This window comes from Streptomyces sp. TLI_185 (assembly GCF_003814765.1).
Classification (GTDB): Bacteria; Actinomycetota; Actinomycetes; order Streptomycetales; family Streptomycetaceae; genus Streptomyces.
This window is the reverse complement of the sequence record NZ_RKRB01000001.1, coordinates 9,190,219-9,302,535: the sequence shown is the minus strand read 5'-3', so window position 1 is coordinate 9,302,535 and position 112,317 is coordinate 9,190,219. Positions and strand designations below refer to the sequence as shown.

The 112,317-nt window shown below is 70.2% G+C and carries 102 protein-coding genes and 6 pseudogenes (2 of these 108 cut by a window edge); 63 read left to right on the top strand and 45 right to left on the bottom strand.

Annotated features, from left to right (window positions below):
• The 3 genes from EDD92_RS52230 to EDD92_RS52220 all read left to right on the top strand — a co-directional run.
• On the top strand, nt 1-724 hold the 3' portion of the coding sequence (locus EDD92_RS52230) for a glycoside hydrolase family 5 protein (protein WP_311736799.1). It extends 170 nt beyond the left edge of the window; the window shows 724 of its 894 coding nt (coding positions 171-894); its start codon lies beyond the left edge, outside the window; its stop codon occupies nt 722-724.
• A gap of 116 nt (nt 725-840) precedes the next feature.
• Entirely contained in the window at nt 841-1,284 is a 444-nt protein-coding gene (locus EDD92_RS52225) for a X2-like carbohydrate binding domain-containing protein (protein ID WP_311736798.1), read from the top strand.
• Nucleotides 1,285-1,297: 13 nt separating this feature from the next.
• On the top strand, nt 1,298-1,468 hold the full coding sequence (locus EDD92_RS52220; protein ID WP_311736797.1) for a hypothetical protein: 171 nt from the start codon (nt 1,298-1,300) through the stop codon (nt 1,466-1,468).
• A gap of 145 nt (nt 1,469-1,613) precedes the next feature.
• On the opposite strand, the gene htpG is transcribed toward EDD92_RS52220, so the two are convergent.
• Complete coding sequence (gene htpG / locus EDD92_RS42670; RefSeq protein ID WP_123969230.1) at nt 1,614-3,518, bottom strand: molecular chaperone HtpG; 1,905 nt, start codon at nt 3,516-3,518, stop codon at nt 1,614-1,616.
• A 258-nt stretch (nt 3,519-3,776) separates the two neighbouring features.
• Between htpG and EDD92_RS42665 the strand changes: the two genes are divergently transcribed.
• Both EDD92_RS42665 and EDD92_RS42660 read left to right on the top strand, forming a co-directional pair.
• The gene (locus EDD92_RS42665; protein WP_260327163.1) at nt 3,777-5,135 is read left to right on the top strand and encodes an RICIN domain-containing protein; all 1,359 of its coding nucleotides are present in this window, start codon (nt 3,777-3,779) and stop codon (nt 5,133-5,135) included.
• 187 nt (nt 5,136-5,322) lie between these two features.
• Nucleotides 5,323-6,696: a pentapeptide repeat-containing protein gene (locus EDD92_RS42660; protein WP_123969228.1), complete on the top strand. Its 1,374-nt coding sequence runs from the start codon at nt 5,323-5,325 to the stop codon at nt 6,694-6,696.
• 268 nt (nt 6,697-6,964) lie between these two features.
• On the opposite strand, the gene EDD92_RS42655 is transcribed toward EDD92_RS42660, so the two are convergent.
• Nucleotides 6,965-7,633: a type III effector protein gene (locus EDD92_RS42655; RefSeq protein ID WP_123969227.1), complete on the bottom strand. Its 669-nt coding sequence runs from the start codon at nt 7,631-7,633 to the stop codon at nt 6,965-6,967.
• A gap of 128 nt (nt 7,634-7,761) precedes the next feature.
• Between EDD92_RS42655 and EDD92_RS42650 the strand changes: the two genes are divergently transcribed.
• The 4 genes from EDD92_RS42650 to EDD92_RS42635 all read left to right on the top strand — a co-directional run bounded on the left by EDD92_RS42650 (nt 7,762) and on the right by EDD92_RS42635 (nt 10,667).
• On the top strand, nt 7,762-8,193 hold the full coding sequence (locus EDD92_RS42650; protein ID WP_123969226.1) for an Hsp20/alpha crystallin family protein: 432 nt from the start codon (nt 7,762-7,764) through the stop codon (nt 8,191-8,193).
• A 101-nt stretch (nt 8,194-8,294) separates the two neighbouring features.
• Complete coding sequence (locus EDD92_RS42645) at nt 8,295-8,690, top strand: DUF2267 domain-containing protein (protein WP_123969225.1); 396 nt, start codon at nt 8,295-8,297, stop codon at nt 8,688-8,690.
• A gap of 69 nt (nt 8,691-8,759) precedes the next feature.
• A complete protein-coding gene (locus tag EDD92_RS42640; protein WP_399185138.1) occupies nt 8,760-9,194 on the top strand; it encodes a DUF2267 domain-containing protein in 435 nt (144 codons plus the stop codon).
• Between the two features lie 237 nt (nt 9,195-9,431).
• Complete coding sequence (locus tag EDD92_RS42635; RefSeq protein ID WP_123969223.1) at nt 9,432-10,667, top strand: GNAT family N-acetyltransferase; 1,236 nt, start codon at nt 9,432-9,434, stop codon at nt 10,665-10,667.
• Between the two features lie 109 nt (nt 10,668-10,776).
• Here the strand turns inward: EDD92_RS42635 and EDD92_RS42630 are convergent, their stop codons facing one another.
• The gene (locus EDD92_RS42630; RefSeq protein WP_123969222.1) at nt 10,777-11,451 is read right to left on the bottom strand and encodes an SDR family oxidoreductase; all 675 of its coding nucleotides are present in this window, start codon (nt 11,449-11,451) and stop codon (nt 10,777-10,779) included.
• Between the two features lie 129 nt (nt 11,452-11,580).
• Here EDD92_RS42630 and EDD92_RS42625 point away from each other — a divergent pair, with 129 nt between their 5' ends.
• A complete protein-coding gene (locus tag EDD92_RS42625; RefSeq protein WP_123969221.1) occupies nt 11,581-12,294 on the top strand; it encodes a TetR/AcrR family transcriptional regulator in 714 nt (237 codons plus the stop codon).
• Between the two features lie 204 nt (nt 12,295-12,498).
• Nucleotides 12,499-13,365, top strand: coding sequence for an esterase family protein (locus EDD92_RS42620; RefSeq protein ID WP_123969220.1), 867 nt, complete (start codon nt 12,499-12,501; stop codon nt 13,363-13,365).
• Between the two features lie 143 nt (nt 13,366-13,508).
• On the opposite strand, the gene EDD92_RS42615 is transcribed toward EDD92_RS42620, so the two are convergent.
• Nucleotides 13,509-14,498, bottom strand: coding sequence for a YafY family protein (locus EDD92_RS42615; RefSeq protein ID WP_123969219.1), 990 nt, complete (start codon nt 14,496-14,498; stop codon nt 13,509-13,511).
• A 93-nt stretch (nt 14,499-14,591) separates the two neighbouring features.
• Between EDD92_RS42615 and EDD92_RS42610 the strand changes: the two genes are divergently transcribed.
• Entirely contained in the window at nt 14,592-14,990 is a 399-nt protein-coding gene (locus EDD92_RS42610; RefSeq protein WP_123969218.1) for a VOC family protein, read from the top strand.
• A 113-nt stretch (nt 14,991-15,103) separates the two neighbouring features.
• Here the strand turns inward: EDD92_RS42610 and EDD92_RS42605 are convergent, their stop codons facing one another.
• Nucleotides 15,104-15,865, bottom strand: coding sequence for an NADPH-dependent F420 reductase (locus EDD92_RS42605; protein WP_123969217.1), 762 nt, complete (start codon nt 15,863-15,865; stop codon nt 15,104-15,106).
• A 50-nt stretch (nt 15,866-15,915) separates the two neighbouring features.
• Between EDD92_RS42605 and EDD92_RS42600 the strand changes: the two genes are divergently transcribed.
• Nucleotides 15,916-16,407, top strand: a complete 492-nt coding sequence (locus EDD92_RS42600) for a TetR/AcrR family transcriptional regulator (RefSeq protein WP_260327162.1) — start codon at nt 15,916-15,918, stop codon at nt 16,405-16,407.
• A gap of 346 nt (nt 16,408-16,753) precedes the next feature.
• On the opposite strand, the gene EDD92_RS42595 is transcribed toward EDD92_RS42600, so the two are convergent.
• The gene (locus EDD92_RS42595) at nt 16,754-16,969 is read right to left on the bottom strand and encodes a hypothetical protein (protein WP_123969216.1); all 216 of its coding nucleotides are present in this window, start codon (nt 16,967-16,969) and stop codon (nt 16,754-16,756) included.
• A gap of 506 nt (nt 16,970-17,475) precedes the next feature.
• Here EDD92_RS42595 and EDD92_RS42585 point away from each other — a divergent pair.
• From EDD92_RS42585 to EDD92_RS42560, 6 genes are all read left to right on the top strand, one after another.
• Entirely contained in the window at nt 17,476-19,062 is a 1,587-nt protein-coding gene (locus EDD92_RS42585) for an acyl-CoA carboxylase subunit beta (RefSeq protein ID WP_123970806.1), read from the top strand.
• A gap of 74 nt (nt 19,063-19,136) precedes the next feature.
• On the top strand, nt 19,137-20,876 hold the full coding sequence (locus EDD92_RS42580) for a fatty acyl-AMP ligase (RefSeq protein ID WP_123969215.1): 1,740 nt from the start codon (nt 19,137-19,139) through the stop codon (nt 20,874-20,876).
• The gene (locus tag EDD92_RS42575; protein WP_260327161.1) at nt 20,873-24,850 is read left to right on the top strand and encodes a beta-ketoacyl synthase N-terminal-like domain-containing protein; all 3,978 of its coding nucleotides are present in this window, start codon (nt 20,873-20,875) and stop codon (nt 24,848-24,850) included. The genes EDD92_RS42580 and EDD92_RS42575 overlap by 4 nt, the downstream gene beginning before the upstream one ends.
• Nucleotides 24,851-24,872: 22 nt before the next feature.
• The gene (locus tag EDD92_RS42570) at nt 24,873-25,817 is read left to right on the top strand and encodes an alpha/beta hydrolase family protein (protein ID WP_123969214.1); all 945 of its coding nucleotides are present in this window, start codon (nt 24,873-24,875) and stop codon (nt 25,815-25,817) included.
• 122 nt (nt 25,818-25,939) lie between these two features.
• Nucleotides 25,940-27,169 (top strand): CdaR family transcriptional regulator, encoded by a 1,230-nt coding sequence (locus EDD92_RS42565; protein ID WP_123969213.1) that lies wholly within the window; start codon nt 25,940-25,942, stop codon nt 27,167-27,169.
• A gap of 151 nt (nt 27,170-27,320) precedes the next feature.
• The gene (locus EDD92_RS42560; RefSeq protein WP_123969212.1) at nt 27,321-27,965 is read left to right on the top strand and encodes a cutinase family protein; all 645 of its coding nucleotides are present in this window, start codon (nt 27,321-27,323) and stop codon (nt 27,963-27,965) included.
• 66 nt (nt 27,966-28,031) lie between these two features.
• Here the strand turns inward: EDD92_RS42560 and EDD92_RS42555 are convergent.
• Together EDD92_RS42555 and EDD92_RS52580 are read right to left on the bottom strand one after the other, a co-directional pair.
• Nucleotides 28,032-28,830: pseudogene (locus EDD92_RS42555) on the bottom strand (hypothetical protein); the annotation flags it as partial.
• Nucleotides 28,800-29,090, bottom strand: a complete 291-nt coding sequence (locus EDD92_RS52580; protein ID WP_399185540.1) for a cation:dicarboxylate symporter family transporter — start codon at nt 29,088-29,090, stop codon at nt 28,800-28,802. The gene EDD92_RS52580 and the pseudogene EDD92_RS42555, both read right to left, overlap by 31 nt.
• A gap of 467 nt (nt 29,091-29,557) precedes the next feature.
• Here EDD92_RS52580 and EDD92_RS42550 point away from each other — a divergent pair, with 467 nt between their 5' ends.
• From EDD92_RS42550 to EDD92_RS42540, 3 genes are all read left to right on the top strand, one after another.
• A complete protein-coding gene (locus EDD92_RS42550; protein WP_123969211.1) occupies nt 29,558-31,897 on the top strand; it encodes an alpha-L-fucosidase in 2,340 nt (779 codons plus the stop codon).
• 878 nt (nt 31,898-32,775) lie between these two features.
• Nucleotides 32,776-34,194 (top strand): non-reducing end alpha-L-arabinofuranosidase family hydrolase, encoded by a 1,419-nt coding sequence (locus tag EDD92_RS42545; RefSeq protein ID WP_185124311.1) that lies wholly within the window; start codon nt 32,776-32,778, stop codon nt 34,192-34,194.
• Nucleotides 34,195-34,548: 354 nt separating this feature from the next.
• Nucleotides 34,549-35,223: a pyridoxamine 5'-phosphate oxidase family protein gene (locus EDD92_RS42540; protein WP_185124310.1), complete on the top strand. Its 675-nt coding sequence runs from the start codon at nt 34,549-34,551 to the stop codon at nt 35,221-35,223.
• Between the two features lie 320 nt (nt 35,224-35,543).
• On the opposite strand, the gene EDD92_RS42535 is transcribed toward EDD92_RS42540, so the two are convergent.
• Complete coding sequence (locus EDD92_RS42535; protein ID WP_123969210.1) at nt 35,544-36,788, bottom strand: NADH:flavin oxidoreductase/NADH oxidase family protein; 1,245 nt, start codon at nt 36,786-36,788, stop codon at nt 35,544-35,546.
• Between the two features lie 272 nt (nt 36,789-37,060).
• Here EDD92_RS42535 and EDD92_RS42530 point away from each other — a divergent pair, with 272 nt between their 5' ends.
• Nucleotides 37,061-38,953: a propionyl-CoA synthetase gene (locus EDD92_RS42530; RefSeq protein ID WP_123969209.1), complete on the top strand. Its 1,893-nt coding sequence runs from the start codon at nt 37,061-37,063 to the stop codon at nt 38,951-38,953.
• A 403-nt stretch (nt 38,954-39,356) separates the two neighbouring features.
• Here EDD92_RS42530 and EDD92_RS42525 read toward each other — a convergent pair.
• The 6 genes and pseudogenes from EDD92_RS42525 to EDD92_RS42500 form a co-directional block, all read right to left on the bottom strand.
• Nucleotides 39,357-39,731, bottom strand: a pseudogene (locus EDD92_RS42525) (hypothetical protein); the annotation flags it as partial.
• 236 nt (nt 39,732-39,967) lie between these two features.
• Entirely contained in the window at nt 39,968-42,022 is a 2,055-nt protein-coding gene (locus EDD92_RS42520; RefSeq protein ID WP_123969208.1) for an alpha-L-fucosidase, read from the bottom strand.
• Between the two features lie 394 nt (nt 42,023-42,416).
• Complete coding sequence (locus EDD92_RS42515) at nt 42,417-42,812, bottom strand: DUF2267 domain-containing protein (RefSeq protein WP_123969207.1); 396 nt, start codon at nt 42,810-42,812, stop codon at nt 42,417-42,419.
• An 11-nt stretch (nt 42,813-42,823) separates the two neighbouring features.
• The gene (gene grpE / locus EDD92_RS42510; protein ID WP_123969206.1) at nt 42,824-43,327 is read right to left on the bottom strand and encodes a nucleotide exchange factor GrpE; all 504 of its coding nucleotides are present in this window, start codon (nt 43,325-43,327) and stop codon (nt 42,824-42,826) included.
• A gap of 2 nt (nt 43,328-43,329) precedes the next feature.
• On the bottom strand, nt 43,330-45,192 hold the full coding sequence (dnaK, locus tag EDD92_RS42505) for a molecular chaperone DnaK (protein ID WP_123969205.1): 1,863 nt from the start codon (nt 45,190-45,192) through the stop codon (nt 43,330-43,332).
• Between the two features lie 50 nt (nt 45,193-45,242).
• Nucleotides 45,243-45,611: a J domain-containing protein gene (locus tag EDD92_RS42500; RefSeq protein WP_123969204.1), complete on the bottom strand. Its 369-nt coding sequence runs from the start codon at nt 45,609-45,611 to the stop codon at nt 45,243-45,245.
• Nucleotides 45,612-46,220: 609 nt separating this feature from the next.
• Between EDD92_RS42500 and EDD92_RS42495 the strand changes: the two genes are divergently transcribed.
• Nucleotides 46,221-46,511: a hypothetical protein gene (locus EDD92_RS42495; protein ID WP_123969203.1), complete on the top strand. Its 291-nt coding sequence runs from the start codon at nt 46,221-46,223 to the stop codon at nt 46,509-46,511.
• Between the two features lie 47 nt (nt 46,512-46,558).
• Entirely contained in the window at nt 46,559-46,720 is a 162-nt protein-coding gene (locus EDD92_RS42490) for a zinc-binding dehydrogenase (protein ID WP_123969202.1), read from the top strand.
• Here EDD92_RS42490 and EDD92_RS42485 read toward each other — a convergent pair.
• Nucleotides 46,710-46,952, bottom strand: coding sequence for a transposase (locus EDD92_RS42485; RefSeq protein ID WP_399185128.1), 243 nt, complete (start codon nt 46,950-46,952; stop codon nt 46,710-46,712). The two genes, EDD92_RS42490 and EDD92_RS42485, sit on opposite strands and share 11 nt — an antisense overlap.
• 147 nt (nt 46,953-47,099) lie before the next feature.
• Here EDD92_RS42485 and EDD92_RS42480 point away from each other — a divergent pair, with 147 nt between their 5' ends.
• Nucleotides 47,100-48,401, top strand: coding sequence for an FAD-dependent monooxygenase (locus tag EDD92_RS42480; RefSeq protein WP_260327159.1), 1,302 nt, complete (start codon nt 47,100-47,102; stop codon nt 48,399-48,401).
• Nucleotides 48,402-49,312: 911 nt separating this feature from the next.
• Nucleotides 49,313-49,375, top strand: a pseudogene (locus EDD92_RS52575) (hypothetical protein); the annotation flags it as partial.
• On the opposite strand, the pseudogene EDD92_RS42470 reads toward EDD92_RS52575, so the two are convergent.
• Both EDD92_RS42470 and EDD92_RS42465 read right to left on the bottom strand, forming a co-directional pair.
• Nucleotides 49,372-49,738 (bottom strand): annotated as a pseudogene (locus tag EDD92_RS42470) (IS5 family transposase); the annotation flags it as partial. The pseudogenes EDD92_RS52575 and EDD92_RS42470 sit on opposite strands and share 4 nt — an antisense overlap.
• 167 nt (nt 49,739-49,905) lie before the next feature.
• Nucleotides 49,906-50,262, bottom strand: coding sequence for a hypothetical protein (locus EDD92_RS42465; RefSeq protein ID WP_123969201.1), 357 nt, complete (start codon nt 50,260-50,262; stop codon nt 49,906-49,908).
• Between the two features lie 498 nt (nt 50,263-50,760).
• Between EDD92_RS42465 and EDD92_RS42460 the strand changes: the two are divergent.
• A pseudogene (locus EDD92_RS42460) lies at nt 50,761-51,562 on the top strand (transposase); the annotation flags it as partial.
• Here the strand turns inward: EDD92_RS42460 and EDD92_RS42455 are convergent.
• The 4 genes from EDD92_RS42455 to EDD92_RS42440 all read right to left on the bottom strand — a co-directional run bounded on the left by EDD92_RS42455 (nt 51,555) and on the right by EDD92_RS42440 (nt 54,360).
• On the bottom strand, nt 51,555-52,040 hold the full coding sequence (locus EDD92_RS42455) for a hypothetical protein (protein ID WP_185124309.1): 486 nt from the start codon (nt 52,038-52,040) through the stop codon (nt 51,555-51,557). The pseudogene EDD92_RS42460 and the gene EDD92_RS42455 sit on opposite strands and share 8 nt — an antisense overlap.
• 139 nt (nt 52,041-52,179) lie before the next feature.
• Nucleotides 52,180-52,728, bottom strand: a complete 549-nt coding sequence (locus EDD92_RS42450; RefSeq protein WP_123969200.1) for a phosphatase PAP2 family protein — start codon at nt 52,726-52,728, stop codon at nt 52,180-52,182.
• 54 nt (nt 52,729-52,782) lie between these two features.
• A complete protein-coding gene (locus EDD92_RS42445) occupies nt 52,783-53,841 on the bottom strand; it encodes a YihY/virulence factor BrkB family protein (RefSeq protein ID WP_123969199.1) in 1,059 nt (352 codons plus the stop codon).
• Between the two features lie 96 nt (nt 53,842-53,937).
• Nucleotides 53,938-54,360: a pyridoxamine 5'-phosphate oxidase family protein gene (locus EDD92_RS42440; protein ID WP_123969198.1), complete on the bottom strand. Its 423-nt coding sequence runs from the start codon at nt 54,358-54,360 to the stop codon at nt 53,938-53,940.
• A 263-nt stretch (nt 54,361-54,623) separates the two neighbouring features.
• Between EDD92_RS42440 and EDD92_RS42435 the strand changes: the two genes are divergently transcribed.
• Nucleotides 54,624-54,908, top strand: a complete 285-nt coding sequence (locus EDD92_RS42435; RefSeq protein ID WP_123969197.1) for an ANTAR domain-containing protein — start codon at nt 54,624-54,626, stop codon at nt 54,906-54,908.
• A 381-nt stretch (nt 54,909-55,289) separates the two neighbouring features.
• Here the strand turns inward: EDD92_RS42435 and EDD92_RS42425 are convergent, their stop codons facing one another.
• Entirely contained in the window at nt 55,290-55,493 is a 204-nt protein-coding gene (locus EDD92_RS42425) for a hypothetical protein (RefSeq protein ID WP_123969196.1), read from the bottom strand.
• 263 nt (nt 55,494-55,756) lie between these two features.
• Between EDD92_RS42425 and EDD92_RS42420 the strand changes: the two genes are divergently transcribed.
• Both EDD92_RS42420 and EDD92_RS42415 read left to right on the top strand, forming a co-directional pair.
• Nucleotides 55,757-56,578, top strand: a complete 822-nt coding sequence (locus EDD92_RS42420) for a CorA family divalent cation transporter (RefSeq protein WP_260327158.1) — start codon at nt 55,757-55,759, stop codon at nt 56,576-56,578.
• Nucleotides 56,579-56,876: 298 nt separating this feature from the next.
• Nucleotides 56,877-57,320, top strand: coding sequence for an EF-hand domain-containing protein (locus EDD92_RS42415; RefSeq protein WP_123969195.1), 444 nt, complete (start codon nt 56,877-56,879; stop codon nt 57,318-57,320).
• Nucleotides 57,321-57,518: 198 nt separating this feature from the next.
• Here the strand turns inward: EDD92_RS42415 and EDD92_RS42410 are convergent, their stop codons facing one another.
• Nucleotides 57,519-58,907, bottom strand: a complete 1,389-nt coding sequence (locus tag EDD92_RS42410; protein WP_123969194.1) for a glycoside hydrolase family 43 protein — start codon at nt 58,905-58,907, stop codon at nt 57,519-57,521.
• A gap of 248 nt (nt 58,908-59,155) precedes the next feature.
• Here EDD92_RS42410 and EDD92_RS42405 point away from each other — a divergent pair, with 248 nt between their 5' ends.
• The 4 genes from EDD92_RS42405 to EDD92_RS42390 all read left to right on the top strand — a co-directional run bounded on the left by EDD92_RS42405 (nt 59,156) and on the right by EDD92_RS42390 (nt 62,996).
• Nucleotides 59,156-60,580: an amidase gene (locus tag EDD92_RS42405; RefSeq protein ID WP_123969193.1), complete on the top strand. Its 1,425-nt coding sequence runs from the start codon at nt 59,156-59,158 to the stop codon at nt 60,578-60,580.
• A 26-nt stretch (nt 60,581-60,606) separates the two neighbouring features.
• The gene (locus tag EDD92_RS42400; RefSeq protein WP_260327157.1) at nt 60,607-60,825 is read left to right on the top strand and encodes a hypothetical protein; all 219 of its coding nucleotides are present in this window, start codon (nt 60,607-60,609) and stop codon (nt 60,823-60,825) included.
• A gap of 142 nt (nt 60,826-60,967) precedes the next feature.
• Entirely contained in the window at nt 60,968-62,455 is a 1,488-nt protein-coding gene (locus tag EDD92_RS42395; RefSeq protein WP_123969192.1) for a flotillin family protein, read from the top strand.
• A 94-nt stretch (nt 62,456-62,549) separates the two neighbouring features.
• On the top strand, nt 62,550-62,996 hold the full coding sequence (locus EDD92_RS42390) for a type II toxin-antitoxin system PemK/MazF family toxin (RefSeq protein ID WP_123969191.1): 447 nt from the start codon (nt 62,550-62,552) through the stop codon (nt 62,994-62,996).
• A gap of 85 nt (nt 62,997-63,081) precedes the next feature.
• Here the strand turns inward: EDD92_RS42390 and EDD92_RS42385 are convergent, their stop codons facing one another.
• A complete protein-coding gene (locus tag EDD92_RS42385; RefSeq protein ID WP_260327156.1) occupies nt 63,082-64,527 on the bottom strand; it encodes a DHA2 family efflux MFS transporter permease subunit in 1,446 nt (481 codons plus the stop codon).
• Between the two features lie 94 nt (nt 64,528-64,621).
• Between EDD92_RS42385 and EDD92_RS42380 the strand changes: the two genes are divergently transcribed.
• The gene (locus EDD92_RS42380) at nt 64,622-65,374 is read left to right on the top strand and encodes a TetR/AcrR family transcriptional regulator (RefSeq protein WP_123969189.1); all 753 of its coding nucleotides are present in this window, start codon (nt 64,622-64,624) and stop codon (nt 65,372-65,374) included.
• A gap of 11 nt (nt 65,375-65,385) precedes the next feature.
• On the opposite strand, the gene EDD92_RS42375 is transcribed toward EDD92_RS42380, so the two are convergent.
• From EDD92_RS42375 to EDD92_RS42365, 3 genes are all read right to left on the bottom strand, one after another.
• Complete coding sequence (locus tag EDD92_RS42375) at nt 65,386-66,714, bottom strand: phosphatase PAP2 family protein (RefSeq protein WP_123970799.1); 1,329 nt, start codon at nt 66,712-66,714, stop codon at nt 65,386-65,388.
• A gap of 285 nt (nt 66,715-66,999) precedes the next feature.
• Entirely contained in the window at nt 67,000-67,434 is a 435-nt protein-coding gene (locus EDD92_RS42370; protein ID WP_123969188.1) for a hypothetical protein, read from the bottom strand.
• A complete protein-coding gene (locus EDD92_RS42365; protein WP_123969187.1) occupies nt 67,434-68,111 on the bottom strand; it encodes a metalloregulator ArsR/SmtB family transcription factor in 678 nt (225 codons plus the stop codon). Before EDD92_RS42365 ends, EDD92_RS42370 begins: the two co-directional genes overlap by 1 nt.
• Before the next feature lie 106 nt (nt 68,112-68,217).
• Here EDD92_RS42365 and EDD92_RS42360 point away from each other — a divergent pair, with 106 nt between their 5' ends.
• Complete coding sequence (locus EDD92_RS42360) at nt 68,218-68,619, top strand: hypothetical protein (RefSeq protein WP_123969186.1); 402 nt, start codon at nt 68,218-68,220, stop codon at nt 68,617-68,619.
• A 192-nt stretch (nt 68,620-68,811) separates the two neighbouring features.
• On the opposite strand, the gene EDD92_RS42350 is transcribed toward EDD92_RS42360, so the two are convergent.
• Nucleotides 68,812-69,642, bottom strand: a complete 831-nt coding sequence (locus tag EDD92_RS42350; protein ID WP_123969185.1) for a TIGR02452 family protein — start codon at nt 69,640-69,642, stop codon at nt 68,812-68,814.
• Nucleotides 69,643-69,932: 290 nt separating this feature from the next.
• On the opposite strand from EDD92_RS42350, the gene egtA reads away from it, so the two are divergent.
• From egtA to EDD92_RS42320, 6 genes are all read left to right on the top strand, one after another.
• Nucleotides 69,933-71,252: an ergothioneine biosynthesis glutamate--cysteine ligase EgtA gene (egtA, locus tag EDD92_RS42345; protein ID WP_123970798.1), complete on the top strand. Its 1,320-nt coding sequence runs from the start codon at nt 69,933-69,935 to the stop codon at nt 71,250-71,252.
• A complete protein-coding gene (egtB, locus tag EDD92_RS42340) occupies nt 71,249-72,583 on the top strand; it encodes an ergothioneine biosynthesis protein EgtB (RefSeq protein WP_123969184.1) in 1,335 nt (444 codons plus the stop codon). Before egtA ends, egtB begins: the two co-directional genes overlap by 4 nt.
• Entirely contained in the window at nt 72,583-73,374 is a 792-nt protein-coding gene (gene egtC, locus EDD92_RS42335) for an ergothioneine biosynthesis protein EgtC (protein WP_030934982.1), read from the top strand. Before egtB ends, egtC begins: the two co-directional genes overlap by 1 nt.
• Nucleotides 73,371-74,333, top strand: a complete 963-nt coding sequence (gene egtD / locus EDD92_RS42330) for an L-histidine N(alpha)-methyltransferase (RefSeq protein ID WP_123969183.1) — start codon at nt 73,371-73,373, stop codon at nt 74,331-74,333. The genes egtC and egtD overlap by 4 nt, the downstream gene beginning before the upstream one ends.
• A gap of 260 nt (nt 74,334-74,593) precedes the next feature.
• Nucleotides 74,594-75,268 carry a glycoside hydrolase family 11 protein gene (locus tag EDD92_RS42325; protein WP_123969182.1) on the top strand — a complete coding sequence of 225 codons (675 nt, stop codon included), beginning with the start codon at nt 74,594-74,596 and terminating at the stop codon, nt 75,266-75,268.
• The gene (locus EDD92_RS42320) at nt 75,265-75,960 is read left to right on the top strand and encodes a polysaccharide deacetylase family protein (RefSeq protein WP_123969181.1); all 696 of its coding nucleotides are present in this window, start codon (nt 75,265-75,267) and stop codon (nt 75,958-75,960) included. The genes EDD92_RS42325 and EDD92_RS42320 overlap by 4 nt, the downstream gene beginning before the upstream one ends.
• A 37-nt stretch (nt 75,961-75,997) precedes the next feature.
• Here EDD92_RS42320 and EDD92_RS42315 read toward each other — a convergent pair whose 3' ends face one another.
• Nucleotides 75,998-76,822, bottom strand: coding sequence for a sulfite exporter TauE/SafE family protein (locus tag EDD92_RS42315; protein WP_123969180.1), 825 nt, complete (start codon nt 76,820-76,822; stop codon nt 75,998-76,000).
• 102 nt (nt 76,823-76,924) lie between these two features.
• Between EDD92_RS42315 and EDD92_RS42310 the strand changes: the two genes are divergently transcribed.
• From EDD92_RS42310 to EDD92_RS42300, 3 genes are all read left to right on the top strand, one after another.
• Nucleotides 76,925-77,725 carry a helix-turn-helix domain-containing protein gene (locus tag EDD92_RS42310; RefSeq protein WP_123969179.1) on the top strand — a complete coding sequence of 267 codons (801 nt, stop codon included), beginning with the start codon at nt 76,925-76,927 and terminating at the stop codon, nt 77,723-77,725.
• 146 nt (nt 77,726-77,871) lie between these two features.
• Nucleotides 77,872-80,136, top strand: coding sequence for a nitrate- and nitrite sensing domain-containing protein (locus EDD92_RS42305; protein WP_123969178.1), 2,265 nt, complete (start codon nt 77,872-77,874; stop codon nt 80,134-80,136).
• Nucleotides 80,137-80,174: 38 nt separating this feature from the next.
• On the top strand, nt 80,175-80,390 hold the full coding sequence (locus EDD92_RS42300) for a dodecin (RefSeq protein WP_123969177.1): 216 nt from the start codon (nt 80,175-80,177) through the stop codon (nt 80,388-80,390).
• Nucleotides 80,391-80,439: 49 nt separating this feature from the next.
• On the opposite strand, the gene EDD92_RS42295 is transcribed toward EDD92_RS42300, so the two are convergent.
• Entirely contained in the window at nt 80,440-80,931 is a 492-nt protein-coding gene (locus tag EDD92_RS42295) for a hypothetical protein (protein WP_123969176.1), read from the bottom strand.
• A 22-nt stretch (nt 80,932-80,953) separates the two neighbouring features.
• Entirely contained in the window at nt 80,954-81,787 is an 834-nt protein-coding gene (locus tag EDD92_RS42290) for an alpha/beta fold hydrolase (RefSeq protein ID WP_123969175.1), read from the bottom strand.
• A gap of 117 nt (nt 81,788-81,904) precedes the next feature.
• Here EDD92_RS42290 and fxsT point away from each other — a divergent pair, with 117 nt between their 5' ends.
• From fxsT to EDD92_RS42245, 9 genes are all read left to right on the top strand, one after another.
• Nucleotides 81,905-83,923 (top strand): FxSxx-COOH system tetratricopeptide repeat protein, encoded by a 2,019-nt coding sequence (fxsT, locus tag EDD92_RS42285; protein WP_123969174.1) that lies wholly within the window; start codon nt 81,905-81,907, stop codon nt 83,921-83,923.
• Nucleotides 83,924-84,001: 78 nt separating this feature from the next.
• Nucleotides 84,002-84,241 (top strand): hypothetical protein, encoded by a 240-nt coding sequence (locus EDD92_RS42280; RefSeq protein WP_123969173.1) that lies wholly within the window; start codon nt 84,002-84,004, stop codon nt 84,239-84,241.
• A 203-nt stretch (nt 84,242-84,444) separates the two neighbouring features.
• Entirely contained in the window at nt 84,445-85,515 is a 1,071-nt protein-coding gene (locus tag EDD92_RS42275; protein ID WP_260327155.1) for a right-handed parallel beta-helix repeat-containing protein, read from the top strand.
• Between the two features lie 52 nt (nt 85,516-85,567).
• Nucleotides 85,568-85,990 (top strand): (2Fe-2S) ferredoxin domain-containing protein, encoded by a 423-nt coding sequence (locus tag EDD92_RS42270; RefSeq protein ID WP_123969172.1) that lies wholly within the window; start codon nt 85,568-85,570, stop codon nt 85,988-85,990.
• Between the two features lie 77 nt (nt 85,991-86,067).
• Nucleotides 86,068-86,238, top strand: coding sequence for a 50S ribosomal protein L32 (gene rpmF / locus EDD92_RS42265; protein ID WP_030935026.1), 171 nt, complete (start codon nt 86,068-86,070; stop codon nt 86,236-86,238).
• Nucleotides 86,239-86,257: 19 nt separating this feature from the next.
• The gene (locus EDD92_RS42260; protein WP_260327154.1) at nt 86,258-87,487 is read left to right on the top strand and encodes a GTP-binding protein; all 1,230 of its coding nucleotides are present in this window, start codon (nt 86,258-86,260) and stop codon (nt 87,485-87,487) included.
• Between the two features lie 53 nt (nt 87,488-87,540).
• The gene (locus EDD92_RS42255) at nt 87,541-88,566 is read left to right on the top strand and encodes a patatin-like phospholipase family protein (protein ID WP_185124308.1); all 1,026 of its coding nucleotides are present in this window, start codon (nt 87,541-87,543) and stop codon (nt 88,564-88,566) included.
• Nucleotides 88,567-88,582: 16 nt separating this feature from the next.
• Nucleotides 88,583-89,710: a hypothetical protein gene (locus EDD92_RS42250; protein WP_123969169.1), complete on the top strand. Its 1,128-nt coding sequence runs from the start codon at nt 88,583-88,585 to the stop codon at nt 89,708-89,710.
• Between the two features lie 55 nt (nt 89,711-89,765).
• Nucleotides 89,766-90,764 carry an LLM class flavin-dependent oxidoreductase gene (locus tag EDD92_RS42245; protein ID WP_123969168.1) on the top strand — a complete coding sequence of 333 codons (999 nt, stop codon included), beginning with the start codon at nt 89,766-89,768 and terminating at the stop codon, nt 90,762-90,764.
• Here EDD92_RS42245 and EDD92_RS42240 read toward each other — a convergent pair.
• On the bottom strand, nt 90,751-91,782 hold the full coding sequence (locus tag EDD92_RS42240) for an alcohol dehydrogenase (RefSeq protein ID WP_123969167.1): 1,032 nt from the start codon (nt 91,780-91,782) through the stop codon (nt 90,751-90,753). The two genes, EDD92_RS42245 and EDD92_RS42240, sit on opposite strands and share 14 nt — an antisense overlap.
• Nucleotides 91,783-91,893: 111 nt before the next feature.
• A complete protein-coding gene (locus EDD92_RS42235; protein ID WP_123969166.1) occupies nt 91,894-92,730 on the bottom strand; it encodes a helix-turn-helix domain-containing protein in 837 nt (278 codons plus the stop codon).
• Nucleotides 92,731-92,842: 112 nt separating this feature from the next.
• On the opposite strand from EDD92_RS42235, the gene EDD92_RS42230 reads away from it, so the two are divergent.
• On the top strand, nt 92,843-93,448 hold the full coding sequence (locus EDD92_RS42230; RefSeq protein WP_123970797.1) for an NADPH-dependent FMN reductase: 606 nt from the start codon (nt 92,843-92,845) through the stop codon (nt 93,446-93,448).
• Nucleotides 93,449-93,538: 90 nt separating this feature from the next.
• The gene (locus tag EDD92_RS42225) at nt 93,539-95,881 is read left to right on the top strand and encodes an excinuclease ABC subunit UvrA (RefSeq protein WP_123969165.1); all 2,343 of its coding nucleotides are present in this window, start codon (nt 93,539-93,541) and stop codon (nt 95,879-95,881) included.
• Between the two features lie 18 nt (nt 95,882-95,899).
• Here EDD92_RS42225 and EDD92_RS42220 read toward each other — a convergent pair whose 3' ends face one another.
• Nucleotides 95,900-96,418 (bottom strand): adenylate kinase, encoded by a 519-nt coding sequence (locus tag EDD92_RS42220; protein WP_123969164.1) that lies wholly within the window; start codon nt 96,416-96,418, stop codon nt 95,900-95,902.
• A gap of 146 nt (nt 96,419-96,564) precedes the next feature.
• On the opposite strand from EDD92_RS42220, the gene EDD92_RS42215 reads away from it, so the two are divergent.
• On the top strand, nt 96,565-96,906 hold the full coding sequence (locus EDD92_RS42215) for a VOC family protein (RefSeq protein ID WP_123969163.1): 342 nt from the start codon (nt 96,565-96,567) through the stop codon (nt 96,904-96,906).
• 61 nt (nt 96,907-96,967) lie between these two features.
• On the opposite strand, the gene EDD92_RS42210 is transcribed toward EDD92_RS42215, so the two are convergent.
• Nucleotides 96,968-98,143: an alanine--tRNA ligase-related protein gene (locus tag EDD92_RS42210; protein ID WP_123970796.1), complete on the bottom strand. Its 1,176-nt coding sequence runs from the start codon at nt 98,141-98,143 to the stop codon at nt 96,968-96,970.
• Between the two features lie 300 nt (nt 98,144-98,443).
• Here EDD92_RS42210 and EDD92_RS42205 point away from each other — a divergent pair, with 300 nt between their 5' ends.
• Nucleotides 98,444-99,199 (top strand): MBL fold metallo-hydrolase, encoded by a 756-nt coding sequence (locus EDD92_RS42205; protein WP_123969162.1) that lies wholly within the window; start codon nt 98,444-98,446, stop codon nt 99,197-99,199.
• Between the two features lie 99 nt (nt 99,200-99,298).
• Nucleotides 99,299-99,826, top strand: coding sequence for an STM3941 family protein (locus EDD92_RS42200; protein WP_260327153.1), 528 nt, complete (start codon nt 99,299-99,301; stop codon nt 99,824-99,826).
• A gap of 164 nt (nt 99,827-99,990) precedes the next feature.
• Here EDD92_RS42200 and EDD92_RS42195 read toward each other — a convergent pair whose 3' ends face one another.
• From EDD92_RS42195 to EDD92_RS42175, 5 genes are all read right to left on the bottom strand, one after another.
• On the bottom strand, nt 99,991-100,800 hold the full coding sequence (locus EDD92_RS42195; protein WP_123969161.1) for a 1-acyl-sn-glycerol-3-phosphate acyltransferase: 810 nt from the start codon (nt 100,798-100,800) through the stop codon (nt 99,991-99,993).
• On the bottom strand, nt 100,800-101,573 hold the full coding sequence (locus tag EDD92_RS42190; RefSeq protein ID WP_123969160.1) for a GNAT family N-acetyltransferase: 774 nt from the start codon (nt 101,571-101,573) through the stop codon (nt 100,800-100,802). Before EDD92_RS42190 ends, EDD92_RS42195 begins: the two co-directional genes overlap by 1 nt.
• 290 nt (nt 101,574-101,863) lie before the next feature.
• The gene (locus tag EDD92_RS42185) at nt 101,864-102,613 is read right to left on the bottom strand and encodes a succinate dehydrogenase/fumarate reductase iron-sulfur subunit (RefSeq protein ID WP_099933059.1); all 750 of its coding nucleotides are present in this window, start codon (nt 102,611-102,613) and stop codon (nt 101,864-101,866) included.
• Nucleotides 102,610-104,562 carry a fumarate reductase/succinate dehydrogenase flavoprotein subunit gene (locus tag EDD92_RS42180; RefSeq protein ID WP_123969159.1) on the bottom strand — a complete coding sequence of 651 codons (1,953 nt, stop codon included), beginning with the start codon at nt 104,560-104,562 and terminating at the stop codon, nt 102,610-102,612. The genes EDD92_RS42185 and EDD92_RS42180 overlap by 4 nt, the downstream gene beginning before the upstream one ends.
• A gap of 2 nt (nt 104,563-104,564) precedes the next feature.
• Nucleotides 104,565-105,236 (bottom strand): succinate dehydrogenase, encoded by a 672-nt coding sequence (locus EDD92_RS42175; protein WP_123970794.1) that lies wholly within the window; start codon nt 105,234-105,236, stop codon nt 104,565-104,567.
• 120 nt (nt 105,237-105,356) lie between these two features.
• Between EDD92_RS42175 and EDD92_RS42170 the strand changes: the two genes are divergently transcribed.
• Nucleotides 105,357-106,244: a LysR family transcriptional regulator gene (locus EDD92_RS42170; RefSeq protein ID WP_123969158.1), complete on the top strand. Its 888-nt coding sequence runs from the start codon at nt 105,357-105,359 to the stop codon at nt 106,242-106,244.
• A 39-nt stretch (nt 106,245-106,283) separates the two neighbouring features.
• Here EDD92_RS42170 and EDD92_RS42165 read toward each other — a convergent pair whose 3' ends face one another.
• The gene (locus EDD92_RS42165) at nt 106,284-106,625 is read right to left on the bottom strand and encodes a DUF4440 domain-containing protein (protein WP_399185537.1); all 342 of its coding nucleotides are present in this window, start codon (nt 106,623-106,625) and stop codon (nt 106,284-106,286) included.
• A gap of 150 nt (nt 106,626-106,775) precedes the next feature.
• Here EDD92_RS42165 and EDD92_RS42160 point away from each other — a divergent pair.
• Nucleotides 106,776-107,038, top strand: a pseudogene (locus tag EDD92_RS42160) (LysR substrate-binding domain-containing protein); the annotation flags it as partial.
• 42 nt (nt 107,039-107,080) lie between these two features.
• Nucleotides 107,081-108,316: a PQQ-binding-like beta-propeller repeat protein gene (locus tag EDD92_RS42155; RefSeq protein ID WP_123969156.1), complete on the top strand. Its 1,236-nt coding sequence runs from the start codon at nt 107,081-107,083 to the stop codon at nt 108,314-108,316.
• 15 nt (nt 108,317-108,331) lie between these two features.
• On the opposite strand, the gene EDD92_RS42150 is transcribed toward EDD92_RS42155, so the two are convergent.
• The 3 genes from EDD92_RS42150 to EDD92_RS42140 all read right to left on the bottom strand — a co-directional run.
• Nucleotides 108,332-110,467, bottom strand: a complete 2,136-nt coding sequence (locus EDD92_RS42150) for a bifunctional diguanylate cyclase/phosphodiesterase (RefSeq protein ID WP_123969155.1) — start codon at nt 110,465-110,467, stop codon at nt 108,332-108,334.
• Nucleotides 110,464-111,276, bottom strand: a complete 813-nt coding sequence (locus EDD92_RS42145) for an SAM-dependent methyltransferase (protein WP_123969154.1) — start codon at nt 111,274-111,276, stop codon at nt 110,464-110,466. The genes EDD92_RS42150 and EDD92_RS42145 overlap by 4 nt, the downstream gene beginning before the upstream one ends.
• 271 nt (nt 111,277-111,547) lie before the next feature.
• Nucleotides 111,548-112,317: the 3' portion of an SCO0930 family lipoprotein gene (locus tag EDD92_RS42140; RefSeq protein WP_123969153.1), read on the bottom strand. 196 nt of this gene lie beyond the right edge of the window; the window shows 770 of its 966 coding nt (coding positions 197-966); its start codon lies off the right edge, out of view — the gene reads right to left on this strand; the stop codon is at nt 111,548-111,550.

Genomic DNA, 112,317 nt, shown 5'->3' with positions numbered 1-112,317 from the left:
CGACGCGATCCCCGACGAGACGTCCTGGGGCAACCCGCCCGTGACCAGGGCGCTGTTCAAGAAGATCAAGTCGCAGGGCTTCAGGAGCATAAGGCTGCCCGTCACCTGGGGTGTCCACCAGGGCGCCGCCCCGGACTACCCGATCGACCCGGCCTGGCTGGCGAAGGTGCGGCAGGTCGTCGACTGGGCGCTGGACGAAAACCTCTCCGTGCTGCTCAACATGCACCACGACTCGTGGATGTGGGTCAACAACCTCTCCACGGATCACGACGCCGTCCGTGCCCGCTACAGCGCCACCTGGACCCAGATCGCGGCGGCGTTCCGCGACGAGCCGTCCCGGTTGGCGTTCGAGAGCATCAACGAGCCGACGTTCAGCGGCACTTCGGGGGACGAGGAGAACTACCGGCTGCTGGCCGAGCCCAACACCGACTTCCACCGCATCGTGCGCGCCTCCGGCGGCCGCAACACCGACCGGCTGCTCGTCCTGCCCACTCTCTACACCAATGCCGACCAGGGCTGGCTCGATGCGGTGGCCGCCGGCCTCACCGCCCTGCACGACCCCATGGTGGCCACGACCGTCCACTTCTACGGCTGGTGGCCGTTCAGCGTGAACATCGCCGGCTACACCCGGTTCGACGCGACCGCCCAGAAGGACCTCACGGACTCCTTCGACCGCGTTCATGACACCTTCCTCGTCCACGGCATCCTGGTCACCATCGGCTAGTACGCCATGCTCGCCTACGACCACAACCGCCCCGGCATCATCGAGCGGGGCGAGCAGCGCAAGTACTTCGAGTTCCTGGGCAACTACGCCCGCCGGCAGAGGCTCACCACGATGCTGTGGGACGCCGGGCAGTTCCTGAAAACCGGACCACGCTGCAATGGCGGGCCCCGGAGCTGTTCGCCCAGATCAAGTCGAGCTGGAGCACTCGCTCGGGCACCGCCTCCAGCGACCTGGTGTTCCTGCCGAAGTCGGGTGACATCACCGCCCAGAGCCTCACCCTCAACTTGAACGGCACGGACTTCCAGGGCCTGCGGTACGGCTCCCGCAACCTGCTCAAGGGCAGGGACTACACCGTCTCCGGCAAGCAGCTCACGCTGACGCCCGCCGCACTCACCGAGCTCGCCGGCGACCGCACCTACGGGACCAACGCAGCACTGCAGGCCGGGTTTTCGCGAGGCGTCCCGTGGCGGATCGACGTGATCACGTACGACACCCCGGTCCTGTCCAGCGCTTTCCGGAGACACCGGCGGCCTGACGATCCCCACCCGGTTCCGGGGTGACCAACTGGCCACGATGGAGGCCACCTACGACGACGGAGGCAACGCCGGCCCGGCGAGCTGGACCCCCTATCAGCAGTGGGACACGGCCTTCACGGCGTACACCGGCGACTCCATCAAGCTGACCTCCGAGTTCGTCAACTCCCTCAAGGACGACTCCCGCGTCTCACTCACCTTCCACTTCTAAAGCGGCGCCAAGGTGATCTACCACGTCACCAAGACGGGCAACTCGGTGACCGGCACGACCGGCTGACCCCAGGGACCTGCGCCCACTTCAGGGCAGGCACTCGGCACGGACCGGCCGTGCCGAGTGCCTCTGCGCGAGGCCCCCGTCAGCGCAGGCCGTGCTCCAGCCGCTCCGCCACCAGCTTCACGAAACGCGCGGGCTCCTTGGGCTGGCCGCCCTCCGCGAGGACGGCAAGACCGTGCAACAGCTCCGCCGTCTCCACGAGTTCGGTGCGGTCCTCGCGCTCCTGGTACGCCTGGTTCAGGCCCTGCACGAGCGGATGCGCGGGGTTGAGCTCGAGGATCCGCTTGGCGGACGGGACCTCCTGGCCCATGGCCCGGTACATGTTCTCCAGCGCCGGAGTCAGGTCGTGGGCGTCGGAGACGACACAGGCCGGGGAGACGGTCAGACGCGTCGACAGGCGGACGTCCTTCACGTCGTCCGCCAGCTGCTCCTTCAGCCAGCCCAGCAGAGCGGCGTAGGCCTCCGTCTGCTTCTCCCGCTCGGCCTCGGCCTGTTCGTCGCCCTGGACGTCGAGGTCGATCTCGCCCTTGGCGACGGACCGCAGCGTCCTGCCCTCGAACTCGCCCACGGCGTCGACCCACACCTCGTCGACCGGGTCGGTGAGCAGCAGGACCTCGACGCCGCGCGCCCGGAACGCCTCCATGTGCGGGGAGTTCTCGATGCTCTGCCGGGACTCGCCGGTCATGTAGTAGATGTCGTTCTGGCCGTCCTTCATCCGCTCCACGTACTGCTGGAGGGTGGTCGCCTCGTCCTCGGAGTGCGTGCTCGCGAAGGACGCGACGGCGAGCAGGGCGTCGCGGTTGTCGGGGTCGCCGAACAGCCCCTCCTTCAGTACGGCGCCGAACTCCCGCCAGAACGCGGTGTACTTGTCGGGGTCGTTCGCCTTCAGCTCCTTGACCGAGGACAGGACCTTCTTGGTCAGCCGGCGCTGGATCATCCGGATGTGCCGGTCCTGCTGGAGGATCTCGCGGGAGACGTTGAGCGAGAGGTCCTGCGCGTCGACGACGCCCTTGACGAACCGGAGGTACGGCGGCAGCAGCGCCTCGCAGTCGTCCATGATCAGCACACGCTTGACGTAGAGCTGGAGGCCGCGCCGGAAGTCCCTGGTGAACAGGTCGTGCGGGGCGTGTGCGGGCAGGAAGAGCAGGGCCTGGTACTCGAAGGTGCCCTCGGCCTGCAGGCGGATGGTCTCCAGGGGGTCGCGCCAGTCGTGGCTGACGTGCTTGTACAGCTCGTGGTACTCGTCGTCGGAGACCTCGTCGCGCGAGCGGGCCCACAGGGCCTTCATCGAGTTCAGTGTCTCCGGTTCGGGCGTGTCCTCGCCGTCGCCGCCCGGCTGCGGGACCAGCCGGATCGGCCAGGTGATGAAGTCGGAGTACCGCTTGACGATCTCCTTGATCTTCCAGGTGGAGGTGTAGTCGTGCAGCTGGTTCTCGGCGTCGGCCGGCTTGAGGTGGAGCGTGACGGCGGTTCCCTGCGGTGCGTCGTCGACGCGCTCCAGGGTGTAGGTGCCCTCGCCGCGCGAGGACCAGCGGGTGCCGCCGGCCTCCCCGGCGCGCCGGGTGACCAGGGTCATCTCGTCGGCCGCCATGAAACCGGAGTAGAAGCCGACGCCGAACTGTCCGATGAGCCCCTCGGCCCCGGCGGCGTCCTGGGCCTCCTTCAGCTCCTTGAGGAAGGCCGCCGTGCCGGAGTTGGCGATGGTGCCGATGAGGTTGCCGACCTCGTCGTACGACATCCCGATGCCGTTGTCCCGCACGGTGAGCGTGCGGGCGTCCTGATCGAGTTCGATCTCGATGTGCAGGTCGGAGGTGTCGACGTCGAGGCTGTCGTCCCGCAGCGCGGCCAGGCGCAGCTTGTCGAGCGCGTCGGAGGCGTTGGAGACGAGTTCCCGCAGGAAGACGTCCTTGTTCGAGTAGACCGAGTGGATCATCAGCTGGAGCAGCTGACGGGCCTCTACTTGGAACTCAAACGTTTCGGTCGACATGGTTCGTGTGTCCTCGCAGGTCCCTAAAGTGCCAGGTCAGGTGAGAGTCACTCTAGGACACCGCGGCGGGGCCTCGGCAACGCAGTGCGGTGGCGCACGGCAACGCGGGTGGTGGTCCCACGCAGCCTGACTGGCCGTCAAAAGGCTGAGTGACAGCAGGAATTCACGGACGGTATCTGGCGCAACGCACGTGTCACCGGATATGTCATGCCTCGGTCACCATCGGCACGCCCGTGCCGGAGTGAAGGGAAACCCGCCGTGCGCCTGCGCCCCCTGCGCGTCCTGTGCTGTTCCGCCGCCCTCGCCCTGTCCACGCCCGCCCTGCTTCCCGGCACGGCCTCGGCGGCGGTCCCGACCTCTTCGGTCTACCTGCAGAACTACACCACCGGCCGCAACGCCGCCGACGCCGGCGGCACCGTCGCCGCGCACCAGCCCAAGGGCAACGAGGACCACCAGCAGTGGACCCCGGTCGCGGTCAGCGGCGGCTACCAGCTGCAGAACGCCGACGAGTCCGGCACCTGCCTCGGCCGCAGCGGCACCTCCGCGGTCACCGCCACCTGCGGCGCGGACGGCACCACCTGGACGATCACCTCCGGCGCCGACAGCACGTACACCATCACCGCCCCCGGCACCTCGCAGTACCTCAGCGGCTCCGCCTCCGACGCCACTGCCGTACAGCTCGGCTCGGCCGGCGACCTCGCCCGCTGGTACCTCACCCCGGTCGGCTACGCCACCACGGCGATACCCTCCGCCGACACCCGCACCCTGGACCAGGTCACCTTCCTGACCGCGCACAACGCCTTCGCCAACGGTGTCGACGGCAACTTCGCCTCATGGCCGGTCAGCTGGTTCCCCAACCAGAACTACGGCATCAGCCGGCAACTGGCCGACGGCGTACGCGGTTTCATGCTCGACGACTACACCGTCTCCGGACAGGCCGTCCTCTGCCACAACAGCTGCGACGGCGTCGGCAGCCCCGTCCCGCTCGCCGCCGATCTGCAGCGCATCGTCGACTTCCTCAAGGCCGACCCCGGCCAGTTCGCCACCGTCTTTCTGGAGGACTACGCCTCCTCCGACGTGCTGAAGTCCTCCCTCGCCTCGGTGAACGGCCTCCATGACGTGCTGTACCGGCCCGACCAGGAGGGCGTGGCGGCCAAGGGCTGGCCGACCATGGCCGACCTCGCCACCCGCGGCAAGCAGCTGCTGATCTTCAGTGACCGGACCCGGGCGAGCGACACCGCGAGCGGTTGGAACACCCGCGACACCTTCGGGGTGATGTACCAGCGCGAGTGGACCGTGGAGAACTACTGGTCCATGGGCGGCGGAATCGGCGCCTCGGACTGGTCCTGCTACAGCCGCTGGGACACCCGCCCCCTCACCACGGACTCCTCCGCCTTCCACCCGCTGTTCGTGATGAACCACTTCCGCGACTACACCATCGGCTCCACCGCGCAGACCGACAACGGCAAACTCCTCAACCGCGCGCAGAACTTCTGCACATCCGCCGCCCGCAAGAAGCCCAACTACCTCGCCGTGGACCGCTACGACCTCGGCTCCCCGAGCCCGCTCACCACGGTGGGCAGCCTCAACACGTACATCCTGACGCCGGGACAGTGACCGCCGACCGGTTCCGGAGAGGTGTGGAATGCTGCCGTCCTAGGCACTGTCTCCCGCAGAGAGTGCACGCCTGCCGGATGGACCGCCTGGAGCCCGATGAACACCGCAAGCCGACCGCACAACTGCGCTGCCCCACTCGCCTGGTCCGAGCACGAGGCAGACGCCCGGACCGAGTTCGGCACCGTCCGTGTCACCTGAGCCCGACCGGACGGTCGACTCGGAACGCGTCAGGCGGGGGATCCTCGACGAGGCCGCGGGAGCCGAGCCGTACATCCTGCGCGGTGCCCACGTCACCGGGGCGCTGCTGCTGGACGGGGCGGAGATCAGGCGGTCCGTGCGGTTCGAGGGGTGCCGGTTCGACGAGGCCGTCAGCCTGGAGGGGGCGACGACGCTCGGGGTGAGCGTCGTCGACTGCACGCTGCCCGGCTTCCGGGCGCCGACGGCACACTTCGGCGGTCGACTGGACCTGCGCCGCTCGACCCTCGGCGGGGACGGGCAGCACGCTCTCGAACTCGTGCACGCGGACATCGCGGGTGCGCTGCGGCTCGACGGGGCACGGCTGATCGCGCCGGGGCGGATGGCGGTGGATGCCGGTGGCCTGGTGATGCGGGGCGGGGTGTTCTGTGAGGACGGGTTCGTCGCAGAAGGCGAAGTCAGCTTCCCCGGGGCCGAGTTGCCAGGGGGGCTGTGGATGCGCGGGGCGCGGATCACGGTGGGCGCGCCGGACGCGTTCGCCTTCCACGGGGACATGCTCAAGGCGTCGACCGTACGGCTGTCACGGGGGTTCACGACCGACGGCAGGGTGCGGCTGCGCAGCGTACGGATAGAGGACCTGCTGACCTTCGACGATGCCGAACTGCTCGGCTCCGGCACGTCGTTGATGTGCGTGGGGATGCAGGCCGGGGCGCTCGACCTGCGCTTTCGGCACCGGCCGGCGGGCGGCGTGAACCTGCGCAACGCGCACGCGGACCGTATCCAGGACCACCCGTCGACCTGGCCGAAGACGCTGGGTCTGGACGGACTGACGTACGGCTGGCTCGGCGAGACGGCGCCCACCCGGCGCGAGGACGTCGAGAACCGGCTGGCGTGGCTGCGCCACCAGCCCGTCTACGTCCCGCAGCCGTACGAGCAACTCGCCTCCCACTACCGCAGATGCGGGCACGAGGACGAGGCACGACAGGTGCTGCTCGTGCGGGAGCGGCACCGACGGGCGACGCTGGGCCCGGCGGGCAGAGCCTGGGGCTGGCTGCTCGACTCCACGGTCGGATACGGCTACCGCCCGTGGATCGCAGGAATCTGGCTGGCGCTGCTCACGCTCGTCGGCTCGCTCGTGTTCTCGGCACACAACCCCGTGGCGAACACGAAGGGCGAGGACACGCCGTTCAACCCGGTCGCCTACACCCTTGACCTGCTGGTGCCCATCGGCGGCCTCGGCCAGCGCGACCACTGGCACTGGGCACAGGGCGGCATACAGGGTCTGGCATACGCGCTGATCGCCATCGGCTGGGTCCTGACAACGGCGGTCGTGGCCGGGGTCACCCGGACGCTGAGCAGGAACTAGCGTCCGTCTGCCGCGTGGCCGCCCGGTCGCGCCACCGGGGGGTGCACGGCGTGGTCCGCGCGCGGCTGCAAGCCGCCCGGCCCGGCGGCTCTCTGTCGCAAGTACCGTCGCGGCGCACGGCGCGTCGTCGCCCACGGCCTCGTGATGCCGGAAGCCGCCTGATCACATGACCGATCCCGGATCCGGTTCAGGTGCCGGATCGTCGCCTGGTGGGGCGGCTGTGTGAGGCGATCACGCTGCTCCGGATCTCAGCCGAGATCGCCGCCGACTACCGCTTCGAACGCCCAGGGGCTCCCGGGTTCGTGGCGGAGTTGGTCAGGGCATCGAGCTGCGCGGCAAGGTCGGGGTGGTCGGGGGTGAGGTGGGGGCGGGTGGCGTTGAGGGGGTGGATGAGGGCGGCGGGGTCGTCGTGGGCGAGGGCCGCGTGAAGTTGGCTGAGCGGGCTGCGGGCCGCGGTGGGCAGGTCGGTGAGGGCGCTGATCTGGCCGGCGATGCGGCGCAGGTCGGCTGCGTTGCGGCGGGCCCAGGCGGCGGTCGTGCGCTCGGCGGCGCGGCGCTCGCGGGTGGCCTGGACGCGTTGTTCGCCGGTGGTTCCCGCGGGACCGGGCCGGCCCCGCAGATAGCGGCGTTCGGCGGCCTGGCGGCTGGAGACGCCGAGGGGGTGGGCGAGGTCGGCCCAGCTGGCACCCGCCTGGCGGGCGGTTTCGATCAGGCCGGTTTCCCATTCGGCGAGCTGCTCGCGTACCTGCCGCAGCAGCAGAAGCGAGGCCAGGGCCTTCTCCGGGCCGACGTCCTGGGTGTCGGTGGTGTCGTGGTCCTCGTGCCGGGCGGCCTGCAGGGCATCGTCTATGGCGTGCAGAGCTGCCGCAGCGGCGAGGAACGACGCGGGGCTCGGCGCTCCGATACCGGACGATGTCGGCTGGTCAGCCTGGGTCATGGGCACCTCCTCAGGTTGGTCATCCTTTGGACGACACCACGTTTGTCATCCATTGGACGACATGGTACAACGGTTTCAGTGAGGCGCATTGGCAGCAACTGCCTGAACCTTCCTGGAGGTGTTTTCCGATGTTGATGCGCACTGACCCCTTCCGTGAGCTGGACCGGCTGGCGCAGCAGCTGATGGGCCCGGGCACCTGGTCGCGGCCGTCCCCCATGCCGATGGACGCCTACCGCGAGGGTGACGAGTACGTGGTGGCCTTCGACGTCCCCGGCGTCGGCGCGGACGCCATCGACATCGACGTCGAACGGAACATGCTGACCGTCAAGGCCGAGCGCCGGCCCGTGACGAAGGCCGACGACGTACAGATGGAGCTGTCGGAACGGCCGCTCGGCGTCTTCTCGCGCCAGCTCGTGCTGGCGGACACGCTGGACACCGAGCACATCCAGGCCGACTACGAGGCAGGCGTGCTCACCCTGCGCATTCCGATCGCCGAGCGCGCCAAGCCCCGCAAGATCACCATCGGCGTCGGATCCGGCCGCAAGGAGATCTCCGGCTGAGCCGGACGGCCGAAAAGCGAACAACGGCGGAGGACAGGTACCTGATCTCCCCCCGGGCCTGTCCTCCGTTCCCCGTGGACCGAGGAAGGGTGGCGGCCGACGTGACTGTGCGACGCGAAGCGTTCCTCAACCATGTGAAGGAACGTGGTGAGTACGCCACCCTGCAGGAAGCCGACCGCGCGGCCCGCGTGGTGCTCGCCCTGCTGGGCGCACACCTGGTCGGCGAGGTACGCGCACGGCTGGCGGCGCGTCTGCCGGAAGACTTCGCCCTGATCCTGCTCAATCCGCTGCAGAGCGCCGAACCGCTGCCCCCGGAGCGGTTCGTGCGCGCGACCGCCGCCTGGATCGAAGGGGCGACCGAACAGACCGCCGCCTGGGACGTGGGCGCCGTCCTGTCCACGGCCGCCGACGCCGCCGGCGACGACCTCCTCAAAGAGATCCTGCTCCAACTCCCCGCGGGCTACGACGTGCTCTTCGGCCGCCTTCAGCCCACCTGACCACCCACCCACCAGTGGCCGCGCACCGGCCACCACGACCCCGGTGACAGAAAGGCAACCACCGCAGTGATGTCCGACCACAGCGCACCGCTCCAGCAGCCCTATGGAAGGGCGTACGAACACATGCTGGAAAAGGTCCGCTACGACGGCGCCTACCCCACCCGCGAGAAGGCCGAGGAAGCCGTCCGCCTCGTCCTCGCCGGGCTGGGACGTCAGCTGACCGGCGACGAACGCGTCGAACTCGCCGGCCGCCTCCCCCTCGAAGCCGCACGCATCCTCACCGCCCAGATCCCCGACACCCGGCCACTGACCGGCTGGGCCTTCGTCAAGGACCTCTCCGCCCGTACCGGCGCCTCCCTGGCCACCACCCGCTGGGACACCGGATCCGTCTTCTCCGCCGTCGCGGCCTACGCCGGCCGCGACCTCGTCACCCGCATCCTGCGCCGGCTTCCCTCCGGCTACGCGCTGCTGTTCGGCCGCGCCGAACTCACCCAGGCCGCATAGGCGGACCGCGCCTTTCCGGCGTCACAGCACGCCGGTGACCGTGAGACGTGCGCGGGCCGTCGAGACCGCGCAGTGCTCCGGTCACCGGCATCATGCTGACCGCTTTGAGGATCGCCAACAGATCTGAACGGCCGCAGGCCCGGCCGTAATTCGTTTGACCCGGCCACGCCTCGGCGCTGCACTGTGGCGGGGCACCGCGGGTCGTGGTGCCGGTAGCCCGGGGAGGCAGCGGCAGCAATGGAGATCCGTTCCACGACCGACCAGGACTTCGACGTCTTCGTCGACACCATGTATGCCGCGTTCGGGCGCTTCCCGGAAACCCCGGCGGACGGCGGCGGCGGAGTGTGGTGGGCGGCGCTCGAAATGGACCGCAACCTGCTCGCCGTTACGGCGGACGGGCGGCCCGTCGGCACCGCGGGTGCGTACTCCTTCGAGCTCACGCTGCCCGGTGAGATCCTCGCACCGGCCGCGGGGGTGACCGCCGTCGGCGTCCTGCCCTCGCACCGACGCAAGGGCGTGCTCACCGCGCTGATGCGGCATCAGCTCACCGAACTGCGGGCCCGAGGTGAATTCCTCTCCGTGCTGCTGGCCTCCGAGGCCGTGATCTACCGCAGGTTCGGCTACGGGCCGGCGACCTACACACAGCGGCTGACGGTGCCGCGCCACCAGGCCGCCCTCGCCCTCCCCCGGGCGCACGGAACGGCCGAGGCACCGGCAACCGCTCGGGACACCGGCTCGGTCGAGCTGCTGCGGCGGGCGGAGTGCGGCGAGATCCTGGAAGAGGTCTACGACCGTTACCGCCGCGCACAGCCCGGTGCGCTGTCCAGGCCGCACCGCTGGTGGGCCTCGGGCGCGGGGCAGCCCCCCATCTCTCCGGCGCCGCGCTACGTGGCCGTCCACCGTGACGCCGCGGGTGTCCCGGACGGGTACGCCAGCTATGCAATCGGCGAAGGCGACGCCTTGACGGTCGACGAGACCATCGCGAGCGGCGACGCCGCCTTCACGGCCCTGGCCCGGTTCGTGCTCGGACACGACCTGGTCCGTCAGGTGGTGTTCAAGCACATCCCGCCCGACAGTCCGCTGCGCTGGCAGCTTGCGGACTTCCGCGCCGGCCAGGTCAGCAACGACACCGACTGGCTCTGGGTACGTCTGCTGGACGTCCCACGTGCGCTGACCGCGCGCGGCTGGTCCGTGGACGGCGAGCTCGTCCTCGACGTCGACGACCCGTTCCTCGGTGAGCACGGCCGCTACCTGCTGACGGTGCGCGACGGCAAAGCCGAATGCGTCCCCACGGACCGGGAGCCCGATCTGTCCCTGGACGCGAGCGACCTCGGTTCGATCTACCTCGGCGGCACCGCCCCGAGCACGCTCGTGCGTGCGGGACACATCCAGGCCCACCGCCCGGGCGCGGCCGCCCTCGCCGACACCCTCTTCCGCGCCGAGCGCTCCCCGCACTGCCTGCACTGGTTCTGACCGGGAGCCGAGGGAATGCTTTCGGGGCCGCCCTCCCCGAGCCAGGTGTCGATGGCGAAGTGCGCGGCGTAGATAGCGGGAGGCCAGGCGGTCGGCTGACTGATGGGCGTCAGAGACTGAAGACGAGTTCGGCCCGGTCGCGCTTGGTGGTGTGGAGGTCCCAGTAGACCGGGGAGATCTCCTCGGGCTGGGCGGTCGGGAATCCGGGGACCGCCGGCGTGCCGATCGACACGTTGATGGCGACGTGCGCGGCCTGGACGCCGGTGCCGTCCAGCTCCTTGTGCAGGTTGATCACCCAGTTGCGCAGCGCCGCGGCGGCGGCGTTGACGTTGGCGATCTGCGGCACGGGATCGACGGAGCCGGCGCCGGTGGTGAACAGCAGGGTGCCCGCGCCGGCCTCACGCATGGCGGGCAGCACCGCGCGGGTGGCGGCGATGGCTCCGTAGAGCTGGAAGTCCATCTCGTGCTGCACGTCGGCCGGTTCGGTCGCGGCCGGGGTGGTCATGACGGTCTGGAGGCCGCCGACCGGGGAGTACTCCAGGACGTCGATGCCGCCGAAGTGTGCGGCCGCGTCCTTGAGTGCCTGGGTGAGCGCGGTGCGGTCGAGGACGTCGGCGGGGAACGCGGCGGCGGTGATGCCCTCGGCGGCCAGCTCACCGCCAAGGTCTTCGAGCTTGGCCCGGTTGCGGGCGATCAGTGCGACGTCGTAGCCGTGAGTGCCGTAGGTGCGGGCAATGGCGAGACCGAGCTGGGGGCCGGCGCCGACGATGGCGATGGTGGGCATGTGAGAGCCTTTCACTGAAAGGGAGGTGGATAGGGCTATCCATTTCGTTTCCGGAAAGCCCTATCCGTTTTACTGTCCACCGTAACACAGGAACTGGATAAGGCATTCCGGTTTGCTAGTCTGATCGGTATGAGCCCCCGAGATCCCCGCACCGAAGCCGACGTCGGCACGGCCGTTTCCGCAGGTCAGTCCAAGCGCAGCGATGCGGAGCGCAACCGGGGGCGGATCATCGCCGCCGCGCGCACGGTCTTCGGGCGCGACGGGCTGAACGCCTCGATGGCCTCGGTCGCACGGGAGACCGGGGTCGGGATCGCCACCCTCTTCCGCCACTTCCCCCGCAAGGAGGATCTGCTCGCCGCGGTCTTCGCCGACCGCATGAAGGCGTACGCGCACGCCACCGACGCGGCCCTGGCCGACCCGGACCCGTGGCACGGCTTCACCGGCTACATCGAGACGGTCTGCGCGATGCAGGCCGCCGACCGCGGCTTTGCCGACATCCTGACCATGAACTTCCCGGGCGTCCCGGAGCTGGAGAAGTACCACGCCCGGGCATACGAGGGCTTCTTGGAACTCATCGGCCGCGCCAAGGACAGCGGGCAGCTGCGCGAGGACTTCACCAGCCGCGATCTCGTGCTGCTGCTGATGGCCAACGCCGGAGTCCTCGGCGCCACGGCCGATGCCGCCCCGGACGCCTGGCGCCGGCTGGTCGCCTGGATGATCCAGTCCTTCCAGGCCCCGGCCCGCGGCCCGCTGCCGGACCCGCCGGACGACGCAGCACTGTACGAGGCCATGCGCCGCGCCAGTCAGAACGCCACCGCCCCAGAGCCCGGAAAGCGACGCTGAACCAGCGACCGGTGGGACACCGGGCAGGCTGAAACCCTGTCCATAACTGAGGTTCAGCACGGTGCTGCGGTGGCACCGGCTGGAGTGGGACGAGATCGTCCGCTTCGAGGATGGACGGGTAGCCGTCGGCGACCCCCCGCTTCGGCGTCGCGGTGCTCACAAACCCCGTTGAGACCGTTCCTGATCCTTCCTAGGTTGGGCCGCGTGACGATCGAGGTGCCCTACCAGCCGCTTCCGATTCACCAGTCAGACGTGCGCTATGCCCATGGCCCCGACTCCACCGTGCAGCCAGGCGTACCGGCCGGCGAGACGATCGAGTTCGACTGGAGCGACAGCGCGATCTACCCGGGAACTTCACGGAAGTTCTGGGTGCATGTGCCCGCGCGGTACGACCCCTCGGAACCGGCGTCTCTGATGGTGTTCCAGGACGGATGGTGGTACCTGGACCCTGAAGGGGAGGTCCGAGGCACGATCGTTTTGGACAACCTCGTCCACCGCGGTGACATCCCGGTCACCATCGGCCTGTTCGTCGACCCGGGCGTCTTCGCAGATGCTGAGAATCAGAAGAACCGCAACACCGAGTACGACGCCTACGACGACCGGTACGTCCGCTTTCTCCTGACAGAGATCATCCCAGAGGTCACGAAGCGCTATTCGATCGTCGAGGACCCCGACCGGTGGGGCATCTGCGGTGGCAGCAGCGGCGGCAACTGCGCCTTTACCGCAGCCTGGCTGCGCCCGGACAAATTCCGCCGGGTGATCGGGTACTTGTCCAGCTTCACCCAGATGCCAGGCGGCAACCCATACCCCGAACTCATCCCCCGCGTCCCGCGTAAGCCGCTGCGCATCTTCATGCAAGCGGGACACCGTGACCTGCGCTGGAACGAACCCGAGGCGAACTGGCTCGCCAACAACCTGCGCGTCGCGGCCGCACTGGCAGAAGCCCGCTACGACTTCCGCCTCGTCCTCGGCGACGGCGGCCACAGCCCCAACCACGGCGGGGTCCTGCTTCCCGACGCCCTTCGCTGGTTGTGGCGGTCGGACGATCGCCGCCACCAGCGGGTGGGTTGAGGCGCGGCGACCACGTAGAGACGGCCGTCTCGGATCAGGTCCACAAGACGCTGACCGAGCGGTGAGCGAGGGCGGTTACGGCCTGGAGTGGCGTTTGCCCTCCGCGCGCCGGCGGTCGTAATGCATTCGGGAGTTCCTCACTGTCAGGCTTGGCGGGCGTTGGAGGTGAGGCGATCGGCAAGCGCGATGACGAGGTCGCGGAGTTCAGCGGGGCGCTCGATGACGAACGGCCGGTCGATTGCGGCGAGTATCCGAGGCAACCAGTCGAGCCGCTCCGCCCGCAGCTCGACGCGCAGCCAGCGCTCGGCCGCCGGGTCCTCGCCGGCCGGGGGCTCGTGCTCCTCCAGGCTCGCGACGCCGGCGGGGAGGTACGCGCGGATCTGCTCAACTGTCCCGTGGATCCGCAAGGTCACCTCATGCCGGTACTCGGCCGTGGCGAATCCTGACAACACGCGCTGTGCCGGACCGGGACCCACGGGCGCCTCGAATGAGCCGGGCAGGGTCCGCGCGTCTGCGATGCGATCGAGCCGGAAGGTTCGGTCCTCGCCGACCTGGGCGTCCTTGCCCGTGACGTACCACCGGCCCGCATGGGCGACGATCCCGTACGCGTGCAGTGTGCGTTCGCTGCGCCGTCCGTCGCGGTCGGTGTAGCGGATCGAGACCGGTCGGCGGTGGCGCACCGCATCGGCGATGGTGAGCAGGAGCCCGGCGTCCGGGTGGTCCAACTCGCCGGGCTGATCCGTGAAGGCGAGAGCTTCCAGGAGGGTGTCGAGCCGGCGGGCGATGTGCTTGGGCAGCACCCGCCGGATCTTCGCCGATGCCGTCTCGTTTGCCGTGCGCTCCGTCGTCGTCAGCCCTGCCCGGCGGCCGGCGACCAGGCCGAGCAGCACGGCCAGCGCCTCGTCGTCGCTGAGCATGAGCGGAGGCAAGCGGTAGCCGGGGGCGAGCCGGTAGCCGCCGTAGCGGCCGCGCACCGATTCCACGGGCACGTCCAGGTCGATCAGCTGGTCCACGTACCGGCGCACGGTGCGCCCTTCGACGCCGAGCCGGTCGGCGAGCTCGGCCACGGTCCGGGTGCCGCCCGACTGGAGCAGCTCCAGGAGTGTCAGCACGCGGCCGGTGGGTCGAGGCATGTTCGCAGCCTAACGCGAATACAGGACCGATTCTGTCCACTATTTCTCCTAGCCTGCGACGTGCACGCCTCCAGCACAGCCAAGGAGATTCCCATGGACTTCGTCTCGATCCGCATCATCACCAGCGACGTAGCGCGCCTCATCGAGTTCTACGAGCGAGCCACAGGGGCGCGGGCGGCGTGGGCCACGGAGGACTTCGCCGAACTGAAGACCGCGGGCGCCACCCTCGCGATCGCCGGCACCCGCACCGTCCCGCTGTTCGCCCCGGGCTCTGCCCGCCCGGCGGACAACCACAGCGTGATCACCGAGTTCCTCGTCGACGACGTGGACCGCGTTCACCAGAACCTGACCGGCTTCGTCACCGACTTCGTCAACGAGCCCACCACGATGCCCTGGGGCAACCGGTCGCTGCTGTTCCGCGACCCCGACGGCAACCTCGTCAACTTCTTCACCCCCGTCACGCCGGCGGCCATGGAGAAGTTCGCACGCTGACGCCACGCACAGCCGCTCACGCGGGAGCCCCGAGATCCCAGGGCTCCCGATGAACGGCCGGAGCCTCTCCAGGCGGACCCGGGCCGCCGGACCGGCCGGAACTCGTCGAGGGGTCAGGCCACCACGCGGTCGGCGGTGAGCTTGCGGGAGGTGTCGGCGAGGAGGGTGCGCAGCCGTGCTGCGGGCAGCGGGACGCCCCCATCGACGGGGGGCGGCGTCTGCGGCGCAGTGCCGGAGCGGAGGGCTTCGCTCACCTGTGTCCAGAAGGCCCTCATGGCGTCGGGGGCGGCGGAGTACGGCACCGCGTAGGGGTCGGTCTCCGGCTCGAAGCGCCAGCCTTCGGCCAGGGGCCCGGCGTCGACGGTGTCGGAGCCCAGCCGGCTGATCAGGTCCGCGGCCCCCGCCTTGGCTTGTGGGTCGTCGCCGGCGATGGGCAGGGCGATGGGGTCGGCGGCGCCCGCGGGGCGGGCGAGTGAAGGGATGTGGTGGTCGCTGATGTTGTTCAACGCCTCGACCAGCTTTGCGCCGGTCAGGTGTTCCTGGACGAGTTCGCTGGTGGTGGTCTTGCCGGAGTCGAGGACCTCGACGCGCCCGTCGCGGGACGGGTAGTAGTTGATCGTGTCGAGCACGACCTTGCCCGCCAGTGCGGCGGCGGGAAGCTCCCGGTAGGCGGCCAGCGGAATGCTCACCACCACCCAGTCGCCCGCCCGGGCCGCCTCCTCGGGGGCCGCGGCGCGGGCCCGCTCGCCGAGCTCGGCCACTGTCCCGGCCAGGGTCTCGGGGCCTCGGGAGTTGGACAGGACGACGTCGATCCCCGCCGCGATCGCGAGCCGCGCGAGGCTCGTGCCGATGTTTGCCGCTGCCGATGAAGCCAAGTGTTGCCATGGAAGGGGTCTCCCCGTCTCGCGGACCGTGCCGTCCGCCGGTGGGTTCTCAGGGGAGCAGGGCTCAAGCAGGAGCGCAGACGAAGGCCTCAAGGGCCTCCCGCAACCAACCGGAGCAAGCGCTCCAGCCCGCCAAGCGCGGCCGCCGCGCCGACGCCGAGCGCAACCGTGCCGCGATCATGGAGGCGGCCGGCGCCGTCTTCGCCGAGCAGGGCGGCACCGTCGACGTCCGTGAGATCGCCCGGCGCAGCGGCGTCGGCAAGGGCACGCTCTACCGCCACTTCCCGACCAAGGACGACCTGCTTCTCACCGCACTTGAACAGCAGTTCGACTCCTGGCTCACCGCCGCCCACCAGCAGGCCACCGCCACCGAAGACCCCTGGCAGGCGCTGACCGGCTTCTTCGAGCAGATGCTCACCACACAGGCCGGCAACCGCGCCGTCCTGGAGAGCTACACCACCAACGGCGGCCCCACTCCCTCCTGCGCCCCGACGTCACCACCGACGATCTGGTCCTGCTCAGCGGCTCCCTGAGCCAGGCCGTCCTGACGACCGGCGACAGCCACCCGGGCCAGTGGCGCCGCCTCCTGCGCATCTCCCTCGACGGCCTCAGCAGCTGCAACACCGAACCCCTGCCCGAGCCCGCAGCCCACGCGGACACACGCAGGAACGACTGACCGAAGATCCAGCTCTTCTCGCCTGCCGCGCCTGGGCAGCGCATCGAGCACATGGGGGAGTCACACGCGTTTTCGGGCGAGCAGCGAAACAGCTCGAATCTTGCGACCGTTTGACGCGCCCGAAATAGCCGCCCGCATCCGACACTTCGGCTGAGGCAGTGATCGGCGCGAAGCTCATCGAACGCCGTGCAGTCATGCGGCACTCAGTGCTGCCACACGTCCGGGCCGCCGCCCCGCCACTCGACCAGCCCGGATTCCCGCACCCACGCCTCGTCGGCGTCCTCCAGACCCGCGAGGCGCAGGAACTCGACGATGTCCAGCAGCCCGTACGCCATCCCGCGGAAATGGTCGCCCACACGAACCCGCCGGCCACCGTCCTCGGCGGGCGGGTAGATCACGATGGGCTGTGCGTCCGCCATAGCACCAGGGTGCGCTGTGTGACGGCTGCGCGCATGCGGGGCGCTGGTGGCGCTTGTTCCGCTTGGTCCCGTTCGGGGTGCCGTTGGTCTGCCCGGTAGCAGGAGGGGCAGCTGCCGCCTCGTGAGCACTCGCCTGTCTGCCGACCAAGGACGCCCACTACCGGCAGGTGGCCGAACCGCCGGCTGCACGCGCACCCGCCGGCGAGCGCGGCTTTCGCGGATCGCCGTTCCCCGACGGCGCGATGGCTGCGGGCTGCCTGGACGACTCGACCGCCGCCCGCAAGACCCTGCTGAACGCCGTCGGCCCGATCCGGTCGGGAGGCTGATTCCACCGGGGGCGCCTGAGGCTCGCCCTCCATACCGTGCCGCCACCCCGTTTCGCCGGCTGCTTGTCACGCACGGACTAACACCGGCACCGCAGGACTCATCTCCCGCAAATTGAACAGTGATTCCCCCAATTCGGCCCTGCTCCGCTGCCATATTCGAAAGCCACTTCGGAGGTGGCTGTGACGCGAGAGGCGACAACATCCCGTGCCGGGGAGACGGCGACGCGCGTTCCCGACCGCACCACCGACCGCACGGCCGGGCGCATCGCCGAGCTGGAGGGCCGGCGGGCGCAGGCCGTGTCTTCGGGCGGGCCGAGCCGGCGTGGGGAGTTCGGTGCCCGGGAGCGGATCGAACGGCTGCTGGACGCGGGTTCCTTCACCGAGACCGGCCTGTTCGTGCGGGCGCGGCCCGCCGGGGATGACGCCCGGCGTCCGTACGGCGACGGGGTGGTGACCGGGCACGGCACGGTCGACGGCCGTGCGGTGTGCGTGTTCGCGCAGGACTCCACGGTCTTCGGCGGCAGCATGGGCGAGGCCTTCGGTGAGAAGACCGTCGCACTGATGGACCTCGCCCTGAGGATCGGCTGCCCGGTCGTCGGGCTCAACGACGGCGGCGGCGCCCGCATCCAGGAAGGCGTCGCCTCGCTCGCCCTCTACGCCGAGCTGGTGCGCCGCAATGTGCGGGCGTCCGGGGTGATCCCGCAGATCTCGGTCGTCCTCGGGCCGTGCGCCGGCGGGGCCGCCTACTCCCCCGCCATCACCGACTTCACCGTGATGGTCGACGGCGCCGCACACATGTTCGTCACCGGGCCCGACGTCATCGAGGCGGTCACCGGCGAGCGCACCACCGCCGAGGACCTGGGCGGCGCCCGCACCAGCAACACGGTCAACGGCAACGCGCACTTCCTCGCCGCCGACGAGCAGGACGCCTTCGACACCGTACGGGATCTGCTGTCGTATCTGCCCGCCAACAACCTCGAGCGGCCCCCGGAGTACGCCCCGGGGCCGGTGCCGGGCGGGGCTTGGCTGGACGAGGTGGTGCCGGATCGGCTGGGGCAGGCCTACGACATGCGTGACATCCTCCGCGCGGTCGTCGACGACGGTGAACTCCTCGAAGTCCAGGAGCTGTTCGCGCCCAACATCATCTGTGCGCTGGCCCGGATCGAGGGCCGGTCCGTCGGTGTCGTCGCGAATCAGCCGCTGCACGCCGCCGGGGTCCTCGACATCGACGCCTCCGAGAAGGCGGCGCGTTTCGTACGGTTCTGCGACGCGTTCGGCGTGCCGCTGCTGACCTTCGCCGACGTGCCGGGCTATCTCTCCGGTGTCCGCCAGGAGCAGGCCGGGATCATTCGGCGCGGCGCCAAACTGCTGTACGCGTATGCCGAGGCGACCGTCCCGAAGGTCACCGTGGTGGTGCGCAAGGCGTACGGCGGCGGGTATGCGGTCATGGGCTCCAAGCACCTGGGCGCCGACATCAACCTCGCCTGGCCCACCGCCCGCATCGCCGTGATGGGCGCCGAGGGCGCGGTGGGCGTACTGCACCGGCGGGAACTCGCGGCCGCCGCCGACCCCGAGGCGCTGCGGGCCCGCCTGGTCGCCGCGTACGAGAGCACCCATGGGACGCCCTATCTCGCCGCCGAGCGCGGATACGTCGACGATGTCATCGCCCCGCGCGACACGCGCGCCCATGTCTGCCGTGCCCTGCGCGCGCTGCGCGGCAAGCGGGCCCCGATGCCGCAGCGCCGGCACGGCAACATCCCGCTCTGACCGGCGAGTTCACCTGCCCGCTGCGACTGCTGTGACCCGCAAGCCGTACCCCGCGACGTTTGGAGCCATGCCCCATGGACAGCCGCCGCCCCCCGCTCGCGCCCGCGTTCCGGAGTCTGCCGGAGTACGTGCGGCACTGGGCCGACACCACCCCCGACCGACGGGCGTTCACCTTCGTCGACCATCCCGCCCCCGACTCGCGCGGTGTCCACCGCACCCTGACCTGGCGGCGCCTTGAGCTGCGGGTGCGGGCGCTGGCCGCCCGGCTCGCCGAGGAGGCCGAGCCCGGGGCGCGGGTGGCGCTGCTGTGCCCGCAGGGCACGGAGTACGCCACCGCCTTCCTGGCGGCGCTCGCCGCCGGCCTGGTCGCCGTGCCGCTGTGTCCGCCCGGCCTGCCGGGGCACGCCGACCGTCTCTCGGCCGTGTTTGCCGACGCACGTCCGCAGGTCGCCGTGACGACGAGCCGCCGCCTGGACGAGGTGCGGGACTTCTGTGACGGCACGTCGGTACGGATCGTCGCCGCCGATCAGGTGTCCGACGCCGCCGCCGGAGACTGGCAGCCGGTCGTGCCGGACGCTGCGGAGATCGCCTATCTGCAGTACACCTCCGGCTCGACCCGCACCCCGGCAGGCGTGGAGATCACCCATGGCAACGTGGTCGCCAACGCCCGTCAGGCGCTGACCGCCTACGGTGCGGACGCCCACCCGGTGACCTGTGTGGGCTGGCTGCCGCTGTACCACGACATGGGGCTGGTCCTCAGTGTCGCCGCCCCGGTGGTGCGCGGTCTGCTGTCGGTGCTCATGGAGCCGGCCGCGTTCCTGCACGAGCCCGCGCGCTGGCTGCGGCTGCTCGCCGCGCATCCGCGTGCGCTGAGCGCGGCGCCCAACTTCGCCTACGACTACTGCGCCTCCGCCGTCACCGACGAACAGAAGGCGGATCTACGGCTGGACGGGATCGCCGCGCTGATCAACGGCAGTGAGCCGGTCCGCCCGGGCACGGTCGACCGCTTCCACGCCGCCTTCGCCGCACAGGGGCTGTCGCCGGACGTCCACTGCCCCTCGTACGGGCTGGCCGAGGCAACCGTCTTCGTGAGCGCGGCCCGGCCAGGAGAGCCGCTGTGCCGGTTCGCGCTCGACCGTGACGCCCTCGCCTCCGGGAAGGCCCTGCCTGCACGGCCCGAGGATCCCCGGGCGGTACTGCTGGCGGGCTGCGGCACTCCGGCGAGCCAGCGGGTGCGCATCGTCGATCCCGCGTCCGGGGCCGTGATGTCCGAGGGGGAGGTCGGGGAGATCCGGGTGCAGGGTCCCAACGTCGGCCGCGGCTACTGGAATCAGGAGCGGCAGACCCGGCTCGTCTTCGGCGCCGAGTGGGACGCGGGGCCCGGCGGCTGGCTGCGCACGGGTGATCTGGGCACCGTGCTGGACGGGCAGCTGATCGTCACCGGCCGGCTCAAGGACCTCATCGTCGTCGACGGCCGCAACCACTATCCGCAGGACGTGGAGGCCACGGTCCAGGACGCGCATCCGGCCGTGCGACGGGACCGGCTGGCCGCCTTCGGCGTGCCGGGCGATGCGGGTGAGCGGGTGGTCGTGGTGGCCGAGCACGTGCGGGTCACGAGCCTCGACGAGATCGACGTACCGGCCCTCACACGCGCCGTGCGAGCCGCCGTCTCGGACCGGCACGGACTGCGGCTGGCCGAGGTGGTCCTCGTGGCACCGGGCGCGGTGCCCCGCACCTCCAGCGGCAAGGTGTCGCGGGCGCTGACCCGTCAGCGGTACCTGGAGGGCGCCTACACCGCGGAGCGTGGGCGGTGACAGCGGCCGGCGCGGGCGCGATGCGCCGACTGATTGCGGAGCGGGTGGCCGAGTGGACCGGGTCCGTCCCCGAGGCCGTCCCGATGGACCGGCCGTTGGCGGACCTCGGCATGGCCTCGCGGGACGCGGTGGTCCTGGCCGGGGAGTTGTCCCGGCTCGTGGGGCGGGAACTGCCGGCGACTCTGCTGTGGGAAGCGCCTACCGGCGATGCGCTGGTGGCCCGCCTGTCCGCTGACGAGGCGGAGGTCTCGGCCCTGGCCCGACCGGCGCCCGCCTCCACCGGCTTCGGCGAGCCCGTCGCCGTCATCGGGGTCGGCTGCCGACTGCCCGGGGGCGTGCACGGGCCGGGCGACTACTGGCGGCTGCTGAGCGAGGGTGTCGATGCGATCCGGCGGGTGCCGGAGGACCGGTGGCGGGACTTCACCGCCTTTCCGCCCGCCGACGCGCCCTTGTACGGCGGCTACCTCGACGACATCGCAGGCTTCGACGCCGACTTCTTCCGGATCACTCCGCGCGAGGCCGCGGTGATGGACCCGCAGCAGCGGATCCTCCTGGAGGTCGTCCACGAGACCCTCGACCATGCCTCCGTCCCGGCCGCTTCGCTCGCCGGCAGTGACACCGGTGTCTTCGTCGGTGTCTCGGCCCCCGAGTACGGCCGGCTCACCGGCGCCGACGCGGGCGCCGTCGATCCGTGGGCCCCGGCGGGCGCGGCGCTGAGTGTGACCGCGGGCCGGGTGGCGTATGTGCTGGACACCCGTGGGCCGAGCATGGCCGTGGACACCGCGTGTTCCTCCTCGCTGGTGGCCGTGCACCACGCGTGCGTCAGCCTGCGCACGGGCGAGAGCGGTATGGCGATCGCCGCGGGGGTCAACGTGCTGCTCTCCCCCACCATCGGCGTCGCCTTCGAGCGGGCCGGGGCGCTGGCGCCGGACGGGCGGTGCAAGCCGTTCTCGGCGGCAGCCGACGGCATCGGCCGCGGCGAGGGCTGCGCAGCCGTGCTCCTGAAACGGCTGTCCGACTCCGAACGCGACGGCGACCGCGTGCTCGCCGTGATCCGCGCCACGGCAGTCAACTCCGACGGCCGCTCCAACGGCCTCCTGGCACCCAACCCCGTAAGCCAGCAAGCCCTGTTGGCAACCTCCTACGCACGGGCCGGGCTCGACCCGTCGGCCATCGACTACGTCGAGGCCCACGGCACCGGCACCCCGCTGGGCGACCCGATCGAGGCGGGCGCGCTCGGCGCCGTCCTCGGTGCGGGCCGTGACCCCGACCAGCCGCTGCTGCTGGGCTCGGTCAAGGGCAACCTGGGTCATCTGGAGTCGGCCGCGGGTATCGCCGGGCTGGTCAAGACGGTGCTCGCGCTGCACCACGACGTTCTTCCGCCGTCCTTGCACTGCGCGGAGAGCAGTTCTTCGGGCGACGCACTGCTGCGAGTGGTGACCGAGCCCGAGCCCTGGCCGCGCTACGGCGGCACGGCCTCCGCCGGGGTCTCCGGGTTCGGCTTCGGTGGCACCAACGCCCATGCGGTGCTGGAGGAATGGCGGCCCGCAGTCCTGTCACCGCCCCCCGTCGAGGACCCGGCGGCCCGCCTTCATCTCCTCTCCGACGTCGATTCCGAGCGCCTGCGGGACACCGCCTCCCGGCTGGCGGACTGGCTCCGCACGTCCGAGGCAGGCATCGCGCGCCCCGCCGACATCGCCCGCACACTCGCCGGGCGGACCGGCCGTGGCCCCGTGCGGGCCGCCGTCGCCGCCGCTGATCGCGGTGAACTCGCCGACGCACTGGGCGCGTTGGCACTGGGCCGTCCTCACGCACGGGTCCTGACCGGCGAGGGTGATCTCGTCAGGCGCGGCCCGGTGTGGGTGTTCTCCGGGTACGGCAGCCAGTGGGCCGGCATGGGGCGCCGGCTGCTGGCCGAGGAGCCCGGGTTCGCCTCCGCCGTGGAGAAGATCGACGCCCAACTCGCCCCCGAGTGCGGGCTGTCCCTGTACGACCACCTTGCCTCCGGCGAGGGCCTGGAGTTGCTGGAGGTCGCCCAGCCGGTTCTGTTCGGCCTCCAGGTCGCCCTCGCCGAGCTGTGGCGCTCCTACGGTGTCGAGCCCGCCGCCGTCATCGGTCACTCCATGGGCGAGGTCGCCGCCGCGGTGTGCGCAGGCGCCCTGGACGTGCCCGACGCGGCGCGGATCGTGGCCGTACGGGCCCGGCTGCTCGCTCGGCTTCGGGGCGGCGCCATGGCGGTCGTCGACGTCGAGGACGGTGAACTCGACGCCCTGCAACGGGACTTCCCCGCTGTCCATGTCGCCGTGCACTCCTCCCCCGGCCAGAAAGTGGTCACCGGCGAGGAGGCTGCGGTGGCGCGGCTCGTGCGGCGACTGGAGGAGGAAGGGCGGGCAGCCCGCGCCATGCGGGTGGCCGGCGCCGGACACTCACCCCAAGTCGATTACCTGTTACCGGAGTTGATCGACTCCCTGTCCGGCATCCAGGGCAGACGGCCGCGCATCCCCGTCTACTCCACCGTCCTCGACGACCCCCGCGGCGACTGCACCTTCGACGCCGGGCACTGGGCCGCGAACCTTCGGCGGCCGGTGCGTCTGGACCGGGCCGTCGCGGCTGCCGCGGCCGACGGCCACACCGCCTTCGTGGAGATCTCACCGCACCCGGTGCTGGCCCGGGCCGTCACCGACACAGCGCCGGGCGCTCTCGCCCTCGGCACACTGCACCGCGACGCCGACGACGGCGCCGCGTTCCTGGGCCAGTTGGGTGCCCTGTATGCGGCGGGCCTGGGCCTGCCGTTGCCGTCCGGTCGCGTCATCGATCTGCCCGCGCCACGCTGGCGGCACGTGCGGCACTGGTGGACGGACGGGCGGGCGGCGACGACCACCCCCGCCGCCGTGCCCGAGGAGCAGGCCCCCGCGCCGCAGGACACCTCCGTCCCCGCCCGTCTGTGCCACCACATCGCCGCCGTCACGGGGCACGCGCCGGGCCGTGTCACCCCCGCCACCGCGCTGGCCGACCTCGGCCTGGACTCCTTGATGGCCGTGCGTATCCGTACCGCCCTGGAGCGCGAGTTCGGCGTCGCACTGCAGCTGCGCGATGTGCTCGGCACCCCCACGGTCGAGCAACTCGCCGAGCGCATCCGGCAAGCGCTCCCGGCCGGGGACGGCTCGCCGCTGCGTACTCTGCGGGCCGGCGGCTCCCGCCCGCCGCTGTTCCTCGTCCACGCCGCGGGCAGCACCACCGATGTCTACCGGCCGCTGGCGGAGCGGCTCGGAAACGACCGGCCGGTGTACGGGCTGGAGCGGCTCGAACAGGCCACTACGGTGAGCGAGAAGGCGAGCCGCTACGCCGAGGTCATCGCCACCGCCCAACCCAACGGGCCCTGCGTGCTGGGTGGTTGGTCCTTCGGCGGGTTCGTCGCGCAGGAGACCGCGCGGCAGCTCACCGCCGCCGGGCGGGAGGTGGAGCTGGTCGTGCTCATCGACTCCGTACGGCCCCTGCCCCGGCCCGGGCAGACGCCGGAGGACCCGATCCGCGCCCACTTCACGGGCTTCGCCGGGCATGTCGCCGACACCTACGGGGTCCGGCTGGAGCTGCCGTACGACGAACTGGTGGCGATGGACGACGACGGCGAGCGCATCGACACCGTGCTGCGGGCCCTGCGCGAGGCCGCCGAGCTGCCCGCCGCCGTCCTGGAGCACCAGCGCTCCTCCTACCTGGACCTGAGGATCGGCGAGGCCCACCGGCCGGGCCGCTACGACGGGCGCGTGGTCCTGTACCGGGCCGGCGAGCGCGCCCCGCACACCGTGCGCGACGCGGCCTACGAGCGGGACGACGAGGCGCTCGGCTGGGACGAGGTGTGCCCGCGCCTGTCGGTCGTACGGGTCGGCGGCCACCATCTGTCGCTCCTCGACCCGCCGCACATCGACGAGATCGCCGCCCGGCTGCGGCGCGAGCTCGCCGAGCCGACCCGCTGATCCCGGAGCCCTAGGAGCCGCCATGCCCCACCCCCACCGCAGCACCGGAGTGTCCCGGCGCACCGTCACCAGGGCCGCGGCGAGCGCCGGTCTGGCCGCCCTGTTCGGGGCCGCCGCCCGCACCGCACGGGCCGCGACCCAGCTGGGTCCGCGCACCTTCGACGTGTCCGTGGCCTCCGCCGCCCTGGGCCGCAGCGCCCCGGTGCGGCTGATCCTGCCGTCGGACTTCGACACGCAGACGGGCCGGACCTATCCCGTGCTGTATCTGCTGCACGGCGCCCACGACGACTACACGTCCTGGACCCGTGAGACCGACATCGAGGCCTTCACCGAGGGCCGGGACCTGATCGTGGCCATGCCGGACGGCGGCCCCACCGGCATTCCCACGGCGTGGCTGAGCGGCCCCGACTACGAGACGTTCCAGCTCACCGAGGTCCCGGCGATGCTGAAGCGCGACTACCGGGCCTCCGGGGTGCGGGCGGTCGCCGGGGTCTCCACCGGCGGCTACGGCGCCATGGCGCACGCGGCCCGCCATCCGGGCGCGTTCACCGCCGCGGCTTCCTACAGCGGCATCCTCGACACCACCGCGCCCGGCGTGCCCACCCTCGTCGACGCCATCGTGGCCCGCGAGAACCTTGCGCCCCTCTCCCTGTGGGGCAACCCAGTCCTGAACCTCCTGACCTGGCGGAACTTCAACCCGCGGGCCCGCGCCGCGGGCTTGCGCGGGACTCCTCTGTACGTCTCCAACGGCAGCGGCGTGGTCGGCGGGAGTGGCGACTGGCTTCCCGAGGCGCTGGAGAGCGCCCTGTGGCCCTCCGCCCACAGCTTCACCGACACCCTCGCCCGCCTGGGCATCGCGGTCACCACCCACTTCTACGCAGGAGGAGGACACAGCTGGGCGTACTGGAAACCGCAGTTCGCCGCGTCGTGGCCGATGCTCGCCGGTGCACTCGGGCTGCCGGAGTGATGTCGGTGCCGTCGGGGCACGGAACGGAGCGCAGGGGACGTCCGTCCAACACAGGACTTGCCCCTCGCCCCACGGGAAACACTCCGCGGGTGAGCCGGTTCCGGTGGAAAGGAGCGTCCGCGATGGCCGTCCCCACCCCGCACGGCGAGCCTGCCGGTCCGGTCTCCCCCTCCGTGCCGGCCGGCCTCGCCGAGCTGCTGCGTGCCCAGCTGGAGGCGGTCGCCGACGAGGTCGAGGACGAGGTCCGCAGACAGGTTCCCGAGTACGCGGGCCCCGCGGACGGCATGTACGCCAGGAACCTGCGGGCCGGGGTGGTGCAGGCGCTGACCCTGTTCGTCGACCACATCGCCGACGCGCGCGGCCGCAGCGACGCGATCGCCTCGACGTACTACGAACTCGGGCGCGGCGTGGCCCGGGAGAACCGCAGTCTGGACGCCCTGCAGTCCGCGCTGCGGATCGGAGGGATGCATGCCTGGCGGCTGATGGGCCGGACAGCCGAGGAGTTGGGGCTGGACTCGGCGGTGGTGGCGGCGCTGGGCGAGCTCGCGTTCCGGACCGTGCACGAGGTGGCCGAGGCGGCCGCGGCCGGCTACGCGGAGGGGCGGCTGCGCAGCACGGACGAGCTGGAGCGGCGGCGCAGGCGCCTGCTCGAACTGCTCCTTGGCGAGGGGCCGGTGTCGTTGGAGGCCGTGCAGGATCTCGCGCACGGCGCCCGCTGGTCGGTGCCCCGGCAGGTCGCGGTCGTCGCGCTCGCGGCCCCGGCGGACCAGCGCGAGGAGGAGCGGCCGCTGGCGGGCGCAGGGGCACTGGTGGACATGGGGTCCCGGCCGCCGCGGATGCTGCTGCCCGATCCGGACGGTTCGGGCCGCTTCGGCGGCCGTGCGTTCACTCTCACGCTGCGCGGCCGTCCTGCGGCGATCGGCCCGACGGTGCCGCTCACCGAGGCCGCTCAGTCGCTGCGCTGGGCCGCCCGGGCGCTGCGGCTGATGGGACGCGGGATCCTGCCCCGGCAGGGCGTGGTGCGTTGCGCCGACCACCTCTCGACCCTGCTGCTGCACGGGGACGAGCCGCTGCTGGCCCAGTTGGAGTCGCGGGTCCTCGCACCGCTGGACACAGCCACCGAGGGGCAGCGACCCCGGCTCGCCGAGACGCTGCTGGCCTGGCTGCTCAGCGGCAGCAACGTGCCCGATGTCGCCGCCCGCCTGCACATCCACCCGCAGACGGTCCGCTACCGCCTGCGCCAGCTGGAGAAGCTCTTCGGGGACGCCCTGCACGACCCCGCCACCCGCCTGGACCTCATCCTGGCACTGCGCGCCGAGGAACTGCGGGACCAGGAAACACCCTCCGTGTAGACGGCGCGGGCAATTCCCGCCGACTCACCTCAGCTCAAGAAACCGTAGAACTTCTGAATTCCCATACATAACACCCCGTCAGAAACAGCGAATACGTTCGGGACGTCCTTTTCCGCAGGCGCGCAACGCGCCCGACCCTCAAAGGATCCCCATGCGTATTCGCTTGTGCCTCGCCGCGCTCTCGCTGGTCGGCGGGACCGCCGGACTGACCGCCGTCTCGGCACCAGCGGCATCGGCCGCCACCTGCTCGGACATCGACGTCGTCGCGGCTCGCGGCACCTTCGAGCCGGGCACGCTGGGCGCGATAGTCGGTGACCCGGTGTATTCCGCCCTGCAGAAGAAACTGACGGGCAAGAACCTCACCAGCTACAAGGTGAATTACCCAGCGGACCTTTCCCTCACCTCGGCCGCGCAGGGCAATGCCGACCTGGTGAATCACGTCAACAGCCAGGCGGCGGCCTGCCCGAATCAGCGTTTCGTTCTCGTCGGCTACTCGCAGGGCGCGAACGTCGTCGACAACTCCATCGGAATCAGCAGCGACGGCGCGGTGGTCGGCAGCCCCATCGTGGCCACCATCCCCGCCGCACTCGAACCGAGGGTCTCGGCGGTGCTGCTGTTCGGCAACCCGATCCGGGCCCTGGGCAAGAGCGTCACCGGCACCTACCAGAGCCGCACCATCGACTTCTGTGCCAAGGGCGACCCCATCTGCGAGAACGGCGGCACCGACGTCCTCGCGCACCTCGGCTACACCTCCGACGCCGACGCGGCGGCGGCCTTCGCCGCGACCAAGGTCTGAGCGGACGGACACGCGGGACGGGCCTGGGAGGAGCTCCTGCCGGGCCCGTCTCTCGTGCGGGCAGGGCTACTTGGGCTCCCCGGCGAACTGCGCGAGGTGGGTGGAGACGATCTCGGGCCGCCCGTTGTTCTGCACGGGGGCCGCGGTGAGCACGTCGAGGTGCTGGTAGCCGTCGGCGACCACCGGATGCAGCCCGGCCGGGATGCGGCCCGCCAGCAGCCCGTCACCCGCGAGCACGGTCAGCGTCGGGTTGGCGGTGAGCCCCTCGGGGTGCACGACCAGCTGCTTCACCTGCGGGGAGGTGGCCAGTTCGAGGTCGGTGACCAGTTTGGTGGGGAAGTACTGCTCGGTGAAGTCCAGCGGTTGCCGGGCCAGGCTGCGGGCCAACTCCCCTATGTCGGTGACCTCCTTCCCCGCGTTGGTGAACGGCGTGCCGTCGGCCGAGCGGTAGCCCGGGTCGTCGGCGGCGCCGACACGGTCGTAATTGCGCCATGTGTAGAGCGGGCCGTGCGGCTCTCCTCCGTTGATGACCTTGTACGCGACGCCGAAGAGGCCCTGCTCCTGTGAACTGCCGTTGGCGGCCGGGAAGTTCTTGTCGATGATCGGGCCGCGCCAGCGGTACGGAGTTGTCGTCCAGGAGTGCGCCGAGCACCGCCGCGTTGGTGAGCCGGAAGTCCTTCACGGTGGGAGAGCCGGTGAGGAAAGTGGCGGTGTCCTTGGAGAACAGGAAGCGGTTGGTGGCCTCGATGTAGGTGTTGGCGGGCAGATAGCCCGGCAGGTCGGCCTCGCCGCCCGGATCCTGTACGGCACCCACGCCGGCGATGGCCAGCAGCGTCATCGTCTCGGGGTTGAGCAGGACCGGCGCGCGGCCTGGTAGAGGACGGAGCCGTCGGTGTTGGAGGAGTAGCCGAGGGAGACGACGAACGAGGTCGTGGACCGGCTGAGGCCGAACGCTTCGAGCCTGCCCATCAGCGGAGCGAGCACCGACTCGGAGCTGCGGGTGACGAAGGCGATCCCGGCCAGTCCGCCGATGGACTTGAGCAGTTCGACGTAGCGGATGCGGTAGATCGCGGCGATGAGCGGGAAGAGGGCGCCGATGACGACGGCCAGGCCCGCGTAGACCACGGCGATGAAGCCCAGCAGGCTGCGCAGGTTGCCGAAGCCGTAGTAGGCGAACCACGCAGATCCGCCGCTGTCCGGGCGCTGCGCCCACACCTGACGAGACGTTGGAAAATGTCGAATGCGTGTGTTTTCGTTCGAGCACGGTAGAGGTCGCCAGGGCCCCGGTCAACGCTTCGGACACGTCCACCCTCAGCCCGACGTCTCGAATGGACGCTCCTCAGTCATCCGATGACTGGCCCGTGTGCTCCAGTACGCCTCCCTCAACCAGTCTGCCAGCACGGAAACTTCTCCCCACCTCTGGACAACAACCTCACCAATCACCCTTAATGCATCCGATGTCTTGCGAGGGGCGTGTGCACGGAAGCAGGCAGCCGCACGCAGGTGGTCGGGCCGTCGACCGAGGACACGTCGGCTGACCAGGTCACCAACACTGAAGCGGTCCGAACACCAACGGGCAGGAGGAAACAACTGTGCCCAGAGCTCTCTCACGTCGTTCGGTACTCGCCGGAATGGCGGCGGCGACCGTGGCTGCCGCCGTGGGCCCGACCGTGATGGCGACCCCCGCCTACGCGGCGACCGCCAGCCCGCTGCCGCTCCCTCCCCTGCGGATCCCGAAGACGGACATGGGCCTTGAGCAGCAGCCTGATTCCAAGGTCCAGTGGCTGCAGGACGCCAAACTGGGGATGTTCATCCACTGGGGCGTCTACTCGGGGCCGGCCAAGGGCGAGTGGTGGATGCACAACGCCCCGATCACGCCGGCGAACTACCAGAAGTACGTCACCGACGCGACGAGTGAGCAGTTCACGGCGGACGCCTACGACCCGGCGGCCTGGGCGCAGTTGGCCAAGGATTTCGGGGCGAAGTACGTGACCCTGACCACCCGCCACCACGACGGGTTCGCGCTGTGGCCGCTGAACCATCCGAACAGCTGGAACTCCGGTCAGGCGCCCCTGAGCCGGGACTTCGTGAAGGACTATGTGGCGGCGGTGCGGGCAGCGGGGCTGAAGGTGGGCCTGTACTACTCGCCGATCGACTGGCGCTACCCCGGCTACTACGACGTCACCGGCACCAACTGCGCGACCAACCCATGGGGTTACACCACCGATCCGGCGCACAAGGAGAACGCCCGGATCATGAAGACCGAGGTGTACGAGTCGATCAAGGAGCTGGTCACCCAGTACGGCGTGATCGACGACCTGTGGTGGGACGGCGGCTGGATCGCGGAACAGGGCACCGATGCCGACGGCGCGTTCTTCTGGGAGCCCGGCCAGTTCCGCGACCCGGCCAACCAGTGGCCGGTGGACGCCACCTACGGCGAGACCGACTCGGCCGGCAAGCCGCTGGGCCTGATGGGCATGGTGCGCAAGCACCAGCCGAACATCGTCGCCACCTCCCGCTCCGGCTGGATGGGCGACTACGCCAGCGAGGAGGGCTCCTCGGTCCCCTCCGGGGCGATCCGCACCGGCAAGGTCAGCGAGAAGGTCTTCAGCGTCGGCAGCAGCTGGGGCTACAACTCCGACGGCAAAGTGATGAGTTACGGCACCGCCATGAACATCCTGGTCAACGCCTGGGTGCGCAACATGTCCGTCATGGTCAACGTCGGCCCGGACCGGCACGGCACCGTGCCCTCCGGCCAGGCGAGCCTGCTGCGCCAGATCGGCGCCTTCATGACCGCCTGCGGCCAGTCCGTCTACTCCACCCGCGGCGGCCCTTGGGACCCCGTGGACGGCCAGTACGGCTACACGTACAAGGACAAGACCTTCTACGTCCACCTCCTGCCGGGCTACAGCAGCACCGGCTTCACCACCCAGCCGATCGGCGACGCCCAGGTCACCCGCGTGTTCGACGTACGCTCCGGCACCAACCTGTCCTACACCGTCGACGGTGACGGCCGGGTCGCCATCACCGGCATCGACCGCACCACCCACCCCCAGGACAGCGTCGTCGGCGTCACGCTGGACCGCTCCGTGCAACCGGCCGACATAGCCGCCGGCAGGACCGCCACCGCCGACAGCGAGGAGACGTCCAAGGGCAACACCGCGGCCAAGGCTGTCGACGGCGAAACCTCCACCCGCTGGTGCGCGAACGACAGCGGCACCGGCCACTGGCTCAAGGTCGACCTCGGCTCCGCCCGCTCCCTGACCGGCACCCGCATCGCCTGGGAGAAGGACGGTGCCAACTACCGCTACAGGATCGAGGGCTCCACCGACAACACCACCTGGACCACGCTGGCCGACCTGACCGCCACCACCAGCACCAGCCAGGTCCAGGTCGCCCTCTTCCGCGCCCAGGCACGCTACGTCCGGGTCACGGTCACAGGCCTCCCCTCCGCCGTATGGGCGTCCATCCGCAGCCTGGAGGTCTACGACCGGCCGTTCTCCGCGGACCTGGGCACCTTCAAGCTGGTCAACCGCAACAGCGGCAAGGTGATGGACGTCAAGGACGCCTCGACCGCCGACGGTGCCTCGGTCATCCAGTGGCCCTGGACCGGCGGCACCAACCAGCAGTGGAAACTACTGCCCGACACCGACGGCTCCTACCGGCTGTCCAACGTCAAGAGCGGCAAGGTCCTCGACAGCCCCGGCGGCTCCATCCAGGGCGCGAATCTCGACCAGCGGACGGACTCCGCCAGCGACAACCAGTGGTGGAAGCTGGTCCCCTCCACCACCAGCGGCTACTACCGGCTCGTGAACGTCCGCACCGGCTGGTGCGCCGACGTCGCCAACGCGTCCACGGCAGACGGCGCCAACGTCATCCAGTGGCCGACCGCCGGCGGCGCCAACCAGGACTGGCAGATCGTCGCGCTCTGACGGCCGGTCGCGAACGACCACCGGCACGCCGGCCACTGCACCAGGCAGGCGGCGTGGCTTGCTGCCAGCCACGCCGCCGGCCTGTGGCCGCACAGGATCCCGGCCGTACGGCCCTGCCCGCCGGTTCCCCCGAAGCAGAGCACAGGGACCTTTCAGACACGGTGCCCAATCGACCTGGAGGCAGACCCAACCTGATCCGGGCGTCACTGTTCAGGTTGCAGCGCGGGGACGCCGCCCATTTGCCGGGCAGCGCCCCCGCCGGGGTCTGCATGGCAGGGCCGATGTGTTCTCGTTCGGCGAAATGAGCAGGTCACTCGATTGTGCTGCTTGGCGGGTGGTTCGCCTGGCCGAAAACCGCAGAGCGCACGCTGCCCTCGCTGTGCCCGGTCGCCGTGCTTGGCGGAGCACGCTCCGCGGCTCAGATCGCCCGCTTCGCCGCCGACGGCGGACCGGACCTCGCGCGGCGCCCGGGCTGCAGCGGGCCGCTCCGGCCGCCCCCACCTTGCCGGCCCGCCTGGACGGTGACAGGGTCGGCACCTGGTCGGCCCGCTACTGCACCTACCCGGCCGAGGAACCCGGCACCACGCACACGCCCGCCACGAGCGGCCCGCGCGAGGGCCTCGCCCCCACTCAGCGACTCAGTCAAAGACCCGCTCAACCGCGGAACTTGAAGCCGCCTGGTTTCAGTCTGCGAATGTTTCTGCTCGCGAATTGCGCGAGAGGTATTGACGCCGTTCACGGGTTCCCTATGATCCGGCTTGCTCGACACTTCGATCCTCGTTCGAGATAGCGAACGCCAGCGCAGCACCGCATCGAGAGTCCGCACAGTCTCCGACGGCGCCAACCGGAACCGCCTACTCAAGGATGACGAGGTCCCCATGCACAGACTTAGCTTCAGCCGCAGACATCCGTCTGTGGTGCTCGCCGCCGCGGTTGCGGCCCTGGTCTCGTTGGCGGCGATGCTCGTCGCCACCCCCGCTCAGGCGGCCACCAGCGGCGCCTTACGCGGTGCCGGTTCCGGCCGGTGTCTGGATGTGCCGGGCGCCAGTCAGACCGACGGCACGTTCCTGCAGATCTGGGACTGCAACGGCGCGAGCAACCAGCAGTGGACGCTGACGGACAGCAACCAGCTGACCGTGTACGGCAGCAAGTGCCTGGACGTCCCGGGCCACGCCACCACCGCCGGGACCAAGGTGGAGATCTGGTCCTGCAACGGCGGTGCGAACCAGCAGTGGCGGGTGAACACCGACGGCACGGTCGTCGGCGTGGAGTCCGGACTGTGCCTGGACGTCTCGGGCGCCGGGACCGCCAACGGCACGGCGGTGCAGCTGTGGAACTGCACCGGCGCCGGCAACCAGAAGTGGACCGGCCTGTCCGGTACGCCCAACTCGTGTGCTCTTCCGTCGACGTACCGGTGGAGCTCGACCGGTCCGCTGGCGCAGCCGGCCAACGGGTGGGTCGCGCTGAAGGACTTCACCACCGTGACGTACAACGGCAAGCACCTGGTCTACGGCTCGACCGTCAACCAGTCCGGCTCGTACGGCTCGATGGCCTTCGCTCCCTTCACGAACTGGTCGGACATGGCGACGGCCACCCAGACCGGGATGAACCAGGGCACGGTGGCGCCCCAAGTGTTCTACTTCGCGCCCAAGAACATCTGGGTGCTGGTGTCCCAGTGGGGTGCGTGGCCCTTGTTCTACCGCACCTCCAGCGACCCCACCAACCCCAACAGCTGGTCCAGCCCGCAGCCACTGTTCACCGGCAGCATCCCGGGCGCCGCCCCGATCGACCCGACCGTGATCGCCGACGGCCAGAACATGTACCTGTTCTTCGCTGGTGACAACGGCAGCATCTACAAGTCGACCATGCCGCTCGGGAACTTCCCGGGCAGCTTCGGCTCGTCGTACACCACGGTCATGAGCGACACGGTCAAGAACCTGTTCGAGGCGCCGCAGGTCTACAAGGTCCAGGGCCAGAACCAGTACCTCATGATCGTCGAGGCGCGGGGTGCGACCGAGCAGCGCTTCTTCCGCTCCTTCACGGCCTCCAGCCTGAACGGCCCGTGGACCGCCCAGGCCGCCACCGAGTCCAACCCCTTCGCGGGCAAGGCCAACGCCAACGCCACCTGGACCAACGACATCAGCCACGGCGACCTGGTCCGCAACAACCCCGACCAGACCATGACCATCGACCCCTGCAACCTGCAGTTCCTCTACCAGGGCAGGTCCCCCAGCTCGGACGGCACCCCCTACAACCTGCTGCCGTGGCGGCCGGGCCTGCTCACCCTGCAGCGCTGACCCGCCCGATCCACGGTGATCGCGATGTGGCACGGTCCGCCGAAGCGTGGACCAGTGGTTTACGGCGTGGGCGACTCCACCTGCTGACCGATACCCACCGCCTCGAGGAACCCCAGCCGCGTGTCGGCTGGGGTTCGTCTCTTTCGTGGACCATTCCGCAAGCTTCATCCGGGTCACCGGTCCGTGTCGCCCTTTCGCGTGGGCGGTGATGCCCTCAAGCCCACCCTGCAAGTGCCGACCCTGGCCCGCTGTTGCCCCTCGAAGGGCTGTGCGAGCGACCTGTTCTACTCTCTCCTACGCGGCCGGTGACGCTCCTCGGCTGGTGCCCTGAAGGAATCGCTGTCAGGAGGATCGTTGGATCACGACGAGCGGGTCGACCGGCCCGGAAGCCACGGCGAACACCAGATACAGCGTGAGTTGGGCACCCTCAGCCGCGCGGACCGGTTCTACGACGAGCAGGTACTGGATCGGCTGAACCCGCAGATGCAGGAGTTCGTTGCCCGCCAGGAGATGTTCTTCCTCGCCACGGCGGACAGCCATGGCGAGTGCGACAGCACATTCCGGGCCGGACCGCCGGGTTTTCTCCGGGTACTCGATGAGGCGACCCTGGCGTACCCGGAGTACCGCGGGAACGGGGTCATGGCCTCGCTCGGCAACATCCGGGAGAACCCGCACGTCGGCATCCTGATGATCGACTTCTCTCAGGACCGCATCGGCCTGCATGTCAACGGCCGGGCGCAGTTGGTCACCGACGAGGCCATGCGCCGCAGGTATCTGAACCTGCCCGTTGATCCAGTACCCGGCCGGCGACCCCAGATGTGGGTGGAGGTCGAGGTCGAGGAAGCCTACATCCACTGCTCGAAGCACATACCGCGGCTGGTCAGGGCACCTCTGCGGCAGAACGCGGACGGAGACGGCGATACGGCCGCCCACGGCGAGCAGGCCTGGGGCACGGACGACGTCAAGCGCAAGGGCGGCGACTACTTCGGAGCCGCAGCCGAGGCAGGGAGGCGACTGCCTTCCCGCTGACGACCAGCCTACGGATCCGCTGCGGCAACACCCCGAGCATGCGGGACCAAACGGGACGGCATGGGCCGGACGGTGAGGATGTCCTGAGGGCCCTCACCGTCTCGGCAGCGTCTCCCACGGGACAGGACCCCTGCGCGACGCGAAAGGGCCGGAGCGCGGTTACGTGGCCTGGACGCCTGGGATCACCGTCAGCAGGCGCCGGTCCATGGAGACGACCGGCGCGAGGCCTGCACGTTCGGCTTGGCACGCTGCCGGGCTTGCAGGCCGAACAGAATCAGCGCTTCCCAGCAGCCACCGAGCGATCCTGACGTAACGGAACCTCAGGCTCCACGCTTGCGGCGGAAGGATGTCCTGCCGTTGCGTCGCAACAGCGAGACTGTGGTGGCAAGACGCCCTCGGCCCAGGTCGGGTTCGAGGCCGGCGCCCATTCGGTGCAGCTGGTCGGCGTGCCAGCTGAGGTCGAGCACACCGTCGAGCGCCTTGAGATCGGCGATCCTGCCGAGCACACGGCGCATGCCATAGCGCAGCTGGTGCGCGACGACTGCCTCGGCGCGGCCCGTGAGGATGACGTCCGCGGCATCAGGCGTTGTGGCGGTGGGCCGGCCCATTCCGACGACGTCGCACTCGCCACTGGCTACGGCGTCCTCCATCGCGTCACGGCTTCGAAAGCCTCCTGTGACCGCCAGCGGTATGTCACCCACCAGGCCGCGCACCGTGCGGGCGTACTCCAGGAAGTACGCTTCGCGGGCGCGCGTCGACGCCGCGGCGCAGCCCGTCATCGCCGGAGACTCGTAGTTTCCGCCGCTGATCTCGATCAGGTCGAGTCCTTCCTTCGCGAGAGCCGCGACGACAGCGTGGGACTGCTCCTCGGTGAAACCACCGCGCTGGAAGTCGGCCGAGTTGAGCTTGATGGCGACGGCGAAGCCGGGCGACACCTGTGCCCGTATACGGCGCACGATCTCGAGAACGAACCGCATCCGCCGCTCAGGGTCGCCACCCCACTCGTCGTCGCGCCGGTTCGACAGCGGCGAAAGGAACTGGGAGACCAGGTAGCCATGGGCTCCGTGGACCTGCACCCCGGAGAACCCGGCCGCTTCGCACACCGCGGCCGCGGTCGCGAACCGCTCGACGATGTCCTCGATCTCCGCGGACGTCAGCTCGCGGGGCCTGGTGGCGCCGGGCAGCTTGAGCGCGACCGGGCTGGGCGCGACCGGTGTGTGCCCGAGTGCAAGCAGATTGGCCTGGCGGCCCGGGTGGTTGAGCTGCACCCAGGTGGGAATGCCGCAGTCCTCGGTCGCCGCGGCCCATCGGGTGAGCGCATCGATGCAGCTGTCGTCCTCGATGACGACATTGCCCGGCTCGACGAGCTCGTTGCGGTCGACCATGACGTTGCCGGTGACGATCAGTCCGTACCCGCCCTGGCTCCAGGTCCGGTACAGCCGTTGGAGGCGATGGTCCGGCGCGTTGCGCTTGTCGGCGAGTGCCTCGCTCAACGCGGACTTCATGATCCGGTTCGGCAGCACCTGCCCGTTGGGCAGGGTGAGGTGGTCGGGCAGGGATGTCATGCGCGGTTGTCCTTCGGTGGGAGGGGTACCTGGCGCGGCACGTCGAGATGGCGGAAGCGTTCGGTTGCTTCGGACCTGGGCACGTCCAGCGGGCTCGGGCGCGTTCGCGCTTGAGGAATGGCTCCGCCTATTACCTCGGCGCGTGAGTCGAACCGGAATCTGAAGGCGAGTCCTGCTGGCCGGGCCCGACATGCTGACGATAGAAAACATGTGCCCGACAGCGTTCTGCACGCCGTTACCCACCTGCCCCCGGTCCCACAGAGGAGTGCCCAATGGGAACGTATGAGGATGTCTTCCGCTCCAGTACCGAAGACCCGGAGAGCTTCTGGCTGAGGGCCGCGGAGGGCATCGACTGGGACGTCGCACCGCAACGCGCCCTGGACTCCTCGGGCGCACCGTTCTACCGCTGGTTTCCCGACGGGCGGCTCAACGTCTGTTTCAACGCGCTCGACCGGCACGTCGAAGCCGGCCTGGGCGACCAGCGCGCGCTGGTCTACGACTCCCCCGTGACCGGCGCGCGGCGCACCTACACCTACGCGCAGCTGAGGGATGCGGTGGCGGCCTTCGCCGGAGGCCTGTCCCAGCTCGGCGTGGGGCAGGGCGACCGGGTGGTCATCTACATGCCGATGATCCCCGAGGCGGCCATCGCGATGCTGGCCTGCGCCCGCATCGGCGCCATCCACTCGGTCGTCTTCGGCGGGTTCGCCGCGCCCGAACTCGCCGTCCGCATCGACGACGCCGCCCCGAAGGTGATCGTCTCCGCCTCGTGCGGCATCGAGGGCAAGCGGGTCATCCCGTACAAGCCGCTGCTGGACCGCGCTATCGAACTCGCCGGGCACCGGCCGGAGAAGCGGGTGATCGTGCAACGGCCGCAGGAGCGGGCCGAGTTGGGGCCGGACGACCTGGACTGGGCCGACCTGGTCGCCACTGCGACGCCCGTCGACTGCGTGCCGGTCGCCGCGACGGACCCGCTCTACATCCTCTACACGTCCGGGACGACGGGAAAACCCAAGGGAGTCGTCCGCGACTGCGGCGGCTACGCGGTGGCCCTGCACTGGTCGATGGGCGCCGTCTACGACATCGGCCCGGGCGAGACCATGTTCACCGGCTCCGACGTGGGCTGGGTGGTCGGGCACTCGTACATCGTCTACGGCCCTCTGCTGGCCGGCGCCACGACCGTGCTGTACGAGGGCAAGCCGGTCGGCACGCCGGACGCGGGCCAGTTCTGGCGCGTCGCCGCCGACTACGGCGTCAAGACCATGTTCACCGCCCCCACTGCCTTCCGTGCCATCAGGAAGGAGGACCCCAAGGGCGCCCTCGCCGCGGAGTACGATCTCTCCCGCCTGCGCTACCTCTTCCTCGCCGGCGAGCGCCTCGACCCCGAGACCTACCACTGGGCCGGCGCCCTGCTGGACATCCCGGTGATCGACCACTGGTGGCAGACGGAGACCGGCTGGCCCATCGTCGCCAACCCGGTCGGCATCGAGGCCGCCCCGGTCAAACCCGGTTCGCCCACCCGTCCGCTGCCGGGCTGGGACGTCAGTGTCCTGGACCCGTCCGGACAGCCCGCGCCGCCCGGCGTCGACGGCGCGATCGTCGTCAAACTCCCCCTGCCGCCCGGAGCGTTGCCCACCCTCTGGAACGACGACGAGCGCTTCATCGGCTCCTACCTCGCGGCCTTCGACGGCTACTACCTCACCGGCGACAGCGGGCACATCGACGCCGACGGCTACGTCTTCGTCATGGGCCGCACCGACGACGTCATCAACGTCGCCGGCCACCGGCTGTCCACCGGCAGCATGGAAGAGGTCCTGGCCACCCACCCCGACGTCGCCGAGTGCGCCGTGATCGGCGTCGCCGACGCCCTCAAGGGACAGATCCCGCGCGGCCTCGTCGTCCTGAAGGCGGGCACCGCCCGCGAACCGGCCGAGGTCGAGGCCGAACTCGTCCAGCTCGTCCGCGAACACATCGGCGCCGTCGCCTCCCTCAAGGACGTCGCCGTCGTACCGGCCCTGCCCAAGACCCGCTCCGGAAAGATCCTGCGCAAAACCATGCGCGGCATCGCCGACGGCCTCGACGAACCCATCCCCTCCACGGTCGACGACCCGAACGTCATCGAGGACCTGCGTCCGGTACTCCGCCGCGGCCCCGGTCATACCTCTTGAACGACCCCGCAGCCTGGCGGCGGCGGGGTCGTCGGGGCCAGGCTGCGAGGAGGTCGGCCACCTGCTTGGGACTTCGTACGCGCCGATCATGTGACGACGCGTGAGCGAACCTGATCCGCCTCCGGACGCCCCTCGGAGCAGACCGCTCAACCGACTACCGAGGCGCCGAGCGGCCCCCGTCAGATCCGGCCCCGCCGGTCAGCCGATTCGTCCCACCGTCGCCCGCGGCGGAGACGGACTCACCGCGAGGGTCGGCAAGGCCACACCCACGGCCGTCGTGCGCACGACATCTTGCAGGTCTCAGGCCTGACCTCCGCAGGGACAGCCGGCCTGAGTCGGCTGAGGTCCAACCGATCGCTCCTGGGTGCGATCACGGCGGGAAGACACCCGCAGCGCCCAGGTGTTAGTCACGGGCCCGGCCGCGGCAGGCAGGATCCTGCCGCGGCCTCAGTGATCCTCTGCCGTCGGCGGGGGCGAGGACGGTGTCGAAGCGGACCTGTGTCCAGGTGCCGTCGACGACCCGCCCGTCGGGTGTGGGCGTGCCTGCCGGACGCTGGTCGAAGTCCTTGACCAGCGTCTCCTTCACGCCGAAGGCCGTGTCGGAGTCGAGCAGTTCGTCGTCCCGGACGAAGATGTGCGTGACGAGGGTTCGGCACTCGGGCGCTTCGACCATGAAGTGCAGGTGCGAGGCCCGCATCGGCGAGCGGCCGGTCGCCGTCGGCATCCTGCCCACGGGGCCGTCGTGCGGGATCGGGTACGGCGTCGGTGTGATGCCCCAAACGGTCCTTGCTGCGCCGCGGAACGACGCCCGGCTCGGCGTCGGGGCTCCGGATCGCCGTCCGCCCGGACGACCCCTGTCGCGCGGTTCGGCGTCGGGGTCGCCACCGCCCGGCCGTGTCGTCCCGCCTGTGCTCTTGAGCCGCTTGTACGGCCGACACCCGTGCCGCCGTGGGCGCCCACCGGCTCGCAGGCGCCCGCGGCCGCAGGCATCAGGGATGCCCGGGGTGGTGCCAGTCAGCCGACCGGGCTGAACGTCCACAGCAGGTTGGTGCTCTGCTGCCACGTCCACTGCTTGGTCACGGCCCCTTCGGCGACCAAGCCACCGCCGTCGAGGACCAGTCCCGTGCTGCGGTTGGCGATCGAGTACCGGCCTTCGCCGCGGTGGATGATCTGCCACTGCTGGGTGTTGCTGCCGTCCCAGGCCTTCTGCCGGGCCGGGTCGCCGTTGCCGGTGGAGCCCCAGCCGTCGGCGACCATGCCGTTGGTGCGGTTGACGAGCCTGTAGTACCCGTTGCCGAGTTCGATTGCCTGCCACTGGAGATTGGTGTGGTCCACCGCCTCCCACTGCTTCAGGTTCGATCCGCTGGCCACATTGCCACCGCTGTCCAGGACCCAGTGGTTGGTGACATTGGTCAGGCGGAAGTACTTGTCGGGCCTGAACGTCACCTTCAGCGATCTGATCACGTCATTGTTGCCGGTCACCCGAAGGTCGGGGGTGCTCGAGGTGAACGTCCAGGCGGTGCCGGTGAAGTTGTCGCCGGAGTAGCCCGTCACCTGGTAGCCGTCGGGTATCAGGACGGACGATGCCGTGGCGGGCGCCAGGCCGGCGGCGGACAGCTGGGAGGACGTGTAGCTGCCCAACGGCAGGACCGCGCGGGCACCTTCGTAGTTGACGTTCGAGGTCACCGCCGCGGAAACGCTCACGGGCATGCCCTGGACCTCGACGCACACCACGGAGACGTCGGCGTTCGGCGCGGTGGCCGGCACCGTGACGTTGATCTGGTCGGTGACGGTGTACGGGAGCGAGACCGAGGGGTTGTTCAGCAGATAGACGCGGCTGATCGTGTTGTCGATCGCCGGGATCCGCAGCCGACCGTTCGTGGGCCAGGTGAAGACGTGGGCGAAGAGCTTGCCGTTCTTCTTGGTGACCTTCCCCCATGAGGGTTCGGTGGCGAACGGGCTGCCGCTGGTGCCGTGAATGCTGTCGCTGTGCGTCGACATCCATGAGGCCAGGCCGCTGAGGACGGTCTGGGATCCGGCGGTGACCGAGCCGTCGCCCTTGGGGCCGATGTTCAACAGGAGGTTGCCGTCCCGGGAGACCACCGTGATGAGTTCCTGGACGATGTCCTTGACGGATCGGTAGGAGTTCTCACGGCCCGCGTTGTAACCCCAGGCGCCGTTCATGGTGGCGCACCGCTCCCACGGCCGGCTCATCGGCGCGGCGGGGATACCGAACTCCGCGACCGCGTAGTCGCCGAGACCGTGGTCCCGCTTGACCCGTTCGTTGACGATGAGGCCGGGTTTGCGGGCGATCAGCCAGTTGTAGAGGTCGACGCCGTCCGATTCCAGCCACCAGTCTTCCAGGGTGGGGCTGGAAGGCTCGCCGAACCAGTCGCCGTCGAACCACAGCAGCGCCGGGTCGTAGCGGTCCAGCAGTTCCTGAAGCTGCGCCTTCAAATCGGCGATGTAGGCGGTGCGGGCGGCCTGCGAGGACATCGTGGTGAGACCGCTTTGGTGACGGTCGGTCTGGGACGGGTGGTTCCAGTCGAGTATCGAGTAGTACAGGCAGAACTTGATCCCACGGCTCTCGCACTCCCTCTTGAGGTCCATGAGGGGGTCGGTCTGGACGCCGTTGTAGTCGTGCAGGTTGTACTGCCTCGTGCCGGTGGTGTCGGTGAAGCCCGCGACATTGGAGTCCCATATCGCGAAGCCCTCGTGGTGCTTGGAGGTGATCACGAGGTACTTCATGCCGGCGTTCTTGGCCAGTTCGGCGATGGTGGCGGCGTTGAACTGGGTCGGGTTGAACTTCTTGGTGACCTGACTCTGGTAGTCCGCCTTGCTCCACCGCTGGCTGTCGAAGGCCCACTCCCCCTGGCCGAGCTGCGAGTAGGACCCGAAGTGGATGAACATCCCGAACCTGGCCTGGTACCACCAGTCCATCTTCGAGGGGACGGCGTACGCCTCGGCGGTGGAGGGCCACAGGACCTGTGGCAGCCCGAAGGCCGCCACTCCCCCGGCGAGGGCGGCGACCTTCATCAGAGAGCGTCTGCTGAGGGAGGCAGAGGACATGGGGCGGCTCCATGGGTCGAGGGGGGATGACAGGGCGAGCGGAACGCCGACAAGGGCGGCCGTGCTCCGCGTCGCCCCACAAGGAGACATCGGATGGATTTATAGGAGACCGACGATGTCTACGTCTATAGCTGGGGCGAGATTGACTCAAAGAGGGAAATAAACAAGGGGTTTGGACGACACCTGGAGTCGCGAAGTGCCCACTCACCCATCGAAGTGAGGCACTATACATAGGATCTATTGGGTGACCAGGTGGGTCCGGAACACCGCGCTCAAGGCTCGCCAATCCCCGACCGCGAGATGGAGCCGCCGGACGGGCCCATGTGGTCGAGGGGAGCGGCCCCGCCGGGCGGGCCGTACCGGCATCCGTCGGTGCCGGGTCGGCGGGTGGTGATCAGTCCGGATGCGGATGTCCGAACAGCAGGTCGTAGCCCGGCGGGAGTTGGAGCAGGACGCGGTTGATCAGGTCCTCCCCGGCGATGTCGGCCACGACGCTGAGTACGGCGCTGACGTCCCATGTGGCGGTCTTCTCCGTGGCGCCCTCGATCCAGGCCGCGGTTGCCCGGATGAACCGGTCGGGCGACAGCGGTTCGTGTGCCTGGAGCGGGTTGAGCAGGACGAACGCCAGCGTTTCGGGGAGCCGGCCGGCCAGCTCGGCGCGCACCTCGCCCACCAGATGAGCGCCCAGTAGGGCCATGACGACCCGGGAGGCTCGTTCCGCCTCCTGCTGCGAAGGATATTTACCGCGTTCCTGGACTGCGGCGATGAAGGCGTCCCAGTGCATGCGCATGACCTCCTCCGTCAACGGCGGGCCACCGGCGGATGCGTCGCTTCCGCGCAGGTTCCACGCGGTGGAGCCGGCCCGGTGACCTCCACGGTGGCCGGACGCAGCAGGTGCTCGCCGAGCCGGTAACCGGAACGGAGAACCGTCGAGCACACCAGGCGGTCCCGGTCGCAGACGTGGTACGTCAGGGCGTCGTGACAGGCGGGGTCGAACGGGTCGCCCACCTCACCGAACGACGTGACGCCCAGCGAGCCGAGCTCGTCCTGCAGGCTGTCGGCGATGTCCTTCAGGCCCGGCGTGAGCGGCTCGTGCGCGCACGCCCGGTCGACGGCGTCCAGCACGGGCAGCAGCGCCCGGAGCACGTTGGCCACCGCGATTTCGCGGACGGCCATGCGGTCCCGCCGCACCTGCTTGCGGTAGTTGTCGTACTCGGCCTTCACCCGCTGCAGGTCGGCGGTCCGCTCCTCCACCAAGCGCCGCAACTGCTGCAGTTCGGTGCTCTGCGGCCCACTCCCGGTCATCGTCAGCCGGCCTCCGACTTGTCGTCCTCGACGATCTCGGCGTCCACCACCTCGTCCTCGGACGCGCCATCAGCCGTACCGCCCGCGGGCTCCCCCGCAGACTGCTCGGCCCGCGACTTCTCGTACAGCGTCGTGCCGATCTTCTGCGCGGCCTGTGTCGTACGGTCGATGGCCTGCCGGACGGCCGCCGTGTCCGCGTTCTCGTCCTTCAGCTTCTCCTTCAGGTCGGCCAGCGCGGCCTCCGTCCCGCTCTTCGCATCGGCCGGGATCTTGTCCGCGTTGTCCGTGATGAGCTTCTCGGTCGAGTAGACGAGCTGCTCGCCCTGGTTGCGGGTCTCGGCGGCCTCGCGCCGGCGCCGGTCCTCCTCGGCGTGCTGCTCGGCCTCGCGGACCATGCGGTCGATGTCGTCCTTGGGCAGCGCGGAGCCGCCGGTGACGGTCATCTTCTGCTCCCTGCCGGTGCCGAGGTCCTTGGCGGAGACGTGCATGATGCCGTTGGCGTCGATGTCGAAGGCGACCTCGATCTGCGGCACCCCGCGCGGTGCGGGCGCGATGCCGGTCAGTTCGAACATGCCGAGCTTCTTGTTGTACGCCGCGATCTCGCGCTCGCCCTGGTAGACCTGGATCGTCACCGACGGCTGGTTGTCTTCCGCCGTGGTGAAGGTCTCGGAACGGCGGGTCGGGATGGTCGTGTTGCGCTCGATCAGCCTGGTCATGACGCCGCCCTTGGTCTCGATGCCGAGGGACAGCGGGGTGACGTCGAGCAGCAGGACGTCCTTGACCTCACCCTTGAGCACGCCGGCCTGCAGGCTGGCACCTACGGCCACGACCTCGTCCGGGTTGACGCCCTTGTGCGGGTCCTTGCCGGTCAGTTCCTTCACCAGCTCGGTCACCGCAGGCATGCGCGTCGAACCGCCGACCAGGACGACGTGGTCGATGTCCGACACCCTGATCCCGGCATCCTTGATCGCATGGTGGAACGGTGCCTTGCAACGCTCCAGCAGATCCGATGTCAGCTGCTCGAACTGGGCCCGGGTCATCTTCTCGTCGAGGTGCAGCGGGCCCTCGGCCGAGGCCGTGACGTAGGGCAGGTTGATGGTGGTCTCCGACGAGCTGGACAGCTCGATCTTCGCCTTCTCCGCCGCCTCGCGCAGCCGCTGCACGGCCATCTTGTCCTTGGACAGGTCCACGCCGTAGTGGTTCTTGAACTGCTTCACCAAGTGGTCGACGATCCGCTGGTCCCAGTCGTCGCCGCCCAGGTGGGTGTCGCCGTTGGTGGCCTTCACCTCGATGACGCCCTCACCCATCTCCAGCAGCGACACGTCGAAGGTGCCGCCGCCGAGGTCGAAGACGAGGACCGTCTGGTCGTTCTCCTTGTCCAAGCCGTAGGCCAGCGCGGCGGCCGTCGGCTCGTTGATGATCCTCAGGACGTTCAGCCCCGCGATCTCGCCAGCCTCCTTGGTCGCCTGCCGCTGAGCGTCGTCGAAGTACGCGGGCACGGTGATCACCGCGTCGGTGACGTCCTCTCCGAGATATGCCTCCGCGTCCCGCTTCAACTTCTGCAGCACGCGCGCGGATATCTCCTGCGCGGTGTACCGCTTGCCGTCGATGCCGCCGTGCTCCGGGAACCGCCACGCGTGATCCCCCATGTACCGCTTCACGGAGCGCGCGGTGCGCTCCACGTTCGTCACGGCCTGCCGCTTGGCGACCTCGCCGACCAGCACCTCGCCGTTCTTGGCGAACGCCACAACCGACGGCGTGGTCCGCGCTCCCTCCGTATTCGTGATGACCGTGGGCTCGCCGCCCTCGAGGACCGAGACCACCGAGTTCGTCGTTCCCAGGTCGATACCGACCGAGCGCGCCATGACTCTCCCTCCTCACCCGTGCGCTGCTTCACGTTTCTGGTCAGTCGGCGTCATCGGGACGGCCGCTCCCACCGGACGGGACCGGCGCGCAGCAGAGGCTCGGGGCGGGCGGCCCCGAGCACCACCACGTACCGCCGGGCGGGACTGACCGGCCGCGCGAAGACAGGGCCGCGGTCGTATGCCCGCTCCGCCGGCCGTTCGTAGCGCCGGTCGTAGGCCGCGCGCAGGACCGGATCGCGAAGCGTCTCGTACGCCGCCCGCGCCTCACCGAACCGTTCGGCCGTGGCCGCGTCCACACGCGTGTCGGGGCGCAGTTCCCGCACCCGGGTACGGAAGGCGGAGGTGATCACCTCGGCCGTCGCCGAGGGCTCCACCCCCAGCACCGCATACAGGTCCGCTCCGTGGTCCCGCGCCTGCATCCCGGCCACCTCCTCGCCCGCTGCGAACTGCAGGTTTCACCCGTTCTTGCCTCTAGTCCTGAAATAAAACTTGAGCCCTTCATTGTCAAGGCTTGATGTGGATGAGGTGGAGGGACTGCCGGCGGCCTTCCGGGCAGCCGGAGGCCGGACACCGCCGACAGGGGTCCCAGGCGAAAGGAGCCGCACGAAGGCTGCGCCCATCCGCCCCGACCCCCTCCGATACGTCGACCGGCTCACCCAGCAGGTGTTCGGCAGCCTCGCCCGGCGACCGTCATGCCGATCGACGCCCATCAGAGCGGCGATGCCACAAGGCGCTCCGCGCTGCGAACACTGCGGCCGGCGCTGGGCCGGGCGCCTCGTGGACCGTCGGCCCGGCGGCGAGCGAGAAGGCCGCCCCCTGGTCGGCGTGCCAGGACCACGCGGAGCCGGGACGGCACCCGCCCGCACGGCGTCCCGACGATGGCGAGGACGAGGCCCACAGCACCGCCGCAGAGCGGGCACCCCGACCCGAGGTGACCGTGGCAACAGGCCGGTCCAGCGCCGTCGTCACGGGTGCCTTCCGTCGCTGCCGTCATACGGAGTGGCGGACACAGCCCAGGGGTGAAGAACATGATCGCACTCGGGTCGGACGCCTCGGCACGTCCGCTGCGCGGCACGACAGGAGGATCCCGGCCGCCGTACTGGAGCGAAGTGAACCAGTACGTAGCCGAGTTGGCCGCCGAGCGGGACGAGTGCGGACACCGCCTGATGGTCAACGACCGTCGCGCCGGCGAGGAGAGGCGAACGGAAGCGCGTCCCCTCGAAGATCCTCGTCCGGGGCGCTGCAAGTCGCCCAACTGCAAGTCGCCCAAAGTGAGCGAGGTGCTGCCGCTGCTGTCGCCGGGAGAGAACGACCTCTGATCCAGTGCGGTCCCCGGTCGCGCGGCAGGGCGGTGCCCACGCCGTGGATGCCGGCGACCGGGCGGCCCATCGACCGCCTGCGACGGCTGGCCGAGGAAGGCGGCCTGACCCCGCGGGTCGCACGGACCCTGCCGGTCCAACAGGCCGTCGAAGCACACCGGTTGCTGGAAGCGGGCGGCCTCCGCGGACGTATGGTCCTCACCTTCTGATGACGATGAACAACGGCTGCTGGGAGCCCGCCTTGGAACACCCGTTGCAGCCCGCGGTGGTAGCGCCGGGCCGGTGCAGGTTGCCGCTGACGTTGCCGGAGTCCCAGGGAACGGGGGCGACACCTGCCAGGCCGGCGATGCGGTCGGCGCTCCCGTAGCGGCTCAGGTCGCCGGCCGTGGCGCCAAGGAATTCCGCGCCCATCAGGGGCCGGGCAGGCGGGGGATCACTCACGCATGCCGAGTTCCGGATGTGTGCGGGAGCGTGGACGCGATCTCGTTGCCGTACCGATGAGTTTGGTGCGGATCCGCAGTCGATACCCCTGGATCCACCGACAGCGGTGGGCCTGTGCTGGAAACGTTCCAGCACGGGAGGAAGCACATGGAGGAAGTGTTGAGCGTCGACGACTCCGAGCGGGAGCGCACCATCCGAACTGGCGAGCAGGGGACCCGGGTGAGCGGTCCCAGGGTGTTGGTGGCGGGTGCGAGCATCGCGGGACCCGCGCTGGCCCACTGGCTGCGCCGGCGGGGGGCCGAGGTGACCGTGGTGGAGCGGGCTCCCGAGCTGCGTCCCGGCGGGCAGGCGGTGGACGCGCGCGGGGTCGCCAAAGAGGTCATCGGACGCATGGGGCTGGACGCGGCGGTCCGCGCGGCGTGCACCCACACCGCCGGCGCGCACACCGTGGACGCGGACGGACAGGTGCTGGAGACCTTCCGCGCGGACGACGACGGTGGCGACGGGTTCATCGCGGACATCGAGATCCTGCGCGGGGACCTGTCCCAGGTGCTCTACGACGACACCCGCGACGGCGTCGAGTACATCTTCGGCGACCGAATCGCCCAGCTCGCCCAGGACGCGGACGGGGTCGACGTGGTCTTCGCGGGCGGCGACCGGCGGCGCTTCGACCTGGTGGTCGGGGCCGACGGGCTGCACTCGGAGCTGCGGGCGATGGTCTTCGGGCCGCATGAGCGGTTCCTGCGCCACCTCGGGCATGTGCTGGCCTTCTACAGTGTGCCCAACGAGTTCGGGCTGGACCGTTGGCTGCTCGAGTACCAGGACCACGGGTCCGGGCGCTCAGCCCTCCTGCGACCCATCCAGGACGCCACCCGGGCGATGGCCATGTTCTACCTCCCCTCGGCTGACTTCGACGTCGACTACCGTGACGTCGCGGCCCAGAAGCGCCTGCTGCGTGAGCGGATGGCGGGCCTGGGCTGGCTGGCCCCGGACATCCTCGCGCACCTGGACGGCACCCCGGACTTCTACCTCGACCAGGTCGCCCAGGTGGTGATGGACCGCTGGTCGAGCGGACGGGTGGGGCTGCTCGGGGACGCGGCGTTCAGCTCGTCGCCGATGTCCGGGCAGGGCACCGGGCTGGCACTGGTCGGCGCCTACGTGCTGGCCGGAGAGCTGGCCGCCGCCGTGTGGGACCCCGAGGCCGGGTTCACCCGCTACGAGGCGCGGATGCGTTCGTTCGTCGAGGCCAACCAGGAGATCGGCCGATTGAACGCCTGCAGCCGCGACGTCCCCGGGCCAGACGCCGAGCCGCGCCCCGATTTCGCCGGCGAATGGTTCACCGAGCTGGTCGGGCGCGCGATCAACGGCATCGAGCTGCCCGAATACGCGGGGGCGCCGGACTCCGCAGCCCCGGCCGGATCGCCGATCACCTGGTCAGCCAAGCCGTAGGTGTCGCATAACGTGTCGAGAGGGACCACGGTTCGGCAGGACACCGCCGGACGACCTCCGCTCATGCCGCATGGTGCGCGTTGGAGCGCCCGTTCGGCGGCCACGCCACGTTCCGATGAGGCGGTGTCGACTCGGAAAGCTGACAAGATCGATGAGAATCCACGGCGCGGGGTCTCAGTGGTTCTGTCACTTGCCTGGTCGGCGCTCACCGGAACGGACAAGACCATGGAGACATCGACCCCGCGACGCCCATGCCCATTGATCCCCCGCCGGATTGCTGGCCCGTCTTGTCTCAAGGCAGCTGTCAGTGCGCAGCTCGCCTACATGGCTCCCTGACACGATGGATGAGAACGGACATCGAGGGTCGGGGGCACAGTGGACTGGGGAACACTCGTAGGCACCGGTCTTGGGGCGATACTCGGCATCGGATCGACACTCGCGGTGGACCGTGCACGAGCACGTCGCGAGAAGGACGTCCGCGGCGAAGAGCTTCGACGTCAGGTGTACGGCGAGTACCTTGTCGCGTTGTCACGGGCTCGGAGTCAACTGCGCGACATCGCCCATAATGTTCATGAGCCCCCGGAGCAGCGAGCCCGACAGGCGCGCGACACGGTACGTGAGAGCGGCGCCTACGAGCTCCGTCATCAGTTGCAGCTCTGCGCGCCGACGGAGGTGCTGGCACTCACCGAACAGGTGCACGCAGCGCTGCGAGACCTTCGAGAGGAGGTCCTGAACGGATCCACCTCCGAGAACGAGTCGTACCGGGCAACGCGCGCCGCCTATGAGACCGCTGCCCGGGCCCTCCGCCAAGCAATGCGTCGCGATCTGGGCGTCGCCCCCGGCTAAGGCGTGTCCGCCGGATCATGGTGCGGCTTGGACGGTGAGGCGGGTCATCTCACTACGATCGTGGGATGTTTGAGTACCGCGGGTGGATCACGGGCAGGGAGACCGCGGCCCATGAATACGATGAGCCTCGGTTGCGGCAGATCGTCGATGAGCTTCGCCTTCGCATTGCCCAGATGGACAGCTCGATCCTGTGGGCACCGGCGGCGAGCTGGTGGGCACGGCAAAAGGTCGAGTCGACGCCCACCATGCTCCAGTCGATCCGGTCCTCGGCAGCAGCGTCGGCTTGGACGGCCTGGAGTAACCGCTCCCAGGTGCCGTCTGCGGACCAGCGTCGGTGCCGTTCGTAGACCGTCTTCCACCTGCCGATCCTCTCCGGCAGGTCTCGCCACGGGATTCCCGTCCGCTCAACGGAACAAGATCCCGTTGATCACCCTTCGGTGGCTAGCCCACCGTCCACCGCGCCGCCCGCCGACAGGCAGATGAGGTTCCAGACGCCGTCACTCGTCGTTCGTCGGATCACCACGGCCCACGGCCAACTACACGGCCACGGAAGAGGGAACACTCATGATCCGCCGGACACGCATTGGGCGAACTGACCACCTCTGCGACACCGAGACAATTCCAGTTCGTATTCAACAAGCGGCTTGGTCACAGGGTTCTAGAGGTCTGCGATCCCATGGTCGGGCAAGTAGGGTGAAACGCCCGTCACCAGCCAATACTGAAGGTCTCGCAGCCTCGTGAGAGCTGCCTCGTAATACGTCGACGGCTCGGGGCGGGGAAACCGCGGATGGGCCGTGTGCCCGGGCAACCAGTCGGCACAGAGCCAGAATCCTTCCACCAGCCATCGCGGCAGGTCCTGCTGATCATGCTCCTCGAACCCTGAACACACACCGCGCATGGCCCGCTCCAGACGAGAGAAGGCATCCTTGTCCCACCTCTGATCACGGATCACGGTCGCAAGAAATGCCTCCTCGTACTCCGAGAACTCCTGCCGCAGCACAGCGAGATCGTCCATCGGACCATCATGACGGTGCCCACTGACAACTCGGCGTCGCGCGGCAATCAGGCGGTCGAGCTGTCGAGCCCGCCCGACGCACCACGCTCGATGCCCCCTACTGGTCAAACCTCAAGCCGTCCCCCGGAGCCACTTCAGGACGTCGAAGGGACGCAGGATCTCCACCAACTGGGGCCGCGTGGAGCCAACATGCCGGGGCCGCTGAACACGACAGCCAGTCGTACGACGCCCCGTGGAATGAGTGGCGCAAGGCGGCCGTCGCCTTCCAGGCCGCAGTGACCGAATACGCAGCACGCGACGACGTGGCCATGTCGCGGTACGAGGTGGAGCAGGCGGTGAAGCGGACCGTACGACACCGCGCGGGACGGTCTTCGGTACCTCTTCGATCTTCAGCTGCACGGGCAAACTACCGCTGCCTTCGCTCTGCAGCCACACCACCGACACGACCCCCCGTTACCGTTTTCGTGGCTCCGCAATGGGGCCTCCGGCAAGACGATCGCCGAGCTGGAGATGATCGTCGGGTTCGACGACGACCTGGCCGCCGAGGCAACGAGGGTCGCGAACAGGCTTCATGGCTTGCTGACGCAGATCCATCCGTTGCTGCAACGGGTCCTGGGGCCGCGGTTGCAGCATCCGGCCGTCCTTGCCCTGTTGGAGCGGTTCGGGTCTCCGACCCAGATACGCAAGGCGGACCGTTGGCAGCTGGTCACGCTGCTGCAGCCGAAGGCGCCGAGGATGGCCGAGCGGCTGGTTGAGGAGATTTTCGCCGCGCTGGATGAGCACACCGTGACCGTTCCGGTGACCGAGGCCGCGCTGATCGTTCCAAGCCTCGCCGGATCCCTGACCGCCGTCCTTGACCAGCGCAAGCTGCTGGCCGGGCGGATCAAGGAACTGCTGAAGACCCACCCTCTTCCGAAGGTCCTGACGTCGATGCCGGGAGTCGGCGTCAGGACCGGAGCCCGCATCCTGATCGAGGTCGGCGACGGCAGCACTTTTCCGACCGCCGACCACCTCACCGCATACGCCGGACTCGCCCCGGCCACCCGCAGCCCGGGCTCCTCGATCCGGGGCGGACAGCCCTTCAGGAGGGGAAAACAAGCAGCTCAAACGGGCCTTCTTCCTCCGCGTTCGGCGCCCTGGCCGAGCCTGCATCGCGGGCCTACTACGAAGAGAAGATCGCGCAGGGCCAACACCACACCAGGCCCTGCTCTGCCTCGCCCGGCGTCGAGCCGATGTCCTGTTCGCGATGCTCCGCGACGGCACGTTCTACGAACCCCAGCCCTCAGCCACAGTCACCTGACCAGCGGCTCCGCGAGGAGGACGACTCGATCAGCCTCGACGTCGAAGCCGAGCACCGGACGGCCATAGCCGCCCTCCGGATCCATCAGCACCGGCTTACCCAACTGCCGCCCGATCTCCCGAAGGAAGCCGCAGAACACATCAAGTCGCTCCTGGCCCTGCAACTCCCGCACGTCGACATCGAAATCGACTTCATCGGCGGCATAGAAACGGAAGATCACCAAGACACCGGCAACCGGCCAGACCCGCAGGTTCGGGCACTCGGCATCCGCCGGACGGGACAGCACGACCTCCGCCCGAGGCACCGGAAGCACCGTCTCTCCCTCGGAGTACTCGCACTGCCAGCCCCTCTCCGCGACAAGATCGAGGACCACCTGCCAGTCCTCCACCGAGGCATCCGGGACACGCACGTCCGGCAGCGACCCCACCAGGTCCGGGTCAAAGAAGCACTTCACGTCATCCCACAGCAGATCAGCCACACCACCATGCTGCCCGGCACCCGGGCTCAGCGCAGCACTGTTTCCCTTGACCAAAGACATAGGGGCACCCGCCGTCAACCAGGCCCTGAACCGGCCATGCACCCGCATCAAAGCATTCAGCGAACTTCGGCAGAGCCGCTCAGAGCCAATGGCGCAGGAGCCGTGCCGGGGCATGGCGTGCAAGCCAGGCGCCGGCCAGGCCGATGGCGGCGCCGGCGACGACGTCGCTGGGGTAGTGGGCGCCGGACTGTACCCGTTCGAGGGCCACCATGGCGGTCGGCACCGCGCACAGCGCGCCGACGGCCGGCCAGGTGGGGGTGACGGCGGCGGTGAAGGCGATCGCGGCCGCGGTGTGCCCGGAGGGGAACGAGGACGAGTCGGGGCGATCGTCTGCTTCGTCGTGCGGGATCCACTCCTTGGGCGGCCTGGGGCGGTCGGCGAGCTTCTTGCACGGGCCGTTAGACGCCAGCTGCGCCACCACCATGGCCCCCATCCCGGCTGCCGCGGCCTGGCGGCCCCGCCGCCCGCCCAGCCACACCATCGCGGCGGCGGCACCGCACCACAGCTTCGTGCTCTCCGCGGATTCCTCCACCGCCGACAGCGCCTCGGCGACGCGCCGTGGGATGCGGGAAGCCGCCTGCTGTGTCAGAACCCGGTCGGCCTCATGCAAGCCCGTCAGCAACCTCATGAACTGCGGATATCCCCAAGCGTCACGCGATAATCAGCTCGGACTGTCCGACGTTCATTCGTCCAGTCGGCGCAGGTCCTGCTCGTCCCATTTCCGGGTGTCGCGCGGCTGGGTGTAGGGCTCCTTGCCGGGTGGCTGACCGCCGGCGATGGCCCGCTGCCGGACGGTCTCGGCGTCGAACTCCAGGCCCAGCAGGATCGCCAGGTTGGTGATCCACAGCCAGATGAGGAAGACGATGACGCCGGCCATGGTGCCGTAGGTCTTGTTGTAGGAGGCGAAGTTGGCGACGTAGAACGCGAAGCCGGCGGACACGATCAGCCAGATGACCAGGGCGAGGAAGCTGCCCGGTGTGATCCACCGGAATCCCTTCACCCGGGCGTTCGGGGTGGCCCAGTACAGCAGCGCGATCATGATCGTGACCAGGATCGCGAGGACGGGCCACTTCGCGATCGACCACACGGTCACGGCGGTGTCGCCGACCCCGAGGGTCTTTCCGGCCTGGCGGGCCAGCGTGCCGGTGAAGACGACGATCAGGGCGCTGATGACGGCGAGCACCATGAGGACGGCCGTCAGGCCCACCCGCACCGGCAGGACCTTCCAGACCGGCCGGCCCTCGGGCATGTCGTAGACGGCGTTGGCGGCGCGGATGAAGGCGGCGACATATCCGGAGGCCGACCACAGCGCCAGGACGATGCCGACGATGGCCATGATCGAGCCGAGGCCGGCGTTGTGCTGCAGCTGGGTGACGGCCCGGGTGATGATGTCGCGTGCGGAGCCCGGGGTGAACTGCTGGAGGTTCTTCAGCACCGAGTCGGTGGCGGACTTGCCGGCCAGGCCGAGCAGGGACACCAGCACCAGCAGGGCCGGGAAGAGAGCCAGCAGACCGTAGTACGTCAGCGCCGCGGCCCGGTCGGTCAGCTCGTCGTCCTTGAACTCGCGCAGGCTGCCCTTGAGCACCGCCCCCCAGGCCGTCTTCGGCAGGTGCGTCGGGGTATCCGGCGCGCGTTCCTCGACCGCGGGCCCGGGGCCCACCTCCTCGGGTGGCGGGGCCTCACGCTGGGGGACCTCGTCACTGCCGTGGTGCTCTTTCCGCCCAGGAACATGCAGCTTCATACCCGGCGAGTACCCCCATACATCCGCCCAATCAGGACATCGGGGTGGCTGGAATCCGAGAGCGTCCTCGCTGCCCAAGCATGCTCGCGCGTTGGTTCAGTGCTCGAGGCGGTAGCCGGTGACGAGTTCGGCACGGATGCGCACGACATGGTGCATGCTCATGTCGGCCCAGGGGGTGAGGAGTCCCTGGTAGCGGACCACCTCCAGTGGCGCGGTGACGGGTGTGGCGGGGCCGGTGACCATGACGCTCCAGCCCGTCCGGGTCTGCGGATCGATCTGGTCGGCCTCGTAGACCACGACCTCGGCAACGGAGGTGTGGCACAGCAGCACCGACCCGGCCTGGGTGCCGATGACAACGGCGTCGCCGTCGACCACGTGGTTGACCGGGCGGATCACCGGCAACGCCTGCTGGGTGAAGCCGACCCGGCCCAGCGGGACGCTGGCCAGCAGCGCCAGGGACTCCTTGCGGCCCAGCTCGGTCATCCGCGCCGCGGTGACGGCGCGGGACACATTCCTCATGGCAGCTCCGGCTGCGGGAGTGGTGACAGGTATGTGAAACTCGACGCTCCCTCTTCGCGCTTCCGGCGCCCAGGGCCGGAGGGCCCTCATACCGGCCTTGTCTCATGCCGGGTGTTCTGGCGGGCGCGGGGGCAGGCGTTTGGCATGAGACCTTCTCAGCACAGGTTTCGGCGGGCCCGCACCGAAGCAGCAAACGCGTTCCCGGTCGATGGCGGCCGTGGCGCCGTCAGGGCGGGTGAGGGGGCCTCGCACCGGGTGAGGCCGTGGAACTGCTGTGGGAGAAGGAGCAGTTCGAGCATGCGATGGAGAGCCGGCCGGTCATCGACATGGCCTGTGGAGTGCTGATGGCGGGCTTCGCCTGTCAGCCGGAGGATGTGTGGGAGATCCTGGTGACCGTCTCGCAGCTCGCCGACATCAAACTGCGGGAGGTCGCCGACGCGGTGACCTCGGCCGCGACCGGAAAGCCGATGCCGGCGGATCTGCAGGAGCACCTGACGGCTGCCGTGCGGGCACGGCAAGAGCGGCATGAGCGCGGATGGTCCGGGTAGTCGCAACGGTGCCTGGCCGGGGAAGGGCCGTGAAACCTGGGGAGGTCGAAGCGGCCCTTCCCCTGTTCTCGGACGGGGCACTCAGGGCCCCGGCACGTCCTTCGCCTCCGCCGAGCCACTCGATCCGTGCGGAGGCGGCGATCTCGTCTTCGTCTGCCAAGCCCACCTCCAGCCCGGCACGCCGGAGAAATGGCGACCATGTCCCGCATGCCGTAGGCGCGTCCGGCGGCGGTTCCCTCGACGCGGACCAGCCGGCCGCCTTCGCCGTCGGACGGATGGACGATCACCGGGTGCAAGGCGGACACGAGGGAACCTGTTCGGCTGCGCGGAGAGTACGGGGCGATCGGCGCGGGTCCCGGCAGCCGCCTTCGTCTCGACGCGTCACGCTGCATCGGCGCGCCGCGCGCTCTGCCCAGCCGCACTGCGCTCGGCGGCGGCCGGGCCGTCGTCGTGGACCAGCCGCAGGTGACGTCCCCGGGCGTGGCGGGGCGCCGGCGACCCGGCCGACAACCGGTCCTCGATGCGGTCCATGGCGTACAGCAGCACTCCCAGGAGCGGCAGCAGTAACACGGCGACGACGATCACAGCAGGTCCCTCCGGCCGGCGACACCTGGCCGGGTTTCCCCCCGGGACCCTGGCGAGCAGCCCGCCGTGTGAAGGTCTTGTGACGACCAGGCCCACCGCTTCGGCGGCGGGTCTTTGCGTTCCCGAGAGCATGGGGCGGGTCTTCGCGTTCCCGAGAGCATGGAATGCGGGGGCGGAAGCATCCGAGAGGGCATGGAGTGTGTGATCCACCGAGAGAAGACGGGTGAGGGCGAGGAGATCGACTGCCGGCAGGCGGACGGGGGATGCGAGGTCACCTGGAGCGTCTGGGGATACTGAAGCCGGACGAGTTCGCCTGGATCCGGCTGTCCGAACCCGGTCAGGGGGCGCAGCAGCGGCTGGGCCAGTACCTGAAGCTGCATCCCCTGGCCATCGAGGACGCGGTCCACGCCCATCAGCGGCCCAAGCAGGAGCGTTACGGCGACGTGCGGCTCGCCCAGCAGCCCGACATGGCCCGGCTCGGGCCTGTCAGCGTGCTGCACGCGGTGACTGACGTAATCACCGCGCCTACACATCACCGCGCCTACACCCGGGCCGCGGCCCAGATACGCACGGACCTGACCGACCTGCAGCGGTGCGTGTTCTCGCCCGCCCACGAGGACCTGACCGAGCAGATCCACTCCCTCAAACGGGAGGTGGTGGAGTTCCGCGACGCCATCCAGCCGCTGGTCCCGTCCTGCAGCCCTTCACCACGGCACGGGACGACTGGCCGCCGCAGGTCGTGCCGTACTTCCGGGACGTCGCCGACCACCTCACCCGCACCGACACCGAGGTCCGCGCCCTGGACGATCTGCTCGGCCATCCTGGATGCCCATCTTGCGGAGGTGGGCACCTGGCAGAACGACGACAGGCGTCGCATCAGCGCCTGGGCGGCCATCTTCGCCATCCCCACCATGACCGCCGGGATCTACGGCATGAACTTCGCCCGCATGCCCGAACTGGACTGGCGCTACGGCTACCTGTGCGCGCTGGCCGTGATGGCGCTGGAAGCAGGGACTGCTGTACCGGGCCTTTCGCCGCAACGGCTGGTTGTGACAGCAAACGACCCCCGAGTTGACCCGTACTAAGGCACGGGTCATACGACCGGTGGCACCTCAACTGCCCTGCGTGTGATGCGAGCAGCGGCGCGAAGGACGCGGCGCCAGGTGCGGGCTGCGGGGCAGGCGACAGGGCGGGTGTGCACGAGTCCGGGCCGGGAGCGGGACATCGCTGTACAGGCGGGCAAAGCGGCGCTGGCCGCCTGGGTCGCGTGGGCGGTGGCCGGTAGCCGGTAGCCGGTAGCCGGTAACCACGATCGTCCCGGTGGCGATCGCCGCCGGCTGCTGTAGGCCCTCGGCCGTCCGGGCCGTCGCCAGGGAGGAATACATGGCGCGCACCAGGAGCGTGGCGCTGGCCATGGGACTCAAGGACGACGACCAGTTCGTCGTCACCGCACGCACCCTCGACGAGCGCGCGTGGGCGTCGATGGACGCCGACGGCGACGGAAAGATGACCTTCGACGAGTACACGGCATGGGTCGGCGCCGAGGCGTTCGACACCGTCTGCGCACCCGTCCTCGCCGCCCTCTTCGACCTCGCCGACACCAACCATGACGGCGCCCTCGACCTCCGCGAGTTCACAGCCCTGCGCACAGCACTCAACAACCCGGCCACCAACGCCGAGACAGCATTCACTGCCCTGGACACCGATGGCGACGGCCGCATCAGCCGTGACGACTACATCGCGTCCATCCGCGCTCACGTCACAGGCGAAAGCTCTCCCATGGGCAGGGCGCTGTACAGCAGTCCGCTCTCCGACATCCCAGCGTGATGATCACGCGTGGCGGGCACCGGTGTGCAGGTTGGCGCAAGCGGTGCCGAAAGCGGCAAGGACATGACGTCCGCGCAGTGGACCTACGCGGACGCCGTCCAGTCACCAGACCCGTCGGACACTGCCTAGTACGGCTGTGTCGATGGGCCGGCTCCAGGTGCGGGAGTGGAGCCGCACCCAGGTCAGCAGCGGTGCGGCTCAGACCCAGGATGCCACCGGCGTGAACGAACTGTCCTGCCAGAACAGATCCGTCCCCGCCGTCGCCTCCACCCTCAGCTGGTAGTTGTAGTGCCGCAGGTAGTAGCCGGGATAGTTGTACGACTCCCAGCGGATCGAGCCCGATGCCGTGCCTGTCCTGGCAATGAAGGTCGCGTCCTTTGCGAACGTCGACGTGCCGTCGTTCGCGTCGAAGCGGCCCCGGAAGTCGTAGTGGCGCAGGAAGTTGCCCGACGTGTCGCGGAAGGAGAAGGCATTCGAATCGGCGAGTCCCGCCACGACCGTGAAGGTCGATGCCGTCTTCTCCGCGCTCGTGCTGGAGCTGGTCACCACCGGGAGGTTGAGCAGGGAGGACTGCTCCTGCCAGTAGCGGGTGGTGTAGTTGGCCGACTGGAAGGAGCGCGTCACGTTCTTCGACAGGCTCGGACCGCCTGACACCGTCTCCTTGATGACCGTGAAGTGGCGTGCCGTACCGGAGATGGAGGGCAGTGCCTTCGGGGCGGACCAGGTCGCGAAGGTGTCGTAGCTGTCGCTGTAGTAGTAGTTGCCGTCGCCGTAGCCGTCGAAGAAGATGCGCCAGCCGCCGTTGTCGAGCTGGATCACGGACGGGCCCTCGCGGTAGCTGCCCCAGCCGGCCCAGTCGCCGGTTCTGGTGATCGTGTAGGGGCCGGTGAGGCTCGGCGCCGTGCCGTACTCGATGTACTTGGCCGTCTCGTTCTTCGTGAACGCGTGGTAGGTCGAGCCGATCTTCACGATGTACGTGTCGATGTGGTTCGAGCCGATCCCGGACAGGGCGACAGGTGAACTCCACGCCGTGAGCGCCGAGTTGGTGGCCTTCAGGCGGTACGGCGTGAAGATCCACTCGTCGGTGGTGAGCGAACAGGAGACTATGACGTTGACGCTGCCGTCACTGTCGACGAACCACTCCGGCGCCCACGCCCGGGAGAGGTTGGTGATCGGGACCGTGTAGTCGTACAGGAACGTCCAGTTGACGCGGTCGGAGCTGCGGGCGAAGCCGATGGTCGTGCTGACGTCCTGCCAGGTGTGCGTGGTGTAGGTGAGGTAGTAGTAGCCGTCCGTGTGCTTGAAGACGCTCGCGTCGCGGATCCTGTTGCTCGGCGGGGTGTAGGCCGAGGCCTGGACGAGGCGGAAGTCGGTGGCGTCGTCGGACTGGTAGACGTTGACTGTGCCGTCGTTGCTGTTGAGGAACGGGACGATGGTGTAGCGGGTGGCGGAGCCGCTCGCCGGTGCCGCGGCCGATGCCGTGCCGAGCAGGCCGGGCAGTTCGCCCAGTACGAGCGCCGAGGCGGGCAGGGCGGCCATCGCGCGCAGGAGGGCGCGGCGGGACGGGGCGGGGGGTCGAATGCTCACGTGCGGCTCCTTGGTCCAACCGAAAACCGTGATGTCCGGAATATCGAACATGGTTCGGCAATTCGGTCAGAAGGTAAAGGTGAGGCCTGTGTGCGTCAATGGATTGAGCAGGACTGGATGACGCCTGTGTGACGGTTGTGTTCCCGTCGAACCGCCACCGGGAGAAGGGATGTTCGAGACTCCGTACCGCAGAGGCCCGCTGGACGTTACCGTTCAGTAGACAATGCTGTCCCGGAGAGGTGTCCCGCATGACGCTCGACCGTGCCGCAGGCCTGACGGAGTCCGCCCGAGCTCTCGCCGAGGGGGAAACCACCTCCCGGGCACTCGTCGAGCAGGCGCTCGCGCGGATCGAGGCGACGCAGCCCTCCCTGAACGCCTTCCGGATCGTGCGGGCCGAGGCCGCCCTGGCCGAGGCCGACGCGGCGGACGGGCAGCTGTCCGCCGGGGTGCGGAAACCGCTGCTCGGCGTACCCGTCGCCGTCAAGGACGACATGGACGTGGCCGGGGAGCCGACCGCCTTCGGCTGCGACGGGGAGTTCCCGCCGGTCGCCGAGGACGGTGAGGCCGTACGGCGGTTGCGCGCGGCCGGGGCCGTCGTCGTCGGCAAGACCAACACCTGCGAGTTCGGGCAGTGGCCCTTCACCGAGGGGCCCGCTTTCGGCGCGACCCGCAATCCGTGGCATCCGGAGCACACGCCCGGCGGCTCGTCCGGCGGGTCTGCCGCCGCCGTCGCGGCCGGTCTCGTGCCCGCCGCGCTCGGCTCGGACGGCGCCGGATCCGTGCGCATCCCCGCCTCCTGGACCCACCTCGTCGGCATCAAGCCGCAGCGCGGCCGCATCTCCACCTGGCCGCGCGGCGAGTCGTTCCAGGGCATCACCGTCAACGGCACCCTCGCCCGCACGGTCGCGGACGCGGCCCTGCTGCTGGATGCGGCGAGCGGCAACCACGAGCTCGATCCGCACCGGCCTGCGGCCATCAACGCCTCGGAGGCGGTGGGCCGTGAGCCCGGGCGGCTGCGCATCGCGCTCTCCCTCAAGCCGCCGTTCACCGCCGTGCCCGCGCGCCTGCAGCCTGAGGTGCGCTCCCGCGTGCTTCAACTGGCGGAGAGGGTCAGCGCGTTGGGGCATGTCGTGGAGGAGGCCGACCCGCCCTACGGGCAGATCGGACTCACCTTCGTCCCCCGCGCCACCGCCGGGATAGCCGAGCGGGTCAGCGAAGCTCCCTTCCCCGCACTCCTCGACCGGCGCACCCGCGAGGCCGCCCGGCTGGGCCGGCTCCTCGGCGGGGTACCGCTGAGGGCGGCGCGGCGTGCGGAGGCGGTGCTGCAGCGTCGTATCGGCGCCTTCTTCGAGTCGTACGACGTGGTCCTCGCGCCGACGACCGCCGCTCCCCCGCCGCCCATCGGCGCGATGCTGGCGCTGAGCGGTTTCGCCACCGACCGCGCGATGATCGCCGCCTGCCCGTATGCCTGGCCGTGGAACGTGCTGGGCTGGCCCGGAGTCAATGTGCCCGCCGGGTTCGTGAACGGCGGGCTGCCTGTCGGGGCGCAGTTGCTCGGGCCGGCCGGCAGCGAGCCCTTGCTGATCTCGCTCGCCGCGCAGTTGGAGGCTGAGCTGCGCTGGCACGAGGCGTGGCCGCCGCAGCGGGCCGTCACGGACTCCCCGGCAGTGTAGGCGGGTTCGGCCCGTACGCTGTGACCATGGACGATGCGTCGATGGTCGGGCTCATGGGGCGGGTCACCGGTACGGTCGGGCCCGGGCTCGTCGGCGAGGTGATCGTCCGGGTGCGGGGCGGGGCCGAGCACTTCCTCGCGTACGCGGCCACCGGAACCGACCGGATCGAGCGGGGCACGGTCGTGATGGTCGTCGAGTACCTGCCGCCCAGGACCGTCTACGTCAGCGCCGCGTACGACAGTTGAGCATGCTCCGCCCCAGGTGAGAGCGGTGTGAGGGCGGGCGCGTCAAGAACGCGACAAGGATTCGCCGGCGTCTTCTCCCCGGCCTCGCACAGGAGCACACTCCCTTCGTCGGTGCCGAAAGGGCACCATGCAAAGGGGGCGTATGCCGATGGTTGTCGGCGTCGTTGCGGGAGTGGTGGTTGCCTCCATTCTCGTTCTGATCGGTCTGTTCAAGCTCATGTGGCGCGTCGCCGAGCCCAATGAGGCGCTCGTCATCTCCGGATCGAAGCACAAGACGGAGGGGCTCGGGGAAGGGATGGGATTCCGCATCGTCACCGGGCGCGGCACGCTGGTGCTGCCCGGTGTGCAGGCGGTGCGCAAGCTCTCGCTCGACCTGAACGAGACCGAACTGCATGTGGACTGCGTGACCCACCAGGGCATTCCGCTCAAGGTGCGGGGCGTGGTCATCTTCAAGGTGGGCGACGACTACGTGTCGATCGCGAACGCGTCCCGCCGCTTCCTCGACCAGCAGAAGCTGATGGCGGAGCGGGTGCACAACGTGTTCGCCGGTCATCTGCGGTCCATCGTCGGCGGGTTGACCGTCGAGGACATGATCCGCGACCGGGAGAAGCTCACCGCGCAGACCCGGGCCGCCTGCGGCACGGAGATGGAGAAGCTGGGGCTCATCGTGGACTCCCTGCAGATCCATGAGATCGAGGACCCGACCGGGTACATCCAGAATCTGGCCGCACCGCACGCCTCCGCCGTCCAGCGGGACGCACGGATCGCGCAGGCGGAGTCGAACCGGCTGGCCACGGAGGCCGAGCAGCAGTCGTTCGCACGGATGGCGGAGGCGACCCGGGACAGCGAGATCCTGCAGGCCGGTTACCAGGCCCAGCGGGACAAGGCGGCCGCGCAGGCGCGGCAGGCGGGTCCGCTCGCCGATGCCGCGGCCCGGCAGGAGGTCGTCGTCCAGGAGACCCGGGTCGCCGAACTCGAGGCGCACCGGCGGGAGCAGCAGCTCCAGGCGGACGTCCGCAAGCCCGCGGACGCCAAGGCCTACGAGAAGCGCACGCTGGCCGAGGCCGAGCGCGACGCGCGGATCTCGGCGGCGCAGGCCAAGGCGAAGGAGACCGAGCTGGCGGCCGCCGCCGAGGCGACCCGGGTCAAGACGGCCGCGAGCGCGGAGGCCGAGGCGACCAAGGCACGGGGTGCCGCGGCCGCCACGGCGACCAAGGCCACCGGTGAGGCCGAGGCGGCCGCCGCGCAGGCCAAGGGTCTGGCGGACGCCGAGGCGACCAAGGCCAAGGGGCTAGCCGAGGCGGAGGCCATCAAGGCGCGGGCCGCGGCCCTGGCCGAGAACCAGGAGGCGGTCGTCGCCCAGCAACTCGCCGAGAACTGGCCGGAGATCGTCAAGGCGGGCGCGTCCGCGTTCGGCAGCGTCGACAACATGGTGGTGCTCAACGGCGCGGACGGCATGGCCGACATGCTCGCCAAGGCACTCACCATGGGCGGCACCGGCCTCGGTCTGGCCCGCCAGCTGCTGGCCTCGATGAACCAGAACGGGCAGACCCCGCACGGGACTTCACCGTCCCTGAACGGGATCGCGGCACCGCCGTCGCAGAAGGTGCCGGTGGAGAAGGAGGGATAGCCGTACCGACGCAGGTACGACAGCAGCCCCCGGGGGCCCTCGGTTTGGAGGGCCCCCGGCCTGCTGAGCTGCCCCGTGCCTCTAAGGTGCCTGCGTGACTGCGTTTACCGATGAGAACGTCCCGGGCCGCTTCGGCCCCACCGCCACCACCGAGGCCGACCCCCGTCAGGTCGGCAGGGTGCGTACGGAGTACTCCCCCGCGCACGACGGCGACCCCGACCCCGGCGAGATCGTGTGGACCTGGGTGCCCTTCGAGGAGAACGACGGCCGCGGCAAGGACCGCCCGGTGCTCGTCGTCGCCCGCGAGAGCGCCGGCACCCTGCTCGCCGTGCAGCTGTCCAGCAAGCGGCACGACGGCGACCGGGAGTGGGTGGCGATCGGCAGCGGGCCCTGGGACCGGTCGGGGCGCGACTCCTGGATCGACGTGGACCGGGTGCTGCGGCTGCACGAGGACGGCATGCGCCGGGAGGCCTGCGCCCTGGACCGGGGGCGGTTCAACCTGGTGCGGCAGCGGCTGGCGGAGCGCTACGGCTGGAGCTGAGCGTACGGCCTCGCCGGACCGGACGCCATTGCTCGATCCAAGTGCCTCGTGAGGTCGGCGCGGGACTCGTGGCGGCGGTCCGTCATCAGCCGTGCGCCTGCTGGGCGTGCTTGGGCAGCAGGCCCACCAGCAGCAGCGTCAGGAGGTTCAGGCCCGCGGCGATGCCGAAGACCAGTTCTGCGGCGGCGAAGTAGGAGTGGACGGACGGGTGCCCGACCCAGGCGAAGAACACCGTGCCGAGGGCGGCGACGCCGATGGCGCCGGCGAACTGCTGGACGGCGTTGAGCAGGCCGGCGCCGGTGCCGACCTCCTCGGCCGTGGCGTCGCCGATGATGAAGTCGACCAGCGGGACGAACACCAGCCCGGAGCCGAAGCCGGTGAGCAGCAGCGCGGGCGCCAGCTTCCAGACGGTGATGCCGGCGCCCCAGTGCGCGAGGGACCACCAGTCGGCCAGCAGGCCGATGACGGCGAGGGCAAGGCCCAGGTGCAGGGTGGCGCGTCCCAGTTTCTCGGCGAGCACGGCGCCGGCCAGCAGGACGGCGACGGCGGTGCCGAGGGCCCAGGGGATCAGGGTGAGGCCGGTGTGCAGCGGCGTCCAGTGCATGCCCTGCTGCAGCAGCAGGTTGATCACGAGGACGAACGCGCTGAGTGAGGCGTAGAACCCGGCCACGATCACCAGGCCGACGACGAAGCTGCGCTTGCGGAAGAGCGACGGTGTGATGACCGGGTGCTCGCTGCGCCGTTGGGAGACGACGAACAGGGCGAACAGGACGACCGCGGCGGCCATCATGACGTAGGTCCAGGAGGGCCAGCCGAGTTCGCGGCCCTGGATGAGCGGGACGATGAGCAGGGCCGAGGCCGCGGTGAGCAGGCCGACGCCGGTGAGGTCGAGGCGGGCGGCCGGGTCCTCCCCGCCGCGGCGGGGCAGGACGCGCCATCCGAGTACGGCGGCGAGGACGCCGAACGGGACGTTGATCAGGAAGATGGAGCGCCACTGGCTGCCGAACAGGTCCAGGTGGAGCAGCCAGCCGGCCAGGATGGGCCCGGCCACCATGGTCAGGCCCATCAGCGGGCCGACCGGGGTCAGGGCCTTGCGCAGGTGCTGGGGCGGGAAGACGACCTTCACCAGGGCCAGACCCTGCGGGATCATGACCGATCCGCACAGGCCCTGGAGCGTGCGCGCGACGATCAGGAACACCACATCGGGGGCGAGGCCGCAGGCCAGCGAGGCCAGGGTGAAGCCCGTCATACCGAGCAGGAACAGCCGTCGGCGCCCGAGCAGGTCCCCGAGCCGTCCTGAGGTCACCAGGCCGAGCGCGAAGGCGGCGGTGTAGGCGCTCAGCACCCACTGCACGGTCACCTGGCCGCCACCGAGATCGGCGCGGATGGACGGGCCGGCGAGATTGGCAATGCTGGAGTCGATCAGGTCCATGAGGTCGGCCAGGACGACGACGGTCAGTACGAGCCACGCGGTGCGCAGCGGCAGCGTGGGAATGGTGGGCGCTTGAGATGAGCGCTGGTCAATGGACACGAACACTGTTCTACATCGGAGCACCGTTCCTAACAATACGAACAGTGTTCCTAGTGACATAGAACACTGTTCGTAGATCCGCTAGACTGCCTGCATGTCACCGACTCCACAGGAACGGCGCGCAGCGCGGCACCAGCTCGGCAGCGGCCCGAGTGCACCGGCCGCCCGGCGTGGACCGTCCGGCGGGCGCAAGAAGCCGATCACGGTCGACACCATCATCAGCACCGCGTTCGGCATCGTGGAAGAAGAAGGCTACGAAGCCCTGACGATGCGGCGCGTGGCCACCGCGCTGGAGACGGGACCGTCGTCGCTCTACGCCCACGTGGTCAACAAGGAGGACCTGGACGAGCTGCTCATCGGCCGCCTGTGCGCCGAGATCGACCTGCCCGAGCCGGACCCCGCGATCTGGCGGCAGCAGATCATCCGGGTGTGCACCGAACTGCGCGACCAGTACCTGCGTTACCCGGGTATCTCCCAGGCGGCCTTCGCCGCCGCTCCGTCGAATCTGGACACGCTGCGCGTCGGCGAGGGAATGCTCGCCATCCTGCTCGCCGGCGGGATCGAGCCGCAGGCCGCCGCCTGGGCGATCGACTCACTGACGCTCTACGTCAACGCCTACAGCCTCGAGGTGTCCCTGGCGAACCGCCGGATCAGCCGCAGCGACGACGACTGGGTTGTCAGCCGCGACGAACTGCTGCGCCGATTCGCCGCGCTGCCCGACACCTTCCCCCAGACCAAGCGCCACGCCGCCGAACTCACCGCCGGAACCCTCCACGACCGCTTCGACTTCACCATCGGCCTGATGATCGACGGGCTGGCGGGTACACGGCGGGACCCGGCACGCTGAGGCAACGCGGCTCAAGCCGGCTCGGGTTGCGGCTCCGGTTGCCGCACCGCTGCGACCGCCGGTTCCCATGCTTTGGTGGTCCGCACATAGCCGTAGATCACTGAGGTCAGCGCCAGAATGAGCAGTGGCCCGAACACCCAGGGATGCCTGGCCATCTCCACCGGCAGATAGCGATAGGACACCAGGAGCGCTGCGAAGACCGTCGTGCCGTAGGCGACCAGCTGGATCCCCGATCGGTCCCAGCCGCGGCCGTGGGCGCGCAGGGCCGACTCGATCGTGAGTGTGAACACCACGCCGGCTATGAGGTCCGCGCCGTAGTGATAGCCGAATCCCAGCGTGGCGCAGAGCGTGGCAAGCAGCCAGAAGGTGCCGGCGAAGCGCATGGGCCGTGGGGCCTTACGGGAGTGGATGAAGATCGTGGTGGCCCACGCAGTGTGCAGGCTGGGCATGCAGTTGCGCGGGGTGAACGCGTCGAACGGCATCGGATGCGGGGAGTCGAGCGACGGCGGCGTGTCCGGCCACACGTTGGCCAAGGCCCACTGGCCGGTGGGCGGTTGCCCCGGCCACGGATGGACCGCCGGCCAGTGCTCGATGCCGTTGCCGTAGGCGAAGATCGGTCCGACCACCGGGAAGATCATGTAGATGGCCGGCCCGATCAGGCCGATCACCAAAAACGTGCGCACCAGATGATGAGCCGGGAAGCGACGCTCGGCCGCCACGTTGCGCAGTTGGTACAGCGCGACGACGACCGCGGCCACCGCGAGCTGGCCGTAGACGAGGTCGAGGAGGTGGAAGCCGAACGGGCCCGTGGCCGTGACCAGTCGGCCCACGAGCCAGGACGGTTCACCCAGCGCATGATCGGCGGTGGCCACGTACTGGTCGAGCACCGCGGGGCGCGTCTTCGAGGTGATGAGCAGCCAGGTGTCACCGGTCTTGCGGCCGGCCACCAGCAGCAGGGCCAGGCCGACTCCCTTCAGCAGCAGGAGCCGCTCCTGGCCGGTACGGCGGGTGACGGCGATGACCGCACAGCCCAGGATCACCCACAACGCGCCGTTCCCGAAGGGGTGGCCGTCGGTCACCTTGATGTCGAACGCCCATCGCACCAGCATGAAGACGGCGTCGATGCCGAGAGCACAACCAGCCGCGATGAACCGTTGCCGCCGGGTGAGCACCACCATCATCAAACCCATGCTGGCGTAGAGGAGGAAACCCGATTTCGGGGGCAGTACCACCTCTTGCGCCTGGGTCGTGAGTGGCCCCGGCAGGCCGTAGTGGCGCGCGGCGACCTCCAACGCGATGAGGAATCCGAGCACCACTACACCCGCCGCGGTCCACAGCAGCGTCCGCGGCCGCCACCAGGTGGCGGCGGAAAAACTGGATCTTGTTCGCGAGAACAACCGCGATTCTCTGGGTATCAATTGGCTGGCCGATTTTTTAGATGTTGGTTAGTCAGGTCGCTTTTCGTGCTGGATGGCATGGTTTTTCGGTAGAGGGCGGACCATGACGGCGATCGTCGTGAGCTCGAACATGCTATCGGGGCGGCGCAAGTGGGTTTCGCTGGTCACGGACGGTCTCGCGACGCCCGCACCGACTGACAAGACCCGTTCGGCCCGAACAAGGTTCACTCACCCGACAGTCAGCAGACCGATCCCCAGGGCGATCAGCGCCGCGACCTTGGCGGCCTCCAGCGCCACGTAGTACAGGTGGTCGCGCGAGCGGGGCAGGTCCTCACCCGCCAGGACCCGGTCCGACCTGCGGTTGAGGCGCGGGCGTACCACGAGCAGTTGCGCGAGGAGCAGGGCCGCTGCGGCAGCGACCGGCCCCACGACCCGGCCGGGCGGATCGCCCGCCGCGACGGCGGCGGCCACGACCGCGACGGCGAGCACGGCCTCGACGAGGTTCAGCGCCCGGAAGACCAGCCGCCCGATCCCCAGCCCGATGGGAATCGTCACGCCCGGCGCGCGGAACTTCAGCGGTGCTTCCAGGAAGGAGATCGCCAGCACCATGCCGAGCCAGACGAAGGTGACCGCGACCGCCACTGCGGCCCACGTGGGGTACATCAAGCATGCCTTTCTGCTGTCTGCTGCGGCGCCGGCGCCAGATGGGCCACGCATGCATCGGGTTCGGCGAACGGTTCCAGACCGGTCGCGGCCAGCGGGGCACGCAGCTCGGCCAACGCGCCCTGCATCAGGGCCAGATGGAGCGGGCAGACCAACTGGCCGTACTCCTCGGCGAGTTCCAGGAAGGGGCAGTGCCGCAGCCGGATCCGCGACGGCACCCTCCCGCCTTCCGGGTCCGGGGCGAAGCCGAGGCCGTCCAGCAGCTCGACGAGTTGGCCGGCCGACTCCTCGGCGGTGGGCCGCCGGGACGGGGACGGTGGCTCGACCAGGGAACGACCCCAGGCCCGGCCGGCCTCCGTCGCGGTGGAACGCGCGTCGGGCCCCGTGGCGGCAATCCGGCTGAGCAGCATCTGCGCGAGCAGCCGATAGCCGCGGGTTCCGCCACGGTCCATGCCCTGCGTCGGGGCATAGACGGTGCGCGGGCGCCCGGGCCCGGAAGGCTCCAGTACATGCCGCTCGACGAGCCCCTCCCCGGCCAGCGCCTCCAGGTGGAAGCGGACGGTGTTGGGGTGGACGCCGATACGCTCGGCCGCCTCCGCGACACCGAGCGGGGCCGCGGCCGTGCGCAGTACGTCGAGGACTTCGCGACGGCGCGTGCTCCTGTGCGCCCCGGGCATGCCCCTCACTCCCCTCCCACCTGCACTCATTTTCTCCAAATAATACTTGTAATAATTGGTGGGCAAGCGGCGGCGCCGGCGAAGGCGGACAGATGGAGGGGAGCCGATGAGCAAGGCCGAGAGGCAGGTCGGCCGGGAGGCGGAGGCGGCGATGCCGCGCATCCTGTGCAGTACCGACGCCTTGACCGCCACCGCTTCCAGCGATGTCGCGGTGCTGTGGAAGCTCACCGAGAGCGGACGCCAACTCGACGCCAATCTGGTCCGGTTGACTCCGGGCCGCCATGTCGCCCCGCACGCGGAACCGGACCTGGACGTACTGGTGCTCGTCGTCGCAGGCGACGGCGTCCTCGGCGCGGGTCCGAGGGACGAGCCGCAGTCGCTGACCACGGGCACCCTGCTCTGGCTCCCCCATGGCTCCACCCGCAGCATCACGGCGGGAGACGACGGCCTCGCCTACCTGACGGTCCACCGCCGCCGCCCCGGCCTGCAGATCGGCCAGTCTCCCTGAGGCCGCACCGCACGCGGACCCACAGGACCTGGACCGACAGGACCTGGACCCATGACCGCATCCACAGGACCTGGACCCACAGGACCTGTGCGAAAGCAACGAGAAGCAAAGTTCTGAAGCCCGGGAACTCGGACCGTGTTTCGTCCGTCTTCTTGTATGAGTCCCCCGCAGCATCCCCCGTCTGCGGGGGACTCACCCACTCGACTGCGACTGGGCCGCCGGAAACGCCCGCGCGAACGCCCCTCGGACCGTATGGCCCGTCGTGCGGTCCAGGACCCCGAAGGTCACGCGGTCGAAGACCCGGGCGAACCGGCCGTCGGGGCCGAGCAGCGCCCTGAAAGCGCCCGCCACCTGCGCCGGGTCGTTCTGGAAGACCCCGCAGCCCCATGCGCCCAGCACCAGCTGCCGGTAGCCGTGGGCCGCGGCCGTCTCCAGCACCCGCCCGGCGCGGACGGCCAGGGCCTGCGGCAGTTCGGCGGCGCGCTGCGGCGCCGTACGCCTGATCACTCCCGCATTCGGGGCGGCGGCCGTCAGGAAGCCCGCAGTGCACGGCTCGTCCAGCAGGCGGCCGCGGTCGTCACGGAAGACGGGCACCGCCGGAGAGTGGATGACCCGGTCGGTGTAGAACGGATCGCGGTGGGTGCGGTGGTGGTCGTAGAACTCCGGAGCCCGCAGCAGGCACGTGTACAGCGCGGAGGCGCGGCACAGGGCCTCTTCCTGGGCCTGGGCGCCGTTCAGGAAACCGCCGCCCGGGTTGCGGGCCGAGGCGAAGTTCAGCACCGCCACCTTCCCGCCCAGCCGGCGCGCCGCCTCCAGGCTGCTCTCGCCGGTGACCTCGAAGAACGTGTCGGCATCGGCGGTCGGTGACACTTGCACCGGGTCCGGCCCGTGCATCCGCGTACCGGCCCGCGCCGCCTCCACGGCCGTGGCAATGGACACCTCGCGCCCGTCGGACGCCCGATAGGCACCCGCCGCCACGATCTGTTCCGTCTGCTGCGCGACGCCGCGCAGGCGCGCGCTCATGGCGCCACCCCCGTGTGCGCCACGCTCGCGCGCCGTGCGCGCTCCCCCGTCGTGCTCATGCACGAATCGTGGGCGATCCTGGACATGCGGTGCAACAGAGTTTTTCCGTGTCCACGAACGCCCAGGAAAGCCAGAGGAAACGCCCGGAACGAGGAGATTACCGAGCCGGAACATGCCGATACGCACCCTTGTGCGATGCGGCGGGAGGGTCTTGGGTGGGACGAGTGCTGCCGTCCGGGCACCTGACGGGCCGGGTCGGCGGCACGGTCGAATCTCAGGAGGTTTCCGACATGTCTGATACGTCGAGCGCCGCTCCGGCGAGCGACTGTAGGGAGCCCCGCACCGCCCTCACCCCACCTGAGGTGGAGGCACTGGTCCGGGGCATCTGTTTCAAGACCGGCCCACCCCGCACTGTCGGGGTCGAAGTGGAATGGCTCGTCCACGAGCTGCGCACACCGCAGCTCCCCGTCACACCCGAACGACTCGAAGCGGCCTACGCCGCACTGCGGACCGTGCCCCTGAGGTCGGCGCTCACCATAGAGCCCGGCGGCCAGCTGGAGCTGAGCTCCCCGCCCGCCACCTCCCTGATGGAGTGCATCGGTACCGTCTCCGCCGACCTCGACGCCGTCCGCTCGGCCCTCGCCCGGCAGGATCTGGGCCTCGTCGGCATCGGTCACGACCCCTGGCATCCGCCCCGCCGGTTCCTGCACGAACGGCGCTACGACGCCATGGAGACGTGCCTGGACCGCACCGGCCCGTCCGGCCGCCGCATGATGTGCACCTCGGCCTCCGTCCAGGTCTGCCTGGACGCCGGATACGAGGAGCCCGGCCCCCTCGGTCACGGCCGGCGCTGGTGGCTGGCACACCAGCTGGGCGCGGTCCTGGTGGCCGCCTTCGCCAACTCCCCGCTGGCCCGGCGCGAACCCACCGGCTGGCGCTCCACCCGGCAGCTGCTGTGGCTGGAGATCGGCCCCGGCCGCGCGGGCGCACCCACGCTGGACGGGGACCCGCGCGCGGCATGGGCCCGGCACGTCCTGGACGCGCCGGTGATGTGCATACGAGGGGACGACGGGCCCTGGGATGTTCCGGAGGGGCTGACCTTCCGGGAGTGGACCAGGTCGGGAGCGCCGCGGCCGCCCACCCGCGAGGACCTCGACTACCACATCACGACGCTGTTCCCGCCGGTCAGACCGCGTGGCTTCCTCGAACTGCGCATGATCGACGCACAGCCCGGCGACGACGGGTGGATCGTCCCGCTCGCCGTGACGACGGCGCTCTTCGACGACCCGGAGGCCGCCGAGACCGCGTACCGCACCGTGAAGCCCCTGGCCGAACGGTCGCTCACGCTGCCGGCGCCGCACAATCCGCTGTGGATCGACGCGGCCCGCAACGGCCTGGCCGACCCTGAGTTGCACGAGGCGGCCGTCGCCTGCTTCACGGCAGCGCTCGAGGCCCTGCCCCGGCTCGGCGCCACCACCCAGATCACGGACGCCGTGGCGGCGTACCTGGACCGCTATGTCATGCAGGGCCGCAGCCCCGCCGACGACCTGCTGGACCGGGTGCGCGGCACCGACCGGCGCCCGCACGGGAAGGACATCCGCACATCATGACCGACCCCGCCCTCGACGAACCCTCGATCGACGCAGAGACCCTGCGCGAGCGGGCCCTCACCACACTCACCACCGCTCGCGCCCGCACCACGCTCCTGACCAGCTGTGTCGAGGAGCCCGACCTGACCGCGCAGCACTCTCCGCTGATGTCGCCGCTGGTGTGGGACCTGGCGCACATCGGCAACCAGGAGGAGCTGTGGCTGCTGCGGGCCGTCGCCGGCCGGGAGGCGATGCGCCCCGAGATCGACGGCCTCTACGACGCCTTCGAGCACCCGCGCTCCGAACGCCCCTCGCTGCCACTGCTGCCGCCCGCCGAGGCCCGCACCTATGCGGCCGAGGTGCGCGGGCGGGTGATGGACCTGCTGGAGAGCGCCGACTTCCACGGGACCAGACTCACGGAGGCGGGCTTCGCCTTCGGGATGATCGCGCAGCACGAACAGCAGCACGACGAGACGATGCTGATCACCCATCAGCTCCGCAGGGGGCCGCAGGCCCTGACCGCCCCGGACCCGGACCCCGTGCCGCTGTTCACCGGACCGGCCGAAGTCCTCGTCCCCGGCGGTCCGTTCACCATGGGCACCTCCACCGAGCCGTGGGCGCTGGACAACGAACGCCCCGCGCACCGGCGTGAGGTGGCGTCCTTTTTCATCGACACCACGCCGGTGACCAACGCCGCCTACCAGGCGTTCATCGACGACGGCGGTTACGACAACGAGCGCTGGTGGACGCAGGCGGGCTGGGCGCACATCCGCGAGCATTCCCTGCACGCCCCGCTGTTCTGGCGCCGTGACGGCAAGCAGTGGCTGCGGCGCCGTTTCGGGGTCACCGAGGTGGTGCCGCCCGACGAGCCGGTCGTGCACGTGTGCTGGTACGAGGCCGACGCCTACGCCCGCTGGGCCGGACGGCGGCTGCCCACCGAGGCCGAGTGGGAGAAGGCCGCCCGCCACGACCCCGCGAGCGGCCGCTCGACGCGCTACCCGTGGGGCGATGCCGACCCGGCACCCGAGCACGCCAACCTCGGGCAGCGGCATCTGCGCCCGGCCCCGGCCGGCAGCTACCCTGCGGGCGAATCCCCGCTCGGTGTACGGCAGTTGATCGGCGACGTGTGGGAGTGGACGTCGAGCGATCTCGCGCCGTACCCGGGCTTCGAGGCCTTCCCGTACAAGGAGTACTCGGAGGTGTTCTTCGGGCCGGAGTACAAGGTGCTGCGCGGCGGTTCGTTCGCCGTGGACCCGGTGGCCTGCCGAGGGACGTTCCGCAACTGGGACTACCCGATCCGCCGGCAGATCTTCTCCGGGTTCCGCACCGCCCGCTCCGTGGGAGACGTCTGATGTGCCGTCACCTGGCCTATCTGGGTCCGGAGGAACCGCTCGGCCACGTCCTCGTGGAGCCCGCGCACAGCCTCTACCGCCAGTCGTGGGCACCGCGGCGACAGCGGTACGGGACGGTCAACGCCGATGGTTTCGGGGTGGGTTGGTACGCCGAGGGTGATCCGGTGCCGGCCCGGTACCGCCGGGCCGGGCCCATCTGGGCCGACCTGTCCTTCGCCGACCTGGCCCGCGTCGTGCGCTCGGGGGCCGTCCTGGCCGCCGTACGGGATGCGACCCTGTCGGGCGCCGACGCGGAGGCCGCGGCGGCGCCGTACGCCACCGGGCCCTGGCTGTTCAGCCACAACGGCGCCGTCAAGGGGTGGCCGGGCTCGCTGGCGCCCCTGGTGGCGAGCCTGCCCGCGGTCGACGTGCTGTCGATGGAGGCCCGCAACGACTCGGCGCTCGTGTGGGCGCTGGTCCTGGCGCGGCTGCGCGGCGGCGACGACGAGGCGCAGGCGCTGGCCGACACGGTCGTGGAGGTCGCCGAGGCGGCCCCCGGCTCCCGGCTGAACCTGCTGCTGACCAACGGCGAAACCATCACGGCCACCACCTGGGGCGACACCCTCTGGTACCTGTCCCAGCCGGGCCGCAGCACCGTCGTGGCCTCCGAGCCCTACGACGACGACCCGCACTGGCAGGAGGTCCCCGACCGCACCCTGCTCGCGGCGAGCCGCACCGACGTGCTGCTCACCCCCCTCAAGGAGCCGAGCGACGCCTCGGTCCCCGCACTGCCGAAGGAGCCCCGTACGTGAGTCCGTTCCTTCTCACCCGCACCCTGCCCGAGGACGCCACGGACGCCGCCCTGCGCGCCGACGTCCTGCAGGGCCTCACCGGCACGCCCAAGACGCTGCCGCCGAAGTGGTTCTACGACGCGCACGGCAGCGAGCTGTTCGAGCAGATCACCGAGCTGCCCGAGTACTACCCCACGCGCGCCGAGCGGGAGATCCTCATCGCCCGCTCCGCCGAGATCGCCGCAGCGACACACGCCCGCACCCTGATCGAGCTCGGCTCGGGGTCGTCGGAGAAGACGCGCTACCTGCTGGATGCGCTGACCGACCTGCACACGTACGTCCCCGTCGACGTCAGCGAAAGCGCCCTCACGCAGGCCGGGCAGGCGATCGTCGCCGAGCGTCCCGATCTCCAAGTCCATGCGCTGATCGCCGACTTCACGGCAAGCGTGACGCTGCCGGACACGCCGGGCCCTCGGCTGATCGCGTTCCTCGGCGGCACGATCGGCAATCTGCTGCCGGTCGAACGGGCCGCCTTCTTCGCCTCGGTCCGCTCCCTCCTCTCCCCCGGTGACGCGCTGCTGCTCGGCACGGACCTGGTCAAGGACGAGAAGGTGCTGGTCCGGGCGTACGACGACGCGGCCGGTGTGACGGCGGCGTTCAACAAGAACGTCCTGGCCGTCGTCAACCGCGAGCTGGGCGCCGACTTCGACCCCGGCGCCTACGACCACGTAGCCCTGTGGGACACCGCCAACGAGTGGATCGAGATGCGCCTGCGCTCACGCACCGCGCAGTCGGTGAAGATCCCCGCACTCGACCTCGCCGTCGACTTCGACGAGGGCGAGGAGCTGCGCACCGAGGTGTCGGCGAAGTTCCGCAAGGAGGGCGTGCGCACCGAACTGTCCGCTGCAGGGCTGGACTTGGCCCACTGGTGGACGGACGAGGAGGGTCGGTTCGCGCTGTCGCTGAGCGTGGCGCGCTGACGTTCGTCGCACAGCTGGGGCAGGTGCCTTCTTGGGCACCTGCCCCAGTTCTTTTGGTCCGGAACTCCTTCGAAACATTCGAGGATTCATATCCGAATGTGATCTACCCAGTGCGGACGCCAGTGAATAATCCCTGCATAACAAAACGAATGTTTCGCGATCATTGCCGAAACTATTGACGCTTGACGGGGACAGGCCAACACTCTTGGACCAAAACCCGGCCTCAATCCGGCCTCGGACCACGAGGAGGAACCCCGCACATGGACATCGCACCCGCATACCCGATGAGCCGCAGGGGCGCCTGCGCGCTGCTGCTGGGCACCACCGCGGCGCTGGCCCTGCCCGGCACCGCCCGGGCCGCCACGGTCATCACCACGAACCAGACCGGCACCAACAACGGCTTCTACTACTCGTTCTGGACCGACGCGCAGGGCACGGTCTCCATGACCCTGAACTCCGGCGGCAACTACAGCACCAGCTGGAGGAACACCGGCAACTTCGTCGCCGGCAAGGGCTGGAGCAACGGCGCGCGCAGGAACGTGAGCTACTCGGGCAGCTTCAACCCGTCCGGCAACGGCTATCTGTCGCTGTACGGCTGGACGTCCAACCCCCTCGTCGAGTACTACATCGTCGACAACTGGGGCACCTACCGGCCCACGGGGGCCTACAAGGGCACCGTCTCCACCGACGGCGGCACGTACGACATCTACCAGACGACGCGGTACAACGCCCCGTCCGTCGAGGGCAACAGGACCTTCAACCAGTACTGGAGCGTGCGGCAGTCGAGGCGGACCGGCGGCACCATCACCACCGGCAACCACTTCGACGCCTGGGCCCGCGCCGGAATGCCCCTCGGCAGCTTCAAGTACTACATGATCCTCGCGACCGAGGGTTACCAGAGCAGCGGCAGCTCCAACATCACGGTGTCGGGATGAGCACCGGACGAGGTCTCCCGTTACGTCCCCGGACGACGGCCCTGGCCGCCGTCGCACTGGCCGCCACGGGCACCCTCACCCTCCACGCCGCCCCGGCGCAGGCCGCCGCCTGCAACGACTACGTCGGACTCACCTTCGACGACGGCCCGTCCAGCAACATACCGGCCCTGCTGGGCGCGCTGAAGCAGAGCGGGCTGCGGGCCACGATGTTCAACGAGGGCCGGTATGCCGCCGCCTACCCCGCGCAGGTCAAGGCCCAGGTCTCCGCGGGCATGTGGGTCGGCAACCACAGCTACACCCACCCGCACCTGACCCAGCTCGGCCAGGCGCAGATCGACTCGGAGATCTCCCGCACCCAGCAGGCCATCGCGGCCGCGGGCGGCGGCACGCCGAGACTGTTCCGGCCGCCCTACGGCGAGACCAACGCGACGGTGAAGGGCGTGGAGGCCAAGTACGGTCTGACCGAGATCCTCTGGAACGTCGACTCGCAGGACTGGAACGGCGCCAGTACGGATGCGATCGTGGCCGCCGCCGCCCGGCTCACCAACGGGCAGGTCATCCTCATGCACGACTGGCCCGCCAACACGGTCGCCGCGATCCCCCGCATCGCACAGGGCCTGGCCGCCCGCAGCCTGTGCGCAGGCATGATCTCCCCGCAGACCGGCCGCGCAGTGGCCCCGACGGGGGCCTGACCGCGAGCACCTGCACGGACACCGGCCGCCACCCCGGTCAGGATCCTCCGGGGTGGCGGCCTTCCACGGCCACCATCACGACGAGTACGACCAGAAGCAGCACGACGTAGGCGATGGAGTGGACGCGGTCCGGGACCCGGGCGGTGAGCCGCCTCGCCAGGGCGATGGTGGGCAGCGAGCCGAGGAGGAGGGTGGCGCCCGCGGTGAGGTCGACGTAGCCGAGTTGGCCGGTGCAGGCCGGCGCGGTCGGGGCGAGGGCGTAGACGAGGGTCGCGACCACGGCGACGGGGACGCTGAGGGGGTTGGCCATGGCGGTCGCCTCGGCCATGGGAAGGCCTCGACGGCGCAGGAGCGGGACCGTCATGACGCTGCCGCCCACGCCCAGGCCGGCGGCCACGAGTCCGATCCCGGTTCCGCCGAGGGTGGTCGTGGCCCGGCCCAGCGGCTTCGGACCCGTCCGGTGCGCCACCGCAAGGAAGCCCTTGCGCAGCACACTGTCGGCGATCGTCACCAGCAGATAGGCGGCGAACAGCAGGCGCAGTGCCGTACCGCCGATCAGGGTGGCCGCGAAGGATCCGGCGGCCGCGCCGACGGCGATGAACGCGGCCAGCGGCCACACGTACGCGCGGTGCAGTCGGCCCTGACGCCACTGGGCCAGCGCCGCCGCCACGGCATTGACGACCATGACCGCCGCCGAGGTCGCCACCGCGACATGCATGGCGTCGGCCGCAGAACACGCCGTGACGCTCAGAACGCCGTAGACGACGGGAACGGTGATGAAGCCGCCGCCGAAACCGAAGAGGACCGTCGTGAGGCCGGTCAGGCAGCCGAAGAACAGGAGGGTGGAAAAGGAGATCAGCACTGGTCAGACGGTAGGGATCGGGCGGCATGGCGGGCAATCGATGAATTGCCGACTTCCTACGCGCAGCAGACACGGGGACCTCGTGCCGCGTAATCTCGCGGCATGCGCAACATCCCGGTCGCGGAGGTGGACGACCTCGACCGTGCCGTACTGGCCATCGGCACCGACTACCCCCACGACCACCTGCTCGACTGGCACGAGCACCGCCGCGCCCAGGTGCTGTATGCGGCCACCGGCGTCATGCAGGTCGAGACGGACGACGGCAACTGGACGATTCCCACTGCCCGCGCGGTGCTGATTCCGCCCCTGACCAGGCATCAGGTCACGATGACGGGCGTCAGCACCCGCAGTCTCTACATCGAACCCGCTGCCGTGCCGTGGTTTCCCGCCCGCTGCCAGGCCGTCGACGTCTCCGCCCTGCTGCGGGCACTGATCCTGGCCGCCGTGGACATGGAGCCGTGCTACCCCGCGCACAGCCGCGACGCGGCACTGGCCGCCCTCGTCCTCCACGAACTCAGGAACCTCACCCCGCTGCCCCTCGATGTGCCGATGCCGTCCGAGCCGCGGCTGCGCGGCCTGTGCGAGGCGTTCCTGCAGAAGCCGGACATCCATGACCCGCCCGCGCGGTGGTGCGCGGCCCTCAACATCAGCGAACGCACCCTCGCCCGCCTCTTCCGCAGCGGCACCGGCCTGACCTTCTCGCAGTGGCGCGGGCGCGCCTGCATCCTGCACTCACTGCAGCACCTCACCGCCGGCATGCCCGTCACCCGCATCGCGGCCCTGCTCGGCTACGACAACCCCGCCGCCTACACGGCCGCGTTCAAAAAGCTCCTCGGCCGGCCGCCGACGGCGCACAAGCCTCAACTCATCACAGAAAGAGGCCATCAGGGCTCCGCCGGGTGAACGCCGACCGGTAGGCAGGACGTAAAGAGAATGCAGGGCCTGCGTCGAACGCGAGGCGATCCAGCAGCGATAGGACGATCTTGCCGAACACGGTCTCCCAGACATCCGAAGACACACCACGGCGGTCCCTGACCGGCAACTGGCCTGTGGCCAGGCGTCTGAGGGCCGTGCTGCTCATCCCGGTCATCGTCGCCCTCGTCCTCGGAGGCGTGCGGGTCAAGAACTCCGTGGACACCTGGCAGGCGGCCGACGATGCGGTCCGGGTGGCCGAGTTGGTGCAGGCGGCGAACAAGTACGCCAGTGACGCGATCAACGAACGCGACGTGGCGGTCATCCCCCTGCTGAAGGGCGAGCGGACCGCCGCGGCGGTCGTGCAGGCCCGCAGGACCACCGACGAGGATGCCAAGGCATTCGACCGAGCCGTCGACCGCATGCCGCAGAACTCCGGCCTCCTGCGGCGCGTCGGGCTGGTCCGCGCCGGCGAGAAGCAGCTGCCGACGGTGCGCGCGAACGCGTTCACCTCCCGCCTGTCCGGTGTGCAGACGGAGGAGAGCTACCACCTCGTCCAGCACCCCCTGATGGAGATCTCGAACGAGCTGGGCTTCGGCAGCAACAACCAGGCGAGCTTCGGCCGCACCCTCTACGCCATCTCGCTGACCCAGGCGGCCGAGTCCCTGATCCGCTCCATCGGCACCCATCTGCTGGCCGAGGACCGCGGCACCCTCGCCCCGGGCGAACTGGACACCCAGCTCGCCTCTTTCCGCTCGTACGCCTACCTCGAGAAGGTCGCGCTCCAGGAGTACGCGGGTGCCGGCACCGCCGACGACATGGCACGGCTGCGGAAGGCACTGGCGGCCGCGGGCACGCGGGGTGAACAGCAGCGTGCCGACGCGACGGCCAAGGCCAAGGCGACAGGCCGGAGTTACGTCGCCCCGCCCGACCTGGACAAGATGACCAGCGAGATCGCCGCCGGCCGGACGACCGCGCAGCTCGCCGCCGAGGGCATCACGCCCGAGTCGTTCTTCGCCGCGTCCACGCTCGGCTTCGACGCCTACCGCAGCATCGAGGTCCACCTCACCGACACGGCCCTCGCGGGCACCCGCGACATCGCCGACGACGCCCGCCGTGACGCCGTCATCAACGCGGTGCTCGTCCTCGCGTCCGTGCTCGTCGCCTTCCTCCTCGCCGCCTGGGTGGCGCGCACTATGAGCCGCCGGATGCGCCGGCTGACTGCCTCCGCCATCGAGATCGCCGGACAGCGGCTGCCCGCCCTGATCACCCGGCTGTCGCGGGCCGTCCCCGGCCAGGTCGACTCCAGGGTCGCCCCCATCCCGATCACCAGTACGGACGAGATCGGCGAGGTCGCCCGCGCCTTCGACCACGTCCACCGGGAGGCCGTGCGGCTCGCCGCCGAACAGGCGCTGCTGCGCGGCAACATCAACACGATCTTCACCAACCTTTCGCGGCGCAACCAGTCCCTGATCGAACGTCAACTGGCCCTGATCACCGACCTGGAGGACCACGAGACCGACCCCGACCAGCTGGAGAACCTGTTCCGGCTGGACCACCTCGCCACCCGGGTCCGCCGCAACGGCGAGAACCTCCTCGTGCTCGGCGGCGAGAAACCCGCCCACCAGTGGGACCGGCCCCTGCCGCTGATCGACGTCATCCGTGCCGCCTCCTCCGAGGTGGAGCAGTACGAGCGCATCACCTTCTCCGGCGTACCGGAGGCCGAGATCCACGGCCGGGCCGTGACCGACCTCGTCCATCTGCTCGCCGAGCTGCTGGAGAACGCCACCTCGTTCTCCTCCCCGCACTCGGAGGTCCGCGTGACCGCCGCCCACCTGCCGGACGGCCGCATCATGCTCGAGATCCACGACAGGGGCATCGGCCTGCCGGCGGAGGACTTCGCGGTGATCAACCGCAAGCTGGCCAATCCGCCGACCGTGGACGCCGACATCTCCCAGCACATGGGACTGTTCGTGGTCGGCAGACTGGCGGGCCGGCACGGCATCCGCGTCCAGCTGCGCCCCGGCGGTGAGCAGTCCGGCACGACGTCACTCGTCATGCTGCCGGACACCATCACCTACCGAACATCGGCGGAGGAACCCGACGCCGAAACCCTGGCACTGGCCGCCGTGAAGGAGGCCTCCTCCCGGCGCAGCGTCTCCGCGGCATCCTTCGCGACCCAGGATGCGCCGGTCGGGTCCGACGGATTCCACGGATACGAGGCCTGGACCGACCGGCGGGCCGACACACCACCGCCACCGCCACCGCCCAGCCACGACGAGGAGTTCCGCAAACCGCGGGCGAAGGGCGCCCGCTCGCGACGGCATGCGCGGCGCGCGCCCAGGCAGGAAGGCGGCGCGGACGTGTCGCGCTCCGCCCCGCCTTGGGGCACGGTGGAGTGACGCGTGACGCAGGTGTCACGGCGGAGAGGAGCACCCGCATGACGAACCACACCTACCGGGTCACTGAGATCGTCGGCACCTCACCCGACGGAGTCGACCAGGCCATCCGCAACGGCATCACCCGCGCCTCGCAGACCCTCCACAACCTCGACTGGTTCGAGGTCACCCAGGTCAGGGGCCAGATCGAGGAGGGCCAGATCGCCCACTGGCAGGTCGGCCTGAAGGTGGGCTTCCGCCTGGACGAGTCGGCCTGACGGGGAACGCCTCGGGCGGGCGCCGGACGGGCCGGTTCGCCCGGATCCCTCAGGTCCTGCCCTCCACCTCCTGTGCCGTCTCCAGGGCGGCGGACGGGGCCGTCCAGTGGGCCCGTACGACCCGGAAGCCGGCCCGTTCGGCGTCCTCGCACACCAGTTCGTCATCGTCCACGAGCAAGCGGACGTCGCGGGTGCGGGCCAGGCTGCGCAGGATCTCCAGCTTGGTGCGGCGGGCAGGCCTGCGGTCGTCGTTGCGGCGCATGTGGACCCGCCCGTCGGGCAGGCCCTGCGCGGCAAGCCAGGCCAGCGTGTCGCGCCGGCAGCGCTCGGGCCGACCGGTGAGATAGACGATCTCGCACTCCTTCGCGCTCTCCAGCACCAGCGCGATGCCCTCCGGGATCGGCGGGTCGTTCGGAGCGGCGGCGAAGAAGGCGTCCCAGTCGCGCGGCTTGCGTTCCAGGAACCGCTGGCGGTGGGCCGTGTCGGCGAGGGTGTTGTCCAGGTCGAACACGGCGATCGGGCGTTTGCTGCTGTCGGTCACACGCCCACCCTAGACAGGGGTGTCAGGGGGTGCTCGGCAGGAAGTCGATGAGGACCGCGGTGAGTTCGGCGGAGGCGTCCTCCTGGACCAGATGCCCTGCGCCCGCGATGGGTTCGAGGCGCGCGCCCGGGATGCGGGCGGCGAGTTCGTGGCCCTTCGCCGGAGGGATCCAACTGTCCTCCTGGCCCCAGCACACCAAGGTCGGGATGCCGATCTCGCCGTAGCGGTCCTGTATCTCGTCGGTGTAGCGCTGGTCGGCCTGGGCGATCTGCCGGTAGAAGGCCGCCTGGCCCACGTCCCCGAGCCAGGGCTGAGCGAGCCGGTCCAGCACGGCGGGGTGCAGACCGGGGCTGCTGGCCGAGCCGATGTACTCGCGCACCAGGGCGCGATGCAGCGCGGGCGGCAGCTGCTCGAAGACCTCGGAGTGCCCGCCGACCAGCCGGAAGAACGGTGATCCCCAGGGCGCCAGCGCAACCGGGTCGACCACGGCGAGCGCCCGGTAGCGGGCTCCGTGCAGCAGATGCGCCCGCAAGGAGACGGCACCGCCGAAGTCGTGGGCCACCACCAGCGGTTCGGCAAGCCCCCAGTGCGCCAGGAGTTCGGTGAAGACCCTGCCCTGGGCGGCCAGGGAGACATCCTGCCCGGCGTACATCTGCGATGCGCCGTAGCCGGGCATGTCCCACACGAACACCTGGTGCCGGCGCGCGAGCGAACGGGCCACGGATCGCCAGACGTACGACGAGAAGGGTGTGCCGTGACAGAGGACGACCGGGTCCTGTCCGGCCTCTCCGAGGTGGTCCCAGCGGACGTCGCCGGAAGTGCTGCGGTAGGTCTTGGTCAGCGGCCAGTCACTCACGGGGCAACTCCTGCTGTTTCTTTGGCGGGCTCTTTGATCGGTTTCTTCAGCGGCTCCTGGGATAACATCACGCAGGCCGTTGATCGTCGCGGTAGCCGTCATACCGAAGAGGGAGCCATGTGGCGAACGCTGGCCGGCGTGGTGTCCGGTCTGCTCGTGCTGTTCGTCGGCAGTCTCGCCTTCAACGCGGCGTCCGGGCAGAGCCATTGGCCGGGACCGCTGGACCTCGTGCGGGTCCACCCGTGGGTGGTGCTCCTCCTTCTGATACCCGTGTCGCTGGTCGGGCTGTGGCAGACGCCGCGCCGCGACCGTGGGCAGAACCGGCCCGCGCCCATGACGTACCAACTGCCGCCGCGCAACACCGACTTCACCGCCCGCGACACCACGCTGCGGGAGCTGCGGCAGCGTCTCACCTCGGCGAATGACGTCGCGATGCTGGTCGTGCGCGGGATGGGTGGCATCGGCAAGACCCAGCTCGCGGTCGAGTACGCCTACCGCTACCTCGAGAAGTACCGGTTCGTCGCGTTCGTACATGCCGAGCACCCCGAGCGCGTGGCGCCGCAGTTCGTGTCTCTGGCCGGCGAACTGGGGCTGGCGGAAGCAGGTTTCGAGCAGGTCATCCCGCGGGTGTACGCCAAGTTGGTGGACCGCAGGCCCTGGCTGATCATCTTCGACAACGGGGAGCAACAGAACACGCTCACCCACGCGCTGCCGGCGGGCGGCCTGGCGAGCAACGGCCATGTCATCGTCACCACCAGGGTGAGGAACTGGTCGAACGGTGCCGATGTCCTCGAGCTGGACGTCTTCGCGAGGCAGGAGTCGGTCGGGCTGCTGACTCGCCGGGTCCCCGGTATCTCCGCGGCGGTGGCGGACCGGATCGCCGAGGAACTGGGGGACCTGCCGCTGGCGTTGGAGCAGGCGGCCGGGTACATGGACTACAACCAGGCGGCGCCCGACGATTACCTGAGGCTGCTGAGGTCCCGGCTGGAGGAGATGATCTCGCTGGGTGCGCCGACCGATCAGCGGACGGTGGTGGTCGCGACCCTGTGGGACCTCAGTGTGCGAAGGCTGGAGGCGCAGCAGCCGCAGGCGGTGCGGCTGCTGAGGCTGTGTGCCCTGCTGGCGCCGGAGCCGATCCCGCTGGACCTGTTCACCCGCAGCGCCGAGATCCTGGACGTGGGCGCGGCCGACCCGCTGGTGTGGGACAGGACGGTCGGTGCCCTGGCCGGTCTGGGGCTCGCGCGGCGCGGGAACGTGTCCCTGGTGGTGCACCGGCTGGTGCAGGCCGCCATCCGGGCCGACATGCCGGAGGAGGCGCACACCGACGCCCGGGGCCGGCTGTGCCGGGCGCTGGTCGCGGCCGTGCCGCACGACATCCACGGGGAGCCCGACGCGCGGCCGCGGTGGCAGGAGCTGCTCCCGCACGTCCTCGCGGTGACCAAGGACGACCCACCGGCCGAGTGCGCTGCGGAGACGGCGGTGCTGTTGAGGCTGGCGTCGGAATTCCTGATCCAGATCGGGGACTACCAGATGGCGCTGCCTCTGTGTGAACGTGCCCTCGCGATCGACGAGTCGCTCGAGGGCCGGGATGCGGAGACCGGCTTCGATCTGATCACCCTGGCCCAGATCCACCGGGAACTCCACGCCCCGGAGAGGGCACGCCCGCTGGTGGAACGCGCGCTGCGGCTGCACGAGTCCTGCCTGCCGGCGAACGATCCCGCCATCGCGACGGACCTGGCCACGCTGGCACGGACCTTGTGCCTTCTCGGTGAACACCGGGCGGCGCTGCCATTGGCCGAGCGAGCGCTGCAGATCGACGAGGCGGCGCACGGGCCGAACGACCCGTACGTGAGCTTCGACCTGATTGCACTGGCGAACGTCCATGTCGACCTCGGCGACCACGAGGCGGCCCTGCCGCTGATCTCACGGGCGCTGCAGATCCGCGAGGCCGTCTACGCGCCGAATCACCTGTACATCGGCTACGTCCTCATCTTCCAGGCCCAGGTCCTGCACGCGATGAACAACCCGACCGCCGTGGATTTCGCGCGCCGCGGCGCGCAGATCCTGCAGACCCGGCTGGGCAGGACCCATCCCAAGACCGAGGACGCATTCGCTCTGGTCGACCGACTACGGTGACGTCGCCGTCCCGGCGGTCGGCGCATTGGCCTCGAACAGCGGCGTGACCTGGGCCGATCCGAGGTCGTTGACCCGGCTATGAAGAAGATCAGCGTGCTCGCCGCGCTCACCATGACCGGACTCGCGCTCGCCACCCCGGCCCACGCGGACAACGGCAACACCCCCGGCGGCCACATCAACACCGTCAGCCACCGAAGCCCTCTTGCCACCGGCCTCTGCAAGGAAGCCCTCGCGCTCGTCCCCGTCTTCGCCACGGGAACCGATCAGGCGCTGGACGACGCCTGCAACAACCGGGACCACGACGATCTGCGCGGCTAGTCCGAGCACTCCGGCTCCGCATCCCGCCGACAGTGAACCCACGCAGGCCCGTATCCGGTGGCGGGCAACCTTCCCGCCACCGGCGCCCACTGCTGAGCGACACCACAGGCAGGCGGAGGCGGGAGACCCCATGCGCAGGAATGCGGCGATCTGGACGGCAGCGGTCGTGAGCGCGGCACTGATCACGGGATTAGGGACGGCAGGTGAGGCGTCGGCCGCCCCGAAGACCCTGGTCGTGGCCCCCGAACGGGGACGACTCCGCGCCCGGTACGCTCGCGCGGCCCCTGAAGACCATCCAGAAGGCGGTGAACCTGGCCGCACCCGGCGACGTCATCACCGTCCGCGGCGGCACCTACGTCCTCACCGACAACATCACCATCGCCACCTCGGGCACGGCGTCCCAGCCCATCACACTCAGCGCCTACCAGGGCGAGCACGTCGTGGTCGACGGCGAGCAACTGCCTGCCGGCCACACCCCGGTCGGCGGCAGCATCCCGCGGGCCGAGCGCGGGGCGATCCACCAGGAGGCCTCGTACTGGCACATCTCGGGCCTGGAGATCGTCAACGGGCCGTACGGCATTTACTGCGACGGATGCAACGGCAACGTCTTCTCCCACCTGTCCACGCACGACAACTACGAGTCCGGCTTCCAGCTCCAGGGCGCCTCCGGCAACAACCAGCTCCTGAACCTGGCCAGCGGCACCGGCAACGTCGTGCGCGGCGCGCGCCTGTGGAACAACGTCGACGACGGCTTCGACGCCTGGAAGTTCGCCTCGCCGATCCTGATCGAGAACTCGGTCGCGTACGGCAACGGCTTCAACCGCTGGAACTTCCCCGCCTTCGCGGGCGACGGCAACGGCTTCAAACTCGGCGGCGGCACCCCCGCCCCGGCGGTCGGACACACGGTCCGTAACAGCGTCGCCTTCAAGAACGCGGCGGACGGCTTCACCGACAACGGCAACACCGGTCCCATCGCCCTGACCCGTGACTCCGCCTACGCCAACGCCGGAACCGGCTTCGACGTCGACACGTCGGGCGGGACCGCCACCCTCACCGCGAATCTCTCGGTCGCCGACGGACGCGCCGCCGCCCTCGGCTCGGCGACCGTCGCCAAGGGCAACTCCTGGGACCTGGGCGGCACTTGGAACGCCTCCTCGGTCCTCAGCACGGACCCGGCCCCTCTCACGGGCCCGCGCGCGGCCGACGGTTCGCTGCCGTCGGCACCGCAGTTCCTGGTACCGCGGGGCGGGGCGAACATCGGCGCGCTGTTCTGATCCACCCGCCCCGGTGCGGCGGGACGCAGGGGGTATGGATCATGCTTCTCCCATGCCATCCGCCCTTCCCTCCCCCCGCCGCACATTGATCGGCGCGGCCCAGCAGCGCCCCTGCACCCTCGTCGTCTGCCGGGGCTGCTGCTGCGGCGACCCGCGCAAGCACCCCGGCACCGACCATGCCTGGCAGCTGGAGCGGCTGCGCGCCGCGGCGGCCGAGCACGGCTTCCAGGTCCGTACGACCGACTGCCTGGGCCCCTGCGACCAGGCGAACGTCATCGTCGTCCAGCCCTCGGCGGCGGGGCGCCGGGCCGGCGGGCGGGCCACCTGGGTCGGCTTCGCCATGGACGACGACTGCACCGAGGAGGTCGCCGGTTGGGCGGCGGCGGGCGGGCCGGGCATCGCCGAGCCGCCCGTGACGCTGGAGCTGCAGTTCATCCAGCCGCCGCGGGACGCACGCGTGCGCAGCCGCCGATGAACCGTCGACCACCCAATTGTTAATGGGATCCATTTTCATGTAGCGTCCTCGGTGCTTGCCCACCGAGGAGGTTTCCCATGGCTGTCCCCAAGCGGAAGATGTCCCGCAGCAACACCCGCCACCGCCGCGCCCAGTGGAAGGCGGCCACCCCGCAGCTCGTGCCGCTCACCCTCGACGGCGTGCGCCACCTCGTGCCACAGCACCTGGTCAGGGCGTACGAGCGCGGGCTGCTGCGCCCCGAAGGCTGAGCCCGTAATGCCGTACGACATGCCGCACACCCGCCTGCCCGTCACCGTCCTGTCCGGCTTCCTGGGGGCGGGCAAGACCACGCTGCTCAACCATGTCCTCGCCAACCGCGAGGGCCTGCGGGTGGCCGTCATCGTCAACGACATGAGCGAGGTCAACATCGACGCCGCGCTGGTGCGCGGCGGCGAGGCCGCGCTCTCGCGGACCGAGGAACGCCTCGTCGAGATGACGAACGGCTGCATCTGCTGCACCCTGCGCGACGACCTGCTGGAGGAGGTCGACCGGCTGGCCCGCGAGGGCCGCTTCGACCACCTCCTGATCGAGTCGTCCGGCATCTCCGAACCGATGCCGGTCGCGGCCACCTTCGCCTTCGCCCGCGACGACGGCGCCACCCTGGGCGAAGTCGCCGAGCTGGACACCATGGTCACGGTCGTGGACGCGGCGAACTTCCTGCCGGAGCTGGAGGGCGGTGACGAACTCGCCGAGCGCGGACTCGCCCCGTACGAGGACGACGAGCGCACCGTCAGCGATCTCCTCGTCGACCAGGTCGAGTTCGCGGACGTCATCGTCCTCAACAAGCTGGATCTGGTGGATTCCCGGGCCGCCGACCGGCTGCGGGCGACGCTCGCCCGCCTCAACCCCCTCGCCCGCATCGTCCCGGCCACCCACGGACGCGTGGACCTCCGCCAGGTCCTCGGCACCCGCCTGTTCGACCTCGAACGCGCCCAGCAGGCGCCGGGCTGGGTACGGGAACTCAACGGCGACCACGTACCCGAGACGGAGGAGTACGGCATCTCCTCCACCGTCTTTCGCTCCGGACTTCCCTTCCATCCGGGCCGGTTGTGGACCTTCGTCACCGAGGACCTGGACGGCGGCGCATTCGGCCGGGTGCTGCGCTCGAAGGGCTTCTTCACCCTGGCGGGCCGCTCCGGAGTGACGGGGCTGTGGTCGCAGGCCGGTTCCGTGGCCCGCTTCGAGCCGTCGGCCGCGCGTGATCCCGAGGCGCCGTATGCGCAGGAACTGGTCCTGATCGGCGTCCAGTTGAACGCGGACCGGATTCAAGCCGCCCTGGCGGACTGCCTGATGGGGCCCGGCGAACGCCTTCCGAACGTCGACCCGTTCCCCGCCTGGGACACGTACGGCATCGACGACAGCTGCGAGCACGAGCACCGATCCAGCCATGTACCGACTCCTGTCGACATCCTGGACACGGTCCGCACATCTGAGGATGCTCGAGTGCAAGCGGTGTGACAGCGCGGCACGCCACCGTGGGCGCGCCCGCCACCGCAACGGGGGTGAGGACGGTGGAAGCACACGCGGCTGCCGGCCCGGAGACGAAGTCCCGGGTGGACCTGGTACTGGAAGGCGGAGGAGTCAAGGGAATCGCCTTCGTCGGCGCGCTGCAGAAGCTGTGCGCGGGACACACCGTACGGCGGGTCGCGGGCACCTCGGCGGGCGCCGTCGTCGGGGCACTGCTGGCGGCCGGCTACACGGTGCCCGAGCTCGAAGAGACCCTCAGGGACATGCAGTTCGCGTCCTTCGAGGACGGCTGGGCACGCCACTTCGGCAAGCCCGGGGCGGCACTGGCCTTCCTGCTGCACAACGGCGTCTTCAAGGGCGACGCACTGCACGCCTGGATCGAGGAGCGCCTGGCCCGCAAGAACGTCGTGACCTTCAAGGACCTGCGGCAGGAGGAGCCGGGGGACGATCCCGGGACGCCGCCGTACCGCCTGGTCGTCACCGTCAGCGACATCAGCCGGGGCCGCGAGCTGCATCTGCCCTGGGACTGCGAGGAGTTGTGCGGCGTGGACCCGGACTCCATGAAGGTGGCGGACGCGGTGCGGGCGTCCGCGTCCATCCCGTTCTTCTTCCGGCCCTTCCCCCTCAAGTGCGGACCCGGCCAGGGCTCCGAACGCCTCGTGCTGGTCGACGGCGGGATGCTGTCCAACTTCCCGGTGGCCCTCTTCGACCGCCACGACGGACGCCCGCCCCGCTGGCCCACCTGGGGGCTCAAGCTGTCCATGCGGACCACACCCGAACAGGACTGGCGGCCCGCCGGCAATCCGGTCACGCTGATCCAGCGGCTGGTCTCGACGATGACCGACGCACACGACCGGCTCCACATCGATGAGCCCTCCGTGCAGGAACGCACCGTCTTCATCGACACCGAAGGCGTGCGCGCCACGGACTTCCGTCTCACCCGCGAGCAGGCGGACTACCTCCTGGCCCAGGGACAGGACGCGGCCGGAAAGTTCCTGTCCACGTGGGACTTCGACCGGTGGCTGGAGCGCTGGCACCCACGGCCCGACGCGGCCGCCGCGGCCGTCTGAGCGGCGGCGGAGGATCATGAGCCCTCGTCCGCGCAGACCGCTGCGCGCGCCGACTCGCCGTACCGGCAAGCCGGTTGCGGGAAAGCTGTCCGCGCTCCGTGTCCGCCCCGTCCGGCCCCGGAAGTACCCCTATCCCCTGGCCAAGCGGCCCAACACCTGGCTGCACCGCGCCCAGGCTCGCCTGTGCGTGCTACAGGTGGAACTGGACGCCACCTACCTCCCGCCGGACCGGCCCAGTCGCGACGGGGTGCGGTTCGCGGTGCTGCAGACCGGAGCCCAGTGCCTGCTCTACTCTGCGCAGAGCTTGATCAAGGAGGCCGGTGAGCGCCGGGCGTGGCCGTGGCGGCTGCGCAGCTGGTGGTCCGGGTATGCCTACGAGGGCACGCTGGCCTGCCTGCACGCCGCCGACGTCGCCATCCTCGCCATGTCGCGGCCGCGCCGGGCCTGGCAGCGCCTGGACACGATCCTGGTCACCGCGCGTCCGCTGCGCCGCAACGACCCGCGGCTCGCCCGCATCAAGACGCTGAAGTCCCAGCAGAACGCGGACGACATGTGTCTGCCGTGGGCCCTGGCCGCGCTGCTGCAGGCCGCCTACGCCCTCCAGGAGGAGCGCGCGGTGCGCAGCCGCAACTTCCGCAACCGGCTCATCCGGGCCGGCCTGGTCCTCTGCCTCCTTCTTGCCGCCGTGCTGTGCGCGCCCCTGTGGGTCGACGGCGCCGTCCCCGTCTGCGAAGCGGGCCGCAACTGCCCAGGCTCCCATGCGCCCGGCGTGCGCGAGGTCGGTGCGGTCATGCTGCTCGGCGTGCTCGGCGCCGCCCTGCACGTGGCGGCGCGGCTCCAGCAGATGGGCGGCAGCTGGAACCCGTACGGGCTGCCGCTGTTCCAGGAGCTCATCAAACTGCCCACCGGCGCCCTGACCGCGGTGACCGGGCTGGTGCTGGTGGACACCGCCGCCCTGCCCGTGATCCAGGCACCCGACTCGTGGCGTGGCGTCATGGCGTACGCCGTCGTGTTCGGGGTGGCCCAGCTGGCGCTGACCCGCTCCATCGACCAGCGCGCCGAGAAGCTCCTGGCGGCCGAGCCCGCCCCGGACGAGGTGAAGCAGCTGGAGAAGGCACCGGAGGATCACCAGGACGTCATGTGACCGGCAGCCACCCGGGCTGCGGGAATGCCGTGGCCCGTCACGCGTTGAATCCCATGTGAGTTCCCTGATCGCCGCCACCCGCTTCTCCGTCCTCGACCGCTCCCGCACCCGCGAGGGCCACACGGACGCGGAGGCGCTGCGTGACACCGTGCGGCTGGCCCAGGAGCTGGAGGGGCTCGGCTATCACCGCTTCTGGGTGTCCGAGCATCACGGGGTGCCGGGCGTGGCCGGTTCAGCGCCCACCGTGCTGGCCGCCGCCGTGGCGGGTGCCACGCGCCAGATCCGGGTCGGCACGGGCGGCGTGATGCTGCCCAACCACCAACCCCTGGTCGTGGCCGAGCAGTTCGGGGTTCTGGAGTCCCTCTTTCCCGGGCGGATCGACATGGGGCTGGGGCGGTCGGTCGGCTTCACGGGAGGGGTACGCAAGGCGCTGGGGCGGGACAAGGGCGACGCCGAGGACTTCGGGGCACAGTTGGAGGAGCTGCTGGGCTGGTTCCGCGGGACGTCCCCGACGGGTGTGCGTGCGCGCCCCGCGGAGGGCCTGACCGTGCCGCCGTTCGTGCTGGCCATGGGCGAGGGCGCCGAGGTCGCTGCCCGCGCGGGCCTGCCGATGGTCATCGGCGACCTCCGCAACCGCGAGAAGATGCAGCGCGGCATCGACCACTACCGCGCCCACTTCCGGCCCTCCCCGTGGGCGGGCGAACCGTACGTCGTCGTCTCCGGCACGGTCGCCGTGGCCGCCACGCCCGAGGAGGCGCGGCGGCTGCTGGTCCCGGAAGCGTGGTCGATGGCGTACTCCCGCACGCACGGCACCTTCCCGCCGCTGCCGCCCGCCGAGCGCGTCGAGGGGCTCGCGATGAGCGGGAAGGAGCGCGGGTTCTACGAGTCCGGGCTCGCCGGCCACATCGCGGGCACCGAGGAGCAGGTCGTGGACGAGCTGGAGACGGTGCTGAAGGAGACGGGCGCGCAGGAGGTGCTGGTCACCACCAGTACGTACGACCGTGCGGCGCTGTTCGACTCGTACCGGCGCCTGGCCCGTATCACCTCCCGGTAGTGATCACCATGCGGAAGCGGGCCGTGCCGGAGAGCATCTTCTGGTAGGCCTCGCCGGCCTGGTCCAGGGGCAGGGTCTCGGTCATCGGGCGGATGCCGTGCAGGGCGCTGAAGGCCATGGTGTCCTGCACGTCCTGTGCGGTGCCGGAGGGATGGCCGCGGACGATCCTGCCGCTCATGAGCAGCTGGACCGGGCTGATGCCCAGGGGTTCGGGGTCCGCCCCGATGGCGACCAATTCGCCGCGGGGTGCCAGCCCGTCCACGGTGGCCGTGATGGCGTGGGAATTGCCCGCCGTGGCCAGCACGACCCTGGCGCCGCCGAGGGACTGCAGCGCCTCCGCGACGGGCGTGGCGGTCGTGCTGTCGACGTAGTGGTGGGCGCCGAGCTGTTTGGCGAAGTCGGCCTTCTCGGCCCCGCGGGCGATCGCCACGGTCTCGAAGCCCATCGCCACCGCATACTGCACGCCCAGGTGACCCAGGCCGCCCAGTCCGAGGACCGCGACCAGGTCGCCGGGCCGGGCGGAGCTGCGCCGCAGCCCGTTGTAGGTGGTCACGCCCGCGCAGGCCATGGGCCCGGCGTCATTCGCGGACAGGGCGTCGGGGATCCGGGCCAGGGCGTCGGCCGGCGCGACCAGCAGCTCGGCGAAGCCGCCGTCGTACGCCCAGCCGGGCACCTTGAGGTTCACACAGACGATGAAGTCGCCCTGTCGGCAGGGCGTGCAGTGGCCGCAGCTGCCGCCGAACCAGCCGACCGTCACCCGGTCGCCCACCTGCCAGCCCCGTTCCGCGGTGCCCTCGCCGAGCACGTCGATCCGTCCGGCGATCTCGTGTCCGGGGACCACCGGGAAACTGATACCCGGCACTCCGCCGTTCACGAAGAGGGTGTCGCTGTGGCAGACCCCGCAGGCGTCCACCGCCACCCGTACATGGCCGGGGCCCGGCTGCGGCACCTCGCGCTCGACGATCTGGAACGGGCCGCCGGCCTCGATGGCCTGCGCGACTCGATAGGTACTGGTCATCTGTCCCTCCGGGACGGTGGGAAAGGGGTGAATGCCCCAGAGTCCAGCACACCAGCTCGAAGCCGATTCCGCGCGCGAAACAGACCAACCGATCAAGGGCGATACGCGGCTCTACGAGATGGCCCGGAGCCGGCCGCGCGTCGGGCGGCGGAGTTGTTCGACGGCCTGGGCCGTCTGTTCGTCCGCGGGCAGGAGGACGACCAACTGCTGGGCGTCCGAGGGGAGTTCGAGCACCTCGCGGACCAGCCGAAGTTCGCATCCGGCCGGGTGGTTGAAGCGGAGGTCCCCGCGCTGCGGAACCAGATGACGGTGCAGGCGGCGTGTGAAGTCGGGGCCGGCGACGGGGGCTAGTTCGGTGCTGAACCACTCGGAACTCTCGACGGACGGTGCGAGCCACAGGTCGAAGGCCTGCTGGTCGGCGACGTCGTCCCAGTCGGCGAAGAACGTCCGGGCGCGGGCGTCGGTGAAGACGTAGCGGGTGAGGTTCGGGGTGTCCGCGTCGAGCACTCCGGTGCCGCTCATCACCGACTCGTAGCCGGTGGTGTGGGCGAGGACGTCGCCCAGCCGGTTGGTGACCATGGCGATGCCCGGCTCGAGAAGGCGGAGCGTGTCCAGGACCGTGGGACGGACCTCGCGGCGCGGCGGCGCGGGCTGGGTATGAGCGACACACTCGCCACCGCTGATCTTCGCGAGGTAGCGCAGGTGGTTGCGCTCGGCCGGGTCGAGGCTGAGCGCGTCGGCGAGCGCGTTCACCACCGCCACCGAGGGGTTGCGGTCACGGCCCTGCTCCATGCGGGTGAGGTACTCGACGCTGATGCCGGCCCGCGCGGCAAGATCCAGCCGCCGCAGGCCCGGTGAGCGGCGGCGGCCGTGGTTCGGCAGTCCCAGCGACTCGGGCTGGATGCTGTCGCGCTTGGCCCTGATGAAGTCCCCCAACGGCGTGCCCATGGGGCGAGCATAGGCCGCTGTCCACTGATCGCGGAGGGCTCAGCCTGGCCCTGTGGGGGCCAGCCTGAGCACGGTCTGGCTGCCGTCGCGGCGCGGCGTGACCGTGTTGGGCATGGACAACAACGAGCAGAACAAGCACAAGCTGGTGATCATCGTCGGAAGCGTCCGGGACGGACGTTTCGGCCCGGCGGTGGCCTCGTGGGTGGCCGAACAGGCGGGCGCTCACGGTGGTTTCGACGTGGAGGTCGTCGATCTGGCCGAGATCGACATCCCGTTGGCGCTGCCCGCGGAGTCGCCCAAGTTCGCCGGTGACGCCTACCCCCGTCCGGCCGGGATGGCGGCACTGACGTCGGCTCTGGAGGGCGCCGACGCGTTCGTCGTGGTCACACCGGAGTACAACCACAGCTATCCCGCCTCGCTGAAGGCGGCCATCGACTGGCACTTCACCCAGTGGACGGCCAAGCCCGTCGCCTTCGTGAGCTACGGGGGCGCGGCAGGCGGCCGGCATGCCGTGCTGCACCTGGAGAACGTACTGACCGAGCTGCACGCGGTGACGATCCGCGACGGTCTCGCCTTCCCGAACTACTTCACCGCCTGGCAGGACGGTCGTCCCCTCGACCCCGACGCCGCCGGGTACGCCAAGACACTGCTGGAGCAGCTGGCCTGGTGGGCCGGGGCACTGCGCTCGGCCCGCGAGGCTGCGCCCTACCCGGCGTGAGCTGGGCAAACGCCCCACAGGCGATGCCGACGGCTTAGAATCGCGGCGTTTGTCCCGCCGCAGTCGAAGACCCGTACGGAGTTCCTGTTCATGCACGACCCACACGACCCCTACGTCCGCGTCCGCGGCGCCCGCGAGCACAACCTCAAGGGCGTGGACGTCGACATCCCGCGGGACGTGTTGACCGTGTTCACAGGGGTGTCCGGGTCGGGAAAGTCCTCGCTCGCCTTCGGCACCATCTACGCCGAGGCCCAGCGCCGCTACTTCGAGTCCGTCGCCCCGTACGCGCGCCGCCTGATCCACCAGGTCGGCGCGCCGAAGGTCGGCGAGATCACCGGGCTGCCGCCCGCGGTCTCGCTCCAGCAGCGCCGCTCGGCCCCGACGTCCCGCTCGTCCGTCGGCACGGTCACCAACCTGTCGAACTCCCTGCGGATGCTGTTCTCCCGGGCCGGCGACTACCCGCCCGGCGCCGCACGCCTCGACTCCGACGCCTTCTCCCCCAACACGGCCGCCGGCGCCTGCGCGGAGTGCCACGGCCTGGGCCAGGTCCACCGTACGACTGAGGAGTTGCTGGTCCCCGACCCGTCGCTGTCGATCCGCGAGGGCGCGATCGCCGCCTGGCCGGGCGCCTGGCAGGGCAAGAACCTCCGCGACATCCTCGACGCGCTCGGCCACGACGTGGACCGGCCGTGGCGCGAGCTCCCGGCCGACCAGCGGGAATGGATCCTCTTCACCGACGAGCAGCCGGTCGTCACGGTGCACCCGGTACGCGACGCGGACCGCATCCAACGCCCGTACCAGGGCACGTACATGAGCGCACGCCGCTATGTCATGAAGACCTTCTCCGACTCCAAGAGCCCCACCCTCCGGGCCAAGGCCGAACGCTTCCTGACCAGCACACCCTGTCCTGCGTGCGGCGGCAGCCGGCTGCGGCCGGAGGCGCTGGCGGTCACCTTCGCGGGCCGTACCATCTCCGAGCTGGCCGCGCTGCCACTGACCGAGCTCGCGGGCTGTCTGGTAGCGGGCGACGAGACCGCCCGCGTCCTCACCGAGGACCTCACCTCCCGTATCGCGCCGGTCCTCGAACTCGGCCTCGGCTACCTCAGCCTGGACCGCTCCACGCCCACCCTCTCGGCGGGCGAGCTGCAACGGCTGCGCCTGGCGACGCAGCTGCGCTCCGGACTGTTCGGGGTCGTCTACGTCCTCGACGAGCCGTCCGCCGGCCTGCACCCGGCGGACACCGAGGCCCTGCTGACCGTCCTGGAGAGGCTGAAGTCCTCGGGCAACTCGGTGTTCGTGGTGGAGCACCACCTCGATGTCGTGCGCGGCGCCGACTGGCTGGTGGACGTGGGCCCGCACGCGGGCGAGCACGGCGGAGAGGTGCTGCACAGCGGCCCGGTGGCGGAACTGGCCTCGGTCCCGCAGTCCGCGACGGCCCGGTTCCTCTTCGGCCGCTCCCCCACCGCCGTACGCCAAGTGCGCATCGCTCACGCCCAGTTGAAGGTCGGGCCGGTCACCCGGCACAACCTGCGCGGGGTGACGGCCGAGTTCCCGCTCGGCGTGTTCACCGCGGTCACCGGAGTGTCCGGATCCGGGAAGTCAACGCTCATCGGCGAGATCACCGAGGACCTGGCGGGTGTGGAACGGCTGGTCTCGGTCGACCAGAAGCCCATCGGCCGCACGCCACGCTCCAACCTCGCCACCTACACGGGGCTGTTCGACGTCGTACGCAAGGTGTTCGCGGCCACCGAGGAGGCGCAGGCCCGCGGTTACGGTGTCGGACGGTTCTCCTTCAACGTGGCCGGCGGGCGCTGCGAGACCTGCCAGGGCGAGGGGTTCGTCAGCGTCGAGCTGCTGTTCCTGCCGAGCACGTACGCGCCGTGTCCGGACTGCGGCGGCGACCGCTACAACCCGGAGACGCTCCAAGTGACGTACCGGGGCCGGAACATCGCTCAGGTGCTGGACCTGACGGTGGAGAGCGCGGCTGAGTTCTTCGCGGACACCCCGGCGGTGGCGCGCAGTCTCACCACCCTGCTGGACGTGGGCCTCGGCTACCTCCGCCTGGGCCAGCCCGCCACCGAACTGTCCGGCGGCGAGGCGCAGCGCATCAAGCTGGCGAGCGAGTTGCAGCGTGGCCGCCGCGGCCACACCCTCTATCTCCTCGACGAGCCGACCACAGGTCTGCACCCGGCAGACGTCGAGGTCCTGATGCGGCAGCTGCACGGCCTCGTCGACGCCGGCCACACCGTGATCGTCGTCGAGCACGACATGTCGGTCGTCGCCGGCGCGGACTGGGTCGTCGACCTGGGGCCGGGCGGCGGGGACGCGGGCGGGCGGATCGTGGCGGCGGGCACGCCGACGGAGGTGGCGGGCGTGGCGGGGAGCGCTACGGCGCCCTATCTGGGACGGGTGCTGCCACCGCTAAAGGCATGAGCGCAGGCGCCGCCCGCCTCACAGGGATGCCAACCAGGCGGCGGTGTCGTCGGGGTGCGGGAACCGGACCGTGCGGAGGGGCGCGAAGCGAGGATCGCCGGTGCGCCGTGCGATCTCGCTGCGGCGGCCCGCGTGCTGGGACCAGGCCCACCACACCGGGTGTTCCCTGCTGAGCCAGCCCGCCCAGGTCTCCCTGTTGCCACCGAAGACACGCTCGCGGGTCACCGTGCGCCGCAGGGAGCGGCGAAGGACGCGCGGCATCACGACGCGCTTGCCGTAGTCCAGCCAGAGCACGGTGTCGGCCTGCTCCCAGAGCAGGTCACGGACCTCCGGGTAGCCGATGCTGTCGATGATCCAGCGAGGTTGGGCCAGGACGCGTGACACCGCCTCGCCCAGCTTGTCGTTGACAGCCCAGTCGGGGCCGACGAAATACAGCGCGTCCATCTCGTGGTAGGGCACATCCAGCCGCTCACTCACGGCCCGCGCGAGCGTGGACTTGCCCGCCCCCGTGACACCCACCACCAAGATCCGCTGCATGCGGGCACTGTATAGCGCCGGCAACACCGCACTCCGAACTCCCGCCCCCGCACCCCCACCGCCGGTCCGGCCCGGACCCCGACCTCGCCTCCTACGGCTACCGGCTGCGCTGAGCATCGGCCGGTTGGCGGACCTATGGTGGCGGCATGACCCTCGACCTCTTCGCAGGCATCCCGGTCAACGACTACGCGGCGGCACTGGCCTGGTACGAACGTCTCTTCGGCACCCCGCCGGCGTTCTTCCCGAACGACTCGGAAGCCGTGTGGGTGCTCGCGGAACACCGCTACGTGTACATCGAGCACCGGCCCGAACACCCCGGGCACGCCCTGCACACCGTGTTCGTCGACGACCTCGACACTCGGATCGCCCGGATCACCGAGCGGGGCCTTGAGCCGACGACCAGTGAGACCTACTCGAACGGCGTACGCAAGATCACCTACCACGATCCGGACGGCAACGAGTTCGGATTCGGCGGCGCTCCCCGGTGACCCCGCCTCCGGGGTGACTCTCGTCGTCGCCCTCGCGCGAGGACGAGAGCCACCTCACCTGTCAGTCCCTGGTCAGCAGACCGGCCACCAGGTCGCGCGGCAGGCCGTGGGTGTCGTGGAGGTAGTGGTAGTCCTCCTCCGTCAGCGGGGCCTTGAACTGCGGTCGGGAGAGCACGCGTCGGCCGCGTTCGAGGAGCTGGGTGAAGCGCTGTTCCTCGTCCAGGAGGAGTGTGCGGACGGTGTCGGTGCCGCAGGGCTGGTGGAAGTGGTTCAGGGTGTGGTCCACGAGTTCCAGGGGCAGGTCGGTCAGCGTGCGTGAGGGGTCGTCTCGGCGCACTGTGGTGAGGAGGCGGCGGATGAGGCGGCGAAGTACATAGCCGCGGCCGGTGTTGGACGGGCGTACGCCGTCGCCGAGTACGACGATGCCCGAGCGCAGGTGGTCGCAGACGAGACGGGTCGAGGGCTCGTCCAGGTCCCACAGCGGCGGGAGCAGCCGCAGCCACGGTTCGAACAGGTCCGTGTCGTAGACCGAGCGGTGTCCTTGCAGGACGGTCGTCAGGCGTTCCAGGCCCATCCCCGTGTCGATGGAGGACTGGGGCAGGGGTTCGAGGGTGCCGTCCTCATTGCGTCGGTAGCGCATGTTGACGTGGTTCCAGATCTCCACCCAGCGGGGGTCGGTGGTGGGGGTGCCCTGGGGCGGGGTGCCGACGTCGCCGGTCCAGACGAAGATCTCCGAGTCCGGGCCGCAGGGGCCGACGGGGCCGTTGGACCACCAGTTCTCGTCGTCGGTGAGCTCCACCGGCGGCCCCAACTCCTGCCAGGTGCGCAGTGATTCGGTGTCGGGGCCGACCTGGTCGTCGCCGCCGAAGACCGTGACGTGCAGCCGCTCCTGCGGGATGCCGAATCCGTCGCGCAGCAGTTCGTATCCCCAGCGCAGGCTCTGTGGGTGGCCGTAGTCGCCGAGCGACCACGAGCCGAGCATCTCGAAGACCGTCAGGTGGGTGGAGTCGCCGATCTCGTCGAGATCGGTGGTGCGCAGGCAGCGCTGGACGTTGATCAGGCGCTGTCCCTGGGGATGGGGGCGGCCCTGGAGGTAGGGCGTGAGGGGGTGCATGCCGGAGGTGGTGAACAGCACCGGGTCCGAGGGCGGCGGCAGGAGGGAGCTTCCGGTGATGAGGTGGTGGCCGCGTTCACGGTAGAAGTCGGTGAACGTGCGTACGGTCTGGTCGGTGTTCATGGCGGTGTCCGTTCGGGTCATGGGGACCGGAAGGGACCGCGGGAGCCGCCTGCGAGCCCTGAGAGCCTGCGCAGAGGAGTGGCACCACATCCCGGCGATCCGTTTCCGGCCGCCGGGGAAAGGTGGAGAGGTCAGGCGTCGGCAGCCGGGGAGCTGGTCGCTCGCGCGGCTGCGGTGTGGGTACAACAGGTCCTGACCTTCATGGGAGGAACGCTAACAGGGGGCGGTGCGGCCCGTCTTCCGGGTTTCCGGGCCTCGCGGTGGGGGGCTCCTGCATGCGACTGGATAGGGTCTCGTGACATGCGACTGACGGTTCTCGGCGGCTGCGGCGCTTGGCCCACGGCGGTCCAGGCATGCAGCGGCTATCTCGTCGAGCACGACGGGTTCCGCCTGCTGGTCGATCCCGGCTACGCCACCCTGCCCCGCCTGCTGCTCCAGCACACCGTCGACGCGGTCGACGCCGTCCTGGTCAGCCACGGGCACCCCGACCACTGCGCCGACCTCAACCCGCTGCTCCGGGCCCGTGGGCTGAGCGACGATCCTCCGCCGCCCCTGCCCGTGTACGCCCCGCACGGGGCCCTCGACGCGGTGCTCGCGCTCGACAAGCCGCGCATGCTCGCGTCGGCGTACCGGCTGCAGGAGTTCGCCCCCGGCGACCGTTTCGCGGTTGGCCCGTTCACGGCCGACACATGGCTGCTGCCACACTTCGTGCCCAATGCCGGCATCCGGCTCAGCACCCCGGGCGGTGTGCTCGCCTACACCGGCGACACCGGCCCCAGCGCCGACATACTGCGCCTTGCAGAGGGCGCCGACCTGTTCCTGTCGGAGGCCACCTATGTCCACGAGGTGCCGGACGGCGATGCTCCCTACCTGCTGACCGCGCGCCTGGCCGGCCAGTACGCCCGCCAGGCGGGCGCCGCCCGGCTCCTGCTCACCCATCTGTGGCCGGGCACGGATCCGACGGCCGCGCGGCAGGCGGCCGCGGAGTTCTTCGGGCAGCCGGTCGGCATCGCCACCCCGGACCTCGTCAGCGAGGTCACCGGGGCTGCCCCCTGATCCGGGCGCTGCGGGACGGGCGGGGCGGCCGGAGCGTGCACCGGACGGTCCACGAAAAGGCTTCCGCTGACGAGGGCTCTGGTCCTATCGTCTGAGCCCGTGATCAGTAACAGCGTTCCGCTGCCCCCGACGGTCTACCCGGTCGCCAAGGGACGTGTGTGGGCCATGCTGGCCGGCTCTCTGGTCTTCGTCGCCCTGGGCATTGCTTTCCTGGTCGCCCGCAGCACCCTGAAGATGACTGTGGCGGGGGCTGTGGCTGTGCCCTTCTTCGGGTTGTGCTCGGTGATCATCGTCCAGCGCCTGCTCCGCGACCGACCCGAGTTGGTGCTGGACGACGCGGGAGTGGACCATGTGAGGCTGGGCCGGTTCGGCTGGGACGAGATAGCCGCCGTGCGGATACGCGAGCAGCGGGTGCGCAACACCTCGCAGTTGTTCATCGAGCTGGTGCTGCACGACCCGGACGCCTATCTGGCTCGAGCACCCAGGCTCGTCCGCAGCACCGCGTCCATGAACGCACGTCTGGGCTTCGGTCCGGCCAACGTGGCCACGAACACCTTGCCGGTGCCGCCTGAGGCGGTCCTGGACGCGATGCGGCGCCACCGCCCCGGACTCGCAGTACAGCACTGAACGCGTCCGTGTTCCGCTGCTTGTGGTTCCCGCAGTCGAAGCCGGGCGGGCCGCCGCCTCGGCGGCCTCGCCGTAGGCGGTGGCCGATATGGTCGATGGGGCGGGGTGGAAAGGCCCGGTCGGCCACCACGGCGCAACTGATCAACCCGTCACAGAGCCACGCGCTAGGCCACCAACGCCGCGTGGATCCAGTCCGCTTGAACCGTCGCCCCCGGCTGGGCGGCGCGGGCCAGTGAGCGGCGGTCCGGGTGGCTGCCGGGCGCGATGGCGTCCCGTACGTCGACCTCGGCCACCAGCCCCCGCGCCGACACCACCCGCCACACCGACGCCAGCAGCGAGTCGTCGCCGATGAAGGCGGGCGCCGTGCTGGCCGTACCCCCGGCGATCCGGTAGTGCAGACGTACCGGCTGTACGGTAGCGCCCGCGTCGAGGGCGGCCTGGAAGACGGCGCGGCGGAAGGTGCCCTGGGCGCGTCCGCACCAGGTGCTGCCCTCGGGGAAGACCCCGACGGCCTGCCCTTCGCGCAGCGCGTCCGCGATGCGGGCGACGGTTTCCGGCAGGGCGCGCAGCCGGTTGCGGTCGATGAACATGGCGCCGCCACGCGCCGCCAGGGGGCCGGCCACGGGCCAGTCCCGGATGTCGGACTTGGCGAGCATGCGGGCCGGGCGGACGGCGGCGAGCAGCGGGATGTCCAGCCAGGAGATGTGGTTGGCGACCAGGAGCAGTCCCCCGGTGGGCGCGGTGGTGCCGGTGATACGGACCTGGACCCCTGCGGCCCGCACGATCCACCGGCACCACCGCTTCACCAGTTCGGCGGGGATCCTCCCGCCGAGCGGCGACAGCACGACCCCGGCAAGCACCAGGGCCACGACTGCCGCCATCCGCAGCACGGCGCGCGGTACGGCCGTGGCGGACCCCGTCGCCTCTATGCACGCCCCCGGGGTGCAGGGCGCGCTGGGCTGCCAGACGCTCATCAGGCGGGCACGAGGGAGAGGAAGTGCCGCAGATAGCGCGGGTTGACCCGGCGCATCGACAGCAGCACATACAGGTCGGCGACCCCGAAGTCCGGGTCGTGGGCGGGCTGCGCGCACACCCAGGCGCCGAGGCGGAGGTAGCCGCGCAGCAGGGCGGGCAGTTCGGCCGAGGCGGCGGGCGGGGTCGCGGCGTCCGGGACCCAGGGCAGCAGCGGCCGTACCCGGAACTCCTCCGGGGCCAGGTACTTGCCCCGCACCTTCTCCCAGGTGGCGGAGGCGAGCGCGCCGCCGTCGGCGAGCGGGATGGAGCAGCAGCCGGCCAGCCACTCGTGGCCGCGGTCCACCATGTAGCGGGCGATCCCGGCCCAGATGAGGCTGATGACGGCGCCGTCACGGTGGTCGGGGTGGACACAGGAGCGGCCGACCTCGACCAGGCCGGGGCGGATCGCGTCGAGCGCGGTCAGGTCGAACTCGCCCTCGGAGTACAGCCGTCCGGCGACCGCGGCGCGCTCCGGCGGCAGCAGCCGGTACGTGCCGACTACCTGGCCGGACACTTCCTCGCGCACCAGCAGATGGTCGCAGTACGCGTCGAAGGCGTCGATGTCGTAGCCCGGCTGCGGGGTGGCCAGCAGGGCCCCCATCTCGCCGGCGAAGACATCGTGCCGCAGCCGCTGCGCGGCACGCACGTCGGCCTCGTCGCGGGCGAGGGAGACGGTGTAGCGGGTGGGTGCGGCGGGCTTCGGGGGACGGTCGAGGGTGGTGACGCCGGTCATGGCTCTCTCCTGGTCGCGGGGCCGGTCGGCGGAGCGGGCAGCAGACCGGACATGCGATCTGCCGCCCCTGTTCTTCCGATGCCGGCTGACCTTCGCGTGACAGGCGCAGAGAGAGCGGGTGTGGGCTTGTTGAACGGCTCGCTCACACGGGGCGCCGGGCGGTGCTGTTCACTTCGTGGCCACGCGGCGCTCGCAGAACCCCCCACCTTACAGACCGCACACGTGCGAGACGGGGCCGGGGAGCACCACTCCCGGCCCCGCCCGTCCGCACCCTCGGCGAACGTTCCTTGCTAGCGCTTCGCCGCCTTCCGCGTAGCCCGCAGCCACTCCTTGTTCATGCTCGTGATGGACACCAGCGGAATGCCCTTCGGGCAGGCAGTGGCGCACTCACCGGTCAAGGTGCAGCCACCGAAGCCCTCTTCGTCCATCTGCGCCACCATGTCCAGCACCCGCGTCTCGCGTTCGGGCGCGCCCTGCGGCAGCACGTTCAGGTGGTTGATCTTGGCGGAGGTGAACAGCATCGCCGCCCCGTTCGGGCAGGCCGCCACGCACGCCCCGCAGCCGATGCACTCGGCGTGCTCGAAGGCGAAGTCGGCGTCCGGCTTGGGTACGGGTGTGGCGTGGGCCTCGGGTGCCGAGCCGGTCGGGGCGGTGATGTAGCCGCCGGACTGGATGATCCGGTCGAACGCCGACCGGTCCACCACCAGGTCCTTGATCACCGGGAAGGCGGAGGCCCGCCACGGTTCGATGTCGATCGTGTCGCCGTCCTGGAAGGACCGCATGTGCAGCTGGCAGGTGGTGGTGCGCTCGGGCCCGTGCGCGTCGCCGTTGATGACGAGCGAACACGCACCGCAGATGCCCTCGCGGCAGTCGTGGTCGAAGGCGACCGGGTCCTCGCCCTTGAGGATGAGCTCCTCGTTGAGGGTGTCGAGCATCTCCAGGAACGACATGTCGGAGGAGATGCCGTCCACCTCGTACGTGGACATGGCGCCTTCGGCGTCGGCGTTCTGCTGCCGCCAGACGCGCAGGGTGAGCTTCATGCGTAGCTCCGCTGAGTGGGGTGGACGTACTCGAAGACCAGGTCTTCCTTGTGCAGGGTCGGAGCCTCGCCGGTACCGGTGAACTCCCAGGCGGCCGCGTACGCGAACTCGTCGTCCCTGCGCGCGGCTTCACCGTCCGGTGTCTGGGACTCCTCGCGGAAGTGGCCGCCGCAGGACTCGGCGCGGTGCAGTGCGTCGAGGCACATGAGCTCGGCGAGCTCGAGGTAGTCGACGACACGGTTGGCCTTCTCCAGCGACTGGTTGAACTCCTTGCCGGTGCCGGGCACCTTGATGCGCCGCCAGAACTCCTCCCGGATCTGCGGGATGCGCTCCAGCGCCTTACGCAGACCGGAGTCCGTACGGGCCATGCCGCAGAACTCCCACATCAGTTCGCCGACTTCGCGGTGGAAGGAGTCGGGGGTACGGTCGCCGTCCACGGACAACAGGAGGTTGAGACGGTCCTGGGTCTCCGCCAACACCTCCTGGACGACCGGATGTTGGACGGTGACCGGCTCGTGGTGCGGGTTGCGGGCGAGGTAGTCGTTGATGGTCGCCGGCAGTACGAAGTAGCCGTCGGCCAGGCCCTGCATCAGTGCTGAGGCGCCGAGGCGGTTCGCGCCGTGGTCGGAGAAGTTGGCCTCGCCGATCGCGAACAGGCCCGGGATGGTGGTCTGCAGGTCGTAGTCGACCCACAGTCCGCCCATCGTGTAGTGCACGGCGGGGTAGATCCGCATCGGGACGGTGTACGGGTCCTCGGCGGTGATCCGCGCGTACATGTCGAAGAGGTTGCCGTATTTCTCCTCGACCGCCTTGCGGCCCATGCGCTTGATGGCGTCGGCGAAGTCCAGGTAGACGCCCTGCCCGCCGGGGCCCACGCCCCTGCCCTCGTCGCAGACGTTCTTGGCGGCGCGGGAGGCGATGTCGCGCGGGACCAGGTTGCCGAAGGACGGGTAGATGCGCTCCAGGTAGTAGTCGCGCTCGTCCTCGGGGATCTTGTTCGGCGGCCGGTCGTCGCCCTTGGCCTTGGGCACCCAGATCCGGCCGTCGTTGCGCAGCGACTCGCTCATCAGAGTGAGCTTGGACTGGTGATCGCCGGTGCGCGGGATGCAGGTCGGATGGATCTGGGTGAAGCAGGGGTTGGCGAAGTAGGCGCCGCGCCGGTGGGCCCGCCAGATCGCGGTGGCGTTGGAGTTCATGGCGTTCGTCGACAGGTAGAAGACGTTTCCGTAGCCGCCGCTGGCCAGGACGACGGCGTCCGCGAAGTACGTGTCGATGCGGCCCGTGATCAGGTCGCGCGCCACGATGCCGCGCGCCTTCCCGTCGATGACGATCAGGTCGAGCATCTCGGTGCGCGGGTGCATCTCGATGTTGCCCGCGGCGATCTGCCGGCTGAGCGCCTGGTAGGCGCCGAGCAGCAGCTGCTGGCCCGTCTGGCCGCGGGCGTAGAAGGTCCGCGAGACCTGTACGCCGCCGAAGGAGCGGGTGTCGAGCAGGCCGCCGTACTCCCGGGCGAAGGGCACGCCCTGGGCCACGCACTGGTCGATGATCTCGACGGAGATCTGCGCGAGCCGGTGCACGTTCGACTCGCGGGCGCGGAAGTCGCCGCCCTTGACGGTGTCGTAGAACAGCCGGTGGATGGAGTCGCCGTCGTTGCGGTAGTTCTTGGCGGCGTTGATACCGCCCTGCGCGGCGATGGAGTGGGCGCGGCGCGGGGAATCCTGGTAGCAGAACTGGACGACGTGGTAGCCCTGTTCGGCGAGCGTGGCGCCCGCGGAACCGCCGGCCAGCCCCGTGCCGACCACGATCACCGTGTGCTTGCGCCGGTTGGCCGGGTTGACCAGCTTGGCCTCGAAACGGCGCTTGTCCCAGCGCTCGGCCACGGGGCCGGCGGGGGCCTTGGTGTCGACGACCGGCTCACCGGTCGCGTAGTCGACGTACTCAGCGCTCATGTTCAGCTCACCACTCCGGTCATGACGCCCACGGGCACGGCGATGAAGCCGGCCGTGAGCAGCAGTGCGAGGACGTTGGCGACGGTCTTGAGCGCGCGGTCGCGGCTGCGGCTGCCGACGCCGAGGGTCTGGGCTGCGCTCCAGAAGCCGTGCCGGATGTGCAGGCCGAGGGCGAGCATCGCGACGATGTAGATGACGTTGCCGTACCAGGTGGAGAAGGTGTCCACGACGTTCTGGTACGGGTGCCCCTCCTGGAAACCGCCCGAGTGCACGGTGCCGGTGGTCAGGTCGAGGATGTGCCACACGATGAACAGGCCGAGGATGATCCCGCCCCAGCGCATGGTGCGCGTGGCGTAGCTCGCCTTCGCCTTCTTGTGGACGTACTTGCTGGGCCGCGCCTTGATGTCACGGCGGCTGAGCTGGTACGCGGAGACGGCGTGTGCGACGACGGCGACGATCAGCACCACGCGGACCAGCCACAGCGTCCACTCGTAGTGCATGAACGGCTCGCCCACGGTGCGCAGCCAGTGCGCGTAGTGGTTGAACTCGCCGGCCCCGAAGAAGATCTTCAGATTGCCGATCACGTGGGCGACCAGGTACAGCAGCATGATCACGCCGCTGACGGCCATCACTGTCTTCTTGCCGACGGAGCTGTCCCACACGGTGCGCGCCATCGACGGCCGTCGGTCCGTCCGCGTTGCCAGAGCCATGACTCAAGACGCTAGGGCCGAAGGTCCCGATCGGTCCAAGACATGGTCCGGCTTGATTCCATAGGGAGCAGCTATCGTACGAGGATGCAGTTCCAGCAGCTCCAGTATTTCGTGGCGGTCGCCGAGACCCGGCACTTCACCCGGGCCGCCGACCTCGTCCATGTCGCGCAGCCCTCGCTGTCCCAGCAGATCAAGGCGCTGGAGCGGGAACTCGGGGCCGATCTGTTCCTGCGGGCGCGCGGCAACATCACCCTCACCGACGCGGGCGAGGCGTTGCTGCCGCTGGCCCGCCGCATCCTGGCCGACGCGGACACGGCCCGGCACGAGGTGCAGGAACTGGTGCAGCTGCGCAGCGGCCGGGTCCGGCTGGGCGCGACCCCGAGCCTGTGCACGGGCCTGCTGCCCGACGTCCTGCGCGCCTTCCACGACCGCTATCCCGGCATCCGGCTGCTGATCGAGGAAGGCGGCTCCCACGATCTCGTACGCGAACTCGCCCGCGGCGCCCTCGACCTCGCCCTGGTCGTCCTGCCGCTGCCGACGCCGTCCCCGGCGCTCACGACGGTGGAGCTGCTGCGCGAGGACCTGGTGGTGGTGTCGTCCCCCGAATCACCCGCGCCCGCCGGCCCGGGCCGACGCACGGTGCGCATCGCCGACCTGGAGAGCGAACCCCTGGTGATGTTCCGGCACGGCTACGACCTGCGCGAACTGACCGTGGCCGCCTGTCGCGCCGAGGGCTTCGAGCCGGACTTCGCAGTGGAGGGCGGTGAGATGGACGCGGTACTGGGCTTCGTGCGCGCGGGGCTCGGCGTGGCCGTCGTCCCCCGCATGGTCGCGACACGCTCCGGGCGGGGCCTACGGGTCACCCCGCTGGCCCGCCCCGGCCTCCACCGCACGATCGCCCTGGCCCACCGCAGTGATGTGGCTCCGCCGCGGGCGGCTCGGGAGCTGCAGCGGATGCTGTTGGAGCGGTGAGTGGGCGTGCCGCCGGCCGTATGGCCGCGTGACGGTGCATCACGTGCCGTTGGTGAGGAGCCCGGGCGGCACCGGCGTGCCCTGGTGGTAGTACATGCGCCAGCCCGTCTCCTCGTCCCGTTTGCGCCACAGGGAGCTGCGCCGGGCCCGCCGGCCCTCGAAGACGGTCTCGAACGTGAGATGCACCAGGCCGGGGGCGAGCAGGACCCCCGTGATCTCCGACGGCTCGTAGCGCGGGCCGTCCGCGGCGCTCCCCGGCTTGTCGGGCAGCCCGGCGATCGTCTCCTCGTAGGTGTAGCGCCGGCCCGAGGCGCCGACCTCCACGAACTCGGGGTCGATCAGGCGGGCGCCCTCGGCGGAGGAGCGGACGGCGGGATCCATCAGGCTCAGTTCACCCGCGATGGCCTGGTTCACTGCGTCGGTTTCATCGTTCACCCACGCATCCTCGCGCCCGAACCCGGCGCATCCGCAACCGGGTTGCGCTGACGCCGGGCTACAGGTGAGTGCAACCCGCCAGGGCCCCGTGAGGGCCGTCACCACCATGACGACCGCCGCCACGGTGAGGGGTTCGAGCCCGTCTTCGCCGTTGAAGGCGGGGGGGAAGACGCGGTGTTGGGGTTTGTACGGGCGGGGCTGGGGAGGGCCGTCGTACCGTGACGCGGACCGGGCGGGGACTGCGGGTCACTCCGCCGGCGCGACCCGGTCTGCATCGGACGATCGCCCTGGCGCACCGCAGCGACGTGGCTCGGCCGCGGGCGGTACGGGAGTTGCAGCGGATGCTGCTGGAGCGCTGAGCGGTCGTAGCATGGTGTTTTCTCAGACGGGGGTCGGCGGGGATGAAACGGCACATCGTTGCGGTGGGCGCGGCACTTCTTCTGGTGCTGGTGGGGTGCGCGGGGAACAGCGGGTCCGGCGGACCGAAGAGCCCGGCGGTCTCGTCGCCGTCAGGCGGCACCGGGCCGACGGTGGAGACGACCTCGACGTCCGTCTCGGGCCCGTGGCGCGCGTGGACGGCGTCCCTGTCCAGCCAGGAGGCCCACGGCAGTTGCGGCGCCACGGCGCACCAGGTGGTGTGCGCGACCAACTCCGGCGGATTCGTGGGGCGTTCGCGGGCCGACGGCCGTATCACCTGGACCGTGCCCGCCGACGGCCACGGCAAGAGCGCCGGACTGGTCGTCGACGCGGCCGACCAACGGGCCGTGACCGGGGTCGCGGGTGTGCTCCGCGCGGCGAACCTGCGGACGGGTGCACAGGCGTGGAGCCATCGACTGCCCACCGGCCGCACCTACTTGGCTCTCGGCGCTGCGGAGGGAGTCGTCTACGCTCTCGAAGCATCGGATCCTTCCACCCACACCCCCGTCCTCGACGCCGTTCGCGCATCCGACGGCACGCCCCTCTGGCACCGGACCGTCCACTGGAGCACGGGCGAACCCCTGGCCGCCTTCCGGGGCCGCGTCTACACGGCCGACGGCACCCGGGTCACCGCCCGCGACGCCCGCACCGGCGACACCGTGGCGGCCAGCACCACGGGCGCCGAGTGCCCGCACCTCGTCACCGGCGGCCACTACCTGGTCTGCACCGGCAGCCCGTTCTCCGCCGGGGACACCTTCGCGCCCATGCGGCGCCTGGATCCGGCGACGCTGAGGCCGCTGCCGACCCCGAGGAACACGGCCGACAAGCCCGTACGCGGGGTGATCTCCGACGACGGGGTCCTGGTGCTGTACGAGGCCGGCGCCGAGGACACGAGCGCGGGCAACTGGTTCGCGTACGACCTCGAGAACGGCCGCAAACTGTGGAGCACGTACGCCACCGAGGCGGACGCCACCGTGGCCGACGGCCGGTTCGTGACCTTCACCCCCGTCAACGACCGCACCACGCGGGGCCGCGTGATCACGATCGACCTGCACGCCGGTCCGCAGGGGACCGGAACCGCCGCGCCCCGCATGTCCGCGGCGTACTCGCAGACCAGAGGCGGCGAATACCCCGTGGTGGTCGCGCCGGGCGGGGACACGGGCCACGTCGTCGTCATGGCCCGTACCCACGGTTCCCTGCGCTCACTGCCGCTCCCCTAGGACCGGGGGCGGGACTCAGCCCGTCGCGTCCACCAGCGCCAGCTCGTGCAGCCGGTCCGGTGGGCCCGGACGGGCGTAGTACCAGCCCTGGGCCGTGTCGCAGCCCAGGATCCGGAGCTGCTCGGCCTGGGCTCCGGTCTCCACGCCTTCGACCGTCACCGCGAGGTCGAGGGAGTGGGCGAGCGCGACGATCCCTTCGACGATCTTGAGGTCGACGGGGTCCGCGGGGAACTGCTGCATGCTCTGGGTGAAGGAGCGGTCCAGCTTGAGGATGCTGACCGGGAGGCGGCGCAGGTTCGCCAGGTTCGAGTAGCCGGTACCGAAGTCGTCGAGGGCGATGTCGACGCCCATCTCGGCGAGCCGGCGCAGCGGCTTGAGGAGGTCGTCGTCGGCGCCGATCAGCGCCGACTCGGTCACCTCCAGGCAGAGCGCGTCCGGGTCGACGCCCGTGCGTTCCAGGATGTCGACGGTGTCCTGGACCAGGCCTGGATGGGTGAGCTGGCAGGGCGAGAGGTTGACGTTGATGCGCAGGGGGCCCGCATCGTCGTAGCGTTCTCGCCATTCGCGGGCCTGGCGGACGGACTGTTCCAGGACCCAGCGGCCGAGCGGCACGATCAGGCCGGTGTGTTCGGCGAGCGGGATGAAGCGGTCCGGGCCGAGGATGCCGTGCTGCGGGTGCAGCCAGCGCACCAGGGCCTCGGCGCCGCGCACGCTGCCGTCGCCGAGGTGGACCAGCGGCTGGTACTCGATGAAGAACTCGCCCCGGTCCAGGGCCGTCGGCAGCGCGGTGGTCAGTCCGTGCCGGGTGATGGCGCGGGCGTCGGCCTCCTCGTCGGCGAGCTCGAAGCGGTTGCCGCCCGCCGACTTGGCCCGGTACATGGTGATGTCGGCGCTGCGCAGCACCTCCGCCGGGCTGCGCTCGCCCGCGGGGCCCTCGACGATACCGATGCTGCCGCGCACGGTCAGTTCCCGGCCGTCGATGCTGATCGGGGCGATGAGGGCGTTCATGATGCGGGCGGCGAGCTCGTCGACCTCGCGCTCGGTGTCGGTGCCGGTGGTCAGCGCCACGAACTCGTCGCCGCCGAGCCGGGCGACCATCTCGCCCGGTGCCGTCGCACACCCCTGCAGCCGGTCGGCGACCTCGACGAGCAGCCGGTCGCCGGCCGCGTGGCCGAGGCTGTCGTTGATGGTCTTGAAGCCGTCCAGGTCGAGGTAGCACAGGCCGTAGCGCTGGCCCCGGCCGGCGCCCAGCGCCTTCTCCAGGCGTTCGAAGAAGAAGGTGCGGTTGGGCAGGCCGGTGAGCGCGTCGTGTGTGGCCTCGTAGCGCAGTCGCAGGTTGAGCAGCCGCCGCTCGGTGGTGTCCTCCATGAGGGCGAGCTGGTACTGCGGGTTGCCGTCCGCGTCGCGCAGCAGGGAGACCGTCAGGTTGGTCCACAGGACCGTTCCGTCAGGACGGTAGAAGGCCTTTTCGACGTGGTAGTGCTCGCGCTCGCCGCGGACGAGCTCGTCGTAGAGCTTCCAGGTCTGCGGCGCGTCCTCGGGGTGGGTCCACTCCTGGACCTTGCGGCCGTAGGCCATCGCGTCCGTGATACCGAACATACGCAGCAGGGCGCCGTTGACCTGGAGGATGTTGCCGTCCAGGTCGGCGATGCCGATTCCTATGGCCGCGCCCTCGAAGACCGCGCGGAAGCGGGCCTCGGTGTCGTGCAGGGCCTGCGCGACGACGCCCTGCGCCTGGAGGGCGGCCGCGGAGATCGCCTCCTGCTCGGCCAGCGTCCGCTCGCGCAGCGCCTCGGCGAACCCGGCGGCCATGGCGTGCTGCAACCGCGAGGAACGCACCCGCAGTTCCTCCTGGTCGCCGTCCTCACCGCAGTAGAGCACCAGGTAGGCGTCGACGCAGTCCAGGGTCCGGGTCAGCGCGTCCGGGTCGGTGCAGTGGGCGGCGACCAGGGCGGCGCCGACCGCCTTGCCGGCGTCCGCATCGAGGGTGCGGGTGTGCAGCGCCTGACTCAACCGACGGGCCAGCGGCAGGAGTTGCTCCTCGAGCTCCGGCCTGGTCAGCGACGTCGAGGTCACCGGGAACACCGCCCGGCTCCAGATCGTCGCGAACCTGCGCAGTCTGTCCGGCTGCCCGTCCGGCTCCGCGATCACGCCGTACGCCCCACGCCGGCGAAACCGGAGAAGGCATACGGATCCTCGTCCTCCGGCGCCTCCTGCGGCCGCCACAGCGGCGGCGCCACCAGTCCCGGTTCCACCATGTCGTACCCCTCGAAGAACCGCGCGATGTCGTCGCGCGAGCGCATGATCAGCGGGTTGCGGATGTCCTTGTACACGTCCACCGCGCCTTCGGCCCGCTCCGCCGGCAGCGGGATGCCCTCGTACGAGGCGTGCGTGAGGACGAGCAGGCTGCCCGGCGCGAGCGCGTCGCGCAACTGAGCCACCGCCTCGTACGGGTCGTCCGCGTCTTCCACGAAGTGCAGTATGGCAACGAGAAGCAGCGCCACTGGCCGGTTCAGGTCGATCAGGCGCTCCACTTCGGGGCTCGCGAGGATCTCCTGGGGCTTGCGAAGGTCGGCGGCGACGACTCCCGTGCCCTCGTTGCCCGCCAGGACCGCCTGGCTGTGCGCGACGGCGACCGGGTCGTGGTCGACGTAGACCACGCGCGCGCCGGGGTCGGCCGACTGCGCCACCTCGTGGACGTTGCCGAAGGTGGGGATGCCGGAGCCGACGTCCAGGAACTGGTCGATGCCCTCGCCGACCGCGAAGCGCACCGCGCGCCGCATGAACGCCCGGTTCGCCTGCATGATCTTCGGGAGTCCCGGCATGAACTCCATCGCCTTGCGGGCCGCCTCCCTGTCGACCTCGAAGTTGTGCGAACCGCCCAGGTAGTAGTCGTAGATCCGCGAGACACTGGGCACCGAGATGTCGATGCTCCGGGGGGCCCAGGCGGGACGCTCCATCTATCTCTCCAAGGCGTAGGCGATCCGGTGTTCGAGCTGAGGCTACTGATCGCCTGCCAACGGGGCGAGCCCAAACGGAAATTGACCGTCCGTTCCCGGTCACTGCCTGCGGCACTTGCCGCATTCGCCCGAAGCTGCGCCTTTCGGGGGGACACCCCCCGACCCCCGGGCCGCAAAACGCCAAAGGGTCCGCCCCCTCCGTGCGGTGCGGAGGGGGCGGACGGGGCCGAACGCGCTGTCCGGTGCAATCAACCCTGGGGAGGTGTGATGGCTACTTCTTCGGCGCGCCGACCGGCTTTCCGTCGGGCGACATGGCGTACCAGGTGCCGCCGACTCCCTGGCCGTTGGTGTCCCCGGGCTTGGCGTCGCCGGAGAAGGTGTACGCCGGCCAGCAGTCGACGGTCATCTGCTTGACGCCGTCGGGCCGGGTGAAGCCCATCAGGCCCTTCTTCTCGATGCCCTTGGTGTCGTCCTTCGAGACGATCCCGACCGCCGGCCACTTCTCCAGGCAGGAACCGGTGCAGTTGGAGATCGGCTTCGGCCAGGCCACGTCCTTCAGGAAGCGGTAGACCGTCATGCCGTTCTTGTCGACGACGATGTCACCCAGCTTGGGGTCCTTGCGGACGGACAGGCCGGGCAGGCTCGCCAGGGTGGCCTTCTTGCCGTCGGGGGCCAGCGCGAACCACTTGCCGCCCACACCCTGACCGGCCACGTCCCCGGCCTTGGTGTCCTTCGCATAGCGGTACGCCGGCCAGCCGCCGATGGTCAGCTGCTTGGTGCCGTCGGCCCGGGTGACCTCGCCGAGCAGAGCCTTGTCGATGCCGGCTCCGGCCGCGGCGTCGTCCGCGGCAACCGGCGGCCACGCCTTGGCACAGTCGCCGTCGCAGTTGGACTTGGGCGGCTCGGCGGTGTCCTCGTCGAAGCGGTACAGGGTCATGCCGTTGCCGTCGGTCAGCATCTTGCCGAGCTCGGCGTTCTGGGTGACGGCGAGCTTGCCCGCGGCCGAGGACTGGGTGCCGGCGTTCTGGCCGTCGGCACCGT

What these genes read in the sequence shown, in the direction of transcription:
- EDD92_RS42495 (WP_123969203.1), top strand. Translation starts at nt 46,221, where the DNA reads ATGATCGCACTCGGGTCGGACGCCTCGGCACGTCCGCTGCGCGGCACG.
- EDD92_RS42560 (WP_123969212.1), top strand. Translation starts at nt 27,321, where the DNA reads ATGCGTATTCGCTTGTGCCTCGCCGCGCTCTCGCTGGTCGGCGGGACC.
- EDD92_RS42395 (WP_123969192.1), top strand. Translation starts at nt 60,968, where the DNA reads ATGCCGATGGTTGTCGGCGTCGTTGCGGGAGTGGTGGTTGCCTCCATT.
- EDD92_RS42535 (WP_123969210.1), bottom strand. Translation starts at nt 36,788, where the DNA reads ATGACATCCCTGCCCGACCACCTCACCCTGCCCAACGGGCAGGTGCTG.
- EDD92_RS42370 (WP_123969188.1), bottom strand. Translation starts at nt 67,434, where the DNA reads ATGTACCCCACGTGGGCCGCAGTGGCGGTCGCGGTCACCTTCGTCTGG.
- EDD92_RS42490 (WP_123969202.1), top strand. Translation starts at nt 46,559, where the DNA reads ATGCCGGCGACCGGGCGGCCCATCGACCGCCTGCGACGGCTGGCCGAG.
- EDD92_RS42195 (WP_123969161.1), bottom strand. Translation starts at nt 100,800, where the DNA reads ATGAGCGTCTGGCAGCCCAGCGCGCCCTGCACCCCGGGGGCGTGCATA.
- fxsT (WP_123969174.1), top strand. Translation starts at nt 81,905, where the DNA reads ATGTGGCGAACGCTGGCCGGCGTGGTGTCCGGTCTGCTCGTGCTGTTC.
- EDD92_RS42520 (WP_123969208.1), bottom strand. Translation starts at nt 42,022, where the DNA reads ATGTCCTCTGCCTCCCTCAGCAGACGCTCTCTGATGAAGGTCGCCGCC.
- EDD92_RS42405 (WP_123969193.1), top strand. Translation starts at nt 59,156, where the DNA reads ATGACGCTCGACCGTGCCGCAGGCCTGACGGAGTCCGCCCGAGCTCTC.
- EDD92_RS42480 (WP_260327159.1), top strand. Translation starts at nt 47,100, where the DNA reads ATGGAGGAAGTGTTGAGCGTCGACGACTCCGAGCGGGAGCGCACCATC.
- EDD92_RS42360 (WP_123969186.1), top strand. Translation starts at nt 68,218, where the DNA reads ATGAGCAAGGCCGAGAGGCAGGTCGGCCGGGAGGCGGAGGCGGCGATG.
- grpE (WP_123969206.1), bottom strand. Translation starts at nt 43,327, where the DNA reads ATGACCGGGAGTGGGCCGCAGAGCACCGAACTGCAGCAGTTGCGGCGC.
- EDD92_RS42280 (WP_123969173.1), top strand. Translation starts at nt 84,002, where the DNA reads ATGAAGAAGATCAGCGTGCTCGCCGCGCTCACCATGACCGGACTCGCG.
- EDD92_RS42415 (WP_123969195.1), top strand. Translation starts at nt 56,877, where the DNA reads ATGGCGCGCACCAGGAGCGTGGCGCTGGCCATGGGACTCAAGGACGAC.
- EDD92_RS42225 (WP_123969165.1), top strand. Translation starts at nt 93,539, where the DNA reads ATGCACGACCCACACGACCCCTACGTCCGCGTCCGCGGCGCCCGCGAG.
- egtC (WP_030934982.1), top strand. Translation starts at nt 72,583, where the DNA reads ATGTGCCGTCACCTGGCCTATCTGGGTCCGGAGGAACCGCTCGGCCAC.
- EDD92_RS42630 (WP_123969222.1), bottom strand. Translation starts at nt 11,451, where the DNA reads ATGCCCACCATCGCCATCGTCGGCGCCGGCCCCCAGCTCGGTCTCGCC.
- EDD92_RS42230 (WP_123970797.1), top strand. Translation starts at nt 92,843, where the DNA reads ATGGACAACAACGAGCAGAACAAGCACAAGCTGGTGATCATCGTCGGA.
- EDD92_RS42145 (WP_123969154.1), bottom strand. Translation starts at nt 111,276, where the DNA reads ATGGAGCGTCCCGCCTGGGCCCCCCGGAGCATCGACATCTCGGTGCCC.
- EDD92_RS42215 (WP_123969163.1), top strand. Translation starts at nt 96,565, where the DNA reads ATGACCCTCGACCTCTTCGCAGGCATCCCGGTCAACGACTACGCGGCG.
- egtA (WP_123970798.1), top strand. Translation starts at nt 69,933, where the DNA reads ATGTCTGATACGTCGAGCGCCGCTCCGGCGAGCGACTGTAGGGAGCCC.
- EDD92_RS42570 (WP_123969214.1), top strand. Translation starts at nt 24,873, where the DNA reads ATGCCCCACCCCCACCGCAGCACCGGAGTGTCCCGGCGCACCGTCACC.
- EDD92_RS42220 (WP_123969164.1), bottom strand. Translation starts at nt 96,418, where the DNA reads ATGCAGCGGATCTTGGTGGTGGGTGTCACGGGGGCGGGCAAGTCCACG.
- EDD92_RS42450 (WP_123969200.1), bottom strand. Translation starts at nt 52,728, where the DNA reads ATGAGGTTGCTGACGGGCTTGCATGAGGCCGACCGGGTTCTGACACAG.
- EDD92_RS42610 (WP_123969218.1), top strand. Translation starts at nt 14,592, where the DNA reads ATGGACTTCGTCTCGATCCGCATCATCACCAGCGACGTAGCGCGCCTC.
- EDD92_RS42445 (WP_123969199.1), bottom strand. Translation starts at nt 53,841, where the DNA reads ATGAAGCTGCATGTTCCTGGGCGGAAAGAGCACCACGGCAGTGACGAG.
- EDD92_RS42190 (WP_123969160.1), bottom strand. Translation starts at nt 101,573, where the DNA reads ATGACCGGCGTCACCACCCTCGACCGTCCCCCGAAGCCCGCCGCACCC.
- EDD92_RS42420 (WP_260327158.1), top strand. Translation starts at nt 55,757, where the DNA reads ATGCGAGGTCACCTGGAGCGTCTGGGGATACTGAAGCCGGACGAGTTC.
- EDD92_RS42640 (WP_399185138.1), top strand. Translation starts at nt 8,760, where the DNA reads ATGTCCGACCACAGCGCACCGCTCCAGCAGCCCTATGGAAGGGCGTAC.
- rpmF (WP_030935026.1), top strand. Translation starts at nt 86,068, where the DNA reads ATGGCTGTCCCCAAGCGGAAGATGTCCCGCAGCAACACCCGCCACCGC.
- EDD92_RS42180 (WP_123969159.1), bottom strand. Translation starts at nt 104,562, where the DNA reads ATGAGCGCTGAGTACGTCGACTACGCGACCGGTGAGCCGGTCGTCGAC.
- EDD92_RS42530 (WP_123969209.1), top strand. Translation starts at nt 37,061, where the DNA reads ATGGGAACGTATGAGGATGTCTTCCGCTCCAGTACCGAAGACCCGGAG.
- EDD92_RS42205 (WP_123969162.1), top strand. Translation starts at nt 98,444, where the DNA reads ATGCGACTGACGGTTCTCGGCGGCTGCGGCGCTTGGCCCACGGCGGTC.
- EDD92_RS42565 (WP_123969213.1), top strand. Translation starts at nt 25,940, where the DNA reads ATGGCCGTCCCCACCCCGCACGGCGAGCCTGCCGGTCCGGTCTCCCCC.
- EDD92_RS42165 (WP_399185537.1), bottom strand. Translation starts at nt 106,625, where the DNA reads ATGGATCCCGCCGTCCGCTCCTCCGCCGAGGGCGCCCGCCTGATCGAC.
- EDD92_RS42365 (WP_123969187.1), bottom strand. Translation starts at nt 68,111, where the DNA reads ATGCCCGGGGCGCACAGGAGCACGCGCCGTCGCGAAGTCCTCGACGTA.
- EDD92_RS42545 (WP_185124311.1), top strand. Translation starts at nt 32,776, where the DNA reads ATGCACAGACTTAGCTTCAGCCGCAGACATCCGTCTGTGGTGCTCGCC.
- EDD92_RS42500 (WP_123969204.1), bottom strand. Translation starts at nt 45,611, where the DNA reads ATGCAGGCGCGGGACCACGGAGCGGACCTGTATGCGGTGCTGGGGGTG.
- htpG (WP_123969230.1), bottom strand. Translation starts at nt 3,518, where the DNA reads ATGTCGACCGAAACGTTTGAGTTCCAAGTAGAGGCCCGTCAGCTGCTC.
- EDD92_RS42380 (WP_123969189.1), top strand. Translation starts at nt 64,622, where the DNA reads ATGTCACCGACTCCACAGGAACGGCGCGCAGCGCGGCACCAGCTCGGC.
- EDD92_RS42175 (WP_123970794.1), bottom strand. Translation starts at nt 105,236, where the DNA reads ATGGCGCGCACCGTGTGGGACAGCTCCGTCGGCAAGAAGACAGTGATG.
- EDD92_RS42170 (WP_123969158.1), top strand. Translation starts at nt 105,357, where the DNA reads ATGCAGTTCCAGCAGCTCCAGTATTTCGTGGCGGTCGCCGAGACCCGG.
- EDD92_RS42580 (WP_123969215.1), top strand. Translation starts at nt 19,137, where the DNA reads ATGGACAGCCGCCGCCCCCCGCTCGCGCCCGCGTTCCGGAGTCTGCCG.
- EDD92_RS42260 (WP_260327154.1), top strand. Translation starts at nt 86,258, where the DNA reads ATGCCGCACACCCGCCTGCCCGTCACCGTCCTGTCCGGCTTCCTGGGG.
- EDD92_RS42595 (WP_123969216.1), bottom strand. Translation starts at nt 16,969, where the DNA reads ATGGCGGACGCACAGCCCATCGTGATCTACCCGCCCGCCGAGGACGGT.
- EDD92_RS42155 (WP_123969156.1), top strand. Translation starts at nt 107,081, where the DNA reads ATGAAACGGCACATCGTTGCGGTGGGCGCGGCACTTCTTCTGGTGCTG.
- EDD92_RS42320 (WP_123969181.1), top strand. Translation starts at nt 75,265, where the DNA reads ATGAGCACCGGACGAGGTCTCCCGTTACGTCCCCGGACGACGGCCCTG.
- EDD92_RS42515 (WP_123969207.1), bottom strand. Translation starts at nt 42,812, where the DNA reads ATGCGCATGCACTGGGACGCCTTCATCGCCGCAGTCCAGGAACGCGGT.
- EDD92_RS42465 (WP_123969201.1), bottom strand. Translation starts at nt 50,262, where the DNA reads ATGGACGATCTCGCTGTGCTGCGGCAGGAGTTCTCGGAGTACGAGGAG.
- EDD92_RS42635 (WP_123969223.1), top strand. Translation starts at nt 9,432, where the DNA reads ATGGAGATCCGTTCCACGACCGACCAGGACTTCGACGTCTTCGTCGAC.
- EDD92_RS42350 (WP_123969185.1), bottom strand. Translation starts at nt 69,642, where the DNA reads ATGAGCGCGCGCCTGCGCGGCGTCGCGCAGCAGACGGAACAGATCGTG.
- EDD92_RS42240 (WP_123969167.1), bottom strand. Translation starts at nt 91,782, where the DNA reads ATGACCAGTACCTATCGAGTCGCGCAGGCCATCGAGGCCGGCGGCCCG.
- EDD92_RS42655 (WP_123969227.1), bottom strand. Translation starts at nt 7,633, where the DNA reads ATGACCCAGGCTGACCAGCCGACATCGTCCGGTATCGGAGCGCCGAGC.
- EDD92_RS42310 (WP_123969179.1), top strand. Translation starts at nt 76,925, where the DNA reads ATGCGCAACATCCCGGTCGCGGAGGTGGACGACCTCGACCGTGCCGTA.
- EDD92_RS42440 (WP_123969198.1), bottom strand. Translation starts at nt 54,360, where the DNA reads ATGAGGAATGTGTCCCGCGCCGTCACCGCGGCGCGGATGACCGAGCTG.
- egtB (WP_123969184.1), top strand. Translation starts at nt 71,249, where the DNA reads ATGACCGACCCCGCCCTCGACGAACCCTCGATCGACGCAGAGACCCTG.
- EDD92_RS42300 (WP_123969177.1), top strand. Translation starts at nt 80,175, where the DNA reads ATGACGAACCACACCTACCGGGTCACTGAGATCGTCGGCACCTCACCC.
- EDD92_RS52220 (WP_311736797.1), top strand. Translation starts at nt 1,298, where the DNA reads ATGGAGGCCACCTACGACGACGGAGGCAACGCCGGCCCGGCGAGCTGG.
- dnaK (WP_123969205.1), bottom strand. Translation starts at nt 45,192, where the DNA reads ATGGCGCGCTCGGTCGGTATCGACCTGGGAACGACGAACTCGGTGGTC.
- EDD92_RS42625 (WP_123969221.1), top strand. Translation starts at nt 11,581, where the DNA reads ATGAGCCCCCGAGATCCCCGCACCGAAGCCGACGTCGGCACGGCCGTT.
- EDD92_RS42250 (WP_123969169.1), top strand. Translation starts at nt 88,583, where the DNA reads ATGAGCCCTCGTCCGCGCAGACCGCTGCGCGCGCCGACTCGCCGTACC.
- EDD92_RS42325 (WP_123969182.1), top strand. Translation starts at nt 74,594, where the DNA reads ATGGACATCGCACCCGCATACCCGATGAGCCGCAGGGGCGCCTGCGCG.
- EDD92_RS42185 (WP_099933059.1), bottom strand. Translation starts at nt 102,613, where the DNA reads ATGAAGCTCACCCTGCGCGTCTGGCGGCAGCAGAACGCCGACGCCGAA.
- EDD92_RS42650 (WP_123969226.1), top strand. Translation starts at nt 7,762, where the DNA reads ATGTTGATGCGCACTGACCCCTTCCGTGAGCTGGACCGGCTGGCGCAG.
- EDD92_RS42210 (WP_123970796.1), bottom strand. Translation starts at nt 98,143, where the DNA reads ATGAACACCGACCAGACCGTACGCACGTTCACCGACTTCTACCGTGAA.
- EDD92_RS42235 (WP_123969166.1), bottom strand. Translation starts at nt 92,730, where the DNA reads ATGGGCACGCCGTTGGGGGACTTCATCAGGGCCAAGCGCGACAGCATC.
- EDD92_RS42615 (WP_123969219.1), bottom strand. Translation starts at nt 14,498, where the DNA reads ATGCCTCGACCCACCGGCCGCGTGCTGACACTCCTGGAGCTGCTCCAG.
- EDD92_RS42400 (WP_260327157.1), top strand. Translation starts at nt 60,607, where the DNA reads ATGGACGATGCGTCGATGGTCGGGCTCATGGGGCGGGTCACCGGTACG.
- EDD92_RS42270 (WP_123969172.1), top strand. Translation starts at nt 85,568, where the DNA reads ATGCCATCCGCCCTTCCCTCCCCCCGCCGCACATTGATCGGCGCGGCC.